The sequence below is a fragment of the Streptomyces sp. ITFR-16 genome (genome assembly GCF_031844705.1).
Taxonomy (GTDB): Bacteria; Actinomycetota; Actinomycetes; order Streptomycetales; family Streptomycetaceae; genus Streptomyces.
The window spans coordinates 1-115343 of record NZ_CP134610.1 but is presented as its reverse complement, the minus strand read 5'-3'; the positions used below and the strand labels follow the sequence as shown (position 1 = coordinate 115343).

The 115343-nt window shown below is 70.4% G+C and carries 90 protein-coding genes and 6 pseudogenes (1 of these 96 running past the window's edge); 65 read left to right on the top strand and 31 right to left on the bottom strand.

Annotated elements, in window-relative coordinates; translation table 11 throughout:
* From RLT58_RS35480 to RLT58_RS35450, 7 genes are all read left to right on the top strand, one after another.
* Positions 1–1522 carry the 3' portion of an acyl-CoA carboxylase subunit beta gene (locus RLT58_RS35480; RefSeq protein WP_399132045.1) on the top strand. The gene continues 71 nt to the left of window position 1, outside the view, so 1522 of the gene's 1593 nt are visible here — the last part of the coding sequence; its start codon lies beyond the left edge, outside the window; it ends in the stop codon at positions 1520–1522.
* A gap of 153 nt (positions 1523–1675) precedes the next feature.
* Positions 1676–2461 carry an AfsR/SARP family transcriptional regulator gene (locus RLT58_RS35475; RefSeq protein ID WP_311314841.1) on the top strand — a complete coding sequence of 262 codons (786 nt, stop codon included), beginning with the start codon at positions 1676–1678 and terminating at the stop codon, positions 2459–2461.
* Positions 2462–2606: 145 nt separating this feature from the next.
* Positions 2607–3377 carry a phosphopantetheine-binding protein gene (locus RLT58_RS35470; protein ID WP_311314840.1) on the top strand — a complete coding sequence of 257 codons (771 nt, stop codon included), beginning with the start codon at positions 2607–2609 and terminating at the stop codon, positions 3375–3377.
* A 21-nt stretch (positions 3378–3398) separates the two neighbouring features.
* The gene (locus RLT58_RS35465; RefSeq protein WP_311314839.1) at positions 3399–5216 is read left to right on the top strand and encodes a beta-ketoacyl synthase N-terminal-like domain-containing protein; all 1818 of its coding nucleotides are present in this window, start codon (positions 3399–3401) and stop codon (positions 5214–5216) included.
* Positions 5206–6045 (top strand): 4'-phosphopantetheinyl transferase family protein, encoded by an 840-nt coding sequence (locus RLT58_RS35460; protein ID WP_311314838.1) that lies wholly within the window; start codon positions 5206–5208, stop codon positions 6043–6045. The genes RLT58_RS35465 and RLT58_RS35460 overlap by 11 nt, the downstream gene beginning before the upstream one ends.
* A gap of 244 nt (positions 6046–6289) precedes the next feature.
* Positions 6290–7111, top strand: a complete 822-nt coding sequence (locus RLT58_RS35455; protein ID WP_311314837.1) for an AfsR/SARP family transcriptional regulator — start codon at positions 6290–6292, stop codon at positions 7109–7111.
* An 87-nt stretch (positions 7112–7198) separates the two neighbouring features.
* Positions 7199–8440 (top strand): AMP-binding protein, encoded by a 1242-nt coding sequence (locus RLT58_RS35450; RefSeq protein ID WP_311314836.1) that lies wholly within the window; start codon positions 7199–7201, stop codon positions 8438–8440.
* Between the two features lie 27 nt (positions 8441–8467).
* On the opposite strand, the gene RLT58_RS35445 is transcribed toward RLT58_RS35450, so the two are convergent.
* Positions 8468–8599, bottom strand: coding sequence for a hypothetical protein (locus tag RLT58_RS35445; protein WP_311314835.1), 132 nt, complete (start codon positions 8597–8599; stop codon positions 8468–8470).
* 489 nt (positions 8600–9088) lie between these two features.
* The gene (locus RLT58_RS35440) at positions 9089–9562 is read right to left on the bottom strand and encodes a DUF1772 domain-containing protein (protein ID WP_311314834.1); all 474 of its coding nucleotides are present in this window, start codon (positions 9560–9562) and stop codon (positions 9089–9091) included.
* Between the two features lie 157 nt (positions 9563–9719).
* Here RLT58_RS35440 and RLT58_RS35435 point away from each other — a divergent pair, with 157 nt between their 5' ends.
* Complete coding sequence (locus RLT58_RS35435; protein WP_311314833.1) at positions 9720–10940, top strand: FAD-dependent monooxygenase; 1221 nt, start codon at positions 9720–9722, stop codon at positions 10938–10940.
* A 43-nt stretch (positions 10941–10983) separates the two neighbouring features.
* Here the strand turns inward: RLT58_RS35435 and RLT58_RS35430 are convergent, their stop codons facing one another.
* Positions 10984–11622: a TetR/AcrR family transcriptional regulator gene (locus tag RLT58_RS35430; protein WP_311314832.1), complete on the bottom strand. Its 639-nt coding sequence runs from the start codon at positions 11620–11622 to the stop codon at positions 10984–10986.
* A 167-nt stretch (positions 11623–11789) separates the two neighbouring features.
* Between RLT58_RS35430 and fabD the strand changes: the two genes are divergently transcribed.
* From fabD to RLT58_RS35320, 22 genes are all read left to right on the top strand, one after another.
* On the top strand, positions 11790–12758 hold the full coding sequence (gene fabD / locus RLT58_RS35425) for an ACP S-malonyltransferase (RefSeq protein WP_311314831.1): 969 nt from the start codon (positions 11790–11792) through the stop codon (positions 12756–12758).
* Between the two features lie 84 nt (positions 12759–12842).
* The gene (locus RLT58_RS35420) at positions 12843–13253 is read left to right on the top strand and encodes an acyl carrier protein (protein WP_311314876.1); all 411 of its coding nucleotides are present in this window, start codon (positions 12843–12845) and stop codon (positions 13251–13253) included.
* A gap of 140 nt (positions 13254–13393) precedes the next feature.
* Positions 13394–14161 carry an SDR family NAD(P)-dependent oxidoreductase gene (locus RLT58_RS35415; protein WP_311314830.1) on the top strand — a complete coding sequence of 256 codons (768 nt, stop codon included), beginning with the start codon at positions 13394–13396 and terminating at the stop codon, positions 14159–14161.
* A 31-nt stretch (positions 14162–14192) separates the two neighbouring features.
* Positions 14193–14645 carry a hotdog family protein gene (locus tag RLT58_RS35410; RefSeq protein ID WP_311314829.1) on the top strand — a complete coding sequence of 151 codons (453 nt, stop codon included), beginning with the start codon at positions 14193–14195 and terminating at the stop codon, positions 14643–14645.
* Complete coding sequence (locus RLT58_RS35405; protein ID WP_311314828.1) at positions 14642–15919, top strand: beta-ketoacyl-[acyl-carrier-protein] synthase family protein; 1278 nt, start codon at positions 14642–14644, stop codon at positions 15917–15919. The genes RLT58_RS35410 and RLT58_RS35405 overlap by 4 nt, the downstream gene beginning before the upstream one ends.
* A complete protein-coding gene (locus RLT58_RS35400; RefSeq protein ID WP_311314827.1) occupies positions 15916–16338 on the top strand; it encodes a 3-hydroxyacyl-ACP dehydratase FabZ family protein in 423 nt (140 codons plus the stop codon). The genes RLT58_RS35405 and RLT58_RS35400 overlap by 4 nt, the downstream gene beginning before the upstream one ends.
* Positions 16335–17621, top strand: coding sequence for a beta-ketoacyl-[acyl-carrier-protein] synthase family protein (locus tag RLT58_RS35395; RefSeq protein ID WP_311314826.1), 1287 nt, complete (start codon positions 16335–16337; stop codon positions 17619–17621). Before RLT58_RS35400 ends, RLT58_RS35395 begins: the two co-directional genes overlap by 4 nt.
* Positions 17622–17649: 28 nt before the next feature.
* Positions 17650–20019 carry a beta-ketoacyl synthase N-terminal-like domain-containing protein gene (locus tag RLT58_RS35390; RefSeq protein WP_311314825.1) on the top strand — a complete coding sequence of 790 codons (2370 nt, stop codon included), beginning with the start codon at positions 17650–17652 and terminating at the stop codon, positions 20017–20019.
* A gap of 2 nt (positions 20020–20021) precedes the next feature.
* Positions 20022–21131 carry a 3-oxoacyl-ACP synthase III family protein gene (locus RLT58_RS35385; RefSeq protein ID WP_311314824.1) on the top strand — a complete coding sequence of 370 codons (1110 nt, stop codon included), beginning with the start codon at positions 20022–20024 and terminating at the stop codon, positions 21129–21131.
* Between the two features lie 74 nt (positions 21132–21205).
* Entirely contained in the window at positions 21206–22072 is an 867-nt protein-coding gene (locus tag RLT58_RS35380) for an ester cyclase (protein ID WP_311314823.1), read from the top strand.
* 112 nt (positions 22073–22184) lie between these two features.
* Complete coding sequence (locus RLT58_RS35375) at positions 22185–23171, top strand: aldo/keto reductase (protein ID WP_311314822.1); 987 nt, start codon at positions 22185–22187, stop codon at positions 23169–23171.
* A 37-nt stretch (positions 23172–23208) separates the two neighbouring features.
* Positions 23209–24429 (top strand): FAD-dependent oxidoreductase, encoded by a 1221-nt coding sequence (locus RLT58_RS35370; RefSeq protein ID WP_311314821.1) that lies wholly within the window; start codon positions 23209–23211, stop codon positions 24427–24429.
* Positions 24430–24455: 26 nt separating this feature from the next.
* Positions 24456–25112: a thermostable hemolysin gene (locus tag RLT58_RS35365; RefSeq protein WP_311314820.1), complete on the top strand. Its 657-nt coding sequence runs from the start codon at positions 24456–24458 to the stop codon at positions 25110–25112.
* Positions 25102–26736: an AMP-binding protein gene (locus tag RLT58_RS35360; protein WP_311314819.1), complete on the top strand. Its 1635-nt coding sequence runs from the start codon at positions 25102–25104 to the stop codon at positions 26734–26736. Before RLT58_RS35365 ends, RLT58_RS35360 begins: the two co-directional genes overlap by 11 nt.
* A complete protein-coding gene (locus RLT58_RS35355) occupies positions 26733–27641 on the top strand; it encodes a TauD/TfdA family dioxygenase (protein WP_311314818.1) in 909 nt (302 codons plus the stop codon). Before RLT58_RS35360 ends, RLT58_RS35355 begins: the two co-directional genes overlap by 4 nt.
* 22 nt (positions 27642–27663) lie before the next feature.
* Positions 27664–29154 (top strand): MFS transporter, encoded by a 1491-nt coding sequence (locus RLT58_RS35350; RefSeq protein WP_311314817.1) that lies wholly within the window; start codon positions 27664–27666, stop codon positions 29152–29154.
* Positions 29155–29177: 23 nt separating this feature from the next.
* Complete coding sequence (locus RLT58_RS35345) at positions 29178–29768, top strand: cupin domain-containing protein (protein WP_311314816.1); 591 nt, start codon at positions 29178–29180, stop codon at positions 29766–29768.
* A gap of 103 nt (positions 29769–29871) precedes the next feature.
* Positions 29872–30342, top strand: coding sequence for a nuclear transport factor 2 family protein (locus RLT58_RS35340; RefSeq protein WP_311314815.1), 471 nt, complete (start codon positions 29872–29874; stop codon positions 30340–30342).
* 170 nt (positions 30343–30512) lie between these two features.
* The gene (locus RLT58_RS35335; protein ID WP_311314814.1) at positions 30513–31991 is read left to right on the top strand and encodes a DHA2 family efflux MFS transporter permease subunit; all 1479 of its coding nucleotides are present in this window, start codon (positions 30513–30515) and stop codon (positions 31989–31991) included.
* A 39-nt stretch (positions 31992–32030) separates the two neighbouring features.
* Entirely contained in the window at positions 32031–32639 is a 609-nt protein-coding gene (locus tag RLT58_RS35330) for a dTDP-4-dehydrorhamnose 3,5-epimerase family protein (protein ID WP_311314813.1), read from the top strand.
* On the top strand, positions 32636–33274 hold the full coding sequence (locus RLT58_RS35325) for an NADPH-dependent F420 reductase (RefSeq protein ID WP_311314812.1): 639 nt from the start codon (positions 32636–32638) through the stop codon (positions 33272–33274). The genes RLT58_RS35330 and RLT58_RS35325 overlap by 4 nt, the downstream gene beginning before the upstream one ends.
* A gap of 214 nt (positions 33275–33488) precedes the next feature.
* Entirely contained in the window at positions 33489–34109 is a 621-nt protein-coding gene (locus tag RLT58_RS35320; RefSeq protein ID WP_311314811.1) for a hypothetical protein, read from the top strand.
* 22 nt (positions 34110–34131) lie between these two features.
* Here RLT58_RS35320 and RLT58_RS35315 read toward each other — a convergent pair whose 3' ends face one another.
* The 3 genes from RLT58_RS35315 to RLT58_RS35305 are packed head-to-tail and all read right to left on the bottom strand — an operon-like array spanning position 34132 to position 37099.
* Positions 34132–35046 carry an SDR family oxidoreductase gene (locus tag RLT58_RS35315; RefSeq protein ID WP_311314810.1) on the bottom strand — a complete coding sequence of 305 codons (915 nt, stop codon included), beginning with the start codon at positions 35044–35046 and terminating at the stop codon, positions 34132–34134.
* Positions 35043–36035 carry a dTDP-glucose 4,6-dehydratase gene (gene rfbB / locus RLT58_RS35310; RefSeq protein WP_311314809.1) on the bottom strand — a complete coding sequence of 331 codons (993 nt, stop codon included), beginning with the start codon at positions 36033–36035 and terminating at the stop codon, positions 35043–35045. Before rfbB ends, RLT58_RS35315 begins: the two co-directional genes overlap by 4 nt.
* Entirely contained in the window at positions 36032–37099 is a 1068-nt protein-coding gene (locus tag RLT58_RS35305) for a glucose-1-phosphate thymidylyltransferase (protein ID WP_311314808.1), read from the bottom strand. Before RLT58_RS35305 ends, rfbB begins: the two co-directional genes overlap by 4 nt.
* A gap of 134 nt (positions 37100–37233) precedes the next feature.
* Between RLT58_RS35305 and RLT58_RS35300 the strand changes: the two genes are divergently transcribed.
* A complete protein-coding gene (locus tag RLT58_RS35300; protein ID WP_311314807.1) occupies positions 37234–37653 on the top strand; it encodes an ester cyclase in 420 nt (139 codons plus the stop codon).
* 75 nt (positions 37654–37728) lie between these two features.
* On the opposite strand, the gene RLT58_RS35295 is transcribed toward RLT58_RS35300, so the two are convergent.
* A complete protein-coding gene (locus tag RLT58_RS35295; protein ID WP_311314806.1) occupies positions 37729–38718 on the bottom strand; it encodes a Gfo/Idh/MocA family protein in 990 nt (329 codons plus the stop codon).
* Positions 38715–40112: an NDP-hexose 2,3-dehydratase family protein gene (locus RLT58_RS35290; protein ID WP_311314805.1), complete on the bottom strand. Its 1398-nt coding sequence runs from the start codon at positions 40110–40112 to the stop codon at positions 38715–38717. Before RLT58_RS35290 ends, RLT58_RS35295 begins: the two co-directional genes overlap by 4 nt.
* 209 nt (positions 40113–40321) lie before the next feature.
* On the opposite strand from RLT58_RS35290, the gene RLT58_RS35285 reads away from it, so the two are divergent.
* Entirely contained in the window at positions 40322–41491 is a 1170-nt protein-coding gene (locus RLT58_RS35285) for a glycosyltransferase (RefSeq protein WP_311314804.1), read from the top strand.
* A gap of 89 nt (positions 41492–41580) precedes the next feature.
* On the opposite strand, the gene RLT58_RS35280 is transcribed toward RLT58_RS35285, so the two are convergent.
* On the bottom strand, positions 41581–43158 hold the full coding sequence (locus RLT58_RS35280; RefSeq protein ID WP_311314803.1) for a condensation domain-containing protein: 1578 nt from the start codon (positions 43156–43158) through the stop codon (positions 41581–41583).
* A gap of 160 nt (positions 43159–43318) precedes the next feature.
* Here RLT58_RS35280 and RLT58_RS35275 point away from each other — a divergent pair, with 160 nt between their 5' ends.
* Positions 43319–43909, top strand: coding sequence for a TetR/AcrR family transcriptional regulator (locus RLT58_RS35275; protein WP_311314802.1), 591 nt, complete (start codon positions 43319–43321; stop codon positions 43907–43909).
* A 13-nt stretch (positions 43910–43922) separates the two neighbouring features.
* On the opposite strand, the gene RLT58_RS35270 is transcribed toward RLT58_RS35275, so the two are convergent.
* Positions 43923–44384 (bottom strand): DUF2871 domain-containing protein, encoded by a 462-nt coding sequence (locus RLT58_RS35270; protein WP_311314801.1) that lies wholly within the window; start codon positions 44382–44384, stop codon positions 43923–43925.
* 401 nt (positions 44385–44785) lie between these two features.
* On the opposite strand from RLT58_RS35270, the gene RLT58_RS35265 reads away from it, so the two are divergent.
* The 5 genes from RLT58_RS35265 to RLT58_RS35245 all read left to right on the top strand — a co-directional run bounded on the left by RLT58_RS35265 (position 44786) and on the right by RLT58_RS35245 (position 48057).
* Positions 44786–45493: a response regulator transcription factor gene (locus tag RLT58_RS35265; protein WP_311314800.1), complete on the top strand. Its 708-nt coding sequence runs from the start codon at positions 44786–44788 to the stop codon at positions 45491–45493.
* Positions 45494–45682: 189 nt separating this feature from the next.
* Positions 45683–46966 carry a helix-turn-helix domain-containing protein gene (locus RLT58_RS35260; protein WP_311314799.1) on the top strand — a complete coding sequence of 428 codons (1284 nt, stop codon included), beginning with the start codon at positions 45683–45685 and terminating at the stop codon, positions 46964–46966.
* Positions 46963–47100 (top strand): hypothetical protein, encoded by a 138-nt coding sequence (locus RLT58_RS35255; RefSeq protein WP_311314798.1) that lies wholly within the window; start codon positions 46963–46965, stop codon positions 47098–47100. The genes RLT58_RS35260 and RLT58_RS35255 overlap by 4 nt, the downstream gene beginning before the upstream one ends.
* A gap of 71 nt (positions 47101–47171) precedes the next feature.
* Entirely contained in the window at positions 47172–47468 is a 297-nt protein-coding gene (locus RLT58_RS35250) for a hypothetical protein (protein ID WP_311314797.1), read from the top strand.
* A 70-nt stretch (positions 47469–47538) separates the two neighbouring features.
* Positions 47539–48057 (top strand): hypothetical protein, encoded by a 519-nt coding sequence (locus tag RLT58_RS35245; protein WP_311314796.1) that lies wholly within the window; start codon positions 47539–47541, stop codon positions 48055–48057.
* A 12-nt stretch (positions 48058–48069) separates the two neighbouring features.
* Here the strand turns inward: RLT58_RS35245 and RLT58_RS35240 are convergent, their stop codons facing one another.
* The 4 genes from RLT58_RS35240 to RLT58_RS35225 all read right to left on the bottom strand — a co-directional run bounded on the left by RLT58_RS35240 (position 48070) and on the right by RLT58_RS35225 (position 51259).
* Positions 48070–48540, bottom strand: coding sequence for a winged helix DNA-binding protein (locus RLT58_RS35240; RefSeq protein ID WP_311314795.1), 471 nt, complete (start codon positions 48538–48540; stop codon positions 48070–48072).
* A 141-nt stretch (positions 48541–48681) separates the two neighbouring features.
* Complete coding sequence (locus RLT58_RS35235; protein ID WP_311314875.1) at positions 48682–49896, bottom strand: beta-ketoacyl-[acyl-carrier-protein] synthase family protein; 1215 nt, start codon at positions 49894–49896, stop codon at positions 48682–48684.
* 8 nt (positions 49897–49904) lie between these two features.
* Positions 49905–50141, bottom strand: a complete 237-nt coding sequence (locus tag RLT58_RS35230; RefSeq protein WP_311314794.1) for a phosphopantetheine-binding protein — start codon at positions 50139–50141, stop codon at positions 49905–49907.
* Complete coding sequence (locus RLT58_RS35225) at positions 50138–51259, bottom strand: SDR family oxidoreductase (RefSeq protein WP_311314793.1); 1122 nt, start codon at positions 51257–51259, stop codon at positions 50138–50140. Before RLT58_RS35225 ends, RLT58_RS35230 begins: the two co-directional genes overlap by 4 nt.
* Before the next feature lie 510 nt (positions 51260–51769).
* Between RLT58_RS35225 and RLT58_RS35220 the strand changes: the two are divergent.
* Positions 51770–51913 (top strand): annotated as a pseudogene (locus RLT58_RS35220) (pseudouridylate synthase); the annotation flags it as partial.
* Positions 51914–51922: 9 nt separating this feature from the next.
* On the opposite strand, the gene RLT58_RS35215 reads toward RLT58_RS35220, so the two are convergent.
* Together RLT58_RS35215 and RLT58_RS35210 are read right to left on the bottom strand one after the other, a co-directional pair.
* Positions 51923–52552, bottom strand: a complete 630-nt coding sequence (locus tag RLT58_RS35215) for an MBL fold metallo-hydrolase (RefSeq protein WP_311313307.1) — start codon at positions 52550–52552, stop codon at positions 51923–51925.
* Positions 52552–53637, bottom strand: coding sequence for an S-(hydroxymethyl)mycothiol dehydrogenase (locus RLT58_RS35210; protein WP_311313306.1), 1086 nt, complete (start codon positions 53635–53637; stop codon positions 52552–52554). Before RLT58_RS35210 ends, RLT58_RS35215 begins: the two co-directional genes overlap by 1 nt.
* A gap of 251 nt (positions 53638–53888) precedes the next feature.
* Here RLT58_RS35210 and RLT58_RS35205 point away from each other — a divergent pair, with 251 nt between their 5' ends.
* The 5 genes and pseudogenes from RLT58_RS35205 to RLT58_RS36195 all read left to right on the top strand — a co-directional run bounded on the left by RLT58_RS35205 (position 53889) and on the right by RLT58_RS36195 (position 58030).
* Entirely contained in the window at positions 53889–55073 is a 1185-nt protein-coding gene (locus RLT58_RS35205; protein ID WP_311314792.1) for a LuxR C-terminal-related transcriptional regulator, read from the top strand.
* A gap of 856 nt (positions 55074–55929) precedes the next feature.
* Positions 55930–56382 (top strand): hypothetical protein, encoded by a 453-nt coding sequence (locus RLT58_RS35200; RefSeq protein ID WP_311314791.1) that lies wholly within the window; start codon positions 55930–55932, stop codon positions 56380–56382.
* 86 nt (positions 56383–56468) lie between these two features.
* Positions 56469–57479, top strand: a complete 1011-nt coding sequence (locus RLT58_RS35195; protein ID WP_311314790.1) for a YdcF family protein — start codon at positions 56469–56471, stop codon at positions 57477–57479.
* Positions 57480–57601: 122 nt separating this feature from the next.
* Positions 57602–57753: pseudogene (locus RLT58_RS36200) on the top strand (transposase); the annotation flags it as partial.
* A gap of 1 nt (position 57754) precedes the next feature.
* The gene (locus RLT58_RS36195) at positions 57755–58030 is read left to right on the top strand and encodes a transposase (RefSeq protein ID WP_399132056.1); all 276 of its coding nucleotides are present in this window, start codon (positions 57755–57757) and stop codon (positions 58028–58030) included.
* Here the strand turns inward: RLT58_RS36195 and RLT58_RS35185 are convergent.
* Positions 57975–58160, bottom strand: a pseudogene (locus RLT58_RS35185) (transposase); the annotation flags it as partial. The gene RLT58_RS36195 and the pseudogene RLT58_RS35185 overlap by 56 nt on opposite strands.
* A gap of 280 nt (positions 58161–58440) precedes the next feature.
* Here RLT58_RS35185 and RLT58_RS35180 point away from each other — a divergent pair.
* Together RLT58_RS35180 and RLT58_RS35175 are read left to right on the top strand one after the other, a co-directional pair.
* Positions 58441–58872 (top strand): hypothetical protein, encoded by a 432-nt coding sequence (locus RLT58_RS35180; RefSeq protein ID WP_311314789.1) that lies wholly within the window; start codon positions 58441–58443, stop codon positions 58870–58872.
* Positions 58873–59042: 170 nt separating this feature from the next.
* Entirely contained in the window at positions 59043–59273 is a 231-nt protein-coding gene (locus tag RLT58_RS35175) for a hypothetical protein (RefSeq protein WP_311314788.1), read from the top strand.
* 82 nt (positions 59274–59355) lie between these two features.
* Here RLT58_RS35175 and RLT58_RS35170 read toward each other — a convergent pair whose 3' ends face one another.
* The gene (locus RLT58_RS35170; RefSeq protein ID WP_311314787.1) at positions 59356–62403 is read right to left on the bottom strand and encodes an AfsR/SARP family transcriptional regulator; all 3048 of its coding nucleotides are present in this window, start codon (positions 62401–62403) and stop codon (positions 59356–59358) included.
* 186 nt (positions 62404–62589) lie between these two features.
* On the opposite strand from RLT58_RS35170, the gene RLT58_RS35165 reads away from it, so the two are divergent.
* Together RLT58_RS35165 and RLT58_RS35160 are read left to right on the top strand one after the other, a co-directional pair.
* Positions 62590–63951 carry a helix-turn-helix domain-containing protein gene (locus RLT58_RS35165; RefSeq protein WP_311314786.1) on the top strand — a complete coding sequence of 454 codons (1362 nt, stop codon included), beginning with the start codon at positions 62590–62592 and terminating at the stop codon, positions 63949–63951.
* A gap of 100 nt (positions 63952–64051) precedes the next feature.
* A complete protein-coding gene (locus RLT58_RS35160; protein WP_311314785.1) occupies positions 64052–64975 on the top strand; it encodes an ornithine carbamoyltransferase in 924 nt (307 codons plus the stop codon).
* Positions 64976–65052: 77 nt separating this feature from the next.
* Here RLT58_RS35160 and RLT58_RS35155 read toward each other — a convergent pair whose 3' ends face one another.
* Together RLT58_RS35155 and RLT58_RS35150 are read right to left on the bottom strand one after the other, a co-directional pair.
* Positions 65053–65265 (bottom strand): MbtH family protein, encoded by a 213-nt coding sequence (locus tag RLT58_RS35155; protein WP_311314784.1) that lies wholly within the window; start codon positions 65263–65265, stop codon positions 65053–65055.
* Between the two features lie 132 nt (positions 65266–65397).
* Complete coding sequence (locus RLT58_RS35150) at positions 65398–65667, bottom strand: hypothetical protein (RefSeq protein WP_311314783.1); 270 nt, start codon at positions 65665–65667, stop codon at positions 65398–65400.
* A 237-nt stretch (positions 65668–65904) separates the two neighbouring features.
* On the opposite strand from RLT58_RS35150, the gene RLT58_RS35145 reads away from it, so the two are divergent.
* From RLT58_RS35145 to RLT58_RS35090, 12 genes are all read left to right on the top strand, one after another.
* Positions 65905–66459, top strand: coding sequence for a cobalamin B12-binding domain-containing protein (locus tag RLT58_RS35145; protein ID WP_399132027.1), 555 nt, complete (start codon positions 65905–65907; stop codon positions 66457–66459).
* On the top strand, positions 66456–67745 hold the full coding sequence (locus RLT58_RS35140; RefSeq protein WP_311314782.1) for a methylaspartate mutase: 1290 nt from the start codon (positions 66456–66458) through the stop codon (positions 67743–67745). Before RLT58_RS35145 ends, RLT58_RS35140 begins: the two co-directional genes overlap by 4 nt.
* Positions 67742–68764, top strand: coding sequence for an asparagine synthetase A (locus RLT58_RS35135; RefSeq protein WP_311314781.1), 1023 nt, complete (start codon positions 67742–67744; stop codon positions 68762–68764). The genes RLT58_RS35140 and RLT58_RS35135 overlap by 4 nt, the downstream gene beginning before the upstream one ends.
* On the top strand, positions 68761–70023 hold the full coding sequence (locus RLT58_RS35130; protein WP_311314780.1) for a glutamate synthase-related protein: 1263 nt from the start codon (positions 68761–68763) through the stop codon (positions 70021–70023). Before RLT58_RS35135 ends, RLT58_RS35130 begins: the two co-directional genes overlap by 4 nt.
* A 130-nt stretch (positions 70024–70153) precedes the next feature.
* Positions 70154–78343: a non-ribosomal peptide synthetase gene (locus RLT58_RS35125; protein WP_311314779.1), complete on the top strand. Its 8190-nt coding sequence runs from the start codon at positions 70154–70156 to the stop codon at positions 78341–78343.
* On the top strand, positions 78340–88632 hold the full coding sequence (locus tag RLT58_RS35120) for a non-ribosomal peptide synthetase (protein ID WP_311314778.1): 10293 nt from the start codon (positions 78340–78342) through the stop codon (positions 88630–88632). Before RLT58_RS35125 ends, RLT58_RS35120 begins: the two co-directional genes overlap by 4 nt.
* Before the next feature lie 304 nt (positions 88633–88936).
* Positions 88937–89854: a GHMP family kinase ATP-binding protein gene (locus tag RLT58_RS35115; protein ID WP_311314777.1), complete on the top strand. Its 918-nt coding sequence runs from the start codon at positions 88937–88939 to the stop codon at positions 89852–89854.
* A 1-nt stretch (position 89855) separates the two neighbouring features.
* A complete protein-coding gene (locus RLT58_RS35110) occupies positions 89856–90914 on the top strand; it encodes a PLP-dependent cysteine synthase family protein (RefSeq protein WP_311314776.1) in 1059 nt (352 codons plus the stop codon).
* Positions 90911–92185: an ATP-grasp domain-containing protein gene (locus RLT58_RS35105; RefSeq protein ID WP_311314775.1), complete on the top strand. Its 1275-nt coding sequence runs from the start codon at positions 90911–90913 to the stop codon at positions 92183–92185. Before RLT58_RS35110 ends, RLT58_RS35105 begins: the two co-directional genes overlap by 4 nt.
* A complete protein-coding gene (gene argH, locus RLT58_RS35100) occupies positions 92182–93714 on the top strand; it encodes an argininosuccinate lyase (RefSeq protein WP_311314774.1) in 1533 nt (510 codons plus the stop codon). The genes RLT58_RS35105 and argH overlap by 4 nt, the downstream gene beginning before the upstream one ends.
* On the top strand, positions 93711–95090 hold the full coding sequence (locus tag RLT58_RS35095) for an MFS transporter (RefSeq protein WP_311314773.1): 1380 nt from the start codon (positions 93711–93713) through the stop codon (positions 95088–95090). Before argH ends, RLT58_RS35095 begins: the two co-directional genes overlap by 4 nt.
* A gap of 66 nt (positions 95091–95156) precedes the next feature.
* Complete coding sequence (locus tag RLT58_RS35090) at positions 95157–95984, top strand: 4'-phosphopantetheinyl transferase family protein (RefSeq protein WP_311314772.1); 828 nt, start codon at positions 95157–95159, stop codon at positions 95982–95984.
* A 65-nt stretch (positions 95985–96049) separates the two neighbouring features.
* Here RLT58_RS35090 and RLT58_RS35085 read toward each other — a convergent pair whose 3' ends face one another.
* From RLT58_RS35085 to RLT58_RS35060, 6 genes and pseudogenes are all read right to left on the bottom strand, one after another.
* Entirely contained in the window at positions 96050–96514 is a 465-nt protein-coding gene (locus RLT58_RS35085; RefSeq protein WP_311314771.1) for a hypothetical protein, read from the bottom strand.
* Positions 96515–96530: 16 nt separating this feature from the next.
* Entirely contained in the window at positions 96531–96779 is a 249-nt protein-coding gene (locus RLT58_RS35080; RefSeq protein WP_311314770.1) for a hypothetical protein, read from the bottom strand.
* Between the two features lie 654 nt (positions 96780–97433).
* Complete coding sequence (locus RLT58_RS35075) at positions 97434–102710, bottom strand: AMP-binding protein (protein ID WP_311314769.1); 5277 nt, start codon at positions 102708–102710, stop codon at positions 97434–97436.
* Between the two features lie 352 nt (positions 102711–103062).
* Positions 103063–103203: pseudogene (locus RLT58_RS35070) on the bottom strand (RNA polymerase subunit sigma-24); the annotation flags it as partial.
* Between the two features lie 188 nt (positions 103204–103391).
* Entirely contained in the window at positions 103392–103712 is a 321-nt protein-coding gene (locus RLT58_RS35065; protein ID WP_311314768.1) for an acyl carrier protein, read from the bottom strand.
* A gap of 132 nt (positions 103713–103844) precedes the next feature.
* Positions 103845–104075, bottom strand: a complete 231-nt coding sequence (locus RLT58_RS35060) for a hypothetical protein (RefSeq protein WP_311314767.1) — start codon at positions 104073–104075, stop codon at positions 103845–103847.
* A 404-nt stretch (positions 104076–104479) separates the two neighbouring features.
* Between RLT58_RS35060 and RLT58_RS35055 the strand changes: the two genes are divergently transcribed.
* Positions 104480–105628, top strand: a complete 1149-nt coding sequence (locus tag RLT58_RS35055) for an aminotransferase class V-fold PLP-dependent enzyme (protein ID WP_311314766.1) — start codon at positions 104480–104482, stop codon at positions 105626–105628.
* A 389-nt stretch (positions 105629–106017) separates the two neighbouring features.
* Here RLT58_RS35055 and RLT58_RS36190 read toward each other — a convergent pair whose 3' ends face one another.
* Complete coding sequence (locus RLT58_RS36190) at positions 106018–106203, bottom strand: hypothetical protein (protein WP_399132021.1); 186 nt, start codon at positions 106201–106203, stop codon at positions 106018–106020.
* 385 nt (positions 106204–106588) lie between these two features.
* Positions 106589–107455 carry a LysR family transcriptional regulator gene (locus tag RLT58_RS35050; RefSeq protein WP_311314765.1) on the bottom strand — a complete coding sequence of 289 codons (867 nt, stop codon included), beginning with the start codon at positions 107453–107455 and terminating at the stop codon, positions 106589–106591.
* 295 nt (positions 107456–107750) lie between these two features.
* Here RLT58_RS35050 and RLT58_RS35045 point away from each other — a divergent pair, with 295 nt between their 5' ends.
* From RLT58_RS35045 to RLT58_RS35035, 3 genes are all read left to right on the top strand, one after another.
* Complete coding sequence (locus RLT58_RS35045; RefSeq protein ID WP_311314764.1) at positions 107751–108191, top strand: ester cyclase; 441 nt, start codon at positions 107751–107753, stop codon at positions 108189–108191.
* A gap of 549 nt (positions 108192–108740) precedes the next feature.
* Positions 108741–109988, top strand: coding sequence for a hypothetical protein (locus tag RLT58_RS35040; RefSeq protein WP_311314763.1), 1248 nt, complete (start codon positions 108741–108743; stop codon positions 109986–109988).
* A 50-nt stretch (positions 109989–110038) separates the two neighbouring features.
* Positions 110039–111243, top strand: a protein-coding gene (locus RLT58_RS35035; RefSeq protein WP_311314762.1) for an IS3 family transposase whose coding sequence is annotated in 2 segments (ribosomal slippage) — positions 110039–110330 and positions 110330–111243 — 1206 coding nt in all. Because the reading frame shifts where the segments join, the coding sequence is not laid out codon by codon here.
* Between the two features lie 575 nt (positions 111244–111818).
* Here RLT58_RS35035 and RLT58_RS35030 read toward each other — a convergent pair.
* A pseudogene (locus RLT58_RS35030) lies at positions 111819–112622 on the bottom strand (IS1380 family transposase); the annotation flags it as partial.
* Positions 112579–113050 (bottom strand): annotated as a pseudogene (locus RLT58_RS35025) (transposase family protein); the annotation flags it as partial. The pseudogenes RLT58_RS35030 and RLT58_RS35025, both read right to left, overlap by 44 nt.
* A gap of 106 nt (positions 113051–113156) precedes the next feature.
* On the opposite strand from RLT58_RS35025, the gene RLT58_RS35020 reads away from it, so the two are divergent.
* Positions 113157–113465: a hypothetical protein gene (locus RLT58_RS35020; protein WP_311314761.1), complete on the top strand. Its 309-nt coding sequence runs from the start codon at positions 113157–113159 to the stop codon at positions 113463–113465.
* Between the two features lie 54 nt (positions 113466–113519).
* On the opposite strand, the gene RLT58_RS35015 is transcribed toward RLT58_RS35020, so the two are convergent.
* Positions 113520–114473, bottom strand: coding sequence for a helicase associated domain-containing protein (locus RLT58_RS35015; protein ID WP_311314760.1), 954 nt, complete (start codon positions 114471–114473; stop codon positions 113520–113522).
* Between the last annotated feature and the right edge of the window lie 870 nt (positions 114474–115343).

Sequence of the window (115343 nt, the reverse complement as noted above, 5' to 3'; positions counted from 1 at the left end):
GCACGAGATCCGTGCGGCGGCGGAGCGGGGACCGAGCACCAAGGCGACCGAGGCCCAGCACGCGAAGGGCAAGCTCACCGCGCGCGAGCGCATCGAGCTGCTCTTCGATCCGGGGTCGTTCAGCGAGGTCGAGCAGTTGCGCCGGCACCGGGCGACCGGGTTCGGCCTGGAGGCGAAGAAGCCGTACACGGACGGTGTGATCACCGGCTGGGGCACGGTCGAGGGCCGCACTGTCTTCGTGTACGCGCACGACTTCCGGATCTTCGGCGGGGCGCTGGGCGAGGCCCACGCCGAGAAGATCCACAAGATCATGGACATGGCCCTCTCGGCGGGTGCGCCGCTGGTCTCGCTCAACGACGGCGCGGGCGCCCGTATCCAGGAGGGTGTGTCCGCGCTCGCCGGGTACGGCGGGATCTTCCAGCGCAACACCAAGGCGTCCGGTGTCATCCCGCAGATCAGCGTGATGCTCGGCCCGTGCGCGGGCGGCGCCGCCTACAGCCCCGCCCTGACCGACTTCGTCTTCATGGTGCGGGACACCTCGCAGATGTTCATCACCGGACCGGACGTCGTGAAGGCGGTCACCGGTGAGGAGATCACGCAGAACGGGCTGGGCGGCGCCGATGTGCACGCGCAGACCAGCGGGGTCGCGCACTTCGCGTACGACGACGAGGAGACCTGCATAGCGGAGGTCCGCTACCTGCTGTCGATGCTGCCGCAGAACAACCGGGAGAACCCGCCCAAGGCGCCGACCGCGGACCCGGTGGACCGCCGCTCGGACGTCCTGCTGGACCTGGTGCCGGTCGACGGCAACCGCCCGTACGACATGGCCAAGGTGATCGAGGAGCTCGTCGACGACGGGGAGTACCTCGAGGTCCATGAGCAGTGGGCGCGCAACATCATCTGCGCGCTGGCGCGGGTGGGCGGCGAGGTCGTGGGCATCGTCGCCAACCAGCCGCAGTCCCTGGCCGGTGTGCTGGACATCGAGGCGTCCGAGAAGGCCGCCCGCTTCGTCCAGCTCTGCGACGCGTTCAACATCCCGCTGGTGACCCTGCTGGACGTGCCGGGCTTCCTGCCCGGGGTGGACCAGGAGCACGGCGGGATCATCCGCCACGGCGCGAAGTTGCTGTACGCGTACTGCAACGCGACGGTGCCGAGGATCTCGCTGATCCTGCGCAAGGCCTACGGCGGCGCGTACATCGTCATGGACTCCCAGTCCATCGGCGCGGACCTCACGTACGCCTGGCCCACCAACGAGATCGCGGTGATGGGCGCCGAGGGCGCGGCCAACGTCATCTTCCGCCGGCAGATCGCCGAGGCGGAGGACCCGGAGGCCATGCGGGCCCGCATGGTCAAGGAGTACAAGACCGAGCTGATGCACCCCTACTACGCGGCCGAGCGCGGGCTCGTCGACGACGTGATCGACCCGGCCGAGACCCGTGCGGTCCTCGTCAGGTCCCTGGCGATGCTGCACGCCAAGCACGCCGATCTGCCGTCCCGCAAGCACGGAAACCCCCCGCAGTAGTCCGCCGGGTCCGGTCCGCTTCCCGTCTCCCCGCGGAAGCGGATCACCGTTGCGCTGACAGAAAACAGCACGACCGGTACGCTCTCGGCAGACCGCTTGTGCTGTTTTGATGTCGGGCCGGGGCACGGACCCGAGGACGTGAGGGAGACGGCGTTGGACATCGACGTACTGGGAGCGCTGGCTGTGCGGGAGAACGGGGTGTCCATCACCCCGACCGCGCCGAAACCACGGCAGGTCCTGTCCCTGCTCGCGCTCAACGCCGACCGCGTCGTACCGGTCACGGATCTCACCGAGGAGCTGTGGGGCGGCCACCCGCCCCGCAGCGCCCGGACCACCCTGCAGACCTACGTGCTCCAGCTGCGCGAATGCATCAACCGGGCGCTCGACGGCGGCGACGCCAAGGACGTCCTGATGACCCTTCCGGGCGGCTACCTGCTCGTCTCCGGCGGCGACACCGACGTACGACGGTTCGAGCGGCTGGTGGGCGAGGGGTACCGGGCCATGGACGCGGAGGCCTTCGCCGAGGCGTCCGCCCGCCTCGGCCAGGCGCTGAAGCTGTGGACGGGGACGGCTCTCGCCGACGTCCAGCACGGGCCGCTGCTGCGGACCGAGGTGACGCGGCTGGAGGAGAGCCGGCTGTGCGCGCTCGACCAGCGCATCGAGGCCGACCTCCATCTGGGCCGCCACCGCGAACTGCTCTCCGAACTGACCGTCCTGACCAGCCGCCACCCCGCGCACGAGAACCTCCACGCGCAGTTCATGCTGGCCCTCGCCCGCTCCGGCCGGCGCGGCGAGGCCCTCCAGGCGTACGGACAGCTGCGCACCACGCTCCTGCGCGACCGGGGCCTGGAGCCGTCGCCGAGGCTCCAGCGGCTCCAGCACTCGATCCAGGCCGCAGCCGCCGAACCGGCCGGGGACACCCTGCTGGCCGCGGGCTGACCCCCGGACGGTCCCGGTGCCCCGCTCCCTCGCAGGAGCGAGGCACCGGGGGCCGGTTCACCCCGTACGGCGATGTGGCGGGGCGGGCCACGACAGCACAATGCGCAGACGGCCACCCGAGACGACCCGCTTGGAGAAGCCCACCATGACTGCCGCGCCCCCGCTGCCCCCGCACCTCCCGCAGACGCCCGTCGCCGACGTGCTCGCCGAGCTCACCGCGATCCTGGCGGGGTTCGTGCACGTCGAGGCGCACACCGTCGACGCCGGGCAGACCTTCACCGCGCTGGGCATGGACTCGCTGCTGAACGCCCAGTTCCTCGCGATGGTCAACGCCCGGTACGCGATCTCCGTACCCGCCGACGCCCTGTACCGGTACCCGACGCCCCAGGACCTGGCCGCCCATGTCGCCGAACGGCTGGGCGCAGCCCCCGAGCTGCACGCCCCGGAGCCCGTCGCCCAGCCGGTCACCCAGGCCGTACCACGGCCGGTCGCACCGCCCGTCGCGCCGCCGGTCCCGGACGCGGTGTCCGGCGCCGGGGTCCCGGAGACCCTGCGCGGGCAGCTGGCCCGCATCCTCGGCTGCGCGCCGGGCGACATCGACGCCACGGCCCCCTTCACCGTGCTGGGCCTGGACTCCATCCTCGCCGCGCAGTTCGTCGAGGGGATCAACCGCACCTGGGGCCTGGCCGAGCAGTCCGCCCTGTTCTACGAGTACCCCGACCTCGCCTCCCTGACGGCCCACATCCAGGAGCGCGCGGCCACCGGCGGCGGTGAGCCCGCCCTCCCGGCCGGCACCTCGGCGCCGTTCGCCGCGCCCCGGACCACCGCCGAGATCGAGGCGCTGCTCGATGCCGTTCGCGACGACCTGATCGGCATCGACCAGGCGGCCGGACTGCTCGACACCAGAACCGCCTGAGGCGAAGGACGCGTTGAGCCCATGGACAACAGGGAAATCCTGACGCGCTTCAAGAGCGGCGCCCTGGACCGTCAGCAGGTCCTCGCGCTGCTGTCGGGGGCGGGTACGGGGACGGAGAGTGCGGCGGCTCCGGCCAGAGGAACGGCTCCGGACAGGGGTGCGGCTCCGGCTCCTCCCTCCGCCGCGCCCGAGCGCCGCCCCGCACCCCGGACCGTGCCCCCGCCCGCCGCCCGCCCGGCCGACGAGGGATACGCGGTCGTCGCCGTCGACTGCCGGTTCCCCGGCGCCGACGGCCCGGCCGCCTTCTGGGAGGCGGGGCTCAGGGCGCCGGACGGCCCGGGGCCGGTCCCGCAGGGGCGGCCCGGCGCCGAGGACGGGGAAGGGGAAAGCGCCCAGGGGTACTTCCTCGACGGGGTGGACGCCTTCGACCCCGCGCCGTTCCGCATCGAGGCGGCCGAGGCCGCCTCGATGGACCCCCAGGAACGGCTGCTGCTGCACTGCGCCTGGCAGGCACTGGAGGGCGCCGGACACGCCGGGGCCCGGCTGGACGCGCTGACCGGTGCGGACGGCGAACCCCGTGACGTCGGCGTCTTCACCGCCGTCACCTCCCGCGACTACGCCCGGCTCGCCGACGGGCGGTCCGGGCCCGCCGGGTACCACCTCCACACCGCCGCCCGTCTCTCGCACGTCCTGGACCTGCACGGCCCCAGCCAGAACGTCGACACCGGCGCCTCCTCGTTCCTCACCGCCGTGCACCAGGCCCTGGGCGCGCTGCGCGCCGGTGAGTGCGCGGCGGCCCTGGTCGCCGCCGCCGAACTGCGCCTGCACCCCGGACGCCACCACGACGGCGGCGGCGAGGGCGTGGCCGTGATCCTGCTCAAGCCGCTGGCCGCCGCGCGCGCCGCCGGGGACCGGGTGCACGCCGTCCTGACCGCGAGCGCCGTCGGGCATCCCGGACGCGGCACCTCCGCCGCCCTGCGCGACCGGCTGCGCCACCGGGTCCTGGACCGCACGGGCGAGGGGCCGTTGGTCCTGGAGGAGGACGCGGCCGGCGCCGCGGCCCGGGTGGGCCGGGCCGGGGCCGCGACCGGGGCGGCCGCGCTGCTGCGCGCCGTACTCCAGCTGCGGCACGCGGTCCTGCTGCCGGGCCCGGCCCGCGAACGTCCCGCCCCCTGGGAGGCGGGCCCCGGCGCCGGGCCGCGTACGGCACTGGTCGGGGTGCACGAGGACGACGCCCCGCACGCGGTCCTCGTGGTGCGGGAACCGCCGCCGGCCACCGCCGTCGCGCCGCGCGATCCGGAGGAGGACGGCGGGCCGCAGCTCGTCCTGCTGTCGGCCGCCACCCCGGCGCATCTCGCCGCCACCGCAGGGCGCCTCGCGGACTGGCTCGGCTCGTTCGAACACGCGGGCCGTGCCGCACCGGGGCCCGGCGCCGTGGCCCGGGAACTGCGGCTGGGGCGGGCCGTGATGGACTGCCGGCTGGCCGTGGTGGTGGACGGCACGGCGCAACTGGCCGAGGCGCTGGCCGGGTTCGCGGACGGCGTCGCCGGGCCCGGGCCGTCCCCCGTACGCAGCGCGGACCTGCGGGACGGGACGGCCGATCCGCTGCTGCTGACGGGGCTCGCCGAGACCCGCGGCTATGTCGCGGCGCTGTGGCGGGGGCGCCGGTACGAGCAGCTGACGCGGCTGTGGCTGGCCGGGGTCGACGTGCTGGCCCGCGACACCGCCCCGGGCGCCGCCCCCGTGCTCGACCTGCCGCCGGGCGCCCTGCTGCCCGCGCGGTCGTGGCCGGCCGGGGACACCGCCTCGGACGCCGGGGGAGCGCGCGGTGACGGCTGAGCTGCGCACCCGGGAGGCCGACGTGGACACCGAACGGGCGCCGGACACCGCCCCGGTGACGCTGTGGCTGTGCCCCAACGACGGCCTCGACCCGGAGACGGCCCGGCTGCTGGCCGACCACTGGCTGGACGCCCGGGAGCAGAAGACCGCGGGCAAGTTCCTCTTCGAGCGCGACCGGCTCCAGTACCTGATCGCCCACACCCTCGTCCGGCGTGCGCTGTCGCTGGAGGCCGGACGCGCCGAGGCCGAGCTGGTCATCTGGCGCTCGGCGCGCGGCCGCCCCTTCCTGCGCCCCGCCACCGACCGGCTCTCCCAGGACAGTGGGGTGCTGGACTTCAACCTCTCCCACGCCGGCGGCTACAACCTGCTCGGCATCGTGCGCCAGGCCCGGATCGGCGTGGACGTCGAACGCGTCGACGACCGCGACCAGCAGGCCGTCGCCACCATCCTGAACGCCATCGCCCCGACTGAGCGCGCCTGGGCGGAGCAGCCGGGCCCGGGCCGCGAACGCGACCGGCGGGCGCTGCGCATCTGGACCCTGAAGGAGGCCTACTCCAAGGCGCGCGGTCTCGGCCTGGGCATCCCGTTCGACAGCTTCGAGTTCACGCTCGACGACGAGCGGGGCGTCCGCGCCTTCACCCCGCCGGCCGACGACGAGGCCCGCCCCTGGCGGTTCGTCGAACTGGAGCCGGTGCCCGGGGTGCTGGTCGCCGTGGCCGTGCCCGCCGCCGCGGGGGACGCGGCCATCCACCTCAACCTGGGCTTCCCCTGGAGCCGTTCGGCGCCGCAGGAGTTCCCGCTGCCGCCGCCGGTGGGCGAACGCGTCTGAATGCCCTGTGCGCTGCTGGTTTTCCGGCGGCGAAAACAGACCGCGCTGCCCTCTTTCGTGTGCGCGCGGAAGATCCAGCACGGCATTGATCAAATGCGCGGCGCGCCCTTGGGAATTCGCTCGAGAAGCGCTTGAGGAATTTACTGAATGTTCGAGAATCCCGCTAGTTTGCCTGCAGCGGAGGCAGAATTCAGGCCACCGGAAGGAAAGCGAGACAAGGAACTCGACGAGTACGGAGGAGACCGTGAGGATTCAGGTTCTGGGTCCGTTGAGTGCCGAGGTCGACGGGGGATCCATCGTTCCGTCCGCGGGGAAACCGCGGCAGATTCTGGCACTGCTCGCCCTGTACCCGGGCAGAGTCATGCCCGTGCCGACCCTGATGGAGGAGATCTGGTCCACCGCCCCGCCGCAGAGCGCGCTGACCACGCTGCAGACGTACATCCTTCAGCTGCGCAGGCGGCTGGGCACGGCGATGGGGACCGACACCCCCAGCCGGGCCAAGGACATCCTCGCCACGCGGCACGGCGGGTACCTGCTGCAGATCCCCGAGGAATCGGTCGATGTGCACGATTACGAGCGCCTGGTCCGCGAGGGACAGGCGGCGTTCGAGACCGGTGACAACGCGGTCTCGGCCGCCCGCTTCAAGGCCGCGCTGGACCTGTGGCGGGGCGGGGCGCTCGTGGATGTGCGGATCGGCCCGATACTCGACATCGAGGTGCGCAGGCTCCAGGAGAGCCGGCTGATGACGGTGGAGCGGCGGGTGGACGCCGAGCTCAGGCTCGGACGGCACGCCGAACTGATCGCCGAGATGACCGAGCTGACGGCACGCCACCCCCAGCACGAGGGGCTGCACTCGCAGCTCATGGTGGCCCTGTACCGCTCGGGCCGGCAGGCGTCGGCGCTGGAGGCCTACCGCAGGCTGCGGATGCGGCTCATCGAGGAGCTGGGCGTGGAGCCCTCTCCGCAGCTGCAGCGCCTGCACCAGGCCATGCTGGCGGTCGATCCGCTGCTCGACGTCCTGGCCGGTCCGCGGCACTCGTCGACCTTCGATCTGTTCGCCGCGTGACGTCCACCCCGTCTCGAAGACCTCTCGAGTACCGGCGCGGAGAGTGGGGCCCCGTTCCCGCCCCGTTCCCGGCGCCAGGAGGTCACCGTGGCCGTGCTCAGACACCTGGACAGTCCGCTGGACGGGCTGCTGCGCCGGGCCGCGGAGCGGTTCGCGGACCGCCCGGCGCTCACCACGGCGGAGGGCACGCTGACCTTCGCCGAACTGGACCGTGAGGCCGACCGGATCGCCCTCGGCATCCGCCGCACCGCGCGGCGGGCCGATGCCGCGGTGGTCGCCGCGTGCACCCTGGACGCCGTGTTCCCGGCGGTCTACTTCGGTGCGGTGCGCAGCGGTCTGGTGCTGGCCCTGGCCGATCCGGCGGCGGGCCCGGAGGCCGTGCGCGACATCTGTGCGGCGGCCGGGGCCGAGATCGCTTTCCTGCCCGCCGCCGCGGCCGGGCCGCTGGCCGGGAGCGAGGCCCGCCCGTCCGGGCTGCACACCGTGGTCTGCACGGACACCGCCGCCGCCGGCGGCGGCGGGAGCGTGCCGCTCAAGGTACTGCTGGACGCCGGCGCCGGCCCGGCCCTGCCCCCGGCGTTCAAGGACGCCGACGCGGTGGTCTGCGTCCAGCGGGTCGCCCACGCCACGGCGGGCGTACGGGAACTGCGCCTGAGCCACCGCCATCTGCTGGCCAACGCCGCGCAGGCCGCCATCGCCCACCGGCTGGACGCCGACAGCGTCGTGGTCAACCACATGCAGGCCTATCACCCCTCGCTGCTGGCGGCCGCCGTGCACGCGGGGGCCGAACAGGTCCTGGTCGCCGATCCGGACCCGTGCGCGGGGATGACCGTCGGCCGCCGGCTGCGGGCCACCCACTACTACGGCTTCCCGGCCCGGCTCGCCCGGCTGACCGACGACGAACGCTTCGCCACGCACGGCGAGTTCCCGCCCACCGGCCATCTGCGGGCCGTGTTCTCGGAGGGCACCGCCCTGGAGCCGGGCATCGCCCGGCGGCTGCGGGACACCTTGCGGGTGCCGGTGCTCCAGGGGTACGGAGTCGGCGCGCTGAGCGCCCTCTCGCACGCCCAGGCCCCCGGCTCGCTGCCGGAGCGCGGGGCCGTGGGGGCGCCGCTGCCGGGCACCGAGTGCCGGGTCGTGGATCCGGTCAGCCGGGTGCCGGCGCCGGTGTGGTCCGACGGCGAGGTGGAGATACGGGGGCCGCAGGTGCCGTCCGGGCACCCCGAGGGCTGGCTGGCCACGGGTGACGTGGGCTACCTCGACCTCGACGGCGGGCTGCACCTGGTGACCCGCAAGGCCCCCGCGCCCAGGACCCCCGCGCTGGTCTGAGGGGCCGTTCGCGGGGCCGCCCCCGGCTCAGCGCCGGGGCCAGCCGATGTCCTCGTCCGACTGGGCCTCCTGGGCCGGCTCGTCGTTCACCTGTCCGTTGCCCTCGGCGCGGTGCGCGCGCGGTCGGGAGCCGGGTCCGGGTCCGTAAGGGACGCACACGCATGGCCTCATCGGTCGACCCCCTGGCAGCGGACGGGAACGGGGCAGGTCACGGCCCGGACGCAGACCGGGCCATCGAAAGATTCCCGTGACCCGCTAGAGGATTGCTGGAAGAACGCATGACGTCCGCACGAGAGATCTTCGAGAAGCATTTACGGCAATCGACGTCCGGGAAAAGAGGCGGGGCTTTTCTCGAGCGGCGCTCGATTCGGGAAAAGGCGGGTTGACGGCCATCGGAACGCCAGCGAATCTCAATAGGGAATTCGCCAGGTGTCGTTCATGACGAAGGAGGCCTCTCGTGGCCGGTAAGAGCAAGCAGACCCCGAAGACCGAGCCCGACCCCGTGCTCGAGGCGCCCCTTGAGCTGGACTCCGACGAGGCGGTTCTCGGCAACATCGCGCTCCAGTAGGTCCGTCCGGACCGGCTTGTGCGGGAGGGGGCCCACCGACATCGGTGGGCCCCCTCCCGCACAAGCCGGTCCGCGGGTCGTCAGGAAGCGACGAGCGCCACGCACATCCCGCCCAGCGCGACCGCCTGGAGGGCGACCCGGGCGTTGATGACGCTGTCCCAGGTGCGCTGCAGGCCACGGGCGTCGGGAGCGGTGCGGCAGTCGAGCGCCGCGTCGGTCAGCTCCTTGTTCACGGGGGCGCTGATCTTGTTGTAGACCGTCAGCCACACCACCAGGGCGACGGCCGCCACGCCGGCCGCGACCGCCGTCACCGCCTTGCCGTCGAAGGCCGCGACGACCGTGGTGCCCACGGTCGCGACCAGGCCGAACACGCCCGGGACCGGCATCCGCTGGTCCCCGAAGCGGTGGATCTGTCCCATCGTGCTGGTGAGCACCACGTCGTCGACATGGGCCATGGCGGGCCGCTGCACGAGGGCGGAGAAGACGTCGGTGCCGTACACGACCGCGTTGGCCATGGTGGCCACCACGGCCAGCGTTTGCAGGAGCGCTTCCATCAACAACCACCTTCGTCGGTCTGCAAGTCAATGCTCCATCATCTATCAATGACACTATAGAGTTCGTCGATTTAAATGCTAGCGTTGACAGGAAGATTGTTCCTTCGGACCACCACACCGGACCCCACCGCCCGGACAGCTATGAGGAGACCTGCAGATGGCCATAGGACGCGCCCGTCGCATACTCATCGCCGGCGGAGGGATCGGTGGCCTCGCCGCCGCCCTCGCGCTGCAGCGCAGGGGCTTCGAAGTCGTCGTCTTCGAGCGCGCCCAGTCGCTGCGCGACGGCGGCGCCGGCCTGCACATCTGGAGCAACGGCGTCCTCGCCCTGGACTACCTCGGCCTCGCCGAGCAGGTCCTCCAGGTCGCGCCGGTCCAGCAGGTCGCCCACTTCACCAACGCCCGCGGCGACATCCTCGGCGCCTGGCCCGTCGGCGACTTCATCGAGCGCTACGGCGCCCCCACCATCGCCGTCGAGCGCTCCGTCCTGCACGGAGTGCTGCGCGACGCCCTGGAGGGATCGCCGCTGCGCACCGACGCCCAGGTCGTCTCCTTCGACCAGGACGCGGATGGGGTCACGGTCCACTTCGCGGACGGCGGCAGCGAGCGCGGCGACCTCCTGATCGGCGCCGACGGCATCCACGGAGCCGTACGCGACTGCCTGTTCGGCCCCGCCCGCAACCGGTTCAGCGGCTACATCGCCTGGCGCGGCCGGGCCCCGATGGAGCACGCGGACATCCCCGAGGGCACCTTCAACGCCGTCTTCGGACCGGGCACCCGCTTCACGTACTACGACGTCGCGCCCGGCCTGGTGCACTGGATGAGCGTGGCCAACGGCGCCCCCGGCGGGCGCGACGGCGCCGGGGTGCGCGACATGCTGCTGCGCCGCCACGAGGGCTGGGCGGGACCGGTGGCCGACATCCTGCGCGCCACCCCCGAGGACTGGATCCTGCGGGGCGACGTCGAGGGCCGCAAGCCCGAGAAGCAGTGGGGCAGGGACCGGGTCACCCTCCTCGGCGACGCCGCGCACCCCATCACCTTCAACATCGGGCAGGGCGCCTGCCAGGCACTGGAGGACGCCCTCGTGCTGGCCGAGTACCTCGACCAGCCCGGCGACCCGGTCGCCGCCCTGCGCCGGTACGAGGACGAGCGCCGCAAGCGCACCGCCCCGCTCCAGCGGATCGCCTGGATGATCGGGAAGATGGGCGCCGTGGAGAACCCGCTGCTGCTCAAGGCGCGCGAGGCGTTCATGCGCAAGAACTGGAACACCCGCGCCTTCCAGGCCGCCGAGAAGGACCAGGTGGCCTACGGGACCCGCTGGGCCAAGAAGAAGGCCCCCGCCACCAGTCGCGAGGCCGTCACCGACCGCGCCGACTGACAGCCTCCGTACGCGTGCCGCCGCAAGGGGGTCCGCGTACGGATCAGGCCGGGCCCGCCGCCTCCCTGTCGGCGGGCCCTTCGCCCGCTGCAGGACCCGGGTGCGGCCGGTCCGCGAAGCCCTCCACCGCGTGGACGCCGGCCGCCGGGTCGAGGCCGTCCCACACCCGGTGGCCGGCCGGGAAGCCCAGCGAGACCAGGGTGTTGACGAGCATCCCGCGCGCCACGAACGACGTGTTGCGGGCCGCGTCCGCGCCCGTCGTCGCGTGCACCGCGTCCCACAGCTCCTGCCAGTGCACGCGGACCGTCTCGGCGAAGACATGGTCCCCGTCGGCCTCCGCCGCGGCCGCGGCGGCGTAGACCTGCATCTGCATCAGCAGGTTCTCCGGTTCCTTCACGATGACCCGCGTGTACGCGTTGGCCATCGCGCGCATCGCCTCCTCGCCGTACAGCCCGTCGGCGGCCCGCACCAGCCGCTCCGTGATCTGCGCCAGGCAGCGGCCGGCCGCCGCCAGGAACAGCGCCTGCTTGCCGGGGAACAGCCGGAACAGATACGGCTGCGACACCCCCGACCGCCGGGCGATGGTCTCCGTAGAGGTGCCGTGGTACCCGCCCTGGGCGAACTCGATCATCGCCGCGCGGACGACGACCTCCCGCCTCTCCTGCGCACTCATCCTGACCATGGCGTCAAAGCTCACCGCTGCGTGACGCCACGTCAAGCGGGGGCCAGGCGCGGAAATCGAGACACATTCGAGGAATGCGCCAGAGGGCGGTGCGACATTCGCAGGGTCGAGAACCGCTCGCCGACGGCTCGATGACCCAACCCACCACCCAGTGAGGCAGGACGGGAATGAGCGACAACCTCTTCACGATGTTTCCCGGACAAGGATCGCAACGCGCCGGCATGGCCGCCCATCTGCTTCGCGAGCACCCGCGCACGGCAGGACGCGTCCTGGCCCATGCGCAGGCGGCCACGGGCCTCCCGCTGGCGGAGCTCTGCTCCACCGCCCCCGCCGAGGACCTGGAGCCGACCGAGATCGCCCAGCCCGCCATCGTCGCCACGAGCCTCGCCGTGTACCAGGTGCTGCACGAGGAGACCGGGTTCGTGCCCGGCGCGGTGGCCGGGCACAGCCTCGGCGAGTACACCGCCCTCGTCGTCGGCGGGGTCCTCGCCGCCGACGACGCCCTGCGCCTGGTGCGCCGGCGCGGCGAGCTGATGGCCGGGGTGTCCCAGCGGGTCTCGGGCGCCATGGCCGCGCTCATGGGCCTCGCACCCCGGCAGATCGACGACATCTGCGCGCAGGCCTCCGGGCTCGGCGTCGTGGAGGTGGCCAACTACAACGAGGCCGGCCAGACCGTGGTCTCGGGACAGGAGGCCGCCGTCAACGAGGCGGTGCGGCTGGCCCTGGAGGCGGGTGCCGAACGCGCCGTGCCGCTGAAGGTCTCCGCCCCCTTCCACTGCTCCCTCATGAGCGTCATCGAGGACGAGTTCGCCGCCGAGCTGGGCCGTGTGACCTTCCGCGAGCCCAGGCTGCCGGTGTACAGCTCGGTGACCGGCACCCTGGTACGCGACGGTGCCCACGCCCGCGATCTGCTGCGCCGCCAGCTGGCCGGCCCGGTGCGCTGGGTCGACGTACTCGCCGCTGCCGCCCAGACCGTCCCCGACGGCTATCTGGAGGTCGGTCCCGGCCGGGTCCTCAGCGGCTTCGCCAAGCGCACCGCGCCCGGCGCCGACGTGCGCAGCACCAATGACGCACGCCGCATCACCACCCTCCTGCGCGACCTGCGACAGGAGTCCCCCACGGCGGCCGCCGCCTAGGCGCCGACCGCTCCCGGCGTACCGGCGTCCGCGCCGGCCCGTACGCACCAACCCACCGAAAGGCAGCCAGCGGTGTCCGAAACCCTGATTCCCACGTTGACCGACTACCTCTCCGCAGTGCAGGCCGCCGTCGCCGACGCCCTCGGCATCGACGAGGACGAGGCCGTTCCCGAGGCGACCCTGCTGGGTGAGCTGGGTGCGGAGTCGATCGACCTGCTCGACATCCTGTTCCGGCTCGAGCGCACCACCAAGGTGAAGATCACCGTGGCCGACATCGCCGACCTGCTCCAGGGCGGCATCCCCGACGAGGAGTTCGGCGACGAGAACGAGGTCGTCAACGAGACCGGCCTCGCGCACCTGGAGAAGGTGCTGCCGCAGTTCGACCGCAGCCAGCTGACCGAGCCGCTGACGGCCGAGGGCGTGCTCGGACTGTTCACCGTCCAGAACCTCACCGACCTGCTGACCGAGCGGGCCAAGGCCGCCGAGGCCGCCTGACCCGCCGCCGCTCTCCGTGGCCGGTGTCCGGGCCAAAGGCGTCCCGGACACCGGCCGCGGGGCCCCGGGCACCCGGCCGCACGGCCGTACCCCGGGGCAGCCCACGCCGCCCATCTCCCGGCAGAAACAGGAAGAGACAGATGAAGCTGAAGGACCGCACCGCCTTGGTCACCGGAGCCTCCCGCGGCATCGGCCGGGCCATCGCCCTGGGACTGGCCGAGCAGGGGGCGGCTGTCGCAGTGAACTACCGCTCCCGCCAGGACGACGCCCTGGCCGTGGTCAAGGAGATCGAGGCGGCGGGCGGCCGGGCCGTGGCGATCGGCGCGGACGTCGCCGACCCGCAGGACGCGGCCCGCCTGGTCGCCGAGGCCAACCGCCAACTCGGCCCCCTGAACCTGCTGGTCAACAACGCCGGCGTGAGCGACGACGGACTGATCTACGACTCCCCGCCGGATGCCTGGCTGGACGTCATGAAGACCAACTTCGGCGGCGCCTACCACTGCACCCACGCCGTCATGGAGCAGTTCATGGCGCAGGGCGAGGCGACGATCGTCAACATCTCCTCCGCCATGGGGGAGCGCGGCTGGATCGGCCAGTCCAACTACTCCGCCTCCAAGGGCGCGCTCAACTCGTTCACCCGCTGCGCCGCCGTCGAGCTCGCGCGCTTCGGCGTCCGGGTCAACGCGGTCCTGGCCGGCTTCACCCCGACCGAACTGGTCGAGGAGGTCATGCAGCGCGACGGCGGCAAGAGCATCAAGCGGCAGATCCCGATGCGCCGGTTCGCGACCGTCGAGCAGGTGGCCGCGGCCGCGGTGTTCCTGGCCGGGCCCGACTCCGGCTACACGACGGGCGAACTCCTCTGTGTGGACGGCGGATTCTCCGCCCAGCTCGGCGTCGGCCGGCCGTGACGGGCCGCAGGAACCCGGAGAAGAGACGACGATGCGATTCCATCTGATCGACAGGATCGAGACATGCGCCCCCAGTGAGCGCATCACGGCCCGCAAGGTCACCTCTGTCGACGAGACCTACTGGCAGAACACCCAGGACGGGCCCGTCCTGCCCTTCGGCCTCGCCCTGGAAGCCCTGTGCCAGGCCGCCACCTGGCTGATCATGATCAGCACCGACCACCGGCTGCGCGCCGCGCTGCTCGCCGTCGGCGAGGCCACCGCGCACCGGGAGGTGCAGCCCGGCGAGGTCCTGCACATGGAGGCGAGGATCGAGTCGATGAACGAGGACGCCGCCGTCCTGGACGGGACGGTCACCGTGGACGGCGAAAGGGTCCTCGAGGTCAGCGGCCTGCTGTGCGCGCTCATCGACGCCGAACGCCTCGACGACCCCGCGAACACCCGGCGCATGGCGCACCAGCTCCAGGGCGGAGGACCGGTCGGATGACACGCGTAGCCATCACCGCGGTGGGGGCCGTGACGCCCCTCGGCAACGACGCCGACACCACCTGGGAGGGCCTGGCCACCGGCCGCAGCGGCGTCGGCAAGCTGACGACCTTCGACGCCGAGGGTTTCGCCGTACGGATCGCCGCCCAGGTCAAGGACTTCGACGCGAAGACGGCCATCCCGGCCCGCGTCGGCCGCAAGCACCTCTCGCGCGTCGGACAGTTCGGCGTCGCGGCCGCCTGGGAGGCGGTGCGCCGGGCCGGACTCGACGAGGTGTCGCAGGACGTCTACCCCGCCGAGGAGCGCGGGGTCTCGATGGGGGCCAGCGTCGGCCGCCCCGAGCTGCAGACGCTCCTGGACATCGGGCATCTGCGGGCCACCACCGGCCGCTCCGACGCCTTCATCTGCCAGCCGCCGGCCGTCACGCTGACGGACGACCAGAACGTACCGCTGGCCGCCATGGCCCGGATGATCGGCGCCACCGGCCCCATGATGGGCATCAGCACCGCCTGCGCCGGGTCCGGGCACGCCATCGGAGAGGCGTTCCGCGCCATCCAGGAGGGCGACGCCAAGGTCATGGTCGCCGGGGGCTACGACTCCCTGACCACCTGGCTCGACATCCTCGGCTTCAGCCTGCTGGGCGCGCTCACCGACCAGCACAACGACGACCCCGAGCACGCCTCACGGCCCTTCGACGCGGACCGCTCCGGCTTCGTCGTCGGCGAGGGCGCCGTCGCCGTCGTCCTGGAGGACATGGAGACGGCCCGCGCCCGCGGCGCGACGATCCTCGCCGAGGTCCTGGGCTACGGCTCCACGCTCAACGCCTACCGCATCACCGACTCGCCGCCCGACGGCTCCGGCGCGATCCAGGCCATGGAGGGCGCGCTCGCGGACTCCGGCCTGAAGACCGGCGACATCGACTACGTCGTCGCCCACGGCACCAGCACGCACGGCAACGACCACTCCGAGACCGTCGCCATCAAGAAGGTCTTCGGCGACGACGCCGAGGGCCTGGTCGTCAGCGCCCCCAAGTCGATGGCCGGCCACCTGACATCGGCCAGCCTCGGCCTGGGCGTGCTCGCCGCGATCGGCGCCATGAAGCACTCGCTGGTGCCGCCCACGGTCAACCTCGACAAGAACGACCGGGGCCTCGACCTCGACTACGTGCCGCACACGGCCCGCGCGATGCCGGTCGGCGCCGCCCTGATCAACGCGTTCGCCTTCGGCGGCAGCAACACCAGCATCGTCATCGGCGCCGCACGGGAGGACGCATGACCGCCACGACCGGGCCCGAGGCCACCGCCACAGCGCCCGTCTTCGACCGGATCGAGGAACTCGTCCCGGGCGACCGGGCCGTGGCCGTGCGCAACGTGCCCAACACCCTGACGTTCTTCGACACCCACTTCCCGCGCCACCCGATCCTGCCCGGCGTGCTGCTCCTGGAGAGCATGGCCGCCCTGGCGAAGGCGGCGGCGGGCGGCGAGCGTGCCTGGCGGCTGGCATCCGTACGGGCGGTGCGCTTCAAGCACTTCGTCGGCCCCGGCGACCAGGTGCGCATCACCGTCGAGGTCACCAAGAGCACCGAGCAGACGACCGAGGTACGGGCGACCGCCAAGGTCGGGGACCGGGTGGTCGCCACCGCCCGCACCCTGACGCTGGTGGCCGCGGGCCGGCCAGGGGAGGACACAGCATGAGCGACGACGGACGCCGTGTGGTGGTGACCGGCATCGGGCTGATGACCGCGATCGGCCAGGGCGCGGCACAGACCTGGCAGAACCTGCTCGACGGCCGGACCGGCATCGGCCCGCTGAAGGCATACGACCCGGCGCCGCTGCGCACCGGCATCGGCGCCGAGATCCATGACTTCGACCCCACCGAGTGGGCGAAGCGGCGCACCCTGCGCATGCTGTGCCGGGGCGACCAGCTGGCCCTGGCCGGGGCGACGCTGGCGCTGCGGGACGCGGGCCTGGACGACGTCGGCGACCTCGGTCACCGCAGCGGGCTCTTCCTGGGCAGCAACAAGGAAATGCCCCGCATGGACGAGCTGATCGCCCAGCTCCAGGCCGTACGGGCGCCGGACGGCACCCCCGACCTGCACAAGCTCGGCCAGACCGCCTCCTCGGTGGTCGCGCCGCTGTTCTTCGTGGAGGGGCTGCAGCCCGCGGCCGGCTTCCACATCTCGGAGAAGTACGGCATCCGGGGCGCCAACTCCTACTTCGCCGGCACCGCCGACTCCGGCGCCATGGCGATCGGCCGGGCCATGCGGACCATCCGCCGCGGCGAGGCCGATGTGATCGTGGCGGGCGGCTACGACGACGCCACCGGCTGGTGGGCGATGTCGAAGATGGACGGCCTCGGCGTGCTGTCGACCCGTCCGGAGCTCGGCGCGGAGGCGTTCCGCCCCTTCGACCGGGACCGCAGCGGATCGGTGTTCGGCGAGGGCGCGGCCCTGCTCGTCCTGGAGGACCGCGAACACGCCCTCGCCCGCGGCGCGCACGTCTACGCGGAGGTCACCGGCTTCGGCTCGGGCAACGACTGCGTACGCCCGCCGAGCCCGCAGCCCCGCGCGCGCGGCCTGGCCCGTGCGATCGGCCGGGCGCTCTCCGACTCCGGCGGCGCCTTCCCGGACGGCAGCTACATCGCCGCCCACGGCTGCGCCACCCGCCAGGGCGACGCGAGCGAGACCCTCGCCCTGCACGACGCGCTCGGTACGAGTGCCAAGGCGGCGCTCATCAGCAGCGTCAAACCGCAGACCGGCCATCTGGTCGGCGGCGCCGGGGCGCTGAACGCGGCCGTGGCCGCGCTCACCCTGGACTCCGGGGTCGTCCCCGCCACCCAGAACCTGCACAACGCCGCCGACGACTGCGATCTCGACTACGTACCCCTCACACCACGTGAGACCCGCCCCAGCAACGCGCTGGCCCTCGCCCGCGGCCTGGAAGGCCAGGCGGTGGCCATCGCAATGGAGCGGACCTGATGACGCACAACCCGAAAGGAGTCGCGACATGAGCCACGGCGAGCACAGCACCGGCACTTCGCCGGACAGCAGGGCTCGGTCCCGGCGGACCGTCGTGGTCTGCGGTGTGGGTGCGGTGACGGCCCACGGCGACGACGTCACAGCCCTGTGGGAGGGCGTCAAGGCCGGCCGCTCCGCCATCGGACCCGTACAGGGCATGCCGATGGAGGGATACGGCACCGAGATCGGCGGCGAGGTCAGTGACCCCCGCACCCCCGCGTACGACTATCTGGCGGCCTTCGGCGGCCACGAGCGCGAACCCGCCGTGGACTTCGCCCTGGTGGCGGCGCAGGAGGCGATGCGGCAGGCAGGTCTGGCCGACGTCCCCGGCGCCCGCTGGGGCGTGGCCTTCGGCTCCTGCAACGGCGGCCTGCGCAGCGCCGAGAAGCTGTCGCGCCGCGCGGACGACGACCAGCCGCCCGTACCCGAGGACGGGCGCCACTACCTGCTGGTCCCGCCGCAGGCGATAGCCGAGGCGCTCAGCAGCGCCTTCGGCCTCCTGGGCCCCTCCCTGTCGGTGAACACCGCCTGCGCTTCCGGGGCGCACGCCATCGCGCACGCCACCGAGGCGATCGGCGCGGGCCGGGCGGACGCGATGCTGGTGGGCGGCAGCGACGCCTTCACCGAGACGGCGTTCGCCGGCTTCACCAGCCTGCAGTCGCTGTCCACCAAGCCGGCCGCCCCCTACTCCAAGGACCGTGACGGTCTGTCGCTCGGCGAGGGCGCCGGGATGCTCGTCCTGGCGGAGGAGTCGGTGGCCCGCGCCGCCGGCGCCCCCATCCTGGCCGAGGTGCTGGGCTACGGCCTGTCCGCCGACGGCTACCACGCCACGGCCCCGCACCCGCAGGGCGAGGGCGCGGCCCGCGCCATCCGCTCCGCGATCGAGGCCGCCGGCATCGCCCCGGAGGACGTCGGCTACATCAACGGCCACGGCACCGGCACCGCGAAGAACGACACGGCCGAGAGCAACGCCGTACGGGCCGCGCTCGGCGAAGCCGCCGAGACCACCGCGCTCAGCAGCACCAAGTCCATGGTCGGACACCTGCTGGGGGCGGCCGGCGCGGTCGAGGCCATCGTGACCGTCCAGGCGCTGGTCGACCAGATCGCCCCGCCCACGGCCAACTTCACCGAGGTGGACCCCAAGTGCGGTCTGGACGCGGTGCCCGACCCGGGCCGCGCGCACGCCATGGACGTCGCCCTGTCGAACAACTTCGCCTTCGCCGGCGCCAACGCGTGCGTCGCCTTCGGCCGGCCCGGCAGCCGCACCTTCACCCCTGCCGCCGTGCCGCCCCCGGAGAAGGTGGTGATCACCGGCTTCGCCGGGATCACCTCGGCCGGTGACGGCGCCGACGCGCTGTGGGACGCCTGGCGCGAGGGCCGCGCCCTCGGCACGGAAGAGGACGGGCTGCGCGTCGCGCGCGCCGACTACGACCCGCAGAACTACATCAGCCCGCGCGAGCGGCGCCGGATGGACCCGCTCGGGCAGCTCGCCGTGGCGTCCTGCCGGGGCGCCCTGGAGCACGCCGGACTGACGGCGGACGAGCGGGTCGGGGTCGTCCTGGGCACCGGGCTCGGCCCGATGCGCAGCATCGAGGCGTTCCTGCTCCCGGTGCTCGCCGGCTGCCCCGCGCACGGCAGCCCGGCGGTGTTCCCCAACACGGTGTTCAACGCCGCCGCCGGACAGGTCGCCATGAACGTGGGCGCCAAGGGCCCCACGTACACCGTGACGACCGGGCACGCGGCCGGGGCCTCCGCCCTGACCGTCGCCCACGACCTGCTGCTCCAGCACCGGGCGGACGCGGTGCTCTGCACGGCGGTGGAGGACCTGTCCCCGGGCGTCCTGGACGCCTACCGGCAGCTGCCGCTGTTCGACTCCGCCGACTACACACTGGCCGAGGCGGGCATCGCCCTGGTCCTGGAGCGGGAGTCGACCGCCCGTGCCCGCGGGGCGCGGATCCTGGCCGAGTTCGCCGGCCACGGCACCACGTCCGACGCGCGGGGCATCGGCCGCTGGGACCCCCAGGGCGGCGGGGTGGAGCGGGCCATGCGCCAGGCTCTGGACCACGCCGGGGTCACGGCGGGCGAGCTGACCGGCATCTGGGCCAACGCGGCGGGCCTCAAGCGGGCCGACGCGCCCGAGGCGCTGGCCACCGACCGGCTGGCCGCGCCCGGGCACACCCCGGTGCACACGCCCAAGCAGGTGCTGGGCGAACCGGCGGGCGCCGGGGCGCCGCTGTCCGCGCTGCTCGCGGTCACCGGCTGGGAGCGGGGCATGGACAGCGGGCCCGTCCTCATCAACAGCTCCTCGCTCGGCGGCACCCACATCAGCCTCGTCCTGCGTCCCGCTACGGAGAAGTGACCATGTCCTCCAGTTCCGACCGTCATGTGTCCGTCCTCGCCACCGGCGCCCATCTGCCCGGCGAGCCGCTGGACAACGAAGCGCTGGCCCGGCTGTGCGGGCCGCTGCCCGACGACGTCCTGGAGGGCATCCAGGTCCAGCGCCGTCACTGGATGATCGACCCGGCCACGGGCGAACACCTCATCAGCACGTCGGCCATGGCCACCGCCGCCGCCCGCCAGGCGCTGGAGCGGGCCGGCGTCGAGCCGGCCGAGGTCGACCTGATCGTGGTCTCCACGGCCAGCCCCGACTATCTGCTGCCGGTCGCCGGGACCTACGTACAGGAGCAGCTGGGCCTGGAGAGCTGCGCGGTCATCGAGGTGCGGGCGGGCTGTGTGGGCGCCGTGCAGGGCCTGGACATCGCCCGCCGCAACCTCGCCGACGGCACCTACCGCACCGCCCTGGTGATCGGTACGGAGTCCGTCTCGCCGCTGCTGGCCCCGGTGTTCCTGGGCCAGGACCCGGAGCGGGTGCGGATGCGCGACCGCCTGACCGTCTACACCTTCGGCGACGGGGCCGGCGCCGTGGTGCTGCGGGCCGGCGAGGAGGGCTCCGCGCACGAGGGCAGCCGCCAGGTGTTCGCCACGCAGTCGATGGGCGGGGCCCGCAAGCCCGGCATGCTGATCGTGGGCGGCGGCACCGACGTACCGCTGGCCGAACAGCAGCGGCGCAAGCGGCTGATGGACATCAAGCTCGACATCCCCGGCACCGCGCAGTTCGGGCCGAGGGTCTTCGTCCGGGGCATCCACGACATGCTGGAGCGTTCGGGCCTCGAGCTGGCCGACCTCGACGCCTGTGTGCTGCCCGAGGGCAACGCCGAGTACTTCGCCAGCGAGTACGGCACGGCCGGGCTGTCCGCCGAGGACCAGGCCGTGCTGAGCAAGAACATCGTGGAGAACCTGACCGACGTCGGCGCCACCGGCTCCGCGGCGGTCCCGCTGGCCCTGGACGCCGGCTGGGTGGAGGGCCGGATCCGGCCGGGCCACAAGGTGCTGCTCCTCGCGATCGAGGCCAGCCGCTATCTGTACGCGGGTCTCACCCTCACCTGGGAGGCCCCCTTCCCCGGGAAGTGATCTCCGCTTCCCCCGGCGGCCACCGCCCACCACCGCAGCCCCTCGCGGGCGCCGATACCGAGAAGGATGACAACGTGTCGACACAGCAGCTGGTGCACACCGACGAGAGCGTGGAGGAGCGCAACAAGCGGACCATCCGCGCGGTCTTCGACACCTTCGTGAACAAGGGCGACTTCTCCATCGTCGACGAGATCTACAGCCCCGACATGGTCGACCACCAGCCGCTGCCGGGCGCCCCGGAGGGGCTGGAGGGCGTGCGCTACACCATCGCCGGTCTGCGGGAGGGCTTCCCCGACCTGCACGTGACCATCGAGGACATGAGCGCGCACGCCGACCACGTCGTCATCCACAACACCTGGCGCGGCACCCACCTCGGCGAGTTCCTGGGGATGGAGCCGACGGGCCGGTTCATCGAGTTCAAGGGCGTCGTCGTGTGGCGTCTGCTGGACAACGGCCTGATCGCCGAACGCTGGGGCATCGGCGTGGACTCCAACATGCTCTCCGAGCTCGGCATGCGCCGGCTGGCCCCGGCCGCGCGCGGCGCCGCCCGCGCGGGCGCGCGCCGGGAGGCGCGGCCCGCCTCGGTGGTGGTGGCCGCCACCGAAGGCGCCGCCGCCCGCTGGAAGGAGACGGAGGCGGAGCTGTCCGGGCCCCGGCTGCGCGCGTACGAGGCGTCCCGCCGGCGTGCGGGCGTCGTGCACGAGTCGATCGCCGTGCAGCGGCTGGACGGCAGGGACGTGGTGGTGCTGCGGGTGGAGGCCCGTGACCCGGCCGCGGCCGCGCGGAAGCTGAACGAGTCCACCGACGCCTTCGACGCGTGGCTGCGGGCGGCGGTGCTGGAGGCGTTCGGCGCCGACCCGTGGGCCGAACTGGCCACCGGGCAGCGCGCCGAGCAGGGCCATGTGTGGTCCTCCGTGAACAGCGAGCTGGTCCGGGACTGAGGGCCGCCCCGGCCGTTCGTTGCCCTGTCGCACTTGACACCTCCGGTCGCTGGTTCCCGGGAATTGTCAGTGCTAGAATTTCTATCGACGATAAATCCGGAAGGAACCGAAGATGCGGCAACGAAAGCTCGGCAGCCAGGGGCTCGTGGTCTCCGAGCAGGGACTCGGATGCATGGGCATGACCTTCGCCTACGGCCCGGTCGACGGCCAGGAGGCTCTGCGCACCGCCGACCGGGCCCTCGAACTCGGCGTCACCCTGCTCGACACCGCGGACTTCTACGGACCGCACAGCAACGAGGAGTTCGTCGGCCGCGTCATCGCCGGACGCCGCGACGACATCGTCGTCTCCTCCAAGGTCGGCAACGAGGTCGCCCCGGACGGCAGCATCACCGGCAAGCTCAACGGCAGCCCGGAGTACATCCGTACGGCCGTCGAGGGCACCCTGCGCCGGCTCGGCACCGACCGCCTCGACCTCTACTACCTGCACCGCGTCGACCCGGACGTGCCGGTCGAGGAGTCCTTCGGCGCCCTCGCCGACCTGGTCACCGAGGGCAAGGTCCGCTACCTCGGCATCTCCGAGGCGTCCGCGGCCACCATCCGCCGCGCCCACGCGGTCCACCCGCTCAGCGCCGTACAGACCGAGTACTCCCTGTCCACCCGCGACGTGGAGAACAACGGCGTCCTGGCGACCGTCCGCGAACTGGGCATCGGCTTCGTCGGCTACAGCCCGCTGGGCCGCGGCCTGCTGACCGGCGCCATCCGCAGCCTCGACAACCTGGCCGAGCAGGACTTCCGCCGCGTCGTCCCGCGCTTCCAGGAGGAGAACCTCGCGGCCAACCTGACCATCGTCGAGCGCCTCGAAGCGCTGGCCGCCGCCAAGGGCATCACGACCGGCCAGCTCGCGCTGGCCTGGGTCCTCTCGCAGGACGTCGTGGCCATCCCCGGCACCAAGCGCGTCAGCTACCTCCAGGAGAACATCGCCGCCTCCGACGTGCGCCTGAGCGCCGAGGACCTCGCGGCGCTGGACGAGATCGCCCCGCACGGATCCACCGTGGGGGACCGTTACCCCGCCGGCGCCATGGCCACGCTCGACGGCTGACACGCCCGCGAAACCCGAAGGTGAGTGAGTACCGACCATGGCCAACATCACGATCATCGGCGGCGGGCTGGCCGGCCTGACCGCGGCGATCGCCGCCGCCGAGCAAGGCGCCCGCGTCACTCTCCACGAGGCGCACTCCCAGCTGGGCGGCCGCGCCCGCTCGGCGGACGGGCCCTACATCACCAACGACGGCCCGCACACCATCATGAACAACGGGCCCGCCTGGCAGTGGCTCATCCAGCGCGGTGTGGCCGGCCGCTACGTACGGCTGTCCTTCCACGAGTGGACGCGCATGCGCTTTCGCCACCAGGGCAAGCTGCGGATGACCCTGCCGCCCGGCTACATGCGCATGACCCTGCTGAAGCGGGACCGGCCCGTCCCCATCGACCGCTCCTTCCAGGACTGGGCCAGTGAGAACTTCCCCCAGCAGACGGTCGACGAGGCCCTCGGCTTCCTCGGCCCGATCCTCTTCGACGGGGACCCGGGCCGGCTGTCGGCGGCCTTCGTCTGGGAGCGGCTGCTGCGCGTCGGCACCCCCAAGTTCCCGCTGCCCAGCCGCTACTTCATCGGAGGCTGGGGCCAGCTCGTCGAGCGCATGGCCCGGGTCGCCCGCCGGCACGGCGTGGTCATCGAGACCAACTCCCGGCTGACCGAGCTGCCCACCGACGGGCCGGTCATCATCGCGACCTCGCTCGCCGCCGCCCGCGGCCTGCTGAAGGACCCCACCCTGGAGTGGCCGAGCGGCACCTCCGCACTCGTGGACATGGCCGTCACCCGCTCCAAGAAGGACGGCAACGTCTCCTTCGACATGGACGAGGGCGGCTTCACCTCCCAGTACTCCGACCACGACCGCTCCCTCGCACCCGAGGGCCACGCCCTGTTCCAGGGCGCCATGCCGATCCGGCCCGGGGAGAACAAGGCCCAGGCGATCGCCCGCCTGGAGAAGCTGTTCGACCTGACGACCCCCGGCTGGCAGGACCGCACCCTGTGGCGGCGCGAAGGCGTCTCCCGAGGCCGCACCGGCGCCCTCGACCTGCCCGGACTGAGCTGGCGCGACCGGCCGGCGGTCGACCGCGGCGACGGCATCTACCTGGTCGGCGACAGCGTCGCCGCACCCGGCATCCTCGCCGAGACCTCCATCAACAGCGGCCTGCGCGCCGCCGAACTCGCCGTGCAGGCCCGGCCTGCGGCCGTGACCGTGCCCCGGACGACGCCGGCGGTGACGACGGCGGCCACGCCGTCCCACTCCATCCTGTAACCCGACCCTGCAAGGGGGGTGCACGCATGAGAATCACCCTGTCCCAACGTGGTACACCGGACTGGCAGATCGCGGCGGACCTCGCTCACGAGGTGTTCGCCAAGCAGTACCAGGCCAGCGTCCAGCCCGACCCGGACGCCTTCCTGGCGTTCTTCGAGGACGCGGGGGACGGCACGGAACAGGCCCTCGCCTGCGCGGGACTGTCCTTCCCCGAGGGGGACACCCCCCTCCTGCTCGAACGCTATCTCGACGCCCCGGTGGAGGACGTCCTCAGCACCGAGGCCGGCGTCGCCGTCAAGCGCTCGCAAGTCATGCAGATCGGCAACGTCGCCTCCGTACGGGCGAGCGCCGGCGGCGAGATCATCAGGGCCATCCCCCTGATCATGGCCTGCCTCGGCCGCCCGTACGCGGTGATGACGATGACCGGCCGGCTCGCCGCGCTGATGAAGCGGCTCGGCTGCATCTTCCACCCGCTCGTCGACGCCTCCCGCGACCGGCTCTCCGCCGAGGAAGCCGAACAGTGGGGCTCGTACTACGACACCCGGCCGGTCGTCGGCTGGGCCGAGGCCGCCGAGCAGAGCACCCTGCTGCTCGCCGCGATCGGCCGCTACTGCTTCGAATCGGTCGACATGCGGTTCGTCGCGAACCGCCCCGAGCAAAGGGTGCTGACCCGTGCTGCCTGACACCGAGCGCACCAGCCTGACCGGCGGACTGCTCCAGCAGGCCGGCAGCGACGCCGTCATGGTCCGCGTCCTGTCCGCCGACGCGTCCGGCGCCCCCGCCGAGTGGACCTACCGCCAGATCATCGGCGCCTCCCTGCGCCTGGCCCGGCGCCTCGACCGGTGGGCCGCCGAGAACGGCCGCCCCGCCCGGATGGGGCTGCTCGCCGAGAACTCCCCCGAATGGGTCGTCGCCGACCTCGCCGCCCTGTTCTCCGGCGCGGTCGAGATCCCCGTGCCCACCGCCTTCGCCGCCGAACAGGCCGCCTCGCTCCTGGAAGCGGCCGACCTCTGCCTCGTCGACGACGCCGGCACCGCAGCCCTCGCCCGCTGGACCGAGGTGTCCGCCGCCAAGGTGCTCCCCGGCAGCTGCGAGGTCCTGCCCGTCGACCTGCCCGCCCTGCTCGCCGAGCCGTTCCGGACCGGCGACCTGAGGACCGGCTCCTCCGGCGAGGACGCCGTCGTCAAGGTCATCCACACCTCCGGCACCACCTCCGCCCCCAAGGGCGTGCAGATCCGCCGGCACGGCCTGGACGCCCTGCTCACCTCCCTGCGCGCCCGCACCGGGACCGCGCTGTTCGAGCGGTACCTCTCCATCGTCCCGCTCAGCCTGCTCATCGAGCAGGTCGCCGGCCTCTACATGCCCTTCCTCGCGGGCGGTTCGGTCTCCTTCCTGCCGCCCGGCACCGCCCTGGTGGGCACCGCGGCCGACGCCGGACCCCGGATGCTCGCCCTGCTGCGCCAGGCCCGCCCCACCGCGCTCGTCGTCCCGCCCACCGTCGCCGGCCTGTTCCTCGCCCTGTGCGAGGAGCAGCCCGGGGAGACCGCGGCCGAGCGGCACCTGCGGATCTTCGGCCACCCCGGCCCGGTGTTCATCGCCTGCGGCGGCGCACCCGTCCCCGCCGAGATCCTGGAACGCCTCGACGCCTTCGGCCTGACCGTCCACGAGGGCTACGGCCTCAGCGAGAACTCCTCCGTGGTCTCCTGGAACTTCCCCGGCGAGGTCAGGTTCGGCACCGTCGGCCGCCCGCTGGACCACGTCCAGGTCGAGCTGGCCGAGGACGGCGAACTCCTCATCCGCAGCACGTCGCTGTTTGCCGGCTACACCCGCGAGGACCCCTCCAGCGTGGTCGTCGACGAACAGGGCCGGCTGCACACCGGCGACCTCGCCGAGATCGACGAGGACGGCTACCTGCGCATCACCGGCCGCAAGAAGAGCCTGATCATCACCGCCGGCGGCCGCAACGTGTCACCGGAGTGGGTGGAGGGCCGCTACCGCGAGCTCGGCTTCGTCCGCGAGAGCGCGATCGTCGCCGACGCCCTCGAAGAGGTCCACGGCCTGTTCGTGGTCGAGGCGGGCCTCGACCACGACACCGCCCGCAGCCGCATCGACGCCTTCGGCCGGGAACGGCTCTCCGTCGTCGAGCGCGCCGCCGTCATCCACCTCATGAACGAGGACGACCCCGAGTACGCGCGCTGCTTCACCGTCACCGGCCGTCCGCGCCGCGACGTCATCCGCACCCACGTGCTGACCGGCCGCCCCGCCGGCGCGTCAGCCGCACCGACGCCCATCGAGGAGAAGGCATGAGCACCACCGTGAAAACCACCCCCTACGGCACCGGCAGCGGTCTGCTGGTGGAACCGGCCGAGGGCGGCTCGCTCGCCGACGTCGACCGCAAGGAGCTCCTCGACCTGCTGGCCGAGGCGGGCTTCCTGCTGCTGCGCGGATTCGACTCGGACATGGCGTCGTTCACCGCACTCGTGCAGAACACCTCGACGTCCACCACCCTCGACCCCGCCCGCGACTTCTACTCCGAGGTCGCGCAGAAGGTCGACGCCGGCTTCGACGAGGTCGGCCTGCACACCGAGAACGGCAACAGCCCCTTCCGCTCCCACCTGGCGTGGTTCTTCTGCGAGAAGGCAGCCTCCTCCGGCTCCCAGACCACCGTCTGCGACGGCTACCGTGTCTGGGACGCCCTGTCCCCGGCGGCCCGCGAGGCCTTCGCCGCGCAGGACATCGTCTACAGCCGCTACGTCGGCGAGGCCCAGTGGCGTGCGATGGCCCACCACCTGCTCGGCGGCACCAAGCCCGCCGAGGAGATCGAGGTCTCCGAACTGCTCGCCCTCACCGACCAGCTGGCCGGCACCGAGATCACCCCGGAGGCGGACGGCGGCATCCGCTACGCCTTCCGCACCCCGGCGGCCGGCTCCACCGTGTTCGGCTCGCGCCCATCCTTCGCCAACAGCATCCTGGGACCGTCCTTCAACTACGAGAAGCCGAAGATCACCTTCGCCGACGGCACCGAGTTCTCCCCCGAGCTCCTCGCGGAGATCGAGACGGTGACCGCCCTGGTGACGGAGAACCTCGACTGGCAGCACGGCGACGCGGCCGTCATCGACAACACCCGCGTCATGCACGGCCGCCGGGCCATCACCGACCCGGACCGCACCATCTACAACGCCCTGAGCTACATCGAGGCACAGGCCGCCTGACGGGACCGCCCGAGAGGACGCCATGAACACCGAACCCACCGCACCCGGCACCGCTTCAACGAAGGGCGCGGCCGACGGCACCCCGCCGGACCCCCGGCGCTGGCGCCTGCTCGCCTTTGTCGGGCTCGCACAGTTCATGGTCCTCCTGGACACCACGGTGGTGAACCTCGCACTGCCCGCCATCCAGTCGGACCTGCGGGCGAGCGCCACCGGCACCGAATGGATCCTGACCGCCTACATCCTCTGCTTCGGCGGTCTGATGCTGCTCGGCGGACGGACCGCCGACCGGTGGGGCAGGCGGCGCACCTTCCTGGTCGGCGCCGTCCTGTTCACCGCGGCCTCCCTGTGGTGCGGCGTCGCCGGCGGTACGGGCGTGCTCATCGCCGCCCGTGCCCTGCAGGGCTGCGGCGCCGCCTTCCTCTCACCCGCGGCGATGTCGCTGGTGACGACCATCTTCCCGAAGGGGAAGGAGCGCACCACCGCGCTCGCCGTCTGGGCCGCGCTCGCCGGCCTCGGCGGCACGCTGGGCGTCGTCGTCGGCGGCCTGATCACCGACAGCCTCAGCTGGCGCTGGATCTTCTACATCAACATCCCGTTCGGCGTCGTCGCCGTCATCGGCGTCGTCCTGCTGTCCCGGGGCCGCGCCGAGACCAGGTCCACCAGCGGCTCGCGCCCCGACCTGCTGGGCGCGATCACCGTCACCGGCGGCCTGGCCGCCCTCGTCTACGCCATCGTCAACATCCAGGAACACGGCTGGGGCTCGGCCGCCTACGTCGTGGTGCCCGCCGCGGCTGCCGTGCTCCTGCTCGTCGCGTTCGTCGTCGTCGAACTGCGCGCCGCCGACCCGCTGATGCCGATGCGGCTGTTCGCCACCCGCTCGCTCGTCACCGCGTCCATCGGCCGCGTCCTGACCAGCGCGGTGCAGGCCTCCGTACTCTTCCTGGCCAGCTACTACCTCCAGCGCACCCTCGGCTACTCGACCCTGAAGGCCGGATTCGCCTTCCTGCCGCTGGGCGTCGTGGCCATCGCCGTCACCGCACCGGCCACCCGCGTCATGCACCGCTCGGGGCCGCGCCCCGTCTACCTCGCGGGCGGCGTCGGCTCGGTCCTCGGCCTGGTCCTGCTCACCCAGGCGCCCGCGCACGGCAGCTATCTGCTCTACCTGCTGCCGGCGCTGCTGCTCCTGGGCGCGGCCATGCAGTGCTGCACCATTCCCGTCAACGTCCACGGCGTCTCCGACGTACCGCAGGAGGAACAGGGCATCGCCTCCGGCGTGCTCACCGCGGCCTTCCAGGTCGGCGCCTCCCTCGGAGTGGCCACCATCGCCACCAGCGCCCTGACCCGCACCACCGGCGAACTCGCCCACGGCACCGCACCGGCCGTCGCCTGGCTCGACGGGCTCCACCTGGGCTTCTGGATCGCGGCCGGCATCGCCGTACTCAACCTGCTCAACGCCTACGTCGGCCTGCCGGGCCGACGCCGCGCCCCGGCCGGGGCGCAGCAGACCGCCTGACCCCACAACGACAGGAGATCTCCATGGCCAGCCCGGGAGACACACTGCGCCTCGGCGAAGACCGGCTCACCTTCCTGACCACGGCGGCCCAGACGGGCGGCGCGTACGTGGAGGTGGCGGTGGACTACGCCCCGGCCGTCATCAAGCCGCCGGCCCACTACCACCCCAAGCAGACCGAGCTGATGAAGGTGGAGAGCGGCCGGGTCAAGGTCCTGCTCGACGGCAAGCTGCACGAATACGGTCCCGGCGAGGAGTTCTACATCCCGCCGGGTGTCGTGCACTCGCTGTGGAACCCGGGCCCGGAGACCACCCGGATCGTCTGGCGCACCACACCGGCGTTCCGCACCGAGACCGTCTTCGAGACCCTGTGGGGGCTGACCAACGAGGGCCGGCTGCGCCCCGACGGCACCCCCCGGCTCCAGATGCCGCTGCTGGCCCTGGAGTTCCGCGACGAGTACCGGGTCGTGACCGGCCGGCCGTTCCTGGTGGACATGGCGCTGTGCGCGGCGCTCTCCCCCGTATCGCTGGCCTGCGGCTACCGCTCCACCTACCGTCCGCCGCAGGTCGAGGAGGAGCGGAAGGAGGAGCACCAGGGGGAACACCTGTCCGTCTGATTCCGGCCGGTGGCCGAATTCTCCAGTCGCGCGCGAGGGCGGTTCGAGGTGCGCTCCCTAACGTCTGCGGCAACGGACACGGCTACGCGTGGAGGATGCGGACATGGCCAGCGAAGAGCACGGATTCACTCTCCCCGGCGCGGATCTTCCGGCGCCCGACGCCGACCTGCGTGCCCGGCGCGAGGCGGTCGTCGCCGCCCACACCATCGCGGAGACCGTCTGGGACATCCCCGGAGTGATGGCCACCTTCCCGCGTGGTGCCGTCTACCGGATCCAGGCCTTCGAGGAGAGCCCGTTCGTCGGTGAGGACGCCATCCGCAAGGGCTACTTCAACGACATGCAGGAGGCGTTCCCCAACCTGGAGCACGAGCTGCACCACGTGCACCACACGCCGACCGCGGTGATCCTGGAGGCCCAGGCGCGCGGCAAGCAGGAAGCCGACTGGCGCGGCATACCCAACAAGGGCAAGTCCATCGACGCGCCCGTGGCGGTCTTCTTCCACTTCGACGGCGACGTCCTGATCGACGAGACCCTGTACTTCGACGTCGCCACCTTCCAGCGTCAGCTCGGCTGACGGCTGCTCATGCCCGGCACCGCGGGGCCCCGTCCGTACGACGGGGCCCCGCGGTGCTGCGCGGAGTGTGCGGCTCCACCGGTGATCAGGCGGGATTCGAGCGGGCGTCGAGCGCCCGTTCATAGCCTCGTCCGAGTCGGCCCGTGACCGCACTCAGAAAGGATGCTCGAATGAGCACCGCGAACCCCCCAACTCCGGCCACAGGGAAGCAGGGGGTGGTCTTCTGGGCCATCCTCACGACCAGCGTCGCTTCCTTCATGGCGGGCCTGGACAACCTGGTCATCATCACCGCGCTGCCCACCATCAGCGAGAAGCTGGGCGGCAGCCTCAGTGACCTCGAGTGGACGGTCAACGCGTACACGCTGTCCTTCGCCGTCCTCATGATGTTCGGTGCCGCGCTCGGCGACCGCTTCGGCCGGCGCAAGGTCTTCTCCCTCGGCCTGCTGCTCTTCACCGGCGCCTCCGCGGCCGCCGCGCTCGCCCCGGGCGTGAACGAGCTGATCGCCGCCCGTGCCGTCCAGGGCGCCGGCGCGGCCATCATCATGCCGCTGTCCGTGACGCTGCTGACCGCCGCCGTCCCCGCCGAGAAGCGCGGCGCCGCGCTCGGCATCTGGGGCGCGGTCAACGGGCTCTCGATCGCCGCGGGCCCGCTCGTCGGCGGTGCCATCGTCGAGCACCTGTCCTGGCAGTGGATCTTCTGGCTCAACGTGCCCATCGGCCTGGCCCTGGCCCCGCTGTCGTGGCGCAAGCTCGCCGAGAGCAGGATCGCGAACTCCCGGCTCGACGCGATCGGCACCGTCCTCGCCAGCGCCGGTCTCTTCGGCATCGTCCTCGGCCTGATCAAGGGCCACGAGAAGGGCTGGACCTCGGCGTTCACGCTCACCGCGCTCATCGGCGGCGCGGCCGTCATGGTGGCGTTCGTCGTGTGGGAGAACCACACCGAGCACCCCATGGTCCCGATGCGGCTCTTCCGCATCAAGGCGTTCACCGCGATCAACCTCGCCGGCGCGCTGATGTCGGTCGGCATGTTCGGCGCGATCTTCCTGATGACGCAGTTCCTGCAGAACATCCAGGGCTACACCGCGATGGAGGCCGGCGTCAGGCTGCTCGCCTGGACCGCCATGCCGATGGTCGTCGCACCGATCGCGGGCATGGTCTCCGACCGCATCGGCGGCAAGCCGGTGGTCACCCTCGGCCTCGGCATGATGACCGCGGGCATGGTCTATTGGGCGTTCGTCCTGGAACCCGACGTCTCCTACGTCGCCCAGCTGCCGTCGCTGATGATCTGCGGCGCGGGCATGGCCATGTTCTACGCCCCGCTGATGAACCTCACCATGGGCTCGGTCGCCGAGCACGAGCAGGGCATCGCCTCCGGAGTCACCGCCGCCACCCGTGAGGTCGGCGCCGCCCTCGGTGTCGCCCTGCTGGCGTCGATCTTCAGCGCCAACGGCGGCTACGCCTCCCCGCAGAACTTCGTCGACGGACTGGTGCCGGCCATGTGGGTGGGCGCGATCGCCGTCGCCCTCGCCACGTTCTCCATGCTGCTGGCCCCCGGCCGGCGCGCCACCGGGACCGCCGTCGCGGCGAAGGCGGCCGCCCCGGCCGCCGAGCCGGAGACCGCCCCCGAACCGGCGGCCCCGGTGCACTGACCGACGGAACCACCCGACCCGAGAGGCAACCGAGGAAGCATGGCTATCGAGGAGATGAAGGTCCGCGACGCCTTCCGCATCACGCCGTCGCAGCTGTCGGACAACCGGGGCCACTTCTTCGAGGCGTGGCGGCTGAGCGAGCTGACCGAGGCCACCGGCCAGACGTTCTCGGTGGGCCAGGTCAACTACTCGGTGTCCAAGCGGAACACACTGCGCGGCATCCACGGCACGACGCTGCCGCCGGGCCAGGCCAAGCTGGTGACCTGCGTCCGCGGCGCGGCCCTGGACGTCGTGGTCGACCTGCGGGTCGGCTCGCCGACCTTCGGGATGTACGACACCACGCTGCAGGAGGCGGGCTCGGGCATCGGCGTCTACCTCGCCGACGGCCTGGGCCACGCCTTCCTCGCCCTCACCGACGACACCTGCATGAACTACCTCTGCACCGAGGAGTACGTGCCCGGCACGATGGTCGACATCCAGGCGCTCGACCCCGCGCTCGGCATCCCGTGGAATACCGCGGAGCCCTTCATCAGGTCCGAGAAGGACGCGGCCGCCCCGACCCTGTCGGAGGCGGTCGCCAAGGGCCTGCTGCCCACCTACGAGCAGGCCCGCGCCTCGTACGTACCCGCCGGAAAGGCCACCGTATGAGCACGGTCGCCGTCCTCGGCACCGGCACGGTCGGCACCACGCTCGCCGTGGCGTTCACCCGGGCCGGCCACGCCGTGCTGGTCGGCTCGGGCGACCCGTCCCGCCCGCAGGCGGAGCTGGCCGACGCCGGCATCCGCGTCACCAGCCACGCCGAGGCGGTGGAGGCGGCCGACTTCGTCTTCAACGCCACCCCCGGCGAGATCGCGGCCGAACTCCTCGGCGGCCTCGAACCGGCGCTGCGCGGCCGCATCCTGGTCGACGTCTCCAACGCGGCGGTCCGCGGCCCCGACGGCTTCCCGACCGGCCCCCTGGACCCGGCCACGAGCGTGGCCGAACAGATCCAGCGGGCCCTGCCCGACACCCGCGTGATCAAGACGCTCAACACGATGGACCAGCGCGTCATGGTCGACCCGACCATCCTCCCGGTCCCCCCGACCGCCTTCCTCGCCGGCAACTCCCAGCAGGCCAAGGCAGCGGTCGGCACGCTCCTGCACGACCTGGGCTGGAAGGACGAATGGCTCCTGGACCTGGGCGGCCTGCAGGCGGCCCGCGCCCTGGAGTCCAGCTACGTGATGCTCGGCCCCATCATCACCCGCTACGGCTTCGCCCCGTTCAGCCTGGCGATCGCACACTGAGACGGAAGAGCCCGCACTGGTCTGTCCTCGCCCGGGTGTTGGGCCCGGTACTCGACCTGTTCGCCACCACCGACAGGACCGCCGGCATCCGTACTCCGGCGGCGGTCAGTGGGGACACCGACCGTGCGACCAGCGCACTCAGGGCTCTGATGCTCCTCGGGCCGCAGGGAAAACCCCTGTGGGTTCCGCAAGGGCGATCGATACGATCACCTGCATGGGGCTCGACATCACCGTGCTGATCGCCGACTGGTCCTGGCTGGGTGAGGCTCCGGTCGAGGAGCGGCTTTCGCGGTTGCGGGATGCCTGGTACGAAGACGAGACCGGGCTGTGGGACCACGACGGACCGGCGACCGACGGTGGCTGGGAATGGCCGTGCGGGCCTCACAGCGACTCCTTCGCCGCCTACGAGTTCCCGGGCACGGCCGGTTCGTTCAAGGCCCATTTCTGGGCCGGGGAGGGGTGGGAGAAGGTACGCGAACACGCCGACCCGCTGGTACGGGCCGAGCTGGACACGTTCCTGGGCAGGCTGATCTGGCAGGGGGTGGATGGCGAGGGGGAGGACAGGGAGGATTGCGGCTTCTTCCATGACGACCCCGCCATCAGCTACGGCCTGCTGCTCTCGCTGTCGCCGGACGGCGTACGGGAACTGCTCACGACATGGGAGCGCGTATGCCCCCGGCTCGGCGGGCTGCGCGAGGCCTACGACGAGCACGCAGCCGTGCCCGACGGGCGGATCAGCGACTTCGGCTCCTTCACCCGTCTCCTGGACAACTGGGGCCACGTCCTGTCCGAAGCTTCACGGCGGGGCTGGGGAGTCGTGGGGCTGAGCGAGTAGCGCGCGGCTCCGCGCGCTCATCTCACCCCGCCACAGCCACCGCTCCCCGGCGCACCCCCGGCGCCCCGAGCAGTGCCGGCAGTGCCGCCCGCAGCCCGGTGCGCCAGTCGCGGATCGGGTCCACGTCGGTCGGCCGCCACCGGTCGTGTCCCAGGACCGTGTACCTCGGCGGGCGGGACGAGGTCGCCGGGACCGGGCGGATGCGGGACGGGTCCGCGCCCAGGAGGCGGAAGACCTCGCGGGCCAGTTCCACCCGGGTGCAGCGGCCTCGGCTCGTCGCGTGGTAGATGCCCGGTGACGCCGTGCCGCCCAGCGCGGCCAGGCCGAGGGACACCACCTGGGCTGCCGCGTCGGCGCTCCAGGTGGGCTGGCCGTACTGCTCCGCCGCGACCTCGACGAAGTCCCGCTCCCGCTCCAGCCGGACCAGGGCGCTCACGAAGCCGGCGGACCGTTCCCCGGCGAACGCGGCGCCGGCGGGGGCGAAGCGGCCCGCCCCGTACAGCCACGACGTCCGCACCACGTACCCCGTCCACGGCAGCAGCTGCAGCACCGACCGCTCGCCCTCCAGCCGGGTGCGGCCCCGGGTGTTCAGGGGGCAGGGGAGGGCGTCCTCGGCGTACGGGGTGCGGGCGTTGCCGGAGAAGACGTCGGCCGTGGACAGGTGGAGGAGCAGGGCGCCGAACTCGCCGCAGGCGTCGGCCAGCCGGCGGGGGGCCGCGCCGTTGACCTGCGGGGCACGGGCCGGGTCGGACGCCGCAGCGGTGTTGACCACGACCCCCGGCCGGTGGGCGGCCATCGCCGCCCGCACGGCACGGGGGTCGGTGACGTCGAGGTCCTCGTGGCCGAGCGCGGTGTACGGCTGGCCCGCCCGGTCGAGAGCCGGCAGCAGCTCCCGGCCGAGCAGACCCCGCGCTCCCGTGACCAGCCAGCGGGTCACAAGGCGGCCTTCTTCTTCAGCGGCTCCCACCAGTCGCGGTTGTCGCGGTACCAGGCGAACGTCTCGCGCAGGCCCTGGGTGAAGTCCTTGCGCGGGCGGTAGCCCAGCTCGGCGGAGATCTTGCCGCAGTCGACCGAGTAGCGCAGATCGTGCCCGAGCCGGTCGGCCACGTGCTCGACGCTCTCCCACGTGGAGCCGGACAGCTCCAGCAGGAGTTCGGTCAGCTCCTTGTTGCTGAGCTCGGTGCCACCACCGATGTTGTAGACCTCGCCCGGGCGGCCGCCGGTACGCACCAGCTCCAGGCCCTGGACGTGGTCGTCGATGTGCAGCCAGTCCCGGACGTTGAGCCCCTGCCCGTACAGGGGCACCCGGTGGCCGTCGAGGAGGTTGGTGACGAAGAGCGGGATGACCTTCTCGGGGAAGTGGTGGTGGCCGTAGTTGTTCGAGCACCGCGTGACCCGTACGTCCAGGCCGAACGTGCGGTGGTAGGACAGGGCCACCAGGTCCGAGGAGGCCTTCGACGCGGCGTAGGGGGAGTTGGGGCGCAGCGGGTCGGTCTCCGGCCAGGATCCCTCGTCGATCGACCCGTACACCTCGTCCGTCGACACGTGCAGGAACCGGGCCGGCCCGCCCGGGCGGTTCAGCGCCGCGTGCAGGAGCGTCTGGGTGCCCAGGACATTGGTGGTGACGAACTCCGCCGCGCCCTGGATGGAGCGGTCCACATGGGACTCGGCGGCGAAGTGCACGATCTGGTCGTGCGAGGCCACCAGCTCGGCGACGAGCCGCTGGTCGCAGATGTCGCCCTGGACGAAGGAGAAGCCGGGGTGGCCCCGCACCTCGTCGAGGTTGGCGGGATTGCCCGCGTACGTGAGCTTGTCGAGCACCGTGATCCGCACGTCGCCGGGGCCCTCGGGCCCCAGGAGCGTACGGACGTAGTGCGAGCCGATGAATCCGGCGCCGCCGGTGACGAGGATGCGTGTGTCGGTCATGACGAGATCTGCACCTTGCTGTGGTCGCCGAGAACGAAACGGTGGGCGGCGGGCATCCGCGGGGCGGGGGTCACCACGACGTTGCGCCCGATGATCGACGCCTCCACGCGCCGCACCCCGCGCAGCGAGGAGTCGTCCAGGACGATGGAGAACTCGATCTCGCTGTCGCTGATGGTGCAGTTGCGCGAGACGGACGTGAACGGCCCGACGTACGAGGAGGTGATCACCGTGCCGGCGCCGATCACCGCGGGCCCCACGATGCGGGAGCCGATGACCGAGGCCCCCTCCTCGATCTGGACGCGCCCGATGATCTCGCTGGCCTCGTCGACATCGCCCTCGATGCGCTGCTCGGAGGTCTCCAGGACGGACCGGTTGACCTCCAGCATGTCGGTGACGTTGCCGGTGTCCTTCCAGTAGCCCGATATCGTCGTGGACCGCACGTCGCGGCCGTTGTCGATCAGCCACTGCAGGGCGTGGGTGATCTCCAGCTCCCCGCGCCAGGACGGCTCGATGGAGCGGACGGCCTCGTGGACGGCGGGGGTGAACAGGTAGACGCCGACCAGGGCGAGGTCGCTCTTGGGTTCCTTCGGCTTCTCCTCCAGGCCGGTGACCCGTCCGTCGGGGCCGAGCTCGGCGACACCGAACGCCTTGGGGTCGGAGACCCGGGTGAGCAGGATCTGCGCGTCGGGCCGCTCGGAGCGGAAGCCGTCGACCAGGTCCGTGATGCCGCCCACGATGAAGTTGTCACCGAGGTACATGACGAAGTCGTCGTCACCGAGGAAGTCCTGCGCGATCAGCACGGCGTGGGCGAGGCCCAGCGGCGCGTCCTGCGGGATGTAGGTCACCTCGATGCCGAACGCGGAGCCGTCGCCGACGGCCTCCCGGATCTCGTCGGCCGTGCTCCCGACGATGATGCCGACCTGCTTGATGCCGGCGTCCGCGATCGCTTCCAGACCGTAGAAGAGCACCGGCTTGTTGGCCACGGGCACCAACTGCTTGGCGGATGTGTGGGTGAGGGGGCGCAGGCGGGTTCCGGCCCCGCCGGAGAGTACGAGAGCCTTCATGCCACCCGAGGCTAGAAGCGGCTACTTGAGCGCAGGTGGGGGATCGGCCGCGCCACAGGACGCCTCCAGGGCCGCTCGACCACTGGTGCAGATCCTCGAAGGGTTCCCCGACGCGAGCATGAGGAAGGCACCCCATGGCAGACGACCACCGCGCACTCATCCAGTCCTTCGTCGACATGATCAACAGTCATGACATCAGCACGATGAGCGAGCACACCGCGCCCGGGCACATCGACCACAACCCCGTGGTCGACGACGGCATCGAGGCCAACACGGAGTTCTGGAAGCAGATCTTCGCGGCGTTCCCCGACATCAAGATCGTCGTGCACGACCTGATCTCGGACGGCGACCGGATCTCCGGCCGCTTCGAGTACTCGGGCACCCACCAGGGCACCTTCTTCGGCGTGGAGGCCACCGGCCGCACGCTGACGTTCCAGTCGATCGACATATGGCGCGTCGAGAACGGGCTGCTGGCCGAGCACTGGGACCAGCTGGACATGAGCGGGATGTTCCACCAGCTCGGCGTCGACTTCTACGCGCTCCAGGGCGCCTGACACCCCGCCCCGCTGCGGACGGCCCGGTGGGCACGACGGTTCTCCGTCGTGCCCACCGGGCCGTCGTGCGCCGGGTCAGACCGTGTGCAGCGCTGCCGCCCGCTCGACCTCGTCCACCAGCCGGGCGTGACCGACGATCGCGTCACCGTGCGGGGCGAAGTCCTGTGCGTCGAGGACCGCCCGGGCGAACACCCCGGCGGTGTTGGTGAAGTGACGGTCCGGGGAGAGGGCGATCTCCTCCAGCCGGCCCTCGCGCTCGACCTTGAGCACGGGCGTGTACTCGTCGGGCGTGCTGAACGCGCGCTCCAGCCGCAGCCGCCCCCGGCTGCCCCACAGCTCGTACCCGCTGCGGTAGGCGTGCTCGACACCGTACGAGAGCTGCCCCGCCACCCCGGAGGGCGACTGGAGCAGCGCGCTGCCGGCGGGCCGAGGCCCGTGCGCGGACGGCGGCCGCACCTGCGCGCCCACCACCCGCAGCCCCGGCCCGAGGAACAGCTGCGCGGCACGCAGCGGATAGGCGGCGACCTCCGGCAGGGTGCTGGCCCGCCGCAGCCCGTCAGAGCCGTCCCGGGCCGGCTGGAGCGGGATGCCGAACTCCGAGGCGAACAGCTGGACGTCGCCGATCAGCCCGTCCGCCACCAGCTCCCGCACCCGCGCGTGCTGCGAGTGGTGGAGGAACATGAAGTTCTCCATCAGCAGCAGCCCGCGCTCGCGCGCCAGGGCCACCGCCTTCTCCGCGTCCGCGAGGCTCGTCGCGAACGGCTTCTCGCACCACACGTGCTTGCCGGCCTCCAGCGCCCGCAGCGTCCACTCCGCGTGCAGCTCCGGCGGCAGCGGGATGTAGACCGCGTCCACGTCGTCGCGGAGCAGCAGCGCCTCGTAGTCCCGCACCGGCGTCCCGCCGAACTGCTCGGTGAACTCCCGGGCCCGCTCGATCCGGCGGCTGGCCACGGCTGTGACCCGCACCAGCGGCTGCCGCTCCAGCGAGGGCAGGGTGCGGCGCCGGGCGATGTCCGCGCAGCCCAGCACGCCCAGCCGCAGCGCGCGTGCGTCCTTGCCCGTCATGCGTACACCCCGCTCAGCGACCAGGCCGCGCGCAGACCCGTCAGCAGGGTCCTGGCCTCGACGTTCAGATAGTTGCTGTGCCGCACCAGACCGGACAGCTGGGTCGCCGTCACCCAGGTGAAGTCCTCCGGTACGTCGACGGGGAACTCGTCCCCGACCTCCATCAGCACATAGCGGTTGCCGGCGTGGTGGAACCGGCCGCCCTCCTCCGACTGCACGGTGTCGTACAGCAGCCGGCCCGGATCCGCGCCCAGCACGACGTCCAGATAGCGGGGCTGCTGCTCGCGCGGCAGGGTCAGGGCCCGGCCCGGCTGGCACTGCACCGTGGGGCCGAGCTCGGCCACGTCGAGGACACCGGCCTCGGACCTGGCGTGCGTCAGCAGATGCGGCACCCCGCCGATGCGGCGGATCAGGAAGGCGGAGAGCCCCTGCTCGGCGGGGGCCAGCAGCGGCTGCGTCCAGCTCTTCACCTCGCGGTTGGCGGCTGCCACCGACGCGGCGATGACCGTGAAGTGATGGCCCGTGTCGTGCACGATCTCGTGGTCGGTACGCCGCCAGCGCTCCACCTGGGACAGCGGAACGGTCCGCTGCACGAGCTGGCGCCGGGCCTTGATCTCGGTCAGCCGGCTCAGGACGTGCTCGGTGGAGTGCAGCGAGGGCCCGCTGCCGGTGAGCGCGGGGATCAGCGAGAGCACGGTCCGCGCGTCCATGTTGATGACGTTGGACTCGTACAGCAGCTGGTTGATCTGGCCGAGCGTCAGCCAGACGAAGTCCTCGTGCAGCGGTACGTCACCGACGGCCTCGACCAGGATGTTGCGGTTGCGCTTGCGCAGGAACCAGGAGCCCTGCTCGGACTGGAGCGAGTCGTACAGCACCCGGGAGCGGGCGCGCGGCGGGGTGAAGTACTCGATGTAGCGCACCGAGGCACCCTTGTGCACGCCCGTGTAGTTGCTGCGCGTCGCCTGCACGGTGGGGGAGAGCTGGACCGTGTCGACGTTGCCCGGCTCCATCTTGGCCTGCATCAGGCAGTGCAGGACGCCGTCGAACTCCTTGACGACGATGCCCAGGATGCCGACCTCGGGCTGGTTGATGATCGGCTGGGACCAGGACAGCTCGTGCCCGTCCCACTCCGTGCGCACGCTCAGCCCCTCCACCGAGAAGAACTGGCCGCTGTCGTGCACCAGGTTTCCGGTGGCGTCCTCGAAGTGCCAGCCGACCAGGTCGGAGAACGGGATCCGGCGCACGTCGTAGCGGTTGGTGCGGCGCTGCGCGGCGAACCACTCGCGGAACACCGGATTGGGTGTCACCGCACTGTCGAGAGCCTGGGCGGACAGCGTGAACCGTCCCGCCTGGCTCGTGGCGACGCCCGGGGGCGCTGCCTGGGTGATGGTCATCAGGGAACTCCTTCGGCTTCTCCCGCGAGCCCAGGGCAGGCGGCCGCAGCACGACCATGGGCCAGCGCGATGGGCTGTCGCTGGAGAGCCGCCGCAGGACCGCTTGATTCCCCCTCGGGCCAACGGGCCTTCATTCCCGTGAAGTTATCACTGATAAATTTTCTAGCAGTACTAGACAGGTGGGGCCGGCTTCCTTACGCTGGGGCGTCATGAGAATCCTCTTTGCCGGCGCCGGAAACTTCGGCCACGTCTATCCCCTCATCCCCTTGGCGACGGCCGCCCGGGCGGCGGGCCACGAGGTCTCCTTCGCCACGGGTGAGCAGCTGCATCCCGCCCTGGTGCGGGCCGGCCTCGATCCGGTCAAGGCCGGACGCTCGGTCCCCGAGGCGTTCATGGAAGCGGTACGTGCCGCGGGCCACCAGGGCGGTGACCTCGGCGCGCAGGACGTCCCGCCGGAGGTCCTGACGGCCCTGCACATCGAGGTGTTCGGATCGGTGCTGCCCCGCTGGGTGGCCGCCGACCTGGCACCCCAGCTGGAACGGCTCCGCCCCGACCTCGTCATCTACGAGGCGCTCAACCCGGGCGCCTCCTTCGCCGCACGGCTCGCGGGCATCCCCGCCCTCGCGCACGGCGTCGGCCTGATGGCCCAGGGCCCCGAGGACCTGGCCGTCCAGGAGAAGCTGCTCGCCACCGCCGCCGACCTCGGCGTCGACGTGCCGGGCGGCCAGCTGCTGGCCCTGGCCCGTACGTACATCGACATCTGCCCCCCGTCCATCCAGGACCCCCACTTCCTGGCCGCGCCGCTGCCCCGCATCGAGCAGCGCTCGGTCGCCTACGCGGAGCCGGGCGAGCTGCCGGAGCGCTTCCGCGACACCTCCGAGCCGTTCGTCTACGTCACCCTGGGCACCGCGCTCGGCTCGGCCGACGTGCTGCGCACGGTCGTCCAGGGCCTGCTGCCGCTGGACGTGCCGCTGCTCGTCGCGGCCGGTCCCGTGGTGCCCGTCGAGGAGCTCGGCGAACTGCCCGACCGGGTGGTCGCCGTGCCGTGGGTCGCCCAGGCGAAGGCGCTGGAGAGCGCCTCGCTGGTCGTCCAGCACGGCGGCGCCGGCACCACGCTGGCCACGCTCGCGGCCGGACTGCCCCAGCTGGTGCTGCCGCAGGGCGCGGACGGCCCGGCCAACGGCAGCGCGGTGCGCGACGCGGGCGCCGGCGAGGTCGTCTTCGCCCCCGACCTGTCCGCCGACGCGGTCACCGAGGCGGCCCGCGGGCTGCTGGCGTCGGAGACCGCCCGCGCGGGCGCCCGCAAGGTCGCCGCCGAGATCGAGTCCATGCCGCTGCCCGCCGAGACCGTGAAGCGGCTCGGGGAGTTCATCGGCTGACCACCCCCGCTCCCGGCGGCCGGACGGCCGCCGGGACCCAAGACCCCGGTGTGCGTGCTGTGTCCCCCGCCGCGCGCACCGGGACACCCTCAGCACAGGGGGAGCGGCACCGTCCCCGTTGCGGAGAACGGGGCGGTGCCGCGTGCACCGGAGCGCGGCAGCAGATCGTCGACCGGCGCCCAGGAGCGTGCGCGCACCAGGGCCCGCAGCGTCTGCTGCACCTCGGCCACCAGCCGTACGGCCGAGGCGCGCTCGATCACGGACGGTGCGAAGTCCAGGCACAGCAACGGGTCCTCGCGCCAGCGCAGCACGCTCAGCGCCGCCTGCGCCGGGCCTGCTCCCAGCCGGCCGTGGTGGAAGCGCACGCCGAGCGGGCCGTACGCGCAAGAGGCCGGGAGCCATTCGTCGCGGGCCGCGAACAGCACCCGGGCCGGGGCCGAAGGAGCGAGGGCATGTGCGGTCCCTCGCCCCTCGCCCCCGGCCGGCGCCTCCGCGGCGGCCAGCGCCTCGCCGAAGGCGCACGCCACACCCCGCAGGAAGTAGTCCGTGGTGCCCTCCAGTGCGCAGGAGACCGGCACGCTCGCCGCACACGGAGCGACCGAACGCACCGGCGCCGCGCCGGGGTGGCGCGGCAGCTCGACGTCCACCGCCACGGTCTCCGCCCCGGAGCCGCGGCCGAGCGCCAGCGCCCAGGCGGCGAGCAGCACACCGCTGTGCGGCACCCCGGCCCGCCGCGCCGTCCGGTCCACCGCGTCACGCAGCGCCGTATCGAGCCCGAACCCCAGCCGCTCCGTACGGAAGCGCGGAACCGTGCCCCCCTCGTGCCCGCCGGATCCGGCCGGCACGCCCGACGGGGCCCCGTCCGGCAGCACGGTGTCCGGGGCGGGTGCGGGGGAGCGGTCCGGGGGCAGACCGTGGGTCACGCGGTGGTAGCCGTCGAGGAGTTCGCGCCAGACCAGGGCGGCGGAGAAGCCGTCGGCCACGGCCTCGTGGTGCACGAACGACAGCAGATGCCGGTCCGGGCCGAGCGCGGCCAGGACGAAGGCGAGCGGCGGGCTGCCCGGCTGTCCGGCGAGCCGGCGCAGATCGGCCGTCAGCCGCAGATGGGCGGCCGCGACCGGCTCGACTCCGGCGTCCGGCGGCAGATGCCGCAGGGTGACGAGCGGGGCCGGGTGCCGGTCGAGGACCCGGCGGGCCAGGCCCTGCCCGAACGGGGCGAAGGCGGTGCGCAGCCCTTCGTGCCGGGCGCAGAGCGCGTCGATCGCCGTCCGCAGCGCGGGCACGTCGAGCGGTCCGGTCAGCTCGGCGCTCAGCACCCGGTGCACGGCGTGCGCGCCGGCCTCCCGCTCGGCGGCGAGAGCGGCGGACTGCCCCGGCAGCAGGGGGCGCCAGGCGGGCCGGTGCGCAAGACGCGGAGAGGGGGCGGGCACCGGAACGGCCCGGTCGAGTACGTCCGCGAGCGGCGCGGGACCCATCAGCCGGTGCGGTTCCAGGCCGAGCCCCAGCGTCTCGCCGGCCCGCAGCCGCAGCCGCATCGCCCGGTCGTAGGTCCCGCCCAGGGTGATGAAGGGCGAACCGGCGGCCCGGGGCGCCAGGGTGCGCGCATCGAGGCCCATCACGTCCGCGGCCAGGTCGAGCAGCGCCTCCGAGGGAGTCGGGGTCAGCATGAGGTGGCCCTTCTGTGGCGGTCTTGCCGCGATGGTGGCGACTCCGGCTCGAAGGTCGCTCGAACGCGGCTGCACAGCGGCGGCCGTACCTCAATTCTTTCGGTAGCAGAAACCCTATCAGCGCTAGCTAGAGTTTCGCTGAAATGCTAGTATCGGGACCATGACCGCCCGAGAGCGCCGCCTTCGTGAGCAGGCCAACCGCCATCAGCTGATCCTCGCCACCGCGCGCGAGATGGCCGAGGAGGAGGGCTGGGACAACGTGACCACGCGGCGCCTGGCGGACCGCATCGAGTACAGCCAGCCCGTGCTCTACCAGCACTTCAAGAACAAGGACGCCATCGTGCACGCGGTGGCGACCGAGGGCCTGGGCGAACTCACCGCCGTGCTGCGGGCCTCCCGCCCCACGACGGAGGACCCCCGCGAGGCACTGCACGCGGCCGGCCGCGCCTACGCCGGCTTCGCCGCCCGGTGGCCCGCCCTCTACCAGGCGATGCTGGTCCTGGACACGGGCGAGGAGCGCGCCGACGAGCGCGAACCGCAGCCCCTGCTCGACGTGCTGGCGGAGATTCAGCAGGTCGTCGAGCCCGTAGCCGAGGGCCGCGACCCGCGCGTCCTGGCGGAAGTGGTGTGGAGCGCCTGGCACGGCCTGGTCACGCTCACCGGAGGCGGCCGGCTCACCGAGGACGGGACCGGCGACCGGCTGCTCCTGCTCACCGACGCCCTGGTCCAGCCCGCCGCCCAGCCCGCCTGATCGGACGGTCTGATCAGACCGCCGTGGTCTCGGCCGGTTCGCTCTTCGGGTCCGCCGCACCGACGTGCTCGTTGACCCGCTTGCCGAGCAGGATGAAGAGCAGGATGAGCCCCACGGTCAGCAGGATGTGGCCGAGCCCGGCCGTCAGCGGCACGACCTCGGCGATGTGGTCCTCGTCGCGGCCCAGCACGGTCAGGATGCCGTGGACGCCCATCATCGCGGTCGAGATGGCGATCCCGATGTTGTAGAACCAGAAGAACGCCGTGAACAGCTTCGAGCCGGACAGCCCGAAGACCTTGTCCAGGCCGAGGACGATCAGGAACACGATCATGCCCAGCGCCAGCAGGTGCGTGTGCATCAGCCCCAGCTGGGTCTCGCCGGTGAAGTCCTTGATCTTGGTGAACTCCCGGTAGAAGAGCCCGGAGATCACTCCCACGATCATGTAGACGTGCGCTGCGTAATACGACTTCCGCATGACGGAGTGCGCTCCCCTGGGTCGATTACCGTACGGATCACGCTCATTCAAGCATCCGGGTCCGGCCCATCGGTGTACTTCACAAGGACATCTCAAGCCCCCTTCGAGCGCCCTTCGAGCACCCCTCACGCGAAAGCCGACCGGCCCGTGCGCACGCGAGGCCCTGCCGTACGGCTCCGGAGGGGTATTGCCGTACGGCCCCGAGGGCGCCTTCCCCTACGGCTCCGGCGGCCGCCCCCGTACGAGAGCGGATCGCGGAACGGTCGCGGACCGCTGGAGCACGCCGCGACACAGCGGGCAGGCGCATTACCGTGACGCTGCCGAGGGCCAGGGCCTGTCGTCAGACTGCCGTCTGCCGCGGGCGACGAGAGCAGTCTGGCGACAGGCCCCAGGAGGCAGCCATGGAGGAACAGCACGCCACCCTGCGCGTACTGCCCGGGCGGCCCCGCCTGCGGCAGCTCGCCGACGCGGACGACCTGTCCGGCGCCCGGGAACCGCGCCCGGTCCGCGTCCACGTCGTCGGCACCGACCCGCTCGCCCGCGTCGGCCTGCGGACCCTCCTCGCCGACCACCCCGCGATCCACATCACCGGCGAGAGCGCACCCGGCCCCCAGCTGGCCCGCGCGCTGCGGACCTCACGCCCCCGGGTCCTCGTCGTGCACGGCGCCCTCCCCGCCGAGGAACGGCTGCCCCTGATGGGCGATCAGGACGGTCCTGACGGCCTCCGGATGCTCACCGTCGGCGAGACCCCCGGCGACATCCCCGCACACGGACACCTGCCCGGCACGGCGACGGCGGGCGAGCTCACCTCAGCGGTGGTGCTCGCCGCCGCCGGCTACACCCTCGTCGGCGCGGGCCGCCGCGCCCTCCCGCCGCCCGGCCCCCGGCTCTCCAGCGTCAGCCCCGACGAACTCACCGAACGCGAGGGCCAGGTCCTCGACCTCCTCGCCCGGGGCCTGTCCAACGCCGAGATCGCCCACGCCCTCACCCTGTCCGAACACACCGTCAAGACACACGTGCAGAACATGCTGCACAAGCTGCGGCTCCGCAACCGCGTCCACGCCGCCATCTACGCCTTCGAGACGGGCCTGCGCGGCACCACCGACTGACCCCGCGCCGACCCCCGTGCTGGAGAAGCGAACGAGACCCGCAAGAGATCCGCAGGAGACCGGAGGCACATACGCAGGCAAAGCTTTGCCCGTCCCCTTGCCCGGGCCCTACGCTCGATCGCGTCCAGGGTGCCCGCTCGACCCGCTTGCGGCTGTACGGCAGCGCGTCAACTCCAGGGGAATGGTCACATGCTGCAACAACCCGCGTTCGGACGCCGTCTGAAGAAGCTGCGCACGGCCCAGGGCTTCTCGCAGACCGCGCTCGCCGGAGACGGCATGTCCACGGGCTACCTCTCCCGCCTGGAGTCCGGCGCCCGCCAGCCCACCGAACGCGCCGTCGGCTACCTCGCGCAGCGCCTGGGCCTCGAACCCGCCGACTTCGAGGACCCGGCGGGCGGCTCACTGGCCCACGCCCTGACCCTGGCCGCCTCCACCGGCTCCGACGACGCCCTGCAGACCCTGCACGAGGCGCTGTCCGCCGAGGGCCACGAACTGCCGGTGCTGCGCTGGCAGGCACTGTGGCTGCTGGCCCAGCACCGCCGGGTGCAGGGCGACCACGCCGGCGAACGCGAACACCTCGAACGCCTGGTCCGGCTCGGCGGCGACGTCGGACTCGCGGAGCTGCGGGTCCGCGGACTGACCCGCCTCGCCCGCTGTCTGCGCTCGCTCGGCGAGATCAACGAGGCCGCGGACGCCGCCGTCGAGGCCGACCGCATCGCCCGCGAGGGCGCGGTGGGCGTCGACGACCACGCGGGAGTGCTGCTCGCCCTGGTGTCCGTACGCGCGGAGGCCGGCCGCATCCCCGACGCGCGGGCGTACGCCGACGAGCTGACCGCGCTGGTCGAGGGCCGCCACGACGCGCTGTGGGCGGAGGCCATGTGGACGGCGGCCGCCGTAAGGATGCGCCAGGGCGACTACGCGGGGGCGCAGGAGTGCCTCGGGCAGGCGCTGGAACGGTTCGCGGGCAACGACGACCTGGTGCTGTGGCTGCGCCTGCGCCTCGCCGCAGGCCGACTCCACCTCCAGAAGGTCCCGGCCGAACCGGAGGCGGCCGAGAAGTGCGTGGCCTCCGCCGAACAGGCGATGTCCTTCGTCGGCACCCCCGGCATGCGCCAGGAGCTCACCGCCCTCAAGGCGGACCTGGCCTTCATCACCGGCCGGTACGACGAGGCCCGCACCCTGCTCGGCGAACTCGCGGCGGAAGAGCCGATGATGACGTACCGCGACCGCATACGCCTCGACATCCTGCGCAACCAGCTGCGGGTCCTCAACGGCGACGAGAGCGGAGTGCGGGGCCTGCGCGCCCTGGCACAGCAGGCACAACAGGACGCCAACATCGACCTGGCCGCCGAGATCTGGCGGATCCTCGCCGACGCCCTCTCCCAGATCCAGCAGCCCTCGACGGGTTCTGCACCGGCCGGGTCCACGCTCGTGGCGACCAGCACACCCACGCGGACGGGGAGCGGAACATGAAGCAGACCACCACGACCGACGACACCGCGGCAGGCCGGACCCCGGACCCGGCGACGCCCGGCACCACCCCGGCCCCCACCCGCCCCGCACCCGGACGCGCCACCGCCGTCATGGCGGCGCTGTCCGCGTGCTGACCGAGGCGGTCTGGTGCCCGAACGGCGCTGCGCGCGCACCGGAATCGGTCGTCCTGGGAGTGCGCTCGGGCGTGGACGGACAGGTGACCTATCTCGCCGACCCCGTACCCGCCTCTGTGGTCCTGGACCAGGTCCCCACGGACATCGAACCGCACCGCCTCCTGCGATTCGCCTCGCACTGCTCTGCCGCCTGCACCCACCACAGCGCTGACCACTGCACCCTGGCCGAACGCACGGTCGCGGCCCCCGCCCCCGCCGGCCCCGCCCCGCACTGCCACCTGCGCCGCGCCTGCCGCTGGTGGCACCAGACGGGCCCGGCGGCCTGCGCCCACTGCCCGGCCCTGACGGAGGGCCTGGCGGGCCGCTGACGCATACGGGATGATCACTGGATTCCGTACGCCGACCGGCTACTGAGCGCAGCGCACTCCGGGGGACCTCATGCACCGCTTCACCCGCCACACCGGCAGAGTACTGGCCGCCGTCGCTCTGCTGGCGGGCCTGACCACGGCCTGCTCCGGCCCGTCCGCGACGCCGAAGGCTCCGCAGCCCCGGCAGACGGCGGCCGCCACCGCCACCCCCGCGCCGCAGCCGACGCCCCGGCCCGACCGGGAGCGTCTGGACAAGATGGCCCGCGACGTGCTCAACGGGACGGGCGAGCCGGACTGGGACGACAAGGACCTCGTCTCGTCCGGCTCTCTCGCGATCCCCGGAATGAACGTGGACGAGACCGTCAAGTCCGGCACCGCCCTGCGGATAGAGGTGGCATGCGCGGGGGACGGCAAGGTCACCTTCACAGCCGTCTCGGGCTCCGCCAGAACCACCGAGCGCGTCGACTGCGCGCAGTCGATGAGGAACAGCTTCGACTTCACCACGGCCGCCCCGAGCCTCGCGATCCAGGCGGACTCCCCCGATCCGGAAGGGGTGGGCACCGCCTACGTGGTGCGCCGCCCCGCCTGACAGGCCCGGCGCTCAGCCAAGCGAACCCCCGGTGTTCAGGATCATCCGCTGGAGCACCTTCAGCGCGGTGACGTAATCGGCATCGTCGATCCCCTCGTGGATCCGGGCCCGGATGGCCGGCGCATGCGCCTTGAGCCCGACCCGCGCGTCCTCCCCCGCCGAGGTGATCCAGACCCGCCCCTCACCGTCCCGCCGGAGCCACCCCCGCTCCACCAGCACATCCGCCTCGGCCGCCAGGTCGTCCTCGGCCCGGAGGTAGGACTCCATGGCCTCCCGAAGCTCGGAAACGGTTCGCCCGCGCCCGTCGGGCGACAGATCGTTCTCCGACAGATTGCGCAGCAACCAGAACTGCGGCTGGCTGAACCCCAACTCGGCCTGCCGCGCCCGAGTGAACGCGATGAGCGCCTCGTACGCCACGCCGGTCCAGTAGGCGGCCGGCTGCGCGGCGAGCTCGGCGTCGGGGGTGTGCTGGGTCGTGGTCATGTGCGGTGCTCCTCGTTCGTGATCGTGGAAGATCGCTGATGGGAGCACCGTAGAAACTCAAGTGGAGTTGAGGTCAAGGGTGATGCCGATGATGCTGTCTGACTCGGCTTCGGCCATGCCCTGGCACGGCGGTGCTCGCTGTCAGGACGAGGTGAAGGCCAGGGCGGTGTTCTGGCCGCCAAAGCCACTGGAGTTGGTGAGCGCGAGGCGGATGCGCTGACTTCTCGGGGTGCCGGTGACGAAATCGAGGTCGAAGTCGGGGCGGTCAAGGTTGGCCGTCGGAGGGACTTGTTGCTCGGCGACGGCTCGTACGGTGAGAGCCGCCTCAATGGCGCCGGCAGCTCCAAGGGTGTGCCCGAGCGTGCCCTTCGGCGCGGTGACAGTGGCGTGACGTCCGAAGAGACGCTCCAGCAGGGCTGCCTCGATGGCGTCGCCTTTGAGGGTGCCAGTGGCGTGGGCGTTGACATGGTCGACGTCGAGTGGTGAGGCTCCGGCTTGGCGCAGAGCGATGGCGATGGCCTGGCTCAGTCCGGCGCCGTCGGGGTGAGGGTCGGTGATGTGATGGCTGTCGGCGGTGGCCCCGAATCCAGCCAGGCGTGCAAGAACCGTGGCTTTGCGGGCTGCGGCGTGGACGGAGTGTTCGAGGACGAGTACCGCTGCCCCCTCGCCCAGGACGAATCCGTCGCGGTCGGCGTCGAACGGGCGTGACGCTGCGCCGGGGTCGGCCCGGGGTGCGGCCAAGGCGTTCATACGTGTGAACGCGGCGGTCACGACAGGAGCGATGGGTGCCTCACTGCCTCCGGCGAGGGCGATGTCGCAGGTGCCGGCATCGATCATCTGAGCAGCGATGCCTATGGCGGTTGCTCCTGACGCGCAGGCGGTGGCGACCGCGAGGTTCGGTCCTGTGGCGTTGAGGCGCAGGGCGAGTTGTCCAGGGAGCATGTTGGGGGCGAACATCGGGATCGTCAGAGGGGAGACTTTGCGGCCTCGTATCTGGTGCGTGATCTGGGACTGCAGGGTGGCCACACCTGCGAGCGCGGTTCCCATGACGACGGCGACGCGCGTGGGTTCCCAGCAGCCGGGGTCGAGCCGGGCTGCGGCGAGGGCTTCGTCGGCGGCGGTGAAGGCCAGCTGACTGTAGCGGTCGGTGCGCCGGGCCCAGGCGCCGGAGACGCGGCGGGCGCTGTCGTGGTCGGGGACTCGGCAGGTGGGCAGGGGCGTCTGCTCGGCTGTGAGGGGCATGGCGCGGGCGGTGGGCCGGCCTGCCAGAAGCGACTGCCACGTCGCGTCGGTTCCTGTCCCCCCAGAGCTGACGATTCCCAGGCCGGTGACAACGGTTTGAGGTGTCGGCGGCATGTCCGTGGTCACCGGGGGGAGCGGAGCGCGGTGACCGCGTGAAGCAGTGTCATGTGCGGCTGCAGGGTGTCGTCAGCCAGGTCACGCCCCAGGTCGGTCGCGAGCCGGTCGGTCAGCTCCACCACGGCGAGTGAGTCCAGGCCGAGGTCTTCCAGGGTTGCTTCGTCGGTCAGTGCGTCGGGGAGGACTTCGAAGTCGGTCAGGGCGCGTTCAAGTGCGATGCGCAAGGGATCACTCGTGGTCATGCGGACCTCCGTGGGGATGCTGGTGACCTGGGCGGGGGCAGGACTTTGCTGTTGATGAGGTGGGTGAAGACTCGTGAGAAGTAGGAGTGGTCTGTGGCCGGGGAACGAATGCCCAGGCGGGAGGTCAGTGCGGTGGTTGCGCCGACGCGGAAGTCGGGTGGCTGGGTATCCGTTCGCAGTCCGAGCAGGTAGCGGGAGATGGGCAGGGCGCGCATGGCAAGGGCCGCGCGGTTCGAGCCGAGCGATCTGAGGCGGTCGTTCCACTCTGCGGAGGTCGTGGGGGTGACGCTGTACCCGAATGCTCTTGCCTGGCGGGCGAATTCGATGACGGGCAGGGGTGTCGGACGGGTGACGGGATATGAATCCGGTCCGGCACCGGCCAGGGACAAGGCTGCGATGCTTTGTGCCGCGTGGTCCGCGGTGATGACCGGGAGGTGGCTGTCGGTGTGGGGGAAGGCTCCTGTGGCCACCACGGCAGCTAGCAGGCAGGCAGTGAAGTCGTCGTGCGGACAGGCTCCGTCGCGTGAGTCTGCGAGTACCAGCGAGGGGCGGTAGATGCGAGCGTGCAATCCGGTGGAGGCGGACGCGGCCCGGACCAGTTGCTCGGCCTCGTACTTCGAACGTGGGTATCCGATCTCGCTGCATGTACCGGATGAAGGCGGCGTGCTTTCGCTCACCACGGTCAGTCCCACGGCCCGGGAGGAGAGGAATACTCCCAGTGATGAGACGAAGTGCAGCGCGTCGGCTCCTGCCGCGCGGCAGAACTTGAGGATCTCCCGTGTACCGGCGACGTTGGCGGGGGCGAGATCCTGATAGGCGGCCGCCATGTTCACCGAAGCGCCGCAGTGGTAGACCACTCGGGTCCGATGAGCAAGGGACTGGTAGGACGGGACGTCCAGGGCCAGGTACGGCTGGGAGAAATCGCCTGCTACCACGTGGAGGCGTCCGGAGTCCGCGATGTCCTGGTCCTGGCGGCGCAGTCGCTCACGGAGCCGGATATCTGCGGGACCAGCGGATTCCGCGCGTACCAGACAGGTGATGTCCTCGTCTGTGCGGCGCAGCAGTTCCGCGCACAGACGCGATCCCAGGAATCCGGTGGCGCCGGTCAGTAACAGCACACAGCCTCCCTTGAGAAGAGAAACAGGGCAGCACGTCGGCGTTTAGGCGCGCTTTGGTGTCTTCTGTCCAGATAAGGGGCCGCAGTGCCCGAAGGCCCGTTCGGCGTCAAGAGCAGGCCCCGTCTTGCGAATATCGGATGGACAGGGATCAAGGTGGCCGCTGTGGAACTGCTTCGGCTGTACAGATGCCGACGGTGCAGACATGCGGACGCGGGCAGGCAAAAGATCAGTGTACGTACCAAGTGCATCACATCACGGGAGGCACGGGCAGGGCGTGCGGTAGCAGAACGTCTTTCAAGTTGTGCGCCCGGTTAAAGAACGAAATATCGCCCTGCTCTTCGCAGGCGGTCCTGGGTGCGCCAGCCGACCGCAGCCCGGACACCTGCGCTGTCGCGCCCCGCTGGTTCACCCCTTCCGGGGGTACCGCGCGGATGGCCGCAGGTCTTGGGGGAGAACTGTCTTGGGGAGGGCTGCTGCGGTGCTTGCCCACCGTAGCGAGGGGCCACGCAGGTGGTGGCGCCGGACGCCGCGCCCGACGACTTCTCCCGTCCGCTGCAGCTCCTGGCCCGGGTGCTGGAGTTCACCGATCCGGTCACGGGAGAGCCGCACCGCTTCGAGAGCGGGCTGCGGCTCTCCGCGTGGCCGCGGGGGTGAGCACGGCCGTCAGTGGCCGCGGCTGATCCACTCGTCCAGGTGCGGGGCCTCCGCGCCGATGGTCGTCGAGTCGCCGTGACCGGTGCGGACGGTGGTGGCGGGGTCCAGGGTGAGCAGCCGGTCCCTGATCGAGCCGACGATCGTCGGGAAGTGCGAGAAGGAACGTCCGGTGGCGCCGGGGCCGCCCTGGAAGAGCGTGTCACCGGTGAAGACGGTCGACAGCTCGGGGGCGTACAGGCAGACGGCTCCCGGGGCGTGGCCTGGGGTGTGCAGGACGGTGAGCGTCACGCCCGCGACCTGGATCTCCTGGCCGTCGGCCAGTTCGCCGTCGGGGGCGCGGTCGGGGTGGGTCTGCTTCCACAGCGGCAGGTCGTCGGGGTGGAGCAGGACCGGTGCGCCGGTCGCGGCGGCGAGCGCCGGAGCGGCGTCGATGTGGTCGTTGTGGGCGTGGGTGCAGATGATGGCGCGGAGCGTGCGGCCGCCGAGCGCGGTCTCGATGGCGGCGGCGTCGTGGGCGGCGTCGATGACGACCGCCTCGGTGTCGTCGCCGACGATCCAGACGTTGTTGTCGACGTCCCACTCGCCGCCGTCGAGGGCGAAGGTGCCGGAGGTGACGAGGTGGTCGATGCGGGCGGCCATCACAGGACCACCACCGAGCGCAGGACGTCGCCGTCGTGCATCCGGGCGAAGGCCTGCTCGACGTCGCCGAGTCCGATGGTCTCGGTGACGAAAGCGCCGAGGTCGATGCGGCCCTGCTGGTGCAGGTCGATCAGCATCGGGAAGTCGCGCGAGGGCAGACAGTCGCCGTACCAGGACGACTTGAGCGAGCCGCCGCGGCCGAAGACGTCCAGCAGCGGGAGTTCGAGCTGCATCTCGGGGGTGGGGACGCCGACGAGGACGACGGTGCCGGCGAGGTCGCGGGCGTAGAAGGCCTGCTTGTACGTCTCCGGGTGGCCGACCGCCTCGATGACGACGTCGGCGCCGTTGCCGCCGGTGAGCGAGCGGATGGCCTCGACGGGGTCGGTGGAGCGGGAGTTGACGGTGTGGGTGGCGCCCATCGTCTTCGCCGTCTGAAGCTTTCGGTCGTCGATGTCGACGGCGATGATCTTCGCCGCGCCGGCCAGCCGGGCGCCGGCGATCGCGGCGTCGCCGACGCCGCCGCAGCCGATGACCGCGACACAGTCACCGCGGCCGACCTGGCCGGTGTTGATGGCGGCGCCGATGCCCGCCATGACGCCGCAGCCGAGGAGTCCGGCGACGGCCGGGGAGACCTCGGGGTCGACCTTGGTGCACTGTCCGGCGGCGACGAGGGTCTTCTCGGCGAAGGCGCCGATGCCGAGGGCCGGGGAGAGCTCGGTGCCGTCCAGCAGGGTCATCTTCTGCTTCGCGTTGTGGGTGTCGAAGCAGTACCAGGGGCGGCCGCGCAGACAGGCGCGGCACTGGCCGCACACCGCACGCCAGTTGAGGACGACGAAGTCGCCCGGCGCCACGTCGGTGACGCCGTCGCCGACGGACTCCACGACGCCCGCGGCCTCGTGGCCGAGGAGGAAGGGGAAGTCGTCGTTGATTCCGCCCTGCTTGTAGTGCAGGTCGGTGTGGCAGACGCCGCAGGCCTGGATCCTGACCACGGCCTCACCGGGGCCGGGGTCCGGAATCACGATGGTCTCGACGCGTACCGGCTCGTTCTTGCCCGGTGCGATGACCCCTTGCACGTGCTGCGCCATTCCGCATTCTCGCTCTCGATGGTGGGTAGCTGCCGGCGTCGGTGAAGTGGCCGGCGACGCTTTCGCCTCCACCTTGCCCACCGGATTGATGACCCGCAGCCAACCAATGTGGCATTTTGCCTACCCGTTCAGGCAGGCACATGGGTGTCTCGGAGGGCTAATGTCGAGTTATGCCCAAATCGCTTTCTCCTCTCTCCAGCGCCAGTCTGGCCTCCTGTATGACCTCCGTGGCGACAGCGGGGCTCCGGGACGTGGCCGATCGCCTGCACATGGCGTTGCTGCCCATATGGCCGCACGACGCATTGGTGATCTTCACGGATGAATGCACTGGCAGACCTCGCAAGAAGGCGGGCAACCTGGCGATCATCGAAGGCGTGACGATCTCGGAACTGGACGCACTGCGCGAGAGGGCGTCTCACGGCTTGTGGACGGGGCGTGCGGAGATCGGCGGCCGGACACAGCCGATTGCCGTGCTCGGAGCCGACACCGGAGCGATCCTCGTCCTCTGCGCACCCGGGTCCCCGACAGTCGTCGACAGCCTGACACACTCACGAGCCCTGTGGAATGTGGCGGCCGGCTGCATCGCCCACCTCGTAGCCGAGGCGAGCCCGGACTACCTGCGCGAGTCCCGAGCCGTGACCAATGAGCGGTTGGAGGTCACCGCGGAACTGACTGACCAACACAGTACCGACCTCGAATCACTGCTCGCCACGCTGCGCAGCAGGAACCTCGACGACAGGACCGCGCGGGCGAGGGCCACTGAACTTGCCGCAGAAGCGCTCATCCGTGCGCGTACCGGTGGTGATCTCGTGCTCTCCATTGCCGAGGAGCCGGTCGTCACCGCCTTTGAGAGACTCAAGAGTGATCTGCTTCCGCTGAGCCGCTACCAGGAACTGCAGATCCAGTTCGTTGAACCCCCTTCCGACGGCCGTGCACTTCCCGGAGAAGTGGCGCATGCGGCGCGAGCCATCGTGCGTAGTGCCGTCCTGCTCATGAAGGAGCAGAAGGAGGTGACGAAGGTAAGGGTCCACTGGAACTGCGACGGAACGAATCTCCTCGTGTCTGTGCGCGACGACGGCCCTGGCCGCCTGAACCGCGAGCTTCCAGCCGTGCGACAGCTCACCGCCCGTGCCGCCTCGCTCGGCGGCCTGCTCGACCTGGAAGCAATCGACAACTGGGGGTCCCGGATAGAGGTGCGACTTCCGCTCGATGCCGCGCGGTCACTTGAACAATTGCCAAGTTCCTGGGGTCTGGGGCCCAGGGAGGCGGAGGTGCTGCGGCTGCTCGCGACCGGTCGCCGCAACCGCCAGATCGCGGCACAGCTGAGCATCAGTGAGAACACTGTCAAGTTCCACACCAGCAGGATCTATCGCAAGCTCGGCGTCACTTCCCGGGCCGCCGCGGCAACTGTGGCCACCGAAGCCGGCCTGCGGTAGCGCTCGGCGCGACCACCGGCTGGAAGCGCATTCGCCGCCGGCCCAGGGGGAAGTGGCAGAGGAATGAAGAGAGCGATGGGATGGGCGCCACGCTGATCGACTGAGCTGTTCGGCTATTGCCGGGACCCGGTCCGAAAGAATCCCGACTTGATGTGCGATCAAGGCCATGGATGGGTGCATGGGTGTCGCTATGGGGATTGTGCGGCGGAGGGAAATCAGGGCAGGGCGTCAGGATTCTTCCAGGTAGTTTCTTCCTTGATTCTCTCGCTTTAAAGGCCGTATCTATTTCTCTCGTGAGAGCTGCGACGGATGCTCCAGAGCGCGGCGAGCGCAACTGATGCCATGACGACCAGAGGAACCGTGGCGGTCTGAATCGTGGAGGTGGCCGACATGTCTCCGGAACCGCTGTCCAGCAGGTTGGGAAGCCGGCCAGTTCGAGATGGTGTGAAACGCGCAGGTCCGCGACAGGGTCGCGTCTGCCGTCGCCCACAACGAAAGTGCAAGGCCGAGCAGGAAGGCCATCGCCGTGTACGCCATCGGGGCACTGGAATTGATCATGTGCGCGCAGGCGAATGCTGCGGAACTTACGGTATCCCCGACGGCCATACCCAGCGTGCTGTGAATCTGGGCAGCAGATACCCGCGACAGACGATCTCCTCGGTGGATGCCTGCACCAGGTAGGCGGTCGGGAGTAGGAACCCGCTGCCCAGCGTGGCCGGTCCACTGCTGTCGCCACTGGCATCGGTACCCGCCTGTACAGCGCTGCCGGCAGCCGAGAGCAGCATATGACGTTTATGGTGTTTGTGTGAGTAAGAATGAAAGTGATGGGTTCCTGAGTGGTTATGTTTGAACGGAGATGATGATGCGTGGCGTTGTGATGGGCGTGATGGCTGCCGTAGTGGTGTTCGGGGTTGCGGGGGCGGTCGCCGTGCCCGAGGCCCGGCAGTGGTACGAGGGGCGCCACGAGGAGATGTCGTCCTATGCCACCGGCGCGGAGGCGAAGGCCGCACGAGATTCCGTGCCACGCTGGCTTCCGGATGACGCCTCTTCGGTCGAGTACGCCATGCGCACCACCGGTGGCCAGCGCATTCTTAAAGCAAGTCTCGCTGAAAGCCGATTGCCGACATCGTGCAAGCCTCTCGGCGGGAGGGACGCGCCGGCCCCGGAGATCAATGCCTCCTGGTTTCCTTCGGACTTGGCCACCCGTGCCCAGGTGCGTTGTGGTTCGTATTACGCGGTACTGGACCATCGCACCCTGTATGCCTGGCAGACGAACGCTGACTGGGTCGAGGGTAACCGTAGCTCCTAGTCGTGACGCGTCAACTGCAGTTTGTGCGGTATCCAATTCCTTTCGTGCCGTGTGCTCCGCGGGCGACTCGTGACCAGAGGATCTCCATGCTCGCATTCATGCCGTCAGCAGGCTTTCTTCTTTGGTTCTGCTGGGGTGTGCGGCAGGACCGGAGACAGTTCCGCAACGCGGTCCTGCTCGGCCTGACGCTGCTGAGTCTTTCGTTCGCCTTGCTGACCCAGGTTGACCGGCTGCCGAGCAGTCAGGCGGTCCTGGTGTACTCCCTGGTCTTCTTTGTTCCGGCGCTGGCGATCGTGGTGCTCGGGGGCTTTCTTGTTGTCAACGGACTCACCATGATCCGCAAAGAAGGGCGCAGGCCGGCGAATCTGCTCTCGGGTCTCGCCGGAGTCGGGATCCTGGCCGTCCTCGTACTGGTGACCACCGCCGACTACGTCTCCGGATCAGATGCCTACCAGTCCTTCATTCTGGCCGTCGTCCTGATCACCGGCTACGTTGCCTTTCTCTTCCTGTGCTTTCTCGGCTATGCCTTTCTTTACGGGCGGATCAAGGTCCATGGCGACGTGGACTTCGTGGTCGTGCTGGGGTCGGGGCTGGTTGGCGGCAACCGTGTCCCTCCGCTGCTCGCTTCGCGCCTGCGAGCCGGTATGCGGGTGCGGCGGGAGCAGGTGTCACGTGGCGCCAGGTCTCCTGTACTCCTGGTTTCCGGGGGGCAGGGCCCGGACGAGGATCTTCCGGAGGCCGAGGCGATGGGTCAGTGGCTGGTGGATGAGGGAGTCGATCCGGACCTCATCCTCCGAGAGGCCGATTCGCGTACGACATCCGAGAACCTGCGGTTCAGCCGTCGTCTGATGCGGGCGGCGGATGAAGACTATGTATGTGTCCTGGTCACCAACAACTTTCACGCGTTCCGCGCGGCCATGACGGCCAGGCATGAACAGGTGCGCGGCCAGGTCATCGGCTCGCCGACCGCCGCGTACTTCTGGCCGAGCGCGACACTGAGAGAGTTCGTCGCGGTCTTCTGGGAGCACCGGATCGTCAACGCTGTGATGTGCGTACTGCTTGTCGCGTTCGCAGTCCTGGTGGGGGTAGGACACTAGTAGAGCTCGGCCATGTGCGCTCTGTGATGGTGTGTCTTCTTGATCGGTCGTGTCGTTGGCTGAGTGTGCTGAGTGAGGAGTCGGCTGCGGCCCGGTGTGATCTGGAGGACTTCGCGGCGGAGATGTTCGAGCCGTTCGCGCGGGTGGATCAGCGCCGGTGGGGCGGGGACTGCTGCTGGATGGCGGGCGGAAGTCGGTGGAGCCGGTGGCTGCCCGCCTTGGCGAGGACGGGAACCGGCAGGCGCCGGCACACTTCGTCACCTCCAGCCCGTGGGATGCGGCGCATGCGCGGGCCCGGCTGGCCTGGCATATATGCAGCCGTCACCGACGGCGGCTACGGGGATACCGTCGCCTTCCGGCTCGGCCTGGAGGAACGCGGACTCGACTGCGCGGTGGGCATCTCGACCACAGCCACCGCGCAGCCCGAGGGCGCACAGCCTTGCACCCCGGCCTGCTCCGGCAGGGGCCGGCGGCCGGTTCCAACGGCGTGGGCAGCTCGGTGGACACCTCTGCCCGGCGGCCCCGCGGCCGGCTCGCACCAGCCGCCCTGACCCAGTTCCGCAAGGTCTCGGGGTCGATCCCCAAATCGGCAGCGATCCGCCGGATCGTCGTCTCGGGCCGCGACTGGTACAGCGCGACCGCGTCCGCCTCGAACCGCGGCGGATAGTTCTTCATGACCACGAAATGCCCGTCCTCAGATTCTCAGGATGCAGTGTCTCGTGTGTCCAAGATCCAGGGTCAAGGCCCTTGGTCTCGGCGCCGGCAGACAGAGGCTTTGGCCTCCCCGTATCGGCCGCACCACCCCGGCGAGCCTCGGCGAGTCCGGGACTGCCTTCCGCGAAATCGCCGCAGTCACCCGAAGAGGTGCTCCGTGCTGTGCTGGTAGGGATCGGAGCGGGAGGGAAACGGGACCGGGGAGGCCGACTCTGCGGGAGTAGTTCTCTGCAAGAGGAGTCTTTCAATGAGGGAACCCCCGGACCGCCTCGATGTGGCTGAGGGGCTGCGCCACATCCTTCAGGAGCTGTCCGCCATCGAACGGTCGGTCGAGCATGACCCGCCGGTGCGGCCCGCGCCTTGCATGGACGTGGACGAGCCCTGGGACGGGCCTGAGTACCGTGTCGATACCGTGAGTGACAACAGCATGCACACAGTGGTGGGCATCAGCGTTCGGAGAGACATCGGCGCGGTCCCATCCGGTTCCGGTGCGCCCGACGAGGATGAGGTCGCAACCTTGCGCGCCACAGTCCGCGCCTTCCTGGACCTCGCGGACGTCGGGTCCGGGCGTGTCAGCACCACCGTGGTCCTCACCGAGCGGGGTCCGCGCGTGGTCAGCTGCTGTCTCGACGGCGGCGCGACAGTGTTCGCCCGTGAGAGGAGGCCCGCATCGGGCTGACAGCGGTTATGGAGAGGTGCCTTCACCCAGACTGAGCAGGCATTTCCTGGAGCGTTCCGGTGCCGTCCCGAAGGGCGGTATCGCGTCGGGAACGGTCCGGGAACGGGTCCCCGGAAAGTACGTGGTGTCGGGAAACAGAAACTGCGGAAACCGTGCAAAGGGGACAGGTTATGGGAAGCAAGTCGGCCGGACTCGTCGGGATCGTCGCCGCCCTCGCTTTCGGCCTGGGAGCCGCTGCTGAGGTGGGCCACGCGCAGACCCAGCCGGCCGGCGTCCACGTGGTCGCTGACGACCAGGGCCCGACGGTTATCGGCAAGGACAGTGCTGTGCAGGCAGGCGCGACCGACGACCAGGGCCCGACCGTCATCGGCAAGAGCGGCGTTACCGCCCTCGCCGTCTGAGTGCCTTCTCCTGTGCGTGTGGGTGCCCGCCCCAACCCTCATCAGGGATGGGGGCGGGGCACTCACATCTTCGGGGCTGCGGTCAGCTGCGTCGCCGGTCGGCGGGGACGTCCATCTGGTCGAAGAGTTCCTCAGCAGAGCGTTCGTTGCGGGCCGCGTCCTCGGTGAGACCGAGGGCGGCCTGGGACCGGGCCATGCCGGAGAAGGCATAGGCGACCTCGATACGGAAGTCCAGGGAATGCGCCGCCTTGTGGGCCCGCTCGTGAAGGCTGAGGGCGGCCGCGTACTCCTTGCGTTTGAACAAGTAGCGGCCGACCGTGTTCTCGACCTTCGCTCTGCGGAGCAGAGAAACGTTTGGTCCTATGGTTTCAATGGCGAGGTCTGCGTATTGCATGGCCTGCTCGGGCCGATTCAGCCGGTGGGTCACCTCCGCCAAGAGAGCGAACGTGAGCGCCACCTGGCCCGGGTCACTGTCTTCGGCGCACAGTTCGCGCGCCTGGTTGAGGCAGATGTTCGCAGCCTCGTCGTCACCGAGGCACGCATGAGCGAAAGCCAGGTCGGTGAGGGCTACCAACTTGTTTTTATGCCGACCGAGTTCGTCGCAGAGACTGATCGCGCGACGGGCCGCCGACGCAGCCTCCTCATGCCGACCCCACTGTTCGTAGAGCGTGCTGAGGAGAGTCAGGCTCTCGGCCTCAGCCCGGCTGGCGCCCAGCTCGCGCTGGAGCCCGATCGCCTTTTCCAGATGGGCCAGTGCCTGCGGAAACCGGCCGAGCAGACTGTTGAGCTGGCCAAGGGTGCTTTCGCTGTGGGCCAGCGTCTGCACGTCTCCGAGGCGTTCGGCGACATCCCGGCCCTCCGTGGCGACCTCAATGCCCTCGGCGAAGCGGCCCAGTTTCCAACAGGCGACACCCAGGTTCGACAGGCTGACGCCGACCAGGGGAAGTTCGCCGAGACGGCGCGCGGCGGCCACCGCCACAAGGCCCATCGAGCGGAACTCCTCCAGCTGGCCACGCGCACTGAGCTGGAAGGCGAGGTTGCGGACGAGGAACACCGTGTGGCGGTCGTGTCCGGCGCGGTCCGCCAGGCCGACCGCGCCGAGCAGTGCTCCCTGCTCCCGCGCGAACCACTGCCCGGCCTGCCCGCTGTCCGCGAACCATGGCAGGCGGGACGCCCATGCCTCGGTGTCCTCCACCTCCGCCACCCCGGTGGGGAGGTGGCGTCGGCCCGGGAACATTACCTGGCAGGCCGACTCCGTCACCGCCAGGTAGTAGTCGAGCAGCCTGCGGGTCGCGTCTTCGTCGGCGGAGTCCGTCGCCGGAGTCCGCAGGCTCTGCGCGAAGCTGCGGACCAGGTCGTGAAGGGTGTAGAGACCGATCTCCGGCTGCTGGAGCAGATGCACGTCCAGGAGAAGTTCGAGGATGCCTTCGGCGTCCATCGGGTCCGTGTCGAGGAGAGCGGCGGCCGCATGCACGTCAAGGTCACCGCCGGGATGCAGGGCCACACTGCGAAACGCCGTACGGCAGTCCTGCGGTAGGGCTTGGTACGACAGCCGCAGGGTGGCCGCGACGCTGCGCTGGCCTGAACTCAGCTCGTCCAGTCTGCGTGTCTCGTCGCGCAGCCGGTCTGCCAGGTACCGCAGTGTCCAGCGGGGCCGGTTGCGCAGCCGGGCGGTGGCGATACGCAGGGCCAGTGGCAGGTGCCCGCAGAGCCTGGCCAGCTCGGCTGCCGACTCGGGCTCCGCCGCATACCGGTGTTCGCCCAGAGTCTCGGCGATCAGCGCCGCACATTCCGCCGGCGACATCACATCGATCGAAATCCACTGTGCCGAGTCGAGGTCCATCAGCCGCGCACGGCTGGTGACCAGCACCAGGCAGCCGGGCGATGTCGGCAGCAACGGCCGGACACTGTCCGCGTCCGCCGCGTTGTCGAGGAGCAGCAGCAGCCTCTTCCCCGCGACGGCCGACCGCCACAGGGCTGTGCGCCCTGCGGCGTCCTCGGGGATGCGGGCGCCCGGCACGCCCAGCGCGCGCAGCAGGCTGTCGAGCGCGCCGCTCGCGGTCACCGGTTGCTCCCCCGGGGTGTATCCGCGCAGGTCGATGTAGAGCTGGCCGTCGGGGAAGTCGCCCGCCAGAGTGTGCGCCGCGTGCACTGCCAGGGAAGTCTTCCCGCTTCCGCCCATGCCGTCCAGGGCCACAATGCGCGAATGACGCGCGTAGTCCAGGCTCGCGGAGTCCAGTAGTTCCTGCAGTTCGGCGACACGTCCGGTGAAGTCCGCCAGGTCGTAGGGCAGGGTGCACGGAGCCTCCGGCGAGGCCCGGTCCGGGCGGGGGAACGGGGCCGGGCCGGTGGCGGGAGCGGGTACGGCCAGCTCCGGACTGTCGCGCAGGATCCCCTCGTACACCTTGGCCAGGCGCGGCCCCGGGTCGACTCCCAGCTCCTCTACCAGGAGTTCGCGAACCCGGCTGTATTCCTCCAGCGCCTCGGCCTGGCGTCCGGAGCGGTAGAGGGCCAGCATCAGCTGAGCGCGAAGCGACTCGTGCAGTGGATGGGCCTGTACCAGGTCTCGCAGATCAACGACGAGCTCGGTGGACTCGCCCAGGCCAAGACGCAGTTCGAAGAACTGTTCAGCCGCAGTGAGCCGACGTTCCTCGAAAACAGTGGCTGCCGCCTCGATCACGGAGCCTCCGGCACCCGCGAGGATCGGTCCACGCCACAGTCCGAGCGCCCGGCGCAGCGCCTCGACCGCGTCGATCGCGCGGCCCTCGGCCGGTGCGTCGCGGGCGGCCAGCACCAGGGCGCTGAACTCCGTCAAGTCGAGCTGCTCGGATCCCAGCACCACCCGATAGCCAGGGCCGTCCGTAACGATGACGTCGCTGCCTGCGGGGATGCGCCGTCGAAGATCGGCGACCGCCTTGCGTACCTGGTGGGAAGCGGTCGCCGGCGGGTCCTCTGTCCAAGCCGACTCCACGAGACGGCCGATCGGCAGCACTCGTCCGGGCTCCAGAAGCAGAGTGCCGAGCACCCGTTCCTGGATCAGTCCCCCCAGCCGCAGCCGTGAACCGCCCGACCATCCCTCCAAGGGACCCAGCACGTTGAAACGCAGCGATCCGATCTCGGCAGCGGTCATCGCCTCCTCCCCCAGGCCACTCGTCCACCCTGACGGCGACGGTGATTTTGGATCTTAGCTCGTCCCGTGGCGCTCGGGAACGAGCCGGTAGGGGAACGGTATGCGCCACGGCCACTGTGTGCACCACGAGGCCGACTCCTTCGCGGCCCTCGCACCGAGGCCACCACGCATCCAAGGAGATTGGTCATGACCGAGCAGGCGTCGCCGGACGGACTCGCCGAACAGCTGCGCGCCGCACGGCAGTGGTCCGGGCTCACCCAGGAGCAGCTGGCTGGTCTGTCCACCGTCAGTGTGCGTGCCATCAGAGACCTGGAACAGGGGCGGGTGCTGCACCCGCGACGCGCGACGCTCCGGCTGCTCGCCGGTGCCATGCACTTGAGCGACGCCCGCCGCGCCGCTCTGGAGCTCGCGGTGGAAGGCGCCGAGGCCGGCACAGTCATGCGCGAGACGTACGGAGCCGAACTCGCCCCGCCGCCCAGGCCGCTGCGCCGACTGATAGGACGCGCCGAGGAGCTGCGGGCGCTGACTGCCCTGCTGGCCACGGAGCACGAGCGGCTGTTCAGTGTGGTGGGTCTGGCCGGGGTCGGCAAGACCAGGTTGGCCCAGGAGGCGGCTCTGGCACTGCACAGCCGCGACCGGACGCCGGTTGTCTGGGTGGACATGAACGAGGACGCGCCTCCAGCGGCGCTCCGCAGCCCGAGGTCCACGCTGGGGGGCTGGGCGCGTTCGGTCGCCCGAGGCGGCCCCGGTCTGGAAGAGCTCTCCTCCGTAATAGGCGGCCGGGTAACCCTTCTGGTGCTCGACGGCCACGACGGCGCGTCCCGACTCGCGGCCCCGCTCCTTGAACTGCTCCACGCCTGCGACCGCCTCAAGGTGCTGATCACGACGCGGGAACCACACCGCACCCCGGGCAGCAGGCTGTTGCCGCTCGGCCCACTCCCCGTGCCCGCCCCAGCAGGGGCCGAAGCCGCCGGCGGTTCTCTGCCGGGCGACTCCCTGACCGCTGGGCAGCCGGCCGTCGAGCTGATGCTGTCGCACGTCAGTCATATGCGTCCCGACCTGCTGCCGAGCGACTCCCTGGTGCGGACGGCAGCCGAAATCAGCCGCGCCCTTGACGGGGTCCCCAGAGCCATGGAGGCTGCGGCCTCCTGGCTCCTGCTGCGCTCACCCGCAGAGCTGCTGAAGACAGCCCGGACCGTGCCGCTGGACGTCGTGGACGATGTGACCGCTTCAGGCACCGAGGCGGGTGACGGATTCGCCGCGCAGCTCAGTGCGGCCGTCGCCGCCTTGGACGACGGCCCGGCCGCCCTTCTGACCGGCTTGAGTGTGCTGGCCGACGGGTGGAGCGCAGATGAGGCGGCCGCCGAACTCTCTGCCTCTCCGGCAGCCGTCGTACGAGACGTGCACGCTCTGATGCTGCGTGGGCTGGTGCGGCGGTTGCCCGGTGGTGAGGACGGAACTCCGCGGTTCGGTGTGCTCCACCTCGTGCGGCGGCCCGCCGCCGAGCGCACGGCCCTCCTCGTACGGTCCCCGACGCTGGTCTCCTGAAAGCTCCCGCCCTCGTGCCCCCGCGCGCCTCCTCCTCTGCTCTTTTGCTCTTTGCTCTCCTCCCGCTCATTCCCGCTCTTCGCAGAAAGGCATTCTCGCCATGCGCAACCTGATCTCGCTCGCCGACCTCACGCCTGAGCAGCTCGCCCGCATCGTCGCCCGCGCCGTCGAGTTCGGCACCGGTGAGGTTGCCGACCGGCCACTGACGGGACGCCAGGTCGGCATCTACTTCCGCAAGTCCTCCACTCGGACCCGCACATCGTTCTGGAGTGGCGCCACCCGGCTCGGTGCCGATGTCATCACCTTCGGTCCCGACGAGCTCCAGCTGACGACGGGGGAGACCGTGGAGGACACCAGCCGCGTCCTCGGGCAGTACCTCGACGCTCTCGTCGTCCGTACCAACGGCGATGTGGCGGAGATGCGCCGCCTCGGCAGCAGCCGGGACCTCGCGGTCGTCAACGCTCTCAGCCTCGACGAGCACCCCACCCAGGCCATCGCGGACCTGGCCACGCTCGCCGAGCGGTTCGGCGAGCTCGCCGGGCGCCACATCCTCGTTGTCGGCGAGGGCAACAGCTCCGGGGCCGCCCTCGCGCTGGCAGGTGCGCTCACCCCCGGACTGCGGGTGACGCTGCTGTCGCCCGAGGGGTACGAGGTGCCCCAGGACTCCATGGATCTGGTCGACAAGCTGAGTGGTGGACAGCACCTGGTGACCCGGGTGACCGACCCGGCCTCGGTCGAGGGCCCTGTCGACGCGGTCTACACGAGCCGCTGGCAGACCATGGGCGTGCCGAAGGCCGACCCGAACTGGCTTTCGTCCTTTGAGGGGTTCGGTATCGACCGGGAGTTCTTCGAGCGCTACAGCGGCCCGGACACGGTCTTCCTGCACGATCTGCCGGCCGTCCGTGGCCAGGAGGTCTCCGACGAGGTGCTTGACGGCGAACACAGCCTCGCCTGGCGTCAGGCCTTCCACAAGATGACCGCCGCGATGGCTGTCCTGGAGTGGTGCGTGGTCGGTGAGCACTGACAGCACGCGCCGGGGCGGCGTCGTTGCGGGCTCGTCCGAGCCCGCAACGACGCCGCCCCGGCGCGTGCGCCCTATGGTCAGCCGCCCATCGCAGTGATCACCGAGCGGGGGCGCAGGTCTGTCCAGTTGGCCTCCACATAGTCGGAGCACTCCTGCTTGCTGCCCTCTTCGCGGACCAGGTGCCAGCCCTCAGGGCGGCGGATCTGGGCGGGCCAGAGCGAGTGCTGGCCCTCGTCGTTGGCCAGGACGACAAAACGACCGTCGGCGTCGTCGAACGGATTGGTAGCCATGGCTTCACCTCTGCTGAGTCCGAGGAACGGGGATCCGGTGCCGCACCGGTGTCTCGACGTTACGAGACGGCGCGCGCCGGTTCGGGCAGCCTGTGCGGCAATTGGGCGGCAGCCCGTCGGCCGACGGGCGGGTCACACCAGGACGCGCGACACCTCATGGGCGCGTGTTACGGCGATTCCGGTGGCCACCGCGGCGGCCCGCACCGAGCCGAGTGCCTCGCGCAGCAGCTCCGTGCGCTGGTGCGGCTGGTCGGCCAGTTCCGGGCGGTCGGCGTCGATCAACTGGATCGCCGCTTCGAGGACGGCGAACTTCGCCTCCCCCAAAGGCTCGTGGCGATCGGTCTCGGACATGGCGTCGAGCAGGGCCGCGGCCAGTTTCGCGGTAGGGGCGATCTGGGACATGGGTCCACTCCTCAGGGTGTCTCGGACATGTGCTCCCGGATGCCGCTCCGGCCGGCGTCGCGGCGGTGGAATCCGACTGTAGGGCGGCCCGTGTAAGGCGAGCGGACCGGCGTCGGCAACTGCCGCCCGGCTGCCGCCCCGGGCGCCGGTCAGCTGCTCGCGGCGTTCCTACGATCGATGCAGAAGGGAAGTTCAGAGCGGTCCAGGACCTCCTTCTCCCACTTGGCACCCCACGATGTGGACGAAGTGATGATGCAGCATGCGGAAGTGGCGTCCCGAGATCGATCCGGGCCGCTGGACGTGATGGTCACGGGACTACCGTCCGATGCCCACACCTGGAATCTCGTGTTCATTCAACTGCTGATCGAAGACCTGGGACACCACGTCGTCAATCTGGGCCCGTGCATTCCCCGGGACGAGATCATCGAGTCCTGTGGGAAGTTCCAGCCCGACCTGCTGGTCGTGAGCAGTGTGAACGGCCACGGCTTCCAGGACGCCGAAGATCTGATCCGGACAATCCGCTCGCGCTGGGAACTGACCGGGCTGCCTGCCGTCATCGGAGGCAAGCTGGGCGTCCGCGGTGCTGAAGGCCGGGCCGGAAGCGGCCGCAGGCTCATCGAGGCCGGGTTCAACGCGGTGTTCGAGGAGGACCAGGGCCTCGGCGCCTTCGAGGAGTTCATCGCCGCCCTGGCCGCGAACAGAGGACCGGCCGCTTCGGCCGGCCCACCCGCGCAGGAGGCAGTCGTGCCCCCCTTCGCGCCGGCTGTTCAGTTGGAAGAGGCGGCACGGTGACGTCCTTCGGAAGGTTCGTGGCCGCCGCCCGGGCCCGGGGCGCCCTCGTGGTCCAGCCTCGCATGGGGTTCTCCGAGCCCGCCAGAATGCGAGCCGGGCTGAAGGCCACCAAGGCTGCCACCGATGCGGTCGCGGGTACCCTCACCATCGACAGCTACACCCGGGTCGGTGACGAACCATCCGCGGTCCGCGCCCTGGGCCGGGGGGTCCCGCTCAACGGATACCCCATCACCTCCTACAGCCCCGGCACCTCGCGCTGGGTGCTCGACGGAATCGAGGAGGCACGTTTCCCGGTCCAGGTCCGGCATGGTTCGGCGCGCCCGCAGCGGATCGTCGCCGCGCTCGCCCGGCTCGGCCTCACCGCGACCGAGGGCGGCCCCATCTCATACTGCCTGCCCTACGGCCGTACCCCACTCGTCGACTCCGTCCGCAACTGGCAGGAGACCTGCGAGCAGCTGGCAGCCCTGCGCGCCGAAGGCGCCGAACCGCACCTGGAGAGTTTCGGCGGCTGCATGCTGGGCCAGCTGTGTCCGCCAGGTCTGCTCGTGGCGATCAGTGCCCTGGAGGGTGTGTTCTTCCACCGGGCAGGACTGCGCTCCATATCGCTGAGCTATGCCCAGCAGACCAGTGCCACGCAAGACCAGCAGGCGGTACGCGCACTTCGCCGGCTGGCTGCCGACCTTCTGCCGGAGACCGACTGGCACATCGTGGTGTACACCTACATGGGGGTCTACCCCCGCTCCACCCGCGGCGCCCACACCCTCCTGGAAGACTCCGCGGCGCTGGCGGTCACGGCAGGCGCTCAGCGACTGATTGTCAAGACGGCCGCGGAAGCGCACCGCATCCCCACCGTCGCCGAGAACGTCCGCGCCCTGCGTATCGCGGCCCTCGCGGCGGCCCGCGCCGCTGAGGGGGCCGACGGGGCCGACGACCCGGCGGACAACCCCGTGTACGTGGAGGCCAGGGCCCTCGTGGACGCCGTCCTCGATCTGGACGCCGACCTCGGCACCGCGCTGCTCAAGGCCTTCGAGCGCGGATACCTCGACGTTCCCTTCTGCCTGCACCCCGACAACGCGGGCCGATCTCGCAGTCATATCGATGAAACAGGCAGGCTGACCTGGTCGGACATCGGTGCCATGCCCATCGGGCGGGTCACCGGCCTGCGCGGTGCCCGACTCACCGCGGCCGGACTCCACGACGCGCTGACCTTCGTTCAGCGCCGCTACGACGACCACTCCCACCACGACGACCGCACCCCCGCCGTTCCGCTCCTTCAGGAGGTATGACTGTGACCGTCAACATTGCCGAGGTCGTGGACGAGGCACCGTTGCCCTTCCCTTCCTCTCCCGACGCACACCTCACCGACCCGCTGACCCGGGCCACCCTGCGCGTGCAGAGCCGCATGCTCACCGCTGCCCGGGCATTCCTGACGGCCCACGGCTTCCAGGAACTGCTGCCGCCGATCATCGGCCCGGTCACCGACCCCGGCATCCGTGGGTCGAAGCAAGTGGACGTCGACTTCTACGGCCACAAGTACAAGATGATGACGAGCGCGATTCTGTACAAACAGGCGTCTCTGCTCGCCTTCGACAAGATCTTCTACATCGCGCCGAACGTCCGCCTGGAGCCGCTGGAGACGGCGGTCACCCACCGCCACCTCGCCGAGTTCCATCAGATCGATGTCGAGATCCGCGATGCCCGCCGCGAGGACGCGATGGACCTCGCCGAGCACCTCGTCACCCATGTCGTCGCCGACGTTCTGGCCGGCCTGCCGGGCGACCTCGATCTGCTCGGCCGGGACACAGACGCCCTGAGGACGGCCGTCGCCGCGTCCTTCGGCCGCGTCGGCCACCGGCAGGCCACCACAGAGCTGATCGACCTGGGCCACCCGCAGGACCCGGCCGCCGAGATCGACTGGCAGGGCGAGGAGATCGCTTCTGCCCGTGCCGAAAGTCCCTTCTTCATCACCGACTACCCCAAGGGCTCACGCGGCTTCTACGACAAGGAGGACACCGGACAGCCCGGCATCCTGCGGAATTTCGACCTCATCGCCCCCGAAGGCTACGGTGAGCTGGCCAGCGGCAGCGAGCGCGAGCACGACTACGCCAGCCTCGTCACCCGCATGCGGGAGACCGGCGAGAACCCCGCCAAGTACGGCTGGTACCTGGACCTGGCTCGCCGGGGAATACCCGCGAGTTCCGGCTTCGGCATCGGCCTGGAGCGATTCACCCGCTACGTCACCGGACGACAGGCCGTCTGGCAGGCCAGCGCTTACCCCAAGCTGCCCGGGGTGGTCTCGGCATGACCACCGCACTCGTCGCGGACGGCTTCCCCGAGAAGCAGGTCCGTCTGCGCGCCCGGCAGGGCGCCGGAGCCGTCTTCCCGGCCGAGTCCGGCTACGGCAGCGAACTGCTCGGCTCCGTGCCCGCGCCGTCGGACGGCGGGGCCCCGCATGCCCCGGACGATCTGCTGGAGCGGATGCGGATCGTGCCTCCGGTCTTCATGCCGCAACGGCTGAAGAAGCTCATCGACCTCGCCCGCGAACCGCTGTACACCGACGTCGAACTCGACACCGTCGTCGGTGGGTTCACCAGCCGGCTGCCGCTGTACGTGTCGGCCTTCGGCTCCACCCAGGTCGCCAGCCGCGACCTCGGCGAGGCCGCCGGGCGCCAGGCCGGCATGCTCGGCATACCGCTGGTCATCGGTGAGAACGTCGTCCCTGTCAACGGCTACCGCAGTGCCGGTGAGAACGGCGTCTCGCCGCTTCTCGGCCGGATCGCCGCCTACGCGGAGGCCGTCGACGAGGAGCACGGGGGAGTCGTGGTCCAGCAGTCCACCGAGGACGCCGACGCCGAAGTCTGGAACCTCGTCTACAGCGACCCGGTCAGCGAACCGCTCCTTGCGACCGGTCGCCTTGCCTTCGAACTCAAGGTTGGCCAGGGAGCCAAACCAGGCCTCGGCGGACTCACCCTCCTCAGCCGCGAGAGCGCAGGCCATATCGCCGAGCAGTTCGCCCTCGACGAGGTGTACGGCACCGGCGGCGACCGAGTCCTGAGGGTCGCCAGCCCCGGCACTTTCACCGAGGAGATCCTGCGCCAGCAGATCCGCCTCATGCGCAACAACTTCCCCCGCGCCCGGGTGTGGGTGAAACTGCATCCCGGCCGCGACGTGGCACAGGCCGCAGCCACCGCATGGAAGGCCGGAGCGGACTCCGTCACCGTCGACGGCGCGGAGGGTGGCACTGCCTGGGCGCCGACGGCCTTCCTCAGCGATGTAGGCCTGCCACTCGCCGACTGCCTCCGCCGGGTCGGGCGCACCGATTACTGCCTGCTCGCCAGCGGGCGCATGTGGGAGGGCACCCGGGCGGTCAAGGCCCTCGCCCTCGGAGCCCGCGCCGTCGGCCTCGGCCGCGCCGCCCTGCTCGCGGTCGACGAAGACCGCGAAGCCGGTCTGACCCGTCTCGTCGAGGCCCTCGCCCTCGAACTGCGCATGCTGATCAGCGCGGTCGGCAAGTACCACGTGAACGCCCTGGATCCGGAGGACCTGTTCCTGCCGGAATCCTGAAAGCCGGTGCCCGGCGTCGCCTGGCCCACCTCAGTACCACATACGCGATACCCAGTCGTGGCCGTACGGGATGTCCGGCACGCCGCGAGATACCCGTGCACGCCCGAACCTTCGAGAATGGGTCGAGAAGATGTCTCACCAGCCCACCGTCCAGGCCCCCGTCATCGACATCGACGCGTACAACAGCACCGCTGTGCGACTCCCCGAAGGAGCTCTGCACGAGCTCTTCGCCGCGCAGGCCGCCCGGACTCCGGATGCTGTGGCACTGGTGTGCGGGGAGCGTGAACTCACCTACCGTGCACTGGAGTCGGCCGCCTCGGCGCTGGCTCACATGCTGCGCGACCGGGGCGTTCGGCCCGGCGATGGCGTCGCACTTCTCCAGGACCGCTCCCTCGCCTACGTCGTCGCGATGCTCGCGGTTCTGAAGGCTGGTGGAGCGTATGTTCCGCTCGATCCGCGTCAGCCGGAGGAGCGGCAGGCGTTCATTCTCGCCGACACCGGTGCCGTTCTGCTCGTCACCGACCGCGATGAGCAGGATGTGGCCTTCGCCGGCAGTCTCCCCGTGCTGCGGCTCGCCGAGGACGTGACTCTGCCGAAGCAGGACATGGGTGCTTTCGATGTTGTGGTTCATCCTGATCAGCTTGCGTATGTGATGTATACGTCGGGTTCGAGTGGTGTGCCGAAGGGGGTTGCCAATACGCACCGTAATGTGGTTGAGCTGGCGTTTGATCCTTGGTGGGGTGTGGAGGAGCGGTATCGGCGGGTGCTTGCGTATTCGCCGCTCGCTTTTGATTCTTCGACTTATGAGCTGTGGGTTCCGTTGCTGAGTGGCGGTACTGCTGTCGTTCTTCCGGTTGCCAAGGTCGATGTCGCTGAGCTGGGTGAGGCGCTGGTGCGGCACGAGATCAGTGCGGTGTATTTCACGACGGCGCTTTTCGATGCGATGGCTTCGGAGGCCGTGGAGTCTCTCGTGGGTCTGTCGGAGATCTGGACGGGCGGTGATGTGCTTTCTCCTGTTGCGCTTCAGAGGGTGCTTGATGCGTGCCCGGCGACTTGTGTGGTTCATGCCTATGGTCCGACCGAGTCCACGGTTTTCTGCAGTTACCAGGCATTCGGCCCTGGCGAACGGACGGTCGAGCGCCTGCATCTGGGTGTGCCGATGGCCAATACCCGTATGTATGTTCTTGATGCGGGGCTGCGGCCTGTGGTTCCCGGGGTGGTGGGTGAGCTGTATGTCGGTGGCAGTCATCTGGCCCGTGGGTATGTCGGGCGGGGTGCCTTGTCGGCTGAACGGTTTGTCGCCGACCCGTATGGGCCTGCTGGTGAGCGGATGTACCGTACGGGGGATCTGGCGCGCTGGAACGAGCATGGCGAGATGGTCTTCGAGGGCCGTGCCGATCAGCAGGTCAAGCTCCGCGGGTTTCGTATTGAGCCCGGCGAGGTCGAGGCTGTTCTTCTTGATCACGGCTCTGTGGCCCAGGCCGCGGTGATCGTGCGGGAGGACCGTCCTGGTGACAAGCGTCTTGTCGCCTACACCGTGCCTGCCGCGGGGGCTCGCGTGGACATTGAGATCCTGCGCCGTGACTGCGTGAGCCGGCTCGCCGAGTACATGGTGCCCTCTGCCTTCGTCGAGCTCGACACCTTGCCGCTCACCGCGAACGGCAAACTCGACCGGCGGGCCCTGCCCGCCCCCCACATCAGCGGTGACGCCGACGGACGGACCCCGCGCACTCCGGTCGAGGAGGTGCTGTGCGGACTGTTCGCCGATGCCCTCGGACTGCCGGCCGTCTCCATCGACGACGACTTCTTCCGCCTCGGCGGCCACTCCCTCCTCGCTACCCGTCTCGTCGGCCGCATCCGTACCGCCCTCGTCACCGGGCTCTCCCTGCGCGACTTCTTCCAGTACCCCACCGTCGCCGGACTTTCCCAGCGGATCGCCGCGGGCTCCGGCGGGGCTCCGCTCCCCGCGCTCACCGCCGCCGGCCGCTCCGACGACGACCTTCCGCTTTCGGCGGCCCAGCGGCGTCTGTGGTTCCTCGATCAGATGGAGGGCCCGTCCGCCACCTACAACATCCCCCTCGCCGTCCGCTTCACCGGCCCCGTCGATCCTGAGATCCTGCGACAGGCCCTCGCCGACATCCTCGCCCGTCACGAGATCCTTCGGACGACCTACCCCGTCCACGAGGGGGAGCCCCGGCAGCACATCGCCCCCGCCGACGAAGTCGGCGTGCCGCTGGACGTCGTCTCCGTCACCGAGGACGAATTGCCCGGCCGGCTGGCCGACGAGACCGCGCATCTCTTCGACCTCGCCACCGAGCTTCCGCTGCACACGGTGTTGTTCGAGACCGCGCCGAACCGAAGCGTCCTCGCCCTCGTCGTGCACCACATCGCCTCTGACGGCTGGTCCAACACGCCCCTCATGCGGGACCTCGGCACTGCCTACACCGCCCGCATCGAGGGTGCCGCGCCCGCGTGGGAACCGCTGCCCGTCCAGTACGCCGACTACGCCCTGTGGCGAGAGACACTGCTCGACGCTCAGGAGGAGAAGCAGCTCGACCACTGGCGCGGCACCCTTGAACAGCTCCCCACCGAGGTGACCCTGCCCACCAGCCGGCCCCGCCCGGTCGTGGCCTCTTACCTCGGCACCACCCACACCGTGCACTGCCCGGCCGAGACCCATCAGGCCCTCTTCACCCTGGCCAGGGAGCACGGTGTCACCCTCTACATGGTCGCTCAGGCGGCCACCGTGGCCATGCTGGCACGCTCGGGCGCCGGTACCGACATCCCGCTCGGCTCCTTGGTCGCCGGCCGTACCGACGAAGCTCTGGAAGACCTGGTGGGCTTCTTCGTCAACACCCTCGTCCTGCGCACCGACGTCAGCGGCAACCCGACGTTCCGTGAACTCCTCGACCGGGTCCGCGAGACCGACCTGGCAGCCTGGGCCCACCAGGACATCCCCTTCGACCGGCTCGTCGAAGCCCTCAACCCCGAACGCTCCGCAGCCCGCCACCCGCTCTTCCAGGTCATGCTCACCCTCGCCGAGGCAGCCGAGGCGACGCCGAAGATGCCCGGAGTGCGCACCGAGACCCATCAACTCGGCACGGGCGCAGCCAAGTTCGACCTGACCGTCAACTTCTACGAGCACCGCGACCGGATCGGGCACCCCAACGGACTCGACATCGTCCTGGAGTACGCCACCGACCTGTACGACACCGGCATTATCGAGGCGGCCGCCGAGCGCCTCGTGCGGGTCCTGGACGCAGTCATCGCCGACCCCGACGTCAGGGTCGCCGACATCGAGCTGCTCTCGGCCCGCCAGCACCGAGCGCTGCTGACGGACTACAACGACACCACCGTCGCCCTGCCCGAGGGCACACTGCATGGGCTGTTCGCCGCGCAGGCCGCCCGGACTCCGGACGCTGTGGCACTGGAGTGCGGCGGTCGGGCGATGAGCTACCGCGAGCTCGATCGTGCCTCGGACGTGTTCGCCTGCCAGCTGGCCGCGCAAGGCATCCTGCCCGGCTCCTCCGTCGGCCTCTATCTCGACCGCTCGGTGGAGTTCATGGTCACGGCACTCGCGGTTCTGAAGGCTGGTGGAGCGTATGTTCCGCTCGATCCGCGTCAGCCGGAAGAGCGCCTCGCGTTCATCCTCGCTGACACTGGCGCCCCGCTTCTCGTCACCGACCGGCCGGCGGACGAGGTGCTCTTCGCCCACGGCCTGCACGTGATCACCACACCAGACATCTCCGGACTCCTCGCCGACGCAGGGGCCGGTGTTCCTGATGTTGTGGTTCATCCTGATCAGCTTGCGTATGTGATGTATACGTCGGGTTCGAGTGGTGTGCCGAAGGGGGTTGCCAATACGCACCGTAATGTGGTTGAGCTGGCGTTTGATCCTTGGTGGGGTGTGGAGGAGCGGTATCGGCGGGTGCTTGCGTATTCGCCGCTCGCTTTTGATTCTTCGACTTATGAGCTGTGGGTTCCGTTGCTGAGTGGCGGTACTGCTGTCGTTCTTCCGGTTGCCAAGGTCGATGTCGCTGAGCTGGGTGAGGCGCTGGTGCGGCACGAGATCAGTGCGGTGTATTTCACGACGGCGCTTTTCGATGCGATGGCTTCGGAGGCCGTGGAGTCTCTCGTGGGTCTGTCGGAGATCTGGACGGGCGGTGATGTGCTTTCTCCTGTTGCGCTTCAGAGGGTGCTTGATGCGTGCCCGGCGACTTGTGTGGTTCATGCCTATGGTCCGACCGAGTCCACGGTTTTCTGCAGTTACCAGGCATTCGGCCCTGGCGAACGGACGGTCGAGCGCCTGCATCTGGGTGTGCCGATGGCCAATACCCGTATGTATGTTCTTGATGCGGGGCTGCGGCCTGTGGTTCCCGGGGTGGTGGGTGAGCTGTATGTCGGTGGCAGTCATCTGGCCCGTGGGTATGTCGGGCGGGGTGCCTTGTCGGCTGAACGGTTTGTCGCCGACCCGTATGGGCCTGCTGGTGAGCGGATGTACCGTACGGGGGATCTGGCGCGCTGGAACGAGCATGGCGAGATGGTCTTCGAGGGCCGTGCCGATCAGCAGGTCAAGCTCCGCGGGTTTCGTATTGAGCCCGGCGAGGTCGAGGCTGTTCTTCTTGATCACGGCTCTGTGGCCCAGGCCGCGGTGATCGTGCGGGAGGACCGTCCTGGTGACAAGCGTCTTGTCGCCTACACCGTGCCTGCCGCGGGGGCTCGCGTGGACATCGAGATCCTGCGCCGTGACTGCGTGAGCCGGCTCGCCGAGTACATGGTGCCCTCTGCCTTCGTCGAGCTCGACACCTTGCCGCTCACCGCGAACGGCAAACTCGACCGGCGGGCCCTGCCCGCTCCCCACATCAGCGGTGGTGTCGGTGTTGGCGGACGACAGGGCCGCACTCCGGTCGAGGAGGTGCTGTGCGGACTGTTCGCCGATGCCCTCGGACTGCCGGCCGTCTCCATCGACGACGACTTCTTCCGCCTCGGCGGCCACTCCCTCCTCGGCACGAGGCTGGTCAGCCGCATTCGGCAGCTCCTCGGCGCCCGGGTCTCCGTACGCGACCTCTTCCGCTGCCCCAGCGTCGCCCGGTTCGCCGAGTTCCTCGCCGAGACCGACGGCGGGGACCGCCGCCCGGTCCTCAGCGCCGCCGCACGGCCGGCTCGCATTCCGCTCTCGGCGGCCCAGCGGCGTCTGTGGTTCCTCGATCAGATGGAGGGCCCGTCCGCCACCTACAACATCCCACTCGCCGTCCGCCTCACCGGTGTCCTCGACGCCGACGCACTGCACCTTGCCCTCCGCGATGTCGTCGGCCGTCACGAGGCACTCCGCACTGTCTTCCCTGCTGAACAGGGCACCCCGCACCAGCTGGTTGTGCCGCCCGACGAGGCGCGCGTCGAACTTTCCGTCATCCCAGCAACGGCCGACGCGCTCCCCACAGTCCTGCGAGACCTGTCCGCCACCACCTTTGACCTCTCGCGCGAACTGCCGCTACGCGCCGACCTGGTGAGGATCTCCGACGACGAGCACGTCCTTCTCCTGGTCACCCACCACATCGCCTCTGACGGCTGGTCCAACACACCTCTCATGCGGGACCTCGGCACTGCCTACACCGCCCGCATCGAGGGTGCCGCGCCCGCGTGGGAACCGCTGCCCGTCCAGTACGCCGACTACGCCCTGTGGCGAGAGACACTGCTCGACGCTCAGGAGGAGAAGCAGCTCGACCACTGGCGCGGCACCCTTGAACAGCTACCGGAGGAGGCCACCCTCCCCGCAGACCGGGCCCGGCCGGCTACCGCCTCGTACCGAGGAGCCTCGCTCACCGTCCAGTGCCCCGCCGATCTCCACGAGGCGCTGACCCGGCTGGCCCGCGAGAACGGCACCACGCTCTTCATGGTTGCCCAGGCGGCTACCGCAGTTCTCCTGGCGCGTTCCGGGGCGGGCTCCGACATCCCGCTCGGCTCGCCTGTCGCCGGCCGTACCGACGGAGCTCTGGAAGACCTGGTGGGCTTCTTCGTCAACACCCTCGTCCTGCGCACCGACGTCAGCGGCAACCCGACGTTCCGCGAACTCCTCGACCGGGTCCGCGAGACCGACCTGGCAGCCTGGGCCCACCAGGACATCCCCTTCGACCGGCTCGTCGAAGCCCTCAACCCCGAACGCTCCGCAGCCCGCCACCCGCTCTTCCAGGTCATGCTGTCGGTGACCGACGCGGCCGGACCAGTGCCCGAACTCAGAGGCCTGCGAGCCGAGTCCGAGTTCACCGCGCTCGACATCGCCAAGTTCGACCTGACATTCACCTTCCACGAGCACCGAACCGGCGACGGCGCCCCGGCCGGCCTCGATATCACCGTCGAGTACGCCACCGACCTCTACGAGGCTGCCACCGTGTCGGCCGTCACCTCGCGGCTGGTCCGGCTTCTCGAAGCAGCCGCCGGTACCCCGGACGTCCCGATCGCGGATCTCGACGTGCTGGCCGCCGAGGAGCGCAGGCTGCTCCTCGACACCTGGCACGGAACCCGGCGCGACCGTCCCGCTGCCTCGCTGCCCCAGCTGTTCGCTGCCCAGGCATCCCGCACACCGGACGCGGTCGCCGTCACCCTGGGCGGCCGGCGCTTGACATACGCGGAGCTCGACCGGCGTGCCAACCGGCTGGCCCACCGGCTGATCGAGAAGGGCGTACGACCCGGCTCCCGAGTGGTTCTCTTCCTTGAGCGCTCTCTCGAAGCCGTCGTGGCGATCCTCGCGATCGTCAAGGCCGGTGCCGTGTACGTCCCGCTCGACACCCGCTACCCGACGGAACGCATCGGACTCATTGTGCGTATGTCCGGCGGCGCCCTCTTCCTCACCGACCGCGAGCTGGCCGGACTCGAACTGCCACGGGGCGCGCAGGTCCTGAATGTGGCCGACGGCACAGAGGGTCTGCCGGAGACAGCGCCCCAGATCGAGGTCCACCCCGAGCAGCCGGCCTACGCGATGTTCACTTCGGGCTCGACCGGTGTACCCAAGGGCGTCGCCATCACCCATCGCAACGTCGCGGAACTGGCTGCCGACGATGCCTTCGCCTCCGATGCCCACCGCCGGGTCCTGCTTCACTCACCGCTCGCCTTCGACGCCACTACCTACGAGCTGTGGGCGCCCCTGCTGTCCGGCGGGACGTTGGTCGTGGCCCCGCCGGGGTTGCTCGACACGGCCACCTTGGCGACCGTACTGAAGGATGAGTCGATTACCGGGTTGTGGCTTACGGCGGGTCTGTTCCGGCTGGTCGCGGAGGAGGATCCGGGTGCGTTCGCTGGTCTGGGTGAGCTGTGGACGGGTGGTGACGTGGTACCGCCGGAGGCTGTGCGCCGGGTGATGGATGCCTGTCCGGACCTGACGGTGGTCAACGGGTACGGGCCGACGGAGACGACGACTTTCGCCACGTCCCACCCCCTGCACCGGCCCTTCGACTACGACGGTGCTCTCCCCATCGGACGCCCCCTCGACAACACCCGCCTCTACGTCCTCGACGAACACCTCGCACTTGTCGCCCCCGGCGTCCCCGGCGAGCTGTACATCGCCGGCACCGGACTCGCCCAGGGCTACCTGGACCGTCCCACCCAGACCGCTGAGCGGTTCGTCTCCGATCCCTACGGCCCGCCCGGCTCCCGCATGTACCGGACCGGCGACCTCGTACGCTGGTCGCGGGAAGGCGAGATCGAGTACCTGGGCCGGGCTGACCAGCAGGTGAAGCTCCGCGGCTTTCGCATAGAACCGGGCGAGACCGAATCGGCACTGATGGCACATGCCTCCGTGGCCCAGGCCGCGGTGATCGTCCGCGAGGACCGCCCCGGCGACAAACGCCTCGTCGCCTACCTCGTCGGCACACCCGGCACACCATGGGACCCGGACGAGCTGCGTGTCCACGCGGGCGATCTCCTGCCCGACTACATGGTTCCGTCCGCCTTCGTACTTCTGGACGCCCTGCCCCTTACCGAGAACGGCAAGCTCGACCGCCGCTCCCTGCCCGCACCGTCGGCCCCAGCCGAGAGCATCGGCCGCCCGCCGCGCAATCCACGCGAGGAAGTGCTCTGCGGGCTGTTCGCCGACATCCTCGGTGTTCCCACCGTTTCCATCGACGACGACTTCTTCCGCCTCGGTGGGCACTCCCTGCTCGCCACCCGGCTCGTCAGCCGGATCCGTAGCGCCCTCGGGGCCGAACTCCCGGTCCCTGCCCTTTTCGAGAACCCGAACGTGGCCAGTCTGGCCGAGCGGCTCGACGGCGCCGAGAGCGCACGCCCGAAGCTGCGGCCGATGCGCCGGATGGGAGCCTCCCAGTGATCCCCCTGTCATACGCCCAGCAACGACTGTGGTTCCTCGCCCAACTGGAGGGTCCCTCGGCGACCTACAACATTCCGTTGGCACTCCGGCTCACCGGGGCTCTGGACACCGAGGCCCTGCGCCGCGCACTCGGCGACGTCGTCGCACGCCACGAGAGCCTGCGCACGGTCTACCCCGAGCGTGACGGTGCCCCCTACCAGGAGGTCCTCGCTGCCGAGGAGGTGCGCTTCGATGTGCCGATCCTGCACGCGGACGAGGCCGGCCTCACCGAGATCCTGGCCGCCGAGTCGGCCCACGTCTTCGACCTCGCCGCCGATATCCCCGTGAAGGCACGGCTGATCCGGCTCGCCGACGGCTCGCCGTCGGCGGAGCCCGGCTCCGACCGGGACCAGGAGCACATACTCCTGGTCGTCATGCACCACATCGCCTCTGACGGCTGGTCCATCGCCCCACTCCTGCGCGACCTTGCCGGCGCCTATCGCGCACGCCTCGCCGGACAGGCCCCGGAACAGGATCCGCTGGAGATCCAGTACACCGACTACACCCTCTGGCAGCACGAACTGCTGGGCGACCCCGATGCCCAGGACAGCGTCATGGCCCGGCAGACCGCGTACTGGCGTGAGCAGTTGGCCGGGCTGCCGGCCGAGGCCACCCTTCCTGTGGACCGGCCCCGCCCCGCTGTCACCTCCTACCGCGGCGACAGCCGGGGCCTGCACTGCCCGCCGGAGACCCATGCTGCCCTCGTCGAGCTGGCGAAGGAGAGCGGTGCCACCCTCTTCATGGCGGCCCAGGCGGCACTCGCGACTGTCCTCGCCGCCTCCGGCGCCGGCACCGATGTCCCCGTCGGCTCCCCGGTCGCCGGCCGCACGGACGAGGCGCTCGACGACCTCGTGGGCTTTTTCGTCAACACGCTGGTGCTGCGCACGGACGTCAGCGGCGACCCGACGTTCCGGCAGCTCCTGGAGCGGGTCCGTACCACCGACCTCGGCGCCTGGGCTCACCAGGACCTGCCCTTCGACCGGCTTGTCGAGGCACTCAACCCTGAGCGTACGGGCGACCGCCACCCCCTCTTCCAGGTCATGCTGACCCTGGTACGGGCCGGCGCCACGGACTCCGGCGCCGACTTCCCGGGGCTGCGGGCCCGTGCCGAATACTCTCCCACCAGCACCGCCAAGTTCGATCTGACCGTCGGCTTCGATGAGCACCTCACTCCCGACGGCCGGCCCGGCGGACTCGACATCACCGCCGAGTACGCCACCGATCTGTACGATCCCGAGACCATCGAAGCCCTTCTCGCGCGGCTCGGGCGGCTGCTCGCCGAGGCCGTCGCTCACCCGGACACCCCGCTCTCGGGCCTGGACCTGCTCGACCCAGACGAGCGCACTCTGCTCCTCGACACCTGGGCCGGCCACGCCACCCCGGTGCCCGGTGCCTCGGTCGCCGACCTCTTCACCGCGCAGGTCGCGCGCACCCCGGACGCCATCGCCCTCACCTACGCGGGCCGCACGTTCACCTACGCTGAAGTTGACACCGTCGCCAACCGGTTCGCCCATCATCTCGTCTCGCTCGGTGTCGGGCCCGAGACCGTCGTCGCCGTTCTGATGGAACGCTCCGCCGACCTTGTCCTGTCGCTGCTCGCCATTGCCAAGGCCGGTGGTGTCTACGCCCCCCTCAATGCCGTCGACCCGGCCTCGCGGCTCAGCCGTATCCTCACCGACACGGCTGCCCCAGTGCTCCTGGTCGACCCGGCCCTCGCCGACCACGAGATCCTGACCGAGGAGACCGGAGCGCGCGCCGTCCTCGTCGACGGGCTCGCGGACGATCCGGTCCTCTGCGCACATCCGGCGACCGCGCCCGAGATCGCCACGCATCCTGACCAGTGGCTGTACGTCATGTTCACTTCGGGCTCGACCGGTGTACCCAAGGGCGTCGCCATCACCCATCGCAACGTCGCCGAACTCGCACGCGACGAGAGCTGGATGCGCCCCGCCCACGCCCACGTGCTCTTCCATTCGCCCCACACCTTTGACGCCTCAACCTTCGAACTCTGGGTGCCCTGGCTGTCGGGCGGCACCGTCTCGGTCGCCCCGCCCGGAGTTCTCGACACGGCCACCCTGGCGACCGTACTGAAGGATGAGTCGATTACCGGGTTGTGGCTTACGGCGGGTCTGTTCCGGCTGGTCGCGGAGGAGGATCCGGGTGCGTTCGCTGGTCTGGGTGAGCTGTGGACGGGTGGTGACGTGGTACCGCCGGAGGCTGTGCGCCGGGTGATGGATGCCTGTCCGGACCTGACGGTGGTCAACGGGTACGGGCCGACGGAGACGACGACTTTCGCCACGTCCCACCCCCTGCACCGGCCCTTCGACTACGACGGTGCTCTCCCCATCGGACGCCCCCTCGACAACACCCGCCTCTACGTCCTCGACGAACACCTCGCACTTGTCGCCCCCGGCGTCCCCGGCGAGCTGTACATCGCCGGCACCGGACTCGCCCGCGGCTACCTGGACCGTCCCACCCAGACCGCTGAGCGGTTCGTCTCCGATCCCTACGGCCCGCCCGGCTCCCGCATGTACCGGACCGGCGACCTCGTACGCTGGTCGCGGGAAGGCGAGATCGAGTACCTGGGCCGGGCTGACCAGCAGGTGAAGCTCCGCGGCTTTCGCATAGAACCGGGCGAGACCGAATCGGCACTGATGGCACATGCCTCCGTGGCCCAGGCCGCGGTGATCGTCCGCGAGGACCGCCCCGGCGACAAACGCCTCGTCGCCTACCTCGTCGGCACACCCGAAACCGACCTCGCGGCCTTGCGCCGTCATGCGGCGGACGCTCTGCCCGACTACATGGTTCCGTCCGCCTTCGTACTTCTGGACGCCCTGCCCCTCACGACGAACGGCAAGCTCGACCGCCGCGCCCTGCCGCGGCCCGTGCTGGGCGGAGGGAGCGAGGGCCGGGCTCCGCGCAACCCCGTCGAGGAGGTGCTGTGCGGGCTGTTCGCCGACATCCTCGGCAGCCCGTCCGTCACCGTCGACGACCACTTTCTGCGGCTCGGTGGGCACTCCCTGCTCGCCACCCGGCTCGTCAGCCGGATCCGTAGCGCCCTCGGCGCCAGGATCACGGTTCGTGACATCTTTCAGTGTCCGACGGTGGCGCAGCTTGCCGAGCTGGTCGCGGTGAGCGGGGGTGGCGAGGAGCGGCCGGCCCTTGTGGTCCAGGAGCGTCCTGAGCGGATTCCGCTCTCGTCGGCTCAGCAGCGCCTGTGGTTCCTCGATCAGCTGGAGGGTCCCTCGGCGACTTACAACATTCCGTTGGCACTCCGGCTCACCGGGGCTCTGGACACCGAGGCCCTGCGCCGCGCACTCGGCGACGTCGTCGCACGCCACGAGGCCCTGCGGACTGTCTTCCGGACCGTCGACGGCGAGGCCTATCAGCACATTCTGCCTGCCGATGAGATCGGCATACCGCTGCCGACGGTGCCGGCCACCGAGAAGACCCTCGATGCGCTGGTGGCCGAGGAGAGTGCCAAAGTCTTCGACCTGACGGCCGAACTCCCGCTGCGCGCGACCTTGCTGGCCCTGGCAGATGACGTCCACGTCCTGGTGGTCATCGCCCATCACATCGCCTCCGACGGCTGGTCGAACGCGCCTTTCTTCGCAGACCTGGCCCGGGCTTACGAGGCCCGTTGTGAGGGGGTGGCTCCCGTGTGGGCGCCGCTCCCGGTGCAGTACGCCGACTACACGCTCTGGCAGCGAGACCTGCTCGCCACCGAGCAGCTGCCCCAACTCGACTTCTGGCGGGAGGCGCTCGCCGGCCTCCCGGAGGAGGCGACCCTTCCCGCGGACCGTCCGCGGCCGGCTGTCGCCTCGTACCAGGGCGCTACGTACACCGAGTCCTGCCCCGCCTCGGTCCATCGGGCCCTGACCGGGCTGGCGCGTGAGACCGGTACCACTCTGTTCATGGTGGCTCAGGCTGCTGTCGCGGTTGTGCTGGCGCGGTGTGGTGGTGGAAAGGATGTCCCGATCGGTTCGCCGGTCGCGGGGCGGACGGATCAGGCTCTCGATGATCTCGTGGGCTTTTTCGTCAATACGTTGGTTCTGCGTACGGATGTGGGTGGTGATCCCACCTTCCGTGAGTTGTTGGGCCGGGTGCGGGAAGCGGATCTTGCCGCGTGGGCTCACCAGGATCTTCCGTTCGACCGGCTTGTCGAGGCTCTCAACCCTGAGCGTTCGGCTTCCCGGCATCCGATGTTCCAGGTGATGCTCACCGTGGGTGACACGGCGGTGGGCGCACCTGGGCTCGGTGGTCTGCGGGCCGAGTTCTTGGCGCCGGAGCTGCGGATCGCCAAGTTCGACCTGACCTTTGCATTCGGTGAGCGGAGGACGGCGGACGGCAGCCCGGACGGACTGGACATCACCGTCGAATACGCCACCGACCTCTACGAACGTTCCACGGCCCGGGCAGCCGTCGAGCGACTCGTCCGTTTCTTGGCCGACGCCGTCACCGAACCTGACCAGCCGGTCTCCCGGCTGGCTCTCCTCACCGACGAGGAGACCCACAGCCTCGCCCGGTGGAGCGGAGCTGTTACCGAGGCACCCCGCCTCGGTCTGGACGGTTTGTTCGGGGCGCAGGTGGTGCGGGCGCCGGAGGCGCCGGCGCTGGTGTTCGAGGATCAGGTGATCTCGTACGGGGAGCTGGATGTCTGGTCCAACCGGTTGGCGCGGTATCTGACCGGTCGTGGTGTGCGTCCTGGTGATCTCGTCGGTGTGCATGTCGAGCGTTCGCCTCACATGGTGGCGTCGATCCTTGCTGTGCTGAAGGCTGGTGCGGGTTACACGATGCTCGATCCGCTGTTTCCGGTTGAGCGGCTCAATGGTGTTCTGGGGCAGGTGGCGCCGGCGGCACTTATCACCCAGAGTCACCTTGCCGCGCTCGCTACTGAGGCGGTTGTGGTGGATCTGACGGCTGAGGCGGGAGAGGTGAGCGGGCTTCCGGGAACCGCGGTGGAGACTTCGGGTTCACCTGAGTCGGTGGCCTGTGTGATGTTCACTTCGGGCTCGACGGGCCTGCCCAAGGGGGTGATGGCTTCTCATCGGGCGCTCGCTGCGACGTTCGTGGGGCCGGACTATCTGGCTTTCGGTCCGCAGCAGACGTTCCTGCAGTGTTCTCCGGTCTCGTGGGACGCTTTCGCTCTTGAGGTGTTCGGTCCGTTGTTGCATGGCGGTGTCTGTGTGCTCCAGCCCGGTCAGCACACCGACCCGAACCTGATCGCCGAGCTGGTCGAACGGCACCGGGTGACCACGCTTCAGATGTCCGCGAGTCTCTTCAACCACATGCTCGATGAGCATCCGCAGACATTCGCCCATCTGAAAGAAGCGATGACGGCGGGGGAGGCCGCCTCGCCGGCGCATGTCACCCGTGCTCTCACCGATCATCCCCGGCTTCATGTGCTCAATGGCTATGGTCCGGCCGAGAGCATGGGCTTCACCACTGCCTTCACCGTCAGCGCCGGTACCGGTGCGGGCATCACCAGTGTCCCTGTGGGGGGCCCGCTCCGGGGCAAGCACGCCTACGTGCTCGACGCGGATCTGGAGATTGCGGCTCCTGGTGTGCCGGGTGAACTGTACGTAGCCGGCCACGGCCTCGCACACGGGTACATCGGTCAGCAGGCCCTGACCGCACAGCGGTTCGTCGCCAACCCGCACGGCCCTGCCGGGTCCCGTATGTACCGCACGGGTGACCTCGCCCGCTGGAACAGTCAAGGCGCTCTGGAATACCTGGGACGCGGCGACGAGCAGATCAAGCTCCGTGGCTTCCGTATCGAACCCGGTGAGATCGAGGCCGCTCTTCTCAGCCACCCAGCCGTCGCGCAGGCCGCCGCGGTCGTCCGGGAAGACCGCCCCGGCGACAGATGCCTCGTCGCTTACGCCGTCGCGGAGACAACTCCCGGCGAACTGCGCCGGCACACCACCGCCCGACTGCCGGAATACATGATCCCCTCGGCCTTCGTCATCCTGAAGGAACTACCGCGCACGGTCAACGGCAAGCTCGACCGCCGCGCTCTGCCCGCGCCCGATCTGGACACACCGACCGAGAACAGCCGCCAACCCCGCAATCCCGCCGAGGAAATCCTCTGCGGTCTCTTCGCCGACAACCTCGGCCTCGACTCCGTCAGCATCGACGACAACTTCTTCCACCGCGGCGGACACTCCCTCCGCGCCACGAAGCTCACCTCCAAGATCCGCGACGCCTTCGGCGTACGGCTCGGAGTTCGTGACATCTTTCAGTGTCCGACGGTGGCGCAGCTTGCCGAGCTGGTCGCGGTGAGCGGGGGTGGCGAGGAGCGGCCGGCCCTTGTGGTCCAGGAGCGTCCTGAGCGGATTCCGCTCTCGTCGGCTCAGCAGCGCCTGTGGTTCCTCGATCAGCTGGAGGGTCCCTCGGCGACTTACAACATTCCGTTGGCACTCCGGCTCACCGGGGCTCTGGACACCGAGGCCCTGCGCCGCGCACTCGGCGACGTCGTCGCACGCCACGAGGCCCTGCGGACTGTCTTCCCCTCCGAGGGCGGCCTGCCTCACCAGGCGGTCCGGCCTCTCGCGGCGACCGGCTTCGCTCTCCCGGTGATCCCGGTGACGGAGGAGTCTCTGCCTCAGGTGCTGGCCGGACTGGCCGGCACCACGTTCGACCTTTCCACTGATCTGCCCATCCGCGCGGATCTGGTGAAACTGTCCCCCGAGGAGCACGTGCTCCTGGTGGTGATGCATCACATCGCCTCCGACGGCTGGTCGAACGCGCCTTTCTTCGCCGACCTGGCCCGGGCTTACGAGGCCCGTTGTGAGGGGGTGGCTCCCGTGTGGGCGCCGCTCCCGGTGCAGTACGCCGACTACACGCTCTGGCAGCGAGACCTGCTCTCTGGCGATGAGGAGCGCCAGCTCTCCTTCTGGCGAGAGCAACTGGCCGGACTACCGGAAGAGGTGAGCCTCCCGGCGGACCGTCCGCGGCCGGCTGTCGCGTCCTACCGCGGGGCCACCCGCAAGGTGTCCGCCGCCGCTCGGACACACGCTGCCCTGACCGGGCTGGCGCGTGAGACCGGTACCACTCTGTTCATGGTGGCTCAGGCTGCTGTCGCGGTTGTGCTGGCGCGGTGTGGTGGTGGAAAGGATGTCCCGATCGGTTCGCCGGTCGCGGGGCGGACGGATCAGGCTCTCGATGATCTCGTGGGCTTTTTCGTCAATACGTTGGTTCTGCGTACGGATGTGGGTGGTGATCCCACCTTCCGTGAGTTGTTGGGCCGGGTGCGGGAAGCGGATCTTGCCGCGTGGGCTCACCAGGATCTTCCGTTCGACCGGCTTGTCGAGGCTCTCAACCCTGAGCGTTCGGCTTCCCGGCATCCGATGTTCCAGGTGATGCTCACCGTGGGTGACACGGCGGTGGGCGCACCTGGGCTCGGTGGTCTGCGGGCCGAGTTCTTGGCGCCGGAGCTGCGGATCGCCAAGTTCGACCTGACCTTTGCATTCGGTGAGCGGAGGACGGCGGACGGCAGCCCGGACGGACTGGACATCACCGTCGAATACGCCACCGACCTCTATGAAACCCGCACCATAGAGGGCCTTCTGGAGCGCATGCTGATCCTTTTGGAGTCCGCCGCCGCCCACCCCGACACAGCGGTCAGCTCCCTGTCCCTCCTTCCTGAGGAGGAGCGGGACCTCCTCGCCACATGGTCGGGTGCGCCGACCCGTGGCCCGGAAACTGGTCTGGACGGTTTGTTCGGGGCGCAGGTGGTGCGGGCGCCGGAGGCGCCGGCGCTGGTGTTCGAGGATCAGGTGATCTCGTACGGGGAGCTGGATGTCTGGTCCAACCGGTTGGCGCGGTATCTGACCGGTCGTGGTGTGCGTCCTGGTGATCTCGTCGGTGTGCATGTCGAGCGTTCGCCTCACATGGTGGCGTCGATCCTTGCTGTGCTGAAGGCTGGTGCGGGTTACACGATGCTCGATCCGCTGTTTCCGGTTGAGCGGCTCAATGGTGTTCTGGGGCAGGTGGCGCCGGCGGCACTTATCACCCAGAGTCACCTTGCCGCGCTCGCTACTGAGGCGGTTGTGGTGGATCTGACGGCTGAGGCGGGAGAGGTGAGCGGGCTTCCGGGAACCGCGGTGGAGACTTCGGGTTCACCTGAGTCGGTGGCCTGTGTGATGTTCACTTCGGGCTCGACGGGCCTGCCCAAGGGGGTGATGGCTTCTCATCGGGCGCTCGCTGCGACGTTCGTGGGGCCGGACTATCTGGCTTTCGGTCCGCAGCAGACGTTCCTGCAGTGTTCTCCGGTCTCGTGGGACGCTTTCGCTCTTGAGGTGTTCGGTCCGTTGTTGCATGGCGGTGTCTGTGTGCTCCAGCCCGGTCAGCACACCGACCCGAACCTGATCGCCGAGCTGGTCGAACGGCACCGGGTGACCACGCTTCAGATGTCCGCGAGTCTCTTCAACCACATGCTCGATGAGCATCCGCAGACATTCGCCCATCTGAAAGAAGCGATGACGGCGGGGGAGGCCGCCTCGCCGGCGCATGTCACCCGTGCTCTCACCGATCATCCCCGGCTTCATGTGCTCAATGGCTATGGTCCGGCCGAGAGCATGGGCTTCACCACTGCCTTCACCGTCAGCGCCGGTACCGGTGCGGGCATCACCAGTGTCCCTGTGGGGGGCCCGCTCCGGGGCAAGCACGCCTACGTGCTCGACGCGGATCTGGAGATTGCGGCTCCTGGTGTGCCGGGTGAACTGTACGTAGCCGGCCACGGCCTCGCACACGGGTACATCGGTCAGCAGGCCCTGACCGCACAGCGGTTCGTCGCCAACCCGCACGGCCCTGCCGGGTCCCGTATGTACCGCACGGGTGACCTCGCCCGCTGGAACAGTCAAGGCGCTCTGGAATACCTGGGACGCGGCGACGAGCAGATCAAGCTCCGTGGCTTCCGTATCGAACCCGGTGAGATCGAGGCCGCTCTTCTCAGCCACCCAGCCGTCGCGCAGGCCGCCGCGGTCGTCCGGGAAGACCGCCCCGGCGACAGATGCCTCGTCGCTTACGCCGTCGCGGAGACAACTCCCGGCGAACTGCGCCGGCACACCACCGCCCGACTGCCGGAATACATGATCCCCTCGGCCTTCGTCATCCTGAAGGAACTACCGCGCACGGTCAACGGCAAGCTCGACCGCCGCGCTCTGCCCGCGCCCGATCTGGACACACCGACCGAGAACAGCCGCCAACCCCGCAATCCCGCCGAGGAAATCCTCTGCGGTCTCTTCGCCGACAACCTCGGCCTCGACTCCGTCAGCATCGACGACAACTTCTTCCACCGCGGCGGACACTCCCTCCGCGCCACAAGACTGATCAGCCGCATCCGTGCCGTCTGGGACACCCGCATCACCATCAGCGACCTGTTCCAGAGTCCCACCCCAGCGCTGCTCGCCGAACACATCGCGGCGGGCAGTGGGGCCGACGCCTTCGGCGCCGTCCTGCCCATCCGGTCTGCCACCGAGGCCAGCTCCGACGGGGCACCGCTGTTCTGCGTGCACGCGGTGTCCGGCATGAGCTGGGGCTACGCCGGGCTGCTGCCCCATCTCGACCGGGACAGGCCCCTCATCGCGCTCCAGGCCCGAAGGCTCACCGGCCCACAGGGGGCGCCAACCTCCGTCGAAGGGATGGCCGACGACTACCTCGCCGAGATCCGGCGCATTCAGCCCCACGGGCCGTACCACCTGCTCGGCTGGTCCTTCGGCGGTCTGGTCGCGCACGCAATCGCCGCCCGGCTGGAAGCGGCCGGTGAAGAAGTGGCCCTGCTGGCTCTTCTCGACTCCTACCCGCTGCCCGACGGGTTCCGAGTTCCGGAGATCGACGGCCGGCACGTACTGACCTCCCTCCTCGGCACGCTCGGCGAGACGGTACCGGTGCGCTGTGCGGACAGCACACCGGATGTCGCCGAACTGGCCGAGGCGCTCCGGGGGGCCGACCCCGTGCTCGGTGCGCTGGAGCACGCGCAGGCAGCGGCCGTCGTGGCCGCCACTCTGGACAACCTGCGGATGCGCTACCGGTACGTGCCGGACGTCGCATTCGGTGGACACACGGTGTTCTTCGATGCCACGGGTACGCCCGCGCCCCTGTCGGGCGCGGACGCCTGGGCGCCGTACCTCACCGGCCGCATTGAGGAGTTCGCGGTCGACTGCGAGCACGCTCGGATGACCGAGGCGGAGCCGCTGGGCGAGATCGGGCGAGTGCTCGCCCGCAGGCTGCGGCCCGCCCGCATCTGACCGGGGGAGCGTCCTGAACACCGGGGCCGGTACGGCGGTGAAGCGCCCTGCAGGCCCCGGTGCCTTCCGCTCAGCCTCTGGGAGCCGATGTCCGCCACCGGCCCGCAGCCCTTCCCGAACCCCCACCCGCGCCTTGCCGGCCAAGGCCAGTCCGACCCTCATCCGCCGCACAGGTCCTAACTGCCCGCATACTGCCGCCCGACCAGCCGGGTCGGCACTGCGGTGCTGCCTAGCGTTGGGGATGTCCGCACGATCGGCCAGGCCCGTGAGCGGTGCGGTCCGGCCCGCAGAGGAAGTCAAGGACATGGTGGATCATTCCGGTTGGCGGGTCGGCGTCGCCTCGGCTCCCATACATCACGGCGAAATTCTCCAGGGCGTCTTCCCGCACCGAGGCCGGCCGACCCGAGGGCTGGTCACTCTGCCTTGCACGGTCTACACGGCCCGGGCTTCGTTCATCCCCGCGCGAGGCAAGGAGCTGACTGTCTCCCCGGCCTGGAAGACCAAGGCAATGCGCTCCGCGCAACTCACCGCAGAGGCGTGCATACCGGTCGGTGAGGGTCCGGTCGGCGGCCGCCTCATACTCACGGATGACGTCCCTCTCTGCCGCGGTTTCGGCTCCTCCACCAGCGACGTGCTGGCCGCGGTCTGGGCCGTCCAGGACGCCTTGGTGAATCCGTTGCCCGCCGAGGAGGTCGCTCGGATCGCGGTGCGCGCCGAGACCGCGTCCGACTCACTGATGTTCAACGAGAGCTCGGTTCTCTTCGCTCAGCGTGAGGGCAAAGTCATCGAGGACTTCGGCTATCGCATGCCCACTGTGCGAGTGCTCGGATTCGGCTCAAGACCCGAGAACGAAGGCAAGGGAGTCGATACCCTGGCCTTCCCGCCGGCCGAATACGGAGCCGCCGAGCTGAAGCTCTTCGCCGACCTCCAGGTCATGCTGCGCGAGGCCATCCAGGCCAAGGACGTCGCCCTCGTGGGTGCCGTCGCCACCGCCAGCACCGACATCAACCAGCGTCATCTGCCCATCCCGCGCCTCGATGGCCTGCGGACCATCGTCCGCGAGACCGGAGCGCTCGGCATACAGACCGCGCACAGCGGCGACATCGCAGGCCTTCTCTACGACCGTGACGACCCCGAGGTCGAGGCCCGCACCGAGCACGCCCAGCGACTGCTGCACAACATCGGCATCCACGAACAGTGGATCTTCACGACGGGTGACTGACATGACTACGACCACGATCGCGGGCGCCGTCAAGCTGCACGACTCGGTGGTGGACGCCACCGAACTGCCCCGCATCATCCAGGTGACCGACAACCTCTACGCCGCCGCGTTCAGCCTGATGAAGCTGCTGCCCGCGCGCTACATCATCGACCGCGCCGAAGCCGCGGGCGTGCTGCGGCCCGGCACTCGCGTCATCGAGACCTCCTCCGGTACCTTCGCCCTCGGTCTGGCGATGGTCTGCCGACTGCGCGGCTACGATCTGACCATCGTCGGCGACTCCGCCATCGACCGCGACCTGCGCAACCGCCTGGAGATGCTCGGCGCCGACGTCGAGATCGTCGAGTACGCCGGTCAGGCCGGCGGCATCCAGGGCGCCCGCCTCGCCCGTGTCGCGGAGCTCCAGCGGCTCCATCCCGACAGCTTCGTCCCCGGCCAGTACGACAACCCGGACAACCCCGGCGCCTACTCCGTGGTCGCCGACCTCATCGGCGAGACCGTTGGCTCCGTGGACTGCCTTGTCGGCCCGGTCGGCTCCGGCGGCTCCACGGGTGGCCTTGCCGCCGCTCTGCGTCCTGCCGACCCGGCCCTGCACCTCGTCGGCGTCGACACTCACGGATCGATCATCTTCGGCACCCCCGACGGCCCGCGTACCCTGCGCGGGCTCGGCAGCAGTATCCACCCGGGCAACGTCAAGCACAGCGCCTATGACGAGGTGCACTGGGTCACCGCTTCCGAAGCCTTCCACGCCACCCATGAACTCTTCCGCAACCACGGTCTGTTCATGGGACCCACCAGCGGCGCCTCCTTCCAGGTCGCCTCCTGGTGGGCCGCGCACAACCCCGACAGCAAGGTCGTCATGGTGCTTCCCGACGAGGGATACCGCTACCAGTCCACTGTCTACCACGCCGAGTGGCTCCGCGAGCAGGGCATCGAGCCCGCCCCCAGCCCCGGCGGTCCCGTCACCGTCGACCACCCGCTGGATGCCCCGAACTCCTGGACCCGCCTGGTCTGGGCCCGCCGCGGATTCGACGACGTGGTGACGCCGGAGGTACAGGCGTGAACACCCCCCAGCTTCTGCTCGTCGAGTCCAATACCACCGGCACCGGACGCCAGTTCGCCCAACGAGCCCATGCCTTCGGCGCCGAACCCGTGTTGCTCACCGCCGATCCCGGCCGCTACCCCTACGCCGCCGAGGACGGCCTGCGCACCGTTGTCGTCGACACCGCCGACGACAATGCCCTGTGGGCCGCCGCGACCGCCCTCGCCGACCGCGCGCCGATCGCCGGGGTGCTCTCCAGCTCCGAGTACTACGTGGCCACGGCAGCCGACCTCGCGCTGCGGCTCGGCCTGCACGGTCCCTCTGCCGACGCGGTCCGTTCCTGCCGAGACAAGTCCCTTCAGCGGAGCGCCCTGGCCGCTGCCGGGGTTCCCGTGCCTCTCTTCGCAGTGGCAGGTGACGTCTCGGAGGCCCTTGCCGCTGCTCAGTGGCTGGGTGGCCCGGTCGTCGTCAAGCCCGTCCAGGGGTCGGGGAGCCTGGGTGTGCGGCTCTGCCGCGACCGTGACGAGGTTGCCGAGCACACGAGTGTCCTGCTCGCCACCACCGTAAACGAACGTGGCATCAGTACTCCCGGAGTCGTCCTCGTCGAGCAGTACCTGACCGGCCGTGAGTTCTCCGTGGAGGTATTCGCAGAGAACGCCCTCGTGACCGTCGCCAAGCACGTCGGCGCACCCCCGGTCTTCGTTGAGACGGGCCATGACGTCCCCGCCCTCCTGCCCCCCGACCAGGCCGCCGCGCTCATCAACAGTGCCGTTCGCGCCGTCAAGGCTCTCGGCCTCGGCTGGGGGGCAGCCCACGTCGAGCTCCGGCTCGACGGCGACGTGGCCCGCGTCATCGAGGTCAACCCCCGGCTGGCCGGCGGCATGATCCCGGAGCTCGTACGCCGCGCCCACGGCATCGACCTGGTCGGCGCTCAGGTGCGGGCCGCACTCGGCGAAGACATCACCGACCTCATCCGCCCCGGGGCTGACACCTCCACCGGAGCGGCCTCCATCCGCTTCCTCACCACCCGCACCGAGAGCGTCCTCGCGGACGTCACCGCTGCCGAGTCGGCCGCCAGAGCCGTGCCCGGTGTCGTCGACACCGCTCTGTACCGCCCGGTCGGCACTCGGGTCGGACCAGCCGAGGACTTCCGCGGCCGGGTGGGCCACGTCATCGCCGCCGGGGGGACCCCCGACCGTACCGCCGAGGCCGCCGAGGCCGCCCTCGCCGCCCTCGCCGGCGCACTAAAAATTCCTGAGAGCCTCGTCACCAAGGATGTTCTGCCGGTATGACTGACAGCAGCCACGTATCTGGCCCGCCCGCTACCGGCACTGGGGAGGCCGGTGTGGACACCGGGCGGCTGCGCACCGGGCTCGACCCGCGCGCCCACCGCATCGTCTACGGGCAATATCAATCTGACGGGGACGACCCTGTCGGCGGCGAACTACGACTGATCAGCGAGGTCGACCGAGCCCACCTGGTGATGCTCACCGAACGCGGCATCGTCGACACCACTCGCGCGGGGGCCCTCCTCGACACCGTCGAAGCCCTGCGTGCCGACGACTTCGCCCCCGTTCGCGACCGCCCCATGCCCCGTGGCCTGTACTTGGCGTACGAGGGCTGGCTCGTCGACAGACTCGGCCAGCAAACCGGTGGAGTCCTGCACACCGGGCGCTCCCGCAACGACCTCAATGCCACCACCGTACGTCTGAAGGCGCGTGGCCCCTACAGCGAACTCCTCGACGAAGTCACCGTGCTGATCCGCGTCCTGCTGGAGAAGGGCGAGGCGTACCAGGACGTAACCATGCCCGCGTACACCCACGGCCAGCCCGCAGTCCCCATCAGTTACGGCCACTACCTCACCGGCACCGCCGGTGCGGTGCTGCGCTCGCTGGAGGGACTCCTTGACGCCGGCCGGGAGATCGACGTCAATCCGCTCGGCGCCGGGGCGGTCGGCGGAACCTCCGTGCCCGTCGACCCCTCCCGCACTGCCGAACTCCTCGGTTTCACCACCGCCGCGCCCAACTCCGTCGACGCCGTCGCCTCTCGTGACTTCGTCCTGCGGATGCTCTCGTCCGCCGCCGTACTCGGCGTACTCCTCGCCCGAGTCGCCCGCGACCTCACCTGGTGGACCACCGAGGAATTCGGGCTGCTGAGAATGGCCGACGACCTCGTCGGGTCCAGCTCGATGATGCCGCAGAAGCGCAACCCCTTCCTCCTCGAACACATACAGGGCCGCTCGACAGCCGCCCTCGCCGGATTCACCGGCGCCGCCGCGTCCATGGCCACCGCCGGCTACACCAACGCCATCGCCGTCGGCACCGAGGCTGTACGCCACCTCTGGCCCGCCCTGGCCGACACCACCCAGGCCGTCACCCTGCTCCGGCTCGTCGTAGCCGGAGCGGAACCCAACCGGGAACAGATGCGTGAACGCGCGCGGGAGGGGCTCACCTCGGCCACCTACCTCGCTGAACGCCTCGTCGTCGACGGTATCCCCTTCCGCACCGCCCACCACCTGGTCGGCGAGACTGTCCTCGCCGCCCTCGACGGCGGAGCACCCCTGTCCGACGCGGCCCGCGCCCACCCGGCGGTCGCCCCCGCCGCCGCAGGCTATCCGGCCGACTGGCTCGACCCCGAGACCGTCGCCAGTGCCTGCACCCACGGCGGTGGGCCCGGCGGCCCGGCGCAGACCGCCGCCTTGGCCCGCGCGCACGCAGAGCTGCGCCGTCTCACCGCCGAGTCGGGCGCCCGACGGGCCCGCTGGGCCGATGCCGCCAGGCGGCTCGACAGCTCCGTCGCCAAGGTGGTGGCGGAGCGATGAGCACAAGGCCCAGGTCCGGACTGTTGCGGCAGCACGACTTCCGGCTGCTCTGGGCGGGAGAGACCGCCAGCCGCTTCGGCAGCAACATCACTGGCGTCGCCATGCCGCTGGTGGCCGTGGTCACCCTGGACGCGAGTACCTTCTGGGTCAGCGCCCTGGCCGCCGCCGCGTGGCTGCCCTGGCTCCTGATCGGCCTGCCGGCCGGGGCATGGGTCGACCGGCTGCCCCGGCGTCCCCTCATGGTGACCTGCAATCTTCTCTCGCTCGTCCTCCTGCTCAGCGTGCCCGCCGCTGCCTGGCTCGACGTGCTGACCATGGGCCAGCTGCTCGTTGTCTCGCTGTTCACCGGCCTCGCAAACGTCTTCTTCTCCATCGCCTACCGGGTCTACCTGCCGTTCGTCGTCAATCGTGAGCACCTCACCGAGGCCAACGCCAAGCTGCAGGGCAGCGAGTCGGCGGCGCAGCTGGCCGGGCTCGGCGGCGGCGGCGTCCTGGCGGGGGTGTTCGGCGCGGTCACCGGACTGCTCGCCGACGCCGCGACCTTCCTTGCCTCCACGTTCTGCCTCCTCGGCATCCGCGCCACCGAACCGCCACCGAAGAAGCCTGAGCGCCCCACCACCCTGCGCAAGGACGTAGCGGAGGGCCTGCGGCACACCCTGCGAGACCCCTACCTGCGCGTTCTCACCACCTACGGCACCGTCACCAACCTGCTGCTCACCGGATACCAGGCCATCCTGACCGTATTCCTCGTTCGCGAGCTCCACGTCGGCGAGGCCACCGTGGGCTGGCTCCTCGCGGGCAGCAGCGTCGGCGGGCTGCTCGGTGCCGTCGTAGCCACTCCGATCGCCCGCCGCTTCGGCACAGCCCGCGGCATGCTCCTGTGCAAGTTCGCCACCGCTCCCTTCGGCCTGCTCATCCCACTTGCCGAACCGGGCTGGCGGGTCGTCCTGCTCCCCCTGGGCGGTGCCGTTCTCGCCCTGGGCGTGGTTTCCGCCAACGTCATCCAGGGTGCCTTCCGGCAGACGTACTGTCCGCCGCAGCTTCTCGGCCGGATCACCGCCAGTGTCTCCGTCGCCAACTTCGGTGCCATACCGGTCGGTTCGCTCCTCGGCGGTGTACTCGGCGGTGTGCTCGGACTACGGCCCACGCTCTGGCTGCTCACCTCTGGCCTTGCGGTCAGTTCTGTCCTGCTCCTGATCGGCCCGCTGCGTGGCCGCCGCGACCTGCCCACCGAACCCCCCGGCGACCTCGCCAAGCCTGCCGGGCCGGCGTCCGCCCTCGTGTCCGGCGCGGACGCCGGCGTCCTTGAGGACTCCGGGGTGCCCACCCCGCCCTTGCGGCGGGCACCCCGGGAGACAGACCCCGCGCAACGCTGATCCGACCCGACGGCCATCCGCATCCGCCTATCCGTCACCGAAAAGGAACCGAACAGGAGGGGTCCCGTGAGCGATCCCAGAAGCGGTTTCAGGAGTTCCGCGAGCGGCCTTCTGCTGTCCACGCCCGCGGCACCGCCGAGCGGTCTGCCACAGCCCGGTTCCGTCGACCTGTGGCTGCTCAGGATCTCCGACGCCCGGGACACCGGCCTCGACACGGCCATGCTGGACGCCGACGAGCGCCAGCGCGCCGCCGGACTGGCGTATGCGGAGGACAGAATCCGCTTCACTGCCGCCCACCTGACGCTCCGCCGTCTGCTGGGCGCCTACCTGGACATGCTTCCGCAGGACATCCGATACGGCCGGGAGCCCTGCCCGTGCTGCGGCGGCCCGCACGGACGGCCCATCGTCCTCGGGGCCACCTGCGGACTGCACTTCTCGCTCTCCCACCGGGGGGATCTGGTCCTGGTGGGGACCGCCGCCGCCCCTATCGGCGTAGACGTAGACCTGGTCCCCGACCCGGGCGGCGCCGCAGAGCTCGCGGCCATGCTTCACCCAGCCGAACAGCGCGAGATCGAGGCACTGCCACCCCCACGCCGGCCGCGGGCGCTGGCCCGGCTGTGGACCCGCAAGGAGGCCTACCTCAAAGGTCTGGGTACCGGCCTCGGCCGGGACCCGGCCACCGACTACGTCGGTTCCAAAAGCCCCGACGGCCTCTTGCCTCCCGTCGGCTGGACTCTGCTCGACATCGCAGTCGACCGGGGGTACGCAGCAGCCGTGGCCGTCCATGGTGAGGTGACAGTGCCCTCACCCCGGGTGAAGCGCCTGTCGGGGCGCGACATCCGCGGAGCCCTCGCCGGGCCGCCCGTGAAGGCGGCTGTGGAACCCCGCACATGAGGAAGGTCCCCGGACGGTTCGTCCGGGGACCTTCCTCATGCCGACGCGATCACCGGCGGCCGTGCTCAGCCTGCCGCCGCGATCCACTCGTCCAACTGCTCGGGCGTCGTGGCCGGATCGGCGACCAGCTCGGCCAGCGTGTCGTCGGCGCGATGCCGGGTGGAGACAGCGGGGCAGCGCGCACACGCCGCCACCCCGGTCTGCTGCCACCACTGGCACCGTGCCCGGAGGTGACACCGCGGGACCCGGCTGTCTTCCTGCGCGGCGGGCTTGTGCAGCACCCGTTCCACGAGCGTGCAGTCGCCGCCCCTGCGGTTCGCGCAGTCGCTGACGCAGTACGAGGCGAAGCGCAGGACGCGCCGCGGCTCGATGCCCTCCGGCACCTCGGCGAGAGCCTCGGAGGCCGGTACCGGATCGGCCAGGTACACGACCTGACCGTCCTGCCCCGACCGTACGCCCAGCACGACGGACTCGGGTGCGTGTGCATCGCCGCTGGGACACCAGGTCTTGGGAGACTCGTCCCGGTCCACGGTGGTCACCTCCGGCTCAGCAGGTGCTGGACTGGGTATCGATCCCAGCCACTCGGCCACCGACGCTCTGGCTCAGCGGCTCCGCACCGGATTCCCGGTCGTGGGCCGCGGCGAGCAGAATGCCGGCCTTGAGCTGGGCCGACGACGTGATGCGCGTGGTGGCGCTGTCCGACGCGGCCGCCACATTGGCGCCTGTGACGACGAGGCCGACGGCCAGCAGGGTGGCCGCTCCGGCCGCTGCAGCCTTACGGGTGGGATTCTCCATGGCGTACTCCTGTTCTCTGGTGGAAGCGAGCCATGAGCGTAGGGACGGCAGGGGCGCCGGCCCGGTAGTCAGCGGCGGCAGCCTACCGGCGGTTTCAGGACATGGGTGTCTGCGTGAAGCTTCGGACAGGGAGCGCAGTGACCTGCTGGGAGGCCAGATGCCGGCCATCCTCGTCGCTGGAGACCCGGAGGAGTGACATCGATTGCCGGAACCGGACTGATCCTGACCGCCGGCAAGATGCCGGAGACCGGTGCGGCCAGCCGCATGAACCTGGCACGGTGCCGACTACGACGTTGTGGCCCATGCCTTCTGGGCTGCGGCAGAGCGAGGGGCGCGGAAAGCCACGAAATGCCGGTATCCGCTGCCTGCCCCACCGCCGCTCGGGGCGTCAGTGCGATAACCGCCCTCGCCTCTCGCCGTCCCCGACGTTCAGTACCGTCATCTGTAGAAGACGGATACCCGCACGGTGTGGCTACTGCACGGCGACGGCTTCTGGGTCTGTGCCACGGCGACTGACATCCTCGGCCCACGCACTGTTCACCAGGGCGGGCCCCGGCTTCTGTGGCGCGAACTCACACGCGTCCGGAACGGGCCCGACCGGACCGGCACCCGCCGCGCCCACTGGCACCCTCTGCAGGACCACCCTCCAGCCCCTCACCGCCCCTCGTCCAAGTGGTCCAAGCACAACTCGTACCGGCCCTCCGCATGGATCTCCGACCACCCCTCCGGCACCGGCGCCGACGCCGGCCACAGCGCGCGGCGGCCCGCCGCGTCGCCCGCCACGACGAACGTGGCCAGCGCGTCGGCGAACGGGTCGTCCGGGGCCGGCCCCTCAAGGACCGTCAGGCTGCCGTCCGCACCCATCCGGGCCGCCCGGCCCGTCCGCCACATGCGGGCGGTGGCGCCCGACGTCGTGTCGAACGGGTCCGGCAGGAAGCGCTCACCCGTCGCGGCAGGCGCGCCGGCATAGCCGAGAGCCACCCCCGCCCCCGCCACATACAGCGCACCGACACCGCCCGAAGCCACCGGCCGCAGCTGCGCGTCCAGGACATAGGCCCGGTAGCCCGGCGCCGGCCGGGCCACCCCCGTACTCCGGTGCTCGACCACGAGATGCCCCTCCGCCCAGCCCCCACTGGTGATCAGCGACATGCCCTCCTCACGGGCGAGCGCCACCAGAGCGACCAGCACCTCGTCACTGCCACCGAGCAGCGCCCGCGCATCGCGGTCGCGCAGCCACCGCAGGATCTCCTGCGGCACCGCGTGCCGCAGCGAAAGATCCGGCACATGCACCTGCACACCCCGCACCAGCGCACCCAGCAGCCCGATCGCCGCATCCGCGTCCGGATAACCCCGCACCAGCCACGCCGCGTCCACCGGCTCGGCCAGCGTCGCCGCCACCACCGGGCCGCTGCCCACCACCGTCGCCCCGTCCTCGCCCAACGCCCACAACACCGGATCACCCGCGCTCAGCGGACGCGTACGGTCGGCATCCCGCAACGGCCACCGGCCGTCCGACGGCAGCAGATCCGCCGCCTCGTCCCGCACCAGCCGCGCCGCACCCGGCACCTGAGGCAACAGCAGATCGGCCGTCTCGTCGAGCAGCAACGCCACCGGCCGCACCGAACCGGGCAGCTTCTGCCCCGGGTCGGCCGGCAGACACGCCGCCCCCGTCTTCACGACCGCCAGCGCGGCCACCGCGAACGCCGTCGGCGACGACAACGCCGTCAGCACCGTCGCCCCGGGCCCCGCCCCGTGCGCCACCAGCGCATGCGCCAGCAGATCCGAGCGGGAATCCAGCTCCGCGTAGTCCATGCCCGACAGCGCCGGAGCCTTCGGCGCCCGCCGCACCCGGGCCTCGAACAACTCCGCCACCGTCGCCGCCGGCAACACATGACGGCTGCTCTCCCACACCCCGTCCCACGCCTTGCTGCGCCCGTCCGGCAACAGCTCGCTCAGCACCGTCTCCGGGCGGTCGAGCGCCGCCGCCAGCAGGGCGGTCAACTGCCCGGTCAGCGTCGCGGCCACCGTCTCACCGACCGTCTCGTGCCGGTACGTCGTCGTCAGCGCGATCCCCGCCGGCGCACCCTCCGGTGTCTGCCGCTCCGTCAGGGTGAACCCCACATCGGTCGCGGGCAACGGCAGCCCCGGCCGCTGCGGCAGCACCGTAACCCCGCCCGCCGCGAATTGCCCGACCGTCTCCTGCAACACCGTCAGCGCCACACCCCCCGTCCCCGCCAGCGGCGCCCCACCGCTCCGGTACGCGGCCACATCCTGCTCCCGCGCCCGGCGCACCAGCTCACTGAACGCCGGATCACCCGACGCGTCCACGGTCAGCGCCAGCACCCTCCCGTACGCCCCGACCGCACCCCGCAGACCCTCGTTGTCGCGGGCCGGCACCGGCGCGGCCACCGTGATCCCGCCCGCCGTCCCCAGCCGGCCGAGCAGCGCGGTCACCGCCGCGTGCACCACCATGAACACCGTGGCACCCTGCGCGGCCGCGAACCGGGTCAGCCGCGCGTGCAGCGCCTCGTCCAGGTCGAGCTCCAGACGGCCCGGAGCCGTGTCGAACGCCCGGGGCCCGCTGCCCGGCAGCTGCGTCAGCGCCGCGTCCCCGTACGGCGAGCGCGGCGCGTACCGCACCAGCTCCCGCGACGCTGCGGGGACATCGCCGCCCGCCAGCGTCCGGTGCACCCGGGCCAGCTCGGCGGCCAGCGGCAGCTGCGACCACAGGTCCACATCGGTGGCGGGCAGCGCCAGCTCCAGGAGATGGTCGTCCGGAGCCAGCGACCGCAGCCGCGTCCCCGCCGTGCCCACCCGGGAGTTGCGCAGCACCTCGTGCCGCCGCCCCAGCACGGCAAGCGTCTCGTCCAGGACACGTACGTCCAGCGCCCCGCGCAGCCGCAGCGCCAGCACGACACTGTCCGTACCGGCCGTACCGGGCCCGATCGCCGCCGCCGGCGCCTCGCTCAGCAGCGCGGCCAGCGCGGCCGGCGTCGGCGCCTCGCGCAGAGCGGCCGGGCTGCCCGGACCGGTGCCCAGCGTCTCGCGCAACCGCCCCAGCAACCGCACCGCGGCCAGCGAATGCCCACCGACCCGGAAGAAGTCGCAGTCCGCGTCGATCAGCCGCCGCGGCAGCCCCAGCACCTCCGCGAACAGATCCCGCACGATCTCCTGGAGCGGCGTGCCCGGCGGCGTGCCCGGCCCGGCCGCCTCCGGCCGAGGGGCGGACAGAGCCGCACGGTCCACCAGCCCGTCACCGTCCAACGGCAGCTCCCGGTGGACCACCAGCGCGGCGGGAACCAGCCCGTCGGGCAGCCGCTGACGCAGATACCCGCGCAGCACCACATCCAGGGCCACCGCCCGGTCGAAGGCCACAGGCACATTGGCTACCGGCCCGTCCGGAACCGGCGAGGACACGAACACACCGGTCAGCGGCCCGTCGGACGGCAGCGCCGCCTCATCCACGTACACGATGTCCAGCGAGTCCGGCGCGCCCGGCGACCACGTCGGCAGCGCCCGGTAACCCAGCCGCTCCCCGGCCGCACACCACTCCTCCGGATCCGGCGCGGGCCCCGCCTCGTCCAGCGCCGCCACCGCCTCGGCCACCCCGGCAACCCCCGCCCCCGGCTCGTCCAGCAGACGCATCGCCCGGTACGCCCCGTACACCCGGCGGTTCGGCACCCCCGACAGACGCAGCGCGGCCGGCCGGTCCGCGTCCAGCACCTTCTCGATGTCGTCCGTGCCGGTCACCGTCCCGCCCCACACCAGCGCGGGCACCTCCGACAGATCGGCGGCGGGCGCGGCCGTCGACAGCACGACGTCATAGCGGAAACGGACCGGCTCGTTGTGGTGCACGCCGCGCCGCACCCGTACGTCCACGGCACGCACCGCGGGCAGTTCACGGGCGAGAGCGGCGAACAGCGCCGGGGACAGCAGCAGCTCGGTCTCCCGCGCCGCGCGGTCCGCGACGGCCTCGCGCACCTCCTCGACGTCCCGGCCCGCCGCACCACCGGCCAGCTCGGCACCGGTCAGCCGGGCGCGCGCCAGATCGAGATTGCGCAGATCGCCCAGCAGCACCGAACCGCCCGGCGCCAGCAGCGGCAGCACCCGCTCGACCACGGTGCGCAGATGGTCCGGGCCGGGGAAGTACTGGGCCACGGAGTTGACGACGACCGTGTCGAAGTGCCCCACGGGCAGCCCGTCGGTGTCGTCCGCGTCGCGCCGCCCGACCCGCACCCTGCCCCGCAGCACCGCGTCCTCGCGGACCAGGGCGCCCAGCGCCTCGACAGCCGTACGGGAGAAGTCGGTCGCCCAGTACTCCTCGCACTCCTCGTCCCGGGCCAGCTCCGCCATCAGCAGCCCCGAGCCCGCCCCGATCTCCAGGACCCGCCGCCGCCCCAGCTCCCGCACCCGCCGCACGGTCGCCCGGCGCCACTCACCCAGCTCGTCCCCGGGAAGATACGCGGCCTCGGGCCCGCCGGCCGGGGCGGCACTGTGCAGCGCCTCATGGATCTCCCGCCACCCCTCGGTCAGCGCCCGCCCGTCGGCGGCGGGAGCGGCACCGTCCGGCACCACGTGCCCCACGAGATACCGCTCCCCGTCCGCGTCCGTATGGACCGTCACCACGGCCTCCGAAACGGCCGGATGGGCGGTCAGCACGGACTCGATCCCGTGCAGCTCCGCCCGCAGACCGTGCAGCGTCACATACCCGTCGACCCGGCCCGCGTACTCCAGCGCCCCGTCCGTACGCAGCAGCACCTTGTCCCCGGTACGCAACAGCCGCCCGCCCACACCGGTGAACCGGTCCTCGACGAAACGACGGGCCGTCAGCTCCGGCCGCCCCAGATAACCGTCCGCGAGACCGGGCCCGCCCAGCAGCAGCTCCCCGACCGTGCCCGGGGCCGCCGGCATCCCGTCCGCACCGACGACCACGGCGGCCGTGGACCCGACCGGCCGCCCGACAGGAACGGCCCCGCCGGTCTCCGGAGCCTCGGTGATCTCGTGGCACAGCGCGAACGCGGCCGTCTCCGCCGTCCCGTACACATACAGCAGCCGCCTCGGCGGCCCCGCCCGCAGAACCTGCCGCACCCGGTGCGGATCACAGCTCCCGCCACCGACGAGCAGCACCCGCAGCGACGCGAACGCGGCCGGACGGTCGCGGACGATCCGGTGGAACCGCGCACTCGTCAGCAGCGCGACCGTGACCCCGTGCTCGACCAGGGCGCGCCGCAGCCGCTCCGGACCCGCGACGGCCGCGCCCGACAGGACGACCAGCCGTGCACCGGCGGCCAGCGTCGCCCAGATCTCGAACGCGGCCGAGGCGGAGGCGGGGCCCGCGACCTGCGCGACCACGTCGTCGGCGCCCGGCCGGACCGGCGCACCGGACCGCACCAGCGCGTCCAGCGCGCGGTGCGCGACGACGACACCCTCGGGGGTGGCATCGGTGCCCGGGGTGTAGCAGACGTACGCGGTGTCGTCCTCGGAGTACGCAACGCCGTCGGGCAGTTCGCCGTCGTACCGGGAGATCTCGGCGGCCGCCGCGTCCAGAGGGAGCAGGGCGGCGCCCAGATCCGCGTAGTCCGGGGTCCCCTCGTTCTCCGTCAGCACGGCGCGGGCGGCACTGTCGCTCACGATCCGCCGGCGGTGCCCCACGGGATCGGCCGGATCGAGCGCCACATACGCCGCCCCGGCCCGCAACACGGCGAGCAGCGCCGTCACGAGCAGCGGCCCGGGACGCAGACTCGTCACCACCCGGTCGCCGGAGCCGATGCCGCGCGCCGCGAGAAGCCGGGCCAGCCGGTTGGCCGCACGGCTCAGCTCACGGTAGGTCAGGGAGGAGGCCGTGCCGCCTTCGTGGCCGGGGGCGTGCACGGCGACCGCGTCGGGCCGTGCGGCGACCTGCTGCTCGATGAGACCGGAGAGGGACGTCATGGAGAGCTCCTTCGACAGCGGCTTCCGCCTTGGCAAGATATTGCCAAGACGTTGGCAGCAAAGGCTCGAAGGATTCTCCTGAGCCACTGGAGCCCCGCCATAACCGCAGGTCGCCACATCGGCCCCAAGGCCCCGCGGACACCCGGATGTTGCCAGAACCGGCACGGAGAGACGGAGAGCAGCGCCACCCCCGGCCACTCAACCGACCGGCTCCAGCGGCTCTGTGGCCGTGCTCCTGCCCACCCCTGGCATCCTCGGTGATGCGACACACGGTTGTGAAAACCGGCCGGAGGTCCCCCCTCCACAGCCCGCCCGGTCCTGCCCGGGCGGGCTGCCGGTGTCCACGCCTCCGCTACCGCGCCCCGACGTCGTAGGCCGTACCGCCGGCCACGGCCCCGAGCTTGTCCGGGTTGGCCACATTGTGGATGGCGGTGATACGGCCTTCGGCGTCGAAGTCGAAGGTCACGGTGGCGATCACCCCAGAATCACCACTCGGTGCGGGGCTGCCGTCCGGGTCTCCTGCCGTGCGTTCATCGCCGGGTCCTTCCTCGCTGGCCACTGACAACCACCGGATGGAGGCAGGACCCCCGGACATGACCGAAGCCCCCGCGGCGCTCGGTGAGCGGAGGAGGCTTCTCGGTTGCTGCGAGGGTCAATCGGCCGACGCCCCGGAAAGAGAACTCAGGCGATGGCCCAGGGGGTCCGGCCACGCGAAGCCGTACCGAACGGCTCCCGGCCGGCGTCCCACGAAGGCTGGAGCGCGGCGGAGACGATGCCCCACAAGTGCCCCGCCGTGAGCGTGCGCACCGGTACGACGACCTGACCGGCGAGGCTGACGCCGTACGCCGACTGCAGCGCGCTGACGATGCCGATGAGGGCCATGGAGTCGAGCCCGTAGTGCTCCATCGGGACATCGGCGTCGGGCGCCTTCCCCTTGGCCAGACCGGGGAGGCCCTGCCGGAGAATGGTCTCGAACCTCGCGTTCCACGGTGTCTGTGCCATGGGCGGACTTCCTTCCGGCTGCCGGGACGATCAGGCGGCGCGCGAGCCTGCGTGCGCACGTACGCCACGGTGTCGTGTCCCGCTCGAGCCGCCATGGACAGGCGCTCGGGCCGGTGACGAGCCGGGAGCCGGTCAGGCGGTGGGGGCGACCGGCCAGCCGATGTCGCCCTGCGGCGCGACGGGCCGGACGGTGTCGCCCTTCGGAGCCACCGGCCAGCCGATGCCGTCGGCGGAGACATGCGTGGAGCCGGCGGCGGTACGGGGCCAGCCGATGCCGTCGTCCGCGGCGCCGATCCCCGCCGAGGTGAGAACGGCGGAGGCGACGGCGGCGGTGCTGACGAGGATGCGGGCGATGTTCGTCATGGCGGAACTCCTCTGTGACAAGTTTTGTGTGCCGCGTTGGCAACTTCTTGTCCAGAAGACTGGCAACACCGCCTAGGGATTCACTCGGAATCCGCTCGGAAATGAGTCGAGAAAAGAGAAGCTCGCGCGCGCGAGGCGGAAGAACCCCGGACCCCTGACCCGGCATCACCTCCCTGACCTGCGCCTACACATCAGCCGGCGAAGCTTTGTCGGATTTGGCAACGCTTGGCAAACACTGGAGAGATGAGCCAGAGGAACTGGATATCGCCCCCACGCCCGCCGCCCCGACTCGAATATCGCTGGAGCGGGCATTGCCAAATCCTCATGCCGTTGGGCAACATATTGCCAAGAGGTAGGCAATTACCTGGCACAGTTCCCCGACAGTGGGGGGGGAGGCCCCGGAAGTGAACGTGCAGACGCCCCACAGTGAACGAAGGGTCCATCTCGACACGGCCACAGCGGGCCACACACCCGCAGCGGTACGCGCCGTCGTCACGGAATCCCTGCGCAGGGAGGACGAGCACGGGACGCACGAGTTCGAGGAATCCCTCGAACACATCACGCGGACCGAGATCCACGAACGCCTCGGCGCCCTGCTCTCCGTACCCGCAGCCGACACCGCCCCCGTCACCGCCGCGGCCGACGCCTTCCACGACACGCTCACCCGACTGCCCCTCGGCCCGCGCGACCGGATCTGGACGACGCCGTACGAGGACGTCGCCCGCCTCACCACCCTCTACGCGATCCGCGACCGCACCCGCTGCCGCCTCGACGTCATCCCGCTGGACACGGCCGGCGACCTGGACCTGGAATGGATGTCCGCCCACATCGACGACGACGTCGCCCTGGTCAGCGTGCCGCTCGTCCCCACCGCCGTCGGCATCGTCCACCCGGTCGAGAAGATCGGACACCTCCTCGCCCCCCACCGCTGCCTGTACGCCGTGGACGTCTCGTACGCCATCGCCCAACTGCCCGTCGACGCGGCACGCATCCACGCCGACCTGCTCACCGGCGACGGCTGGCGCTTCCTGGGCGGCCCCCCGGCCGTCGGCTTCGCCTACACCTCCCCCCGCCTGCGCACCACGCTCAACGACGAGCCCCCCGCGGACCCTCCGCACAGCGCATACGTGGCCGGCCTCAACACCGCCCTGCTCCTGCACGAAAAGGAAGCGACCGCACCACGCGCCAACCTCTACCCCCACCTCCGCGAAGCCGTGGAACACATCCCCGGCATCGCACTCATCGCCCCCGGCCGCACCCAGTCCGCCGTCCTCGCCTTCCACCACACCGAAATCCCCGCAGCACAACTACGCCGAGAACTCCGGGCCCGAGGCGTCCTCATCCGCAAGACGGTCGCCCAGGAAATGCCCCTGTACCTCCCCGCCCAGGGCATCACCACGGCCCTCCACGCCTCCCCGCACCCCCACACAACCCCCCACGACCTGACCTCCCTGACCCAAGCCCTCACCCACATCACGCCCGCCCCCGTCCCCCACTCCACCCCAGCCCCCCGCTCCCAACGAGGCACCCACGCCCACCTGACACTCCTGTAGGAACCTTGCGGGCCGACGAACGGGCCGACCTACGACACCACCGAAGCCACCTGGCCCGAGCCGCCTCACCACCAGGCCCGCCCGAGACGACGATCCGGCGGATCGCTGCCGATTTGGGGATCAACCCCGAGACTCTGCGGAACTGGGTCCGGGCGGCTGAAGCGGTGCCGGCCCCGGGGGAGGGGCCGGCCGACGCCCCCAGGGGGTGTCGGAGGCGGAGAACACCGCTCTGCGGAAGAAGGTCCGTGAGCTGGAGGAAGAGCGCGAGGTCCTGCGGAAGGCGGCGAAAGTCCTTGTCGATGAGCCCGTCGAGAAGGTGCGGGGATGTGCCCGCGACTTCTTCCAGTGCGGCCCGGACCGCCTCGGTGATCAGCTCCAGGCGGGTCAGGTCACGCACCGCAGCCAGGACGTGGGTGGAATCGGTGCGCCGCGTGGTGCGCTCGCGCACCAGTCCGGCCTCCTTGAGGCGGACCAGCGCGAAGGTCGAGGAGGCGGTCGGCACGGCCGTCCTCGGTGAGACGGTCGCGGAAGTCGCCCAGCACGCTGTGATGGAAACCGGGATCATCCAGCTCCATGGCCTTGGAGTACTTGAAGTCGATGCGGCAGCGGACCGCCTATGCGGCCTGCTGGTCGGAGAAGCCGAGCAGGAACTGCAGCACATAGACGGTGGCCAGCTGGGCAGGCGAAAGCCCAGGACGCCCGTCCCGCGGGTACCAGTCGGCGAAGTCCTCGTCGCACCACAGCCCGTCAGCCGGTCACGCACCCACATCGCCGTCGTGCCATCCGGGTTGCTCGCCTGCGCGATCTGCGCGGTCAGAGACGGAACGTGCTCACCGGAACGGGGGCAGGGACAGCGGGCACCTCAACAGCTGCATCGGACGACGGAACCGTCCGTGCATGCCTGGTGACCATGCTGCCGCACCGGGAATCTCCAAGATCACCGACAGAATCAAGCTCAGATCATTCGGACAACTTGTTGTGACGTGAGCCAAGGTGAAGCCGCGCCATAGTCGCAAAATGCTGAATTTCCGGCATTGTGCGGTGCCGGGTGTACGCGAGAGCGACCACCGCTGGCTCCATGTCTTGAATTTCAACGGTCGCAACATCGTCGCGGCGGTGGTACCGCGCAACGCTGGCAGGAAGGATGCAAAATCCTTCCCCTGCGGCCACTGCCTCCAGTCGCTCTTCGACGGCTGCGAGGGGTCGACTGAGGGGTACTGAATTTACCCGCCATCCCGGTATCTCATCGGGACCATCGACCGATGGCAGAGAACACAGCCCTTCCAAGGACACGCGAGTGAGACGGGCCAGCGGAGAGGCGACTGAAATCGCGGCCACTCGCGGCACGTCGAACAAGATGACATGCTGCAGCTCAGGTGATTTGAGGGGAAGCCAAACAAAGCTGATGTCTACGGTGCCGTCCAGCAGGTATGGTTCCTGTTCGATTATAGGAACATAGCGCGCATGGATCGAGAGGTCGGGGTATGCGGCACGGAATTCGTTGAGCAAGGCTGTGGACGGAACACCGGGCATGAAGCCGACTGTGAATTCGTTGCCGGTACGAGCTGCGGCACGGACGCGGCGTTCCAGGGCGACAGCGGAAGCCAGTAGGGGGACAGCGTCCTCCAGTAGTTGCCGACCAGCTTCTGTGAGCACCGTTCCACGCCGGTCGCGGGTGAACAGTGTTACGCGGAGGGATCGTTCGAGTGCCTGAATCTGACGGCTGAGTGCTGGCTGAGTGATGTGAAGTTCCGCCGCCGCCCGCACATAACTCTGGCTCTGGGCGACAGCTACGAAGTAGCTGAGCTTGCGAAGGTCGACTGGCATGGCGAGCAGCCTACGCGCGGACGCGCCGAGTGGATCAACACCCTCATGCCTGAAGGGCATCACTGCGCAAGAAAGAGGCATTGGCGGTACGAGCAACATCAGGCGAACCTTGGAGGGCTGCCGCGGGCGTCCCGCCGCGAGGTCTGGTTCAGGCGCGACGTGACGACAATACGAACAGCAATACACGAGAATTTTTTGCGACCACTTCCTATTCCTTCATCCTGATGTCGATGGCTTGACGCATGCACGAGAAGTGATAGGTCACAGAAGAGCGAAAGCACGAGAGGTGCATCTGATGGAATCGATCCTGATCCCTGACTGGATACTGCAGTACGTCGAGGCATGCAACCGGCACGACGCAGTGGCGGTGGTCGATTTGATGGCGGAGGACGTGCGGGTGGTCGACACGGCATTCGGCGGAGAATTTAAGGGCCGTGAGGCAGTGCAGCAGCTCCTTGTGAGAATGGACGCGAACCTGTCCAGCGACTACCGGTTCACCGTTCATAAAGCTGTCACGTCAGGGGATGACTACGCCTTCGAATGGACACTCTCCGGAACCAACGACCGAACCAACCCGGAACTTGGGCTGCCTGCCACCGGAAATAAATTTACAGTTCCCGGTCTTACGATTGGCTCCCGCCGCGACGGCGAGATCACAGAAAACCGAGACTACTGGAATGTCGCCGGATTCCTGATGCAAGTCGGCCTGATGCCCCCGCTCGGGAAAAATGGGTGATATTGACCTCGGTCTCTCGTGGCGGCCCGTCGGACTCCCCGACGGGTCGTTTCGAGCGGTGTATCTCGGTTGCCGATGGCTGCTGACATCGCGCGGAGCGCCGGCTGCCGAAATGGAGTGGCAGGGGTGGGGCTATGCGGGAGACGGAGGGGTTCGGGGTGTCGCATGTGGGGCGCCCGGGTGCGGTGCTGGCCGACGGTAGTGAGCCGGAGCCGGAGCCGGAGGGCACGCCGGTGTCCGCGCCGATACTGCGGCCGTTGACCGGACCGTCGGCATGCGTTCCCGCACTGTCCCTGGAGCATGCGTCGTCCACCGCATTTCCCTTCCCCCTGCACGTACTTCCCGCGGCACTGTCTCTTCCGGAACCGGGGCGCGGGAGTAGACCCGTCACGGGACGGCACAACCACCCCGAGCTTCGCGAACCGCGTCGGTTCACGGTCACGATGTCGTCTCACCGCCTCGCGCAGGCCTGTCGTACACCCGGATGGGGAAAGGATGGAAGCGCATACATATCTGGGGTGCACCCTGAGCTGAACAGGAGCAACAGGTATGGACATCGAGCGAGGCGGTTCGGTCACTCGACGATCGGCTCTCACCATCGGCGGCGCCACCGTCGTCGGGTTGGCGGGCGGAACCCGCCCGGCCGCAGCGACCGCAGGGTCCTCGGCGGTCTCCGCCGGGGCCGTCGACGAAGCGCGGGCGGCGACGGTGCGGAAGTTCGAGGCCGACACCACCCGAGTGCTGCGGAACCCGTTGACGGGATGGGTGCTCTACGGCAGTGCCCGTCCGCCGGCCGATTTCTGGAGCCATTACGACACCATGTCCGTGCCCGGCAGAGTTACCACGGTCAAGGTGTCGGACTACGCGCAGACCCTCTACCTCCGGCTGAGCTGGGCTCTGCTCAACCCCAGCGAGGGCGTCTACGGCTGGGACACCGACGACACACTGCGCGGCATGATCAAGGAGGCCAGGCGGCGCGGCATGCGCCTCGCCCTGCGCGTCGTCGTCGACAGCCGTGACAAGCACGAGAGCTTCACCCCGAACTACGTGCGCGAGGCCGGGGCCCGCGGCTACGAGACGACCACGGGCAGTGCCACCGTCTGGTCGCCCTATCCCGACGACGAGATCTTCCAGAAGCACTACGCGAGGTTCGTGAAGGCGCTGTCGCTCCGCTTCGACCGGCCCGGAGAGGTCGATTTCATCGACGGCTACGGGCTGGGCAAGTGGGGCGAGGGGCATTCCCTGCTCTATCTCGACGAAAGCAACCGCTCAGCGGTCTTCAACTGGAACATCGACCTGTACCTCAAGTACTTCCAGCACGTGCCTGTGGCCGTCAACTACCACCGCCTCATCGGCTCCACCAAGGGATGGGGCGCCCCCGACCCCGTCAGCACCACCCTCCTGAACGGCGCCTACCGCAAGGGCTGCGTGCTGCGGCACGACGCATTCGGCATGAGCGCCTACTACGGCGCGTGGGAGCGGGAGATGGCCGCCGCCTGGAAGCACCGGCGCCCGGTCATCCTCGAAGGCGGCTGGGTCACCTCACAGCACGACATCACCCAGGACCCTCGTGGCTACGAGACAGTCGCTGACGTGCGTCGCGGAGAGTACTTCGATTCCGAGAAGGCCCAGACGAACACGATGGACTTCCGGGTGAACGAGACCGACAGCTGGTTCCACGACACCTTCGACCTGGTCACCGACTACGTGGCCCGCGGCGGCTACCGGCTGCGTCCGGTCCAGGTGTCCGTGCCGTCGGCCTTCGCGAGCGGCGGCAGGATGGGCCTTGACCCCTGATCCTGGACACACGAGACACTGGATCCTGAGGATCTGAGAACGGACATCTCGTGGTCATGAAGAACTACCCGCTGGAGTTCAAGGCGGACGCGGTCGCGCTGTACGAGTCGCGGCCGGAAGCGACGATCAGGTCGGTCGCGGCCGATCTGGGGATCAACCCGGAGACCCTGCGGAACTGGGTGAGGGCAGCCGGGGTGAGCCGTCCCCGAGGACGACGGACGCAAGAACCGGCCCAGCCGCCGGTACCGCTGGAGGCGGAGAACGCCGCCTTGCGAAAGAAGGTCCGCGAGTTGGAGGAGGAACGGGAGATCCTGCGGAAGGCGGCGAAGTATTTCGCCGGGGAGACGCGCTGGTGAACCGCTTCCAGTGTGTCGCCGACCTCCAGCGCCGTCACGGCGTGAAGCGGCTCTGCAGGATCCTCGGCGTCAGCCGCTCGAGCTTCTACTACTGGCAACGGACAGCCGCTGACCGGGCCGCCCGGCAGGTGGCCGACGCCCGCCTGGCAGCCCGGATACGGGCGGTGCACCAGGAATCGGACGGCACCTACGGAGCCCCGAGGATCACCGCCGAGCTCCGCGAGGAGAACGGTGTCGCGGTCAGCCACAAGCGCGTCGCCAGGATCATGCGGGCGTCCGGGATCCAAGGGATCCGGTTGCGGCGCCGGCACCGCACCACCGTCTCTGACCCGGCCGCGGCCAAGGCCCCGGACCTGATCGGCCGCGACTTCACCGCGGACAAGCCGAACACGAAGTACGTCGGTGACATCACCTACCTGCCCGTCGCCGGCGGGAAGTTCTGCTACCTGGCGACCGTCATCGACCTCGCATCGCGCCGTCTCGTCGGCTGGGCGATCGCCGACCACATGCGCGCGGATCTCGTCACCGACGCCCTGGCCGCGGCGATCCGCACCCGCGGCAGCCTTGCCGGATCGATCATGCACACCGACCACGGAGCCCAGTACACGAGCAGGAGTTTCGCCGAAGCCTGCAGGTCAGCAGGGGTGCGGCGAAGTATGAGCGCGGTCGGGTCCAGCGCGGACAACGCACTCGCCGAGTCCTTCAACGCGACCTTCAAACGCGAGACCCTGCAAGGACGAAAGAGCTGGCCGACCGAGCGCGAGGCCCGACTCGACGCCTTCCGATGGCTCCACCGCTACAACACCCGACGCCGACACTCCCGCCTCGGACAACGACCACCGATCACCTTCGAAAACGCCCTCCGCCACACACCAACTACGCTGGCACAAGCCGCATAACCCGTGTCCAGAATTCGGGGTCAAGGCCCGGGCTCGGTCTGGGCATCTATGCTGCGATACGCGCCCATGCCCAGGCAGCCACGTCGTGTGCCGGGAGCCTGCCGGCCATACTCAAGAAGCTGACTGAATGATCGCTCACGACGAAGGGAACAGTGCCGTGACGCCGCGTGTGTGGGAACGACTCCTTGGCGGTGGCCTTTTGTTCGGTGCCTTTCTGATGCTTGTGATCGGGTTCGGCACCTCACGGTCGGACGGCTCGTTCGGCACATTCGCAATTGCTGTGGCCCTCGGGGGCGCAGGCGTGTGGCTGATCCGTGGAACCCACCTCTTCAAGAGGTAGTGGCTCCCTCCCAGCCATCGGATACCACACGAACGAGGACGACCGGGCCACCACCCCCTTAGCCTCGATCGTTCATGAGTCCTCGTCGGTTCACTGACGGGGACTCTTGCTTGCGAGCTGCGGAATTTCGAGGGCTGGGGCAGGTTGGCGGCCCGGCTGTCGCGTCGGGTGGGCGTCGGGGTTCCACGGCTCCCGGGATGTTGCTGTGGCTCGTCGGGACGGTCGGAGTTGCTGGTCAGCCGGGGTTCGGCAGGGCTGCGAGTCGCTGGATCGCGCGGGTGATCACATCTGTCCAGGGCCATTGGGCGGTGAGGCGGAGCCAGCGGCGGCGGCCGGTGGTGACCAGTTGGGCGGCGGCGGAGAACAGCCGCAGGCGGAGCTTCTTGGGTTCCCAGCGGCGGGTTTTGCTGGTCAGGGCGAGCATGGGCATCCAGGCGAGGAGGCCGAGTGCGAGGGAGACGATCTCCAGCCAGATCTGGTTCTGCGCGGTGTCGTGCAGAGGCAGGTTGCGCAGGCCGGTGTCGCGGGCGTTTCGGATCCGGTCCTCGCAGCGGGCCCGCCGGCGGTGACGTAGTTCCAGGTCGGCGAGCTGGCCGCCCTTGGTGTTGGTCGCGAAGCAGGTCAGCCGTAGTCCGTCGAGGTCGGTGAAGCGCAACTGGGCGCCGGGGTGGGGCCGTTCCTTGCGGACGATCAGCCGCATGCCCCTGGGCCACGTGCTCAGGTCGGGCATGTCGGTGATCTCCGCGACCCAGGCGCCGGGCCGCTCGGTGCCGTCGGCGTCGTAGGCCGGTGTCCATGCCTTCTTCGGGATCTTCAGGACGGCTTGGTGGATGACGTCGGTGATGGTCATGCCGACGGAATACGACAGCCACCGGCCCCGGCGGGTGAGCCAGTCGAGGAAGGCGTGGGTGCCGCCGGCGGAGTCGGTGCGGATCAGTGTCTGCCGGCCCCGCCGCAGATGTTTGGGGAGTTGGGCCAAGGCGAGTTGGGTGGTCTCGATGTGATCGCTCGCGGTGTTGGAGCCGGCGTTGCCGGCCCGGCAGCGCGGGCGAGATCCACAGGATCTCTCCGGCTGGGTCGGTGACGACCTGCACGTTCACCCCGTGCCGCTTGTGCTTCGCCGAGTAGTCGGCCTTGCCGTCGCCGACGCGGTCGCACTCGGCGAGCGTGCCGTCCAGGAGGACGAATTCCGGGTCGTGCGAGCGCAGCGTCTTGAGCAGGCCCGGTGCCTGGTCGGCGAGCAGGCCGGTGACGGAGGTGACGTAGGCATGGGCGGTGCCGACGGATATCCCAAAGCCGGCGGCGATGCGGGCGAGAGTGTCGTGGCGGCGCAGGTACACGAGTGCGACCAGCGCACGACGGTGCGGCGAGTTTGCACCGGCGGTCACCCTCACGGATGACGATGAGCATCGCGACCCACTCGACCAGGGCGTGAGGCAGGTCGAGTGCGGCAGGATACGGAACCAACAGGGCTCCTGTGCTGCTGAGTTGAGACGTCGAACACCTCCCTCAACGGCGCGGGAGCCCTGTCCGTTGCGCACCCCGACCTTCACACCGCTCCGTCACCCGATCAGTGGCCACGCTGAAAACGCTCAATGAACGCAAGGACCTGACCAGTTTCCGAATCGATGACCGCTCGGAAGCCGGGATCAACAACATCTGGATCGAGCGGACGATCAAGAACAACAGCAGTGAGAAGTCCAATTACTCCTGGGACTGGGAGGCCGTGGACGCCAGCGGTACCCGTGTCGCGCACAGCACTCAGTTCGTGACCGACGTCCAGCCCGGCCAGACTTCCAAGGGCGAGATGCCCACCGTCCTCCAGAGCACCGACGGCGTGAAGCTGAATGTCACTTCCTTCCAGCGCACCGCAGCACCCTGACGGTTGTTCTAGAGGTTCGGGATCTCACATATCACTGTCGTGGGAGCTGGCCGCTTACGCCGCCCATTCCAATCCGAGGTTGGCGAGGGCGGCGAGCTGGGTGGTGTCGAGGCGGTCACGTCGGGATTTCTGGTTGCTGACCCAAACGCCCAGCCGAACGGCGGTCTCTGTGCCGCTGCCTGCCTCTACCAGAACCTTTGTGTGCTCCCTGGGCACGACGGTCTTCCCTTCGCGTTGGATGTACTGGCGCAGGGCTGCCACGCCTCGTGTGAACGCGTCGGAGCCTTTCGCTGCTCCGGTCTTCGTACCGGCCGGCACCGGGGCCTTCCGCACCCGTACAGTCGCTGCTCGCACACCGAGTTCGCCCAGGCGCCGCTGCTGCTCCGGATTCAGCCGTGCCCAGTCCCGGGCTTGCCGGGCGACCCAGCGCCCGATGTCGTCGCCCCGGTAGGTGACGCCGGGCTGGACGTCCTTGAGCGCGCCGCCGACGTTCAGGAGGGCGGCCAGGCCGACGTAATGGCGTTGCCAGTCGACGGTCCAGCCCAGCTGTCCGGGGTTCCAGTCGGGGTCGATCGCCGTGAGCTGCTCGGCACGCCGCTGCGCGCGCTCGGGGTCTTTGCCGAGTCCGCCGGGCCGCCGGAGGTTGGTCAGCCATTGGCCCACGGGCTTGTCGAGGGCGACCGCGTGCCGTGGGGCGGCCAGTGCCCCGGCCTCCCGGTAGTAGGCGCGGGCCGCGGCGAGGTTCTCCTCGAACTGGGCATCAGCGGTGTCCCAGATCATGCCGAGTTCCTCGAGCTCGGCTGCGCGGGTGCTGTTCATGGTTCCGGCCCGGTAGGCGCGCCTCTGGTCGGACAGCCACCTGCCCAGTGGATACGCGCCTTCCTGGTGTTCGTAGGGGACGTCCAGGTCGTCTTCCCGGTCGCGGTAGCGGCGGGCGGCGTCGTACCCGCGGGTCCAGTCCTGCCGTTCGGTGTCCAGGACCTGGAACTTGATCCATTTGGCGATCATCACCGGGTCCCGGGGGGCGGCGAAGTGATGGTACGGAACCAGACACTGCCCCGAACACCGCTAACCACCCACCCCACACACACGACACCAGACCTTCAGCGGGAAACGACACCGGCCTTCAGCAAAAGAGCGACACCCGGCACCGGTCGAGGTGTTCGTGGGCTTGCGCGTCGCCTGTGGCGGCGAGGGCTGCCTGGCGTCGTAGGAAGCGTTTGTAGGTGATCACGCCTGCTGCGAGGTAACTCATCGCGATGCTTCCGGGTATGGCGACGGCGAGGTACAGGGTGTTGTTGTCCGCAGTGGGCGGGATGCGTTCAGACCACAGGTGGTGGTGTTCGCCCCGCCGGGGTGGGGGTGGCGCCGAATCCGGGATGCTACACAGCTCGCCTGCTGATGCACCCCGGACCCTGGAACCGCCAGGAAGGCGGCTGTACGCCCGCCTCCCGCCCTCGGCTCCCGTCTGGGCAGAAACCAACGCCAAGAGCGCCACGGGAGGCCGGGAGGCGGGCACGCAGGGGCTATGGGCTGGTTCTGCCAAAGCTACATGTGCATCAGAAGTGATGCAGACTGGCCCCAGACCCCATCCCCACCCCCGAAAAGAAGCACACTCCGTCACCACACCCCCGGGGCCGGCCACCCCTCCACCTAGCCAGCCGCCCGCGCAGCGGGCACGTCCTGGAGGCGCAGCCGGAAGGACGCACCGGCGGCGTAGTGGCCGGTCAAGGCCCAGAGCGCAGCGGCGGGCCGCCCACACTCCAGGGGCCTGGAGCGAAGCGCGAGGCCCCCCGCGAAGGCGAAGCCGAAGCCGCCGGGGCGAAGCCCCGGCCCATCACGCTCCGCGAAGCGGAGCGTGTCTCTGTCCCATCGCGC

Coding starts and splice junctions, on each gene's coding strand:
- RLT58_RS35355 (WP_311314818.1), top strand. CDS start 26,733: ATGAGCACCACCGTGAAAACCACCCCCTACGGCACCGGCAGCGGTCTG.
- RLT58_RS35065 (WP_311314768.1), bottom strand. CDS start 103,712: ATGGCACAGACACCGTGGAACGCGAGGTTCGAGACCATTCTCCGGCAG.
- RLT58_RS35295 (WP_311314806.1), bottom strand. CDS start 38,718: ATGACGGGCAAGGACGCACGCGCGCTGCGGCTGGGCGTGCTGGGCTGC.
- RLT58_RS35285 (WP_311314804.1), top strand. CDS start 40,322: ATGAGAATCCTCTTTGCCGGCGCCGGAAACTTCGGCCACGTCTATCCC.
- RLT58_RS35060 (WP_311314767.1), bottom strand. CDS start 104,075: ATGACGAACATCGCCCGCATCCTCGTCAGCACCGCCGCCGTCGCCTCC.
- RLT58_RS35320 (WP_311314811.1), top strand. CDS start 33,489: ATGGGGCTCGACATCACCGTGCTGATCGCCGACTGGTCCTGGCTGGGT.
- RLT58_RS35050 (WP_311314765.1), bottom strand. CDS start 107,455: ATGCCAGTCGACCTTCGCAAGCTCAGCTACTTCGTAGCTGTCGCCCAG.
- RLT58_RS35260 (WP_311314799.1), top strand. CDS start 45,683: ATGCTGCAACAACCCGCGTTCGGACGCCGTCTGAAGAAGCTGCGCACG.
- RLT58_RS35300 (WP_311314807.1), top strand. CDS start 37,234: ATGGCAGACGACCACCGCGCACTCATCCAGTCCTTCGTCGACATGATC.
- RLT58_RS35390 (WP_311314825.1), top strand. CDS start 17,650: ATGAGCCACGGCGAGCACAGCACCGGCACTTCGCCGGACAGCAGGGCT.
- RLT58_RS35160 (WP_311314785.1), top strand. CDS start 64,052: ATGCGCAACCTGATCTCGCTCGCCGACCTCACGCCTGAGCAGCTCGCC.
- RLT58_RS35395 (WP_311314826.1), top strand. CDS start 16,335: ATGAGCGACGACGGACGCCGTGTGGTGGTGACCGGCATCGGGCTGATG.
- RLT58_RS35110 (WP_311314776.1), top strand. CDS start 89,856: ATGACTACGACCACGATCGCGGGCGCCGTCAAGCTGCACGACTCGGTG.
- RLT58_RS35435 (WP_311314833.1), top strand. CDS start 9,720: ATGGCCATAGGACGCGCCCGTCGCATACTCATCGCCGGCGGAGGGATC.
- RLT58_RS35095 (WP_311314773.1), top strand. CDS start 93,711: ATGAGCACAAGGCCCAGGTCCGGACTGTTGCGGCAGCACGACTTCCGG.
- RLT58_RS35015 (WP_311314760.1), bottom strand. CDS start 114,473: ATGATCGCCAAATGGATCAAGTTCCAGGTCCTGGACACCGAACGGCAG.
- RLT58_RS35255 (WP_311314798.1), top strand. CDS start 46,963: ATGAAGCAGACCACCACGACCGACGACACCGCGGCAGGCCGGACCCCG.
- RLT58_RS35345 (WP_311314816.1), top strand. CDS start 29,178: ATGGCCAGCCCGGGAGACACACTGCGCCTCGGCGAAGACCGGCTCACC.
- RLT58_RS35240 (WP_311314795.1), bottom strand. CDS start 48,540: ATGACCACGACCCAGCACACCCCCGACGCCGAGCTCGCCGCGCAGCCG.
- RLT58_RS35235 (WP_311314875.1), bottom strand. CDS start 49,896: ATGCCGCCGACACCTCAAACCGTTGTCACCGGCCTGGGAATCGTCAGC.
- RLT58_RS35365 (WP_311314820.1), top strand. CDS start 24,456: ATGAGAATCACCCTGTCCCAACGTGGTACACCGGACTGGCAGATCGCG.
- RLT58_RS36190 (WP_399132021.1), bottom strand. CDS start 106,203: ATGGAGCTGGATGATCCCGGTTTCCATCACAGCGTGCTGGGCGACTTC.
- RLT58_RS35270 (WP_311314801.1), bottom strand. CDS start 44,384: ATGCGGAAGTCGTATTACGCAGCGCACGTCTACATGATCGTGGGAGTG.
- RLT58_RS35175 (WP_311314788.1), top strand. CDS start 59,043: ATGGGAAGCAAGTCGGCCGGACTCGTCGGGATCGTCGCCGCCCTCGCT.
- RLT58_RS35230 (WP_311314794.1), bottom strand. CDS start 50,141: ATGACCACGAGTGATCCCTTGCGCATCGCACTTGAACGCGCCCTGACC.
- RLT58_RS35280 (WP_311314803.1), bottom strand. CDS start 43,158: ATGCTGACCCCGACTCCCTCGGAGGCGCTGCTCGACCTGGCCGCGGAC.
- RLT58_RS35275 (WP_311314802.1), top strand. CDS start 43,319: ATGACCGCCCGAGAGCGCCGCCTTCGTGAGCAGGCCAACCGCCATCAG.
- RLT58_RS35170 (WP_311314787.1), bottom strand. CDS start 62,403: ATGACCGCTGCCGAGATCGGATCGCTGCGTTTCAACGTGCTGGGTCCC.
- RLT58_RS36195 (WP_399132056.1), top strand. CDS start 57,755: ATGCGGCGCATGCGCGGGCCCGGCTGGCCTGGCATATATGCAGCCGTC.
- RLT58_RS35335 (WP_311314814.1), top strand. CDS start 30,513: ATGAGCACCGCGAACCCCCCAACTCCGGCCACAGGGAAGCAGGGGGTG.
- RLT58_RS35130 (WP_311314780.1), top strand. CDS start 68,761: ATGACCACCGCACTCGTCGCGGACGGCTTCCCCGAGAAGCAGGTCCGT.
- RLT58_RS35150 (WP_311314783.1), bottom strand. CDS start 65,667: ATGTCCCAGATCGCCCCTACCGCGAAACTGGCCGCGGCCCTGCTCGAC.
- RLT58_RS35415 (WP_311314830.1), top strand. CDS start 13,394: ATGAAGCTGAAGGACCGCACCGCCTTGGTCACCGGAGCCTCCCGCGGC.
- RLT58_RS35045 (WP_311314764.1), top strand. CDS start 107,751: ATGGAATCGATCCTGATCCCTGACTGGATACTGCAGTACGTCGAGGCA.
- RLT58_RS35165 (WP_311314786.1), top strand. CDS start 62,590: ATGACCGAGCAGGCGTCGCCGGACGGACTCGCCGAACAGCTGCGCGCC.
- RLT58_RS35430 (WP_311314832.1), bottom strand. CDS start 11,622: ATGGTCAGGATGAGTGCGCAGGAGAGGCGGGAGGTCGTCGTCCGCGCG.
- RLT58_RS35215 (WP_311313307.1), bottom strand. CDS start 52,552: ATGGCCGCCCGCATCGACCACCTCGTCACCTCCGGCACCTTCGCCCTC.
- rfbB (WP_311314809.1), bottom strand. CDS start 36,035: ATGACCGACACACGCATCCTCGTCACCGGCGGCGCCGGATTCATCGGC.
- RLT58_RS35195 (WP_311314790.1), top strand. CDS start 56,469: ATGCTCGCATTCATGCCGTCAGCAGGCTTTCTTCTTTGGTTCTGCTGG.
- RLT58_RS35210 (WP_311313306.1), bottom strand. CDS start 53,637: ATGGCGCAGCACGTGCAAGGGGTCATCGCACCGGGCAAGAACGAGCCG.
- RLT58_RS35405 (WP_311314828.1), top strand. CDS start 14,642: ATGACACGCGTAGCCATCACCGCGGTGGGGGCCGTGACGCCCCTCGGC.
- RLT58_RS35325 (WP_311314812.1), top strand. CDS start 32,636: ATGAGCACGGTCGCCGTCCTCGGCACCGGCACGGTCGGCACCACGCTC.
- RLT58_RS35440 (WP_311314834.1), bottom strand. CDS start 9,562: ATGGAAGCGCTCCTGCAAACGCTGGCCGTGGTGGCCACCATGGCCAAC.
- RLT58_RS35330 (WP_311314813.1), top strand. CDS start 32,031: ATGGCTATCGAGGAGATGAAGGTCCGCGACGCCTTCCGCATCACGCCG.
- RLT58_RS35410 (WP_311314829.1), top strand. CDS start 14,193: ATGCGATTCCATCTGATCGACAGGATCGAGACATGCGCCCCCAGTGAG.
- RLT58_RS35125 (WP_311314779.1), top strand. CDS start 70,154: ATGTCTCACCAGCCCACCGTCCAGGCCCCCGTCATCGACATCGACGCG.
- RLT58_RS35470 (WP_311314840.1), top strand. CDS start 2,607: ATGACTGCCGCGCCCCCGCTGCCCCCGCACCTCCCGCAGACGCCCGTC.
- RLT58_RS35180 (WP_311314789.1), top strand. CDS start 58,441: ATGAGGGAACCCCCGGACCGCCTCGATGTGGCTGAGGGGCTGCGCCAC.
- RLT58_RS35290 (WP_311314805.1), bottom strand. CDS start 40,112: ATGACCATCACCCAGGCAGCGCCCCCGGGCGTCGCCACGAGCCAGGCG.
- RLT58_RS35135 (WP_311314781.1), top strand. CDS start 67,742: ATGACTGTGACCGTCAACATTGCCGAGGTCGTGGACGAGGCACCGTTG.
- RLT58_RS35155 (WP_311314784.1), bottom strand. CDS start 65,265: ATGGCTACCAATCCGTTCGACGACGCCGACGGTCGTTTTGTCGTCCTG.
- RLT58_RS35305 (WP_311314808.1), bottom strand. CDS start 37,099: ATGAAGGCTCTCGTACTCTCCGGCGGGGCCGGAACCCGCCTGCGCCCC.
- RLT58_RS35465 (WP_311314839.1), top strand. CDS start 3,399: ATGGACAACAGGGAAATCCTGACGCGCTTCAAGAGCGGCGCCCTGGAC.
- fabD (WP_311314831.1), top strand. CDS start 11,790: ATGAGCGACAACCTCTTCACGATGTTTCCCGGACAAGGATCGCAACGC.
- RLT58_RS35370 (WP_311314821.1), top strand. CDS start 23,209: ATGGCCAACATCACGATCATCGGCGGCGGGCTGGCCGGCCTGACCGCG.
- RLT58_RS35400 (WP_311314827.1), top strand. CDS start 15,916: ATGACCGCCACGACCGGGCCCGAGGCCACCGCCACAGCGCCCGTCTTC.
- RLT58_RS35340 (WP_311314815.1), top strand. CDS start 29,872: ATGGCCAGCGAAGAGCACGGATTCACTCTCCCCGGCGCGGATCTTCCG.
- RLT58_RS35245 (WP_311314796.1), top strand. CDS start 47,539: ATGCACCGCTTCACCCGCCACACCGGCAGAGTACTGGCCGCCGTCGCT.
- RLT58_RS35080 (WP_311314770.1), bottom strand. CDS start 96,779: ATGGAGAATCCCACCCGTAAGGCTGCAGCGGCCGGAGCGGCCACCCTG.
- RLT58_RS35385 (WP_311314824.1), top strand. CDS start 20,022: ATGTCCTCCAGTTCCGACCGTCATGTGTCCGTCCTCGCCACCGGCGCC.
- RLT58_RS35040 (WP_311314763.1), top strand. CDS start 108,741: ATGGACATCGAGCGAGGCGGTTCGGTCACTCGACGATCGGCTCTCACC.
- RLT58_RS35350 (WP_311314817.1), top strand. CDS start 27,664: ATGAACACCGAACCCACCGCACCCGGCACCGCTTCAACGAAGGGCGCG.
- RLT58_RS35375 (WP_311314822.1), top strand. CDS start 22,185: ATGCGGCAACGAAAGCTCGGCAGCCAGGGGCTCGTGGTCTCCGAGCAG.
- argH (WP_311314774.1), top strand. CDS start 92,182: ATGACTGACAGCAGCCACGTATCTGGCCCGCCCGCTACCGGCACTGGG.
- RLT58_RS35115 (WP_311314777.1), top strand. CDS start 88,937: ATGGTGGATCATTCCGGTTGGCGGGTCGGCGTCGCCTCGGCTCCCATA.
- RLT58_RS35075 (WP_311314769.1), bottom strand. CDS start 102,710: ATGACGTCCCTCTCCGGTCTCATCGAGCAGCAGGTCGCCGCACGGCCC.
- RLT58_RS35265 (WP_311314800.1), top strand. CDS start 44,786: ATGGAGGAACAGCACGCCACCCTGCGCGTACTGCCCGGGCGGCCCCGC.
- RLT58_RS35200 (WP_311314791.1), top strand. CDS start 55,930: ATGATGATGCGTGGCGTTGTGATGGGCGTGATGGCTGCCGTAGTGGTG.